111 protein-coding genes and 17 pseudogenes (2 of these 128 running past the window's edge) are annotated in these 109686 nt (G+C 68.4%); 59 read left to right on the top strand and 69 right to left on the bottom strand.

The features are described 5' to 3' along the window. The 9 genes and pseudogenes from OHA03_RS45585 to OHA03_RS45540 all read right to left on the bottom strand — a co-directional run. Positions 1-177, bottom strand: partial view of a topology modulation protein gene (locus tag OHA03_RS45585; protein WP_267009833.1) — the start only. The gene continues 336 nt to the left of window position 1, outside the view; 177 of the gene's 513 nt are visible here — the first part of the coding sequence; the start codon lies at positions 175-177; its stop codon lies beyond the left edge, outside the window. 96 nt (positions 178-273) lie between these two features. Then, positions 274-1326 (bottom strand): hypothetical protein, encoded by a 1053-nt coding sequence (locus tag OHA03_RS45580; RefSeq protein WP_267009832.1) that lies wholly within the window; start codon positions 1324-1326, stop codon positions 274-276. Further along, the gene (locus OHA03_RS45575) at positions 1323-2630 is read right to left on the bottom strand and encodes a carbamoyltransferase C-terminal domain-containing protein (protein WP_267009955.1); all 1308 of its coding nucleotides are present in this window, start codon (positions 2628-2630) and stop codon (positions 1323-1325) included. The genes OHA03_RS45580 and OHA03_RS45575 overlap by 4 nt, the downstream gene beginning before the upstream one ends. Further along, complete coding sequence (locus OHA03_RS45570) at positions 2546-3049, bottom strand: carbamoyltransferase N-terminal domain-containing protein (protein ID WP_267009831.1); 504 nt, start codon at positions 3047-3049, stop codon at positions 2546-2548. The genes OHA03_RS45575 and OHA03_RS45570 overlap by 85 nt, the downstream gene beginning before the upstream one ends. Then, positions 3049-4005 carry a thymidylate synthase gene (locus OHA03_RS45565; protein ID WP_267009830.1) on the bottom strand — a complete coding sequence of 319 codons (957 nt, stop codon included), beginning with the start codon at positions 4003-4005 and terminating at the stop codon, positions 3049-3051. The genes OHA03_RS45570 and OHA03_RS45565 overlap by 1 nt, the downstream gene beginning before the upstream one ends. Beyond that, positions 4002-5855: a hypothetical protein gene (locus OHA03_RS45560; RefSeq protein ID WP_267009829.1), complete on the bottom strand. Its 1854-nt coding sequence runs from the start codon at positions 5853-5855 to the stop codon at positions 4002-4004. The genes OHA03_RS45565 and OHA03_RS45560 overlap by 4 nt, the downstream gene beginning before the upstream one ends. After that, positions 5852-6559 (bottom strand): annotated as a pseudogene (locus OHA03_RS47945) (HAD family hydrolase). Before OHA03_RS47945 ends, OHA03_RS45560 begins: the two are co-directional and overlap by 4 nt. 23 nt (positions 6560-6582) lie before the next feature. Continuing rightward, a complete protein-coding gene (locus OHA03_RS45545) occupies positions 6583-7059 on the bottom strand; it encodes an ATP-binding protein (protein WP_267009827.1) in 477 nt (158 codons plus the stop codon). Between the two features lie 10 nt (positions 7060-7069). Further along, the gene (locus OHA03_RS45540) at positions 7070-7264 is read right to left on the bottom strand and encodes a hypothetical protein (protein ID WP_267009826.1); all 195 of its coding nucleotides are present in this window, start codon (positions 7262-7264) and stop codon (positions 7070-7072) included. A 138-nt stretch (positions 7265-7402) separates the two neighbouring features. Between OHA03_RS45540 and OHA03_RS45535 the strand changes: the two genes are divergently transcribed. Together OHA03_RS45535 and OHA03_RS45530 are read left to right on the top strand one after the other, a co-directional pair. After that, positions 7403-8791: a Tat pathway signal protein gene (locus OHA03_RS45535; RefSeq protein WP_267009825.1), complete on the top strand. Its 1389-nt coding sequence runs from the start codon at positions 7403-7405 to the stop codon at positions 8789-8791. 75 nt (positions 8792-8866) lie between these two features. After that, positions 8867-9352, top strand: a complete 486-nt coding sequence (locus OHA03_RS45530) for a TrmO family methyltransferase (protein ID WP_267009824.1) — start codon at positions 8867-8869, stop codon at positions 9350-9352. A gap of 104 nt (positions 9353-9456) precedes the next feature. Here the strand turns inward: OHA03_RS45530 and OHA03_RS45525 are convergent, their stop codons facing one another. Beyond that, positions 9457-9846: a hypothetical protein gene (locus OHA03_RS45525; protein WP_267009823.1), complete on the bottom strand. Its 390-nt coding sequence runs from the start codon at positions 9844-9846 to the stop codon at positions 9457-9459. A gap of 154 nt (positions 9847-10000) precedes the next feature. Here OHA03_RS45525 and OHA03_RS45520 point away from each other — a divergent pair. From OHA03_RS45520 to OHA03_RS45510, 3 genes and pseudogenes are all read left to right on the top strand, one after another. Then, positions 10001-11107: pseudogene (locus OHA03_RS45520) on the top strand (helix-turn-helix domain-containing protein). A gap of 15 nt (positions 11108-11122) precedes the next feature. Further along, a complete protein-coding gene (locus tag OHA03_RS45515; protein WP_267009822.1) occupies positions 11123-11791 on the top strand; it encodes a YdcF family protein in 669 nt (222 codons plus the stop codon). Continuing rightward, complete coding sequence (locus OHA03_RS45510; RefSeq protein WP_323181417.1) at positions 11715-12638, top strand: WbqC family protein; 924 nt, start codon at positions 11715-11717, stop codon at positions 12636-12638. The genes OHA03_RS45515 and OHA03_RS45510 overlap by 77 nt, the downstream gene beginning before the upstream one ends. 34 nt (positions 12639-12672) lie before the next feature. On the opposite strand, the pseudogene OHA03_RS45505 reads toward OHA03_RS45510, so the two are convergent. Further along, a pseudogene (locus OHA03_RS45505) lies at positions 12673-12954 on the bottom strand (transposase); the annotation flags it as partial. A 47-nt stretch (positions 12955-13001) separates the two neighbouring features. Here OHA03_RS45505 and OHA03_RS45500 point away from each other — a divergent pair. Continuing rightward, a protein-coding gene (locus OHA03_RS45500; RefSeq protein WP_267007523.1) for an IS3 family transposase occupies positions 13002-14254 on the top strand; the annotation gives its coding sequence in 2 pieces (ribosomal slippage) (positions 13002-13284 and positions 13284-14254; 1254 coding nt in all). A gap of 24 nt (positions 14255-14278) precedes the next feature. Here OHA03_RS45500 and OHA03_RS45495 read toward each other — a convergent pair. The 3 genes from OHA03_RS45495 to OHA03_RS45485 all read right to left on the bottom strand — a co-directional run bounded on the left by OHA03_RS45495 (position 14279) and on the right by OHA03_RS45485 (position 15704). Continuing rightward, the gene (locus OHA03_RS45495) at positions 14279-14626 is read right to left on the bottom strand and encodes a transposase (protein ID WP_267009820.1); all 348 of its coding nucleotides are present in this window, start codon (positions 14624-14626) and stop codon (positions 14279-14281) included. A gap of 50 nt (positions 14627-14676) precedes the next feature. After that, positions 14677-15084, bottom strand: a complete 408-nt coding sequence (locus tag OHA03_RS45490) for a helix-turn-helix domain-containing protein (RefSeq protein ID WP_267009819.1) — start codon at positions 15082-15084, stop codon at positions 14677-14679. 176 nt (positions 15085-15260) lie between these two features. Beyond that, the gene (locus OHA03_RS45485) at positions 15261-15704 is read right to left on the bottom strand and encodes an IS630 family transposase (protein ID WP_267009954.1); all 444 of its coding nucleotides are present in this window, start codon (positions 15702-15704) and stop codon (positions 15261-15263) included. Between the two features lie 814 nt (positions 15705-16518). Here OHA03_RS45485 and OHA03_RS45480 point away from each other — a divergent pair. After that, entirely contained in the window at positions 16519-16692 is a 174-nt protein-coding gene (locus OHA03_RS45480; protein ID WP_267009818.1) for a hypothetical protein, read from the top strand. Positions 16693-16779: 87 nt separating this feature from the next. On the opposite strand, the gene OHA03_RS45475 is transcribed toward OHA03_RS45480, so the two are convergent. Continuing rightward, a complete protein-coding gene (locus OHA03_RS45475; protein WP_267009817.1) occupies positions 16780-16908 on the bottom strand; it encodes a hypothetical protein in 129 nt (42 codons plus the stop codon). Between the two features lie 63 nt (positions 16909-16971). Then, a complete protein-coding gene (locus tag OHA03_RS45470) occupies positions 16972-17106 on the bottom strand; it encodes a hypothetical protein (RefSeq protein ID WP_267009816.1) in 135 nt (44 codons plus the stop codon). A 77-nt stretch (positions 17107-17183) separates the two neighbouring features. Here OHA03_RS45470 and OHA03_RS45465 point away from each other — a divergent pair, with 77 nt between their 5' ends. The 3 genes from OHA03_RS45465 to OHA03_RS45455 all read left to right on the top strand — a co-directional run bounded on the left by OHA03_RS45465 (position 17184) and on the right by OHA03_RS45455 (position 18525). After that, positions 17184-17516: a DUF6233 domain-containing protein gene (locus OHA03_RS45465; RefSeq protein WP_267009815.1), complete on the top strand. Its 333-nt coding sequence runs from the start codon at positions 17184-17186 to the stop codon at positions 17514-17516. A 190-nt stretch (positions 17517-17706) separates the two neighbouring features. Continuing rightward, complete coding sequence (locus tag OHA03_RS45460) at positions 17707-17943, top strand: DUF6093 family protein (protein WP_267009814.1); 237 nt, start codon at positions 17707-17709, stop codon at positions 17941-17943. A 222-nt stretch (positions 17944-18165) separates the two neighbouring features. Next, positions 18166-18525, top strand: coding sequence for a DUF6093 family protein (locus OHA03_RS45455; RefSeq protein WP_323181424.1), 360 nt, complete (start codon positions 18166-18168; stop codon positions 18523-18525). A gap of 229 nt (positions 18526-18754) precedes the next feature. On the opposite strand, the gene OHA03_RS45450 is transcribed toward OHA03_RS45455, so the two are convergent. After that, positions 18755-19663: an aminoglycoside phosphotransferase family protein gene (locus tag OHA03_RS45450; protein WP_267009813.1), complete on the bottom strand. Its 909-nt coding sequence runs from the start codon at positions 19661-19663 to the stop codon at positions 18755-18757. 230 nt (positions 19664-19893) lie between these two features. On the opposite strand from OHA03_RS45450, the pseudogene OHA03_RS45445 reads away from it, so the two are divergent. The 3 genes and pseudogenes from OHA03_RS45445 to OHA03_RS45435 all read left to right on the top strand — a co-directional run. Then, positions 19894-20097, top strand: a pseudogene (locus OHA03_RS45445) (IS701 family transposase); the annotation flags it as partial. A 301-nt stretch (positions 20098-20398) separates the two neighbouring features. Next, positions 20399-21346, top strand: coding sequence for a transposase (locus tag OHA03_RS45440; protein ID WP_267009812.1), 948 nt, complete (start codon positions 20399-20401; stop codon positions 21344-21346). Positions 21347-21436: 90 nt separating this feature from the next. After that, positions 21437-21766: a hypothetical protein gene (locus tag OHA03_RS45435; RefSeq protein WP_267009811.1), complete on the top strand. Its 330-nt coding sequence runs from the start codon at positions 21437-21439 to the stop codon at positions 21764-21766. Positions 21767-21835: 69 nt separating this feature from the next. On the opposite strand, the gene OHA03_RS45430 is transcribed toward OHA03_RS45435, so the two are convergent. Together OHA03_RS45430 and OHA03_RS45425 are read right to left on the bottom strand one after the other, a co-directional pair. Next, the gene (locus OHA03_RS45430; protein WP_267009810.1) at positions 21836-22486 is read right to left on the bottom strand and encodes a hypothetical protein; all 651 of its coding nucleotides are present in this window, start codon (positions 22484-22486) and stop codon (positions 21836-21838) included. 563 nt (positions 22487-23049) lie between these two features. After that, positions 23050-23313: pseudogene (locus OHA03_RS45425) on the bottom strand (transposase); the annotation flags it as partial. A 225-nt stretch (positions 23314-23538) separates the two neighbouring features. On the opposite strand from OHA03_RS45425, the pseudogene istA reads away from it, so the two are divergent. The 5 genes and pseudogenes from istA to OHA03_RS45400 all read left to right on the top strand — a co-directional run. Further along, a pseudogene (gene istA, locus OHA03_RS45420) lies at positions 23539-24588 on the top strand (IS21 family transposase); the annotation flags it as partial. Between the two features lie 302 nt (positions 24589-24890). After that, on the top strand, positions 24891-25733 hold the full coding sequence (locus OHA03_RS45415; protein WP_267009809.1) for a nitrilase-related carbon-nitrogen hydrolase: 843 nt from the start codon (positions 24891-24893) through the stop codon (positions 25731-25733). Positions 25734-25753: 20 nt separating this feature from the next. Next, positions 25754-27154 (top strand): dihydropyrimidinase, encoded by a 1401-nt coding sequence (hydA, locus tag OHA03_RS45410; RefSeq protein WP_267009808.1) that lies wholly within the window; start codon positions 25754-25756, stop codon positions 27152-27154. 11 nt (positions 27155-27165) lie between these two features. Further along, complete coding sequence (locus OHA03_RS45405) at positions 27166-28188, top strand: TIGR03842 family LLM class F420-dependent oxidoreductase (RefSeq protein WP_267009807.1); 1023 nt, start codon at positions 27166-27168, stop codon at positions 28186-28188. Between the two features lie 83 nt (positions 28189-28271). After that, on the top strand, positions 28272-29831 hold the full coding sequence (locus OHA03_RS45400; protein WP_267009806.1) for an NCS1 family nucleobase:cation symporter-1: 1560 nt from the start codon (positions 28272-28274) through the stop codon (positions 29829-29831). A gap of 26 nt (positions 29832-29857) precedes the next feature. Here the strand turns inward: OHA03_RS45400 and OHA03_RS45395 are convergent, their stop codons facing one another. Both OHA03_RS45395 and OHA03_RS45390 read right to left on the bottom strand, forming a co-directional pair. Further along, a complete protein-coding gene (locus OHA03_RS45395; protein WP_267009805.1) occupies positions 29858-31501 on the bottom strand; it encodes a PucR family transcriptional regulator ligand-binding domain-containing protein in 1644 nt (547 codons plus the stop codon). 135 nt (positions 31502-31636) lie between these two features. Then, a complete protein-coding gene (locus OHA03_RS45390) occupies positions 31637-31987 on the bottom strand; it encodes a hypothetical protein (protein ID WP_267009804.1) in 351 nt (116 codons plus the stop codon). A gap of 265 nt (positions 31988-32252) precedes the next feature. Here OHA03_RS45390 and OHA03_RS45385 point away from each other — a divergent pair, with 265 nt between their 5' ends. Beyond that, entirely contained in the window at positions 32253-32807 is a 555-nt protein-coding gene (locus OHA03_RS45385) for a hypothetical protein (protein WP_267009803.1), read from the top strand. Here OHA03_RS45385 and OHA03_RS45380 read toward each other — a convergent pair. After that, complete coding sequence (locus tag OHA03_RS45380) at positions 32773-33582, bottom strand: IS5 family transposase (RefSeq protein ID WP_267009802.1); 810 nt, start codon at positions 33580-33582, stop codon at positions 32773-32775. The genes OHA03_RS45385 and OHA03_RS45380 overlap by 35 nt on opposite strands. A 62-nt stretch (positions 33583-33644) precedes the next feature. On the opposite strand from OHA03_RS45380, the gene OHA03_RS45375 reads away from it, so the two are divergent. Both OHA03_RS45375 and OHA03_RS45370 read left to right on the top strand, forming a co-directional pair. Further along, positions 33645-34004, top strand: coding sequence for a hypothetical protein (locus tag OHA03_RS45375; RefSeq protein ID WP_267009801.1), 360 nt, complete (start codon positions 33645-33647; stop codon positions 34002-34004). Positions 34005-34096: 92 nt separating this feature from the next. Continuing rightward, complete coding sequence (locus OHA03_RS45370; RefSeq protein ID WP_267009800.1) at positions 34097-34363, top strand: hypothetical protein; 267 nt, start codon at positions 34097-34099, stop codon at positions 34361-34363. Here the strand turns inward: OHA03_RS45370 and OHA03_RS45365 are convergent. The 4 genes from OHA03_RS45365 to OHA03_RS45350 form a co-directional block, all read right to left on the bottom strand. Then, a complete protein-coding gene (locus tag OHA03_RS45365; RefSeq protein ID WP_267009799.1) occupies positions 34347-34679 on the bottom strand; it encodes an integrase core domain-containing protein in 333 nt (110 codons plus the stop codon). The two genes, OHA03_RS45370 and OHA03_RS45365, sit on opposite strands and share 17 nt — an antisense overlap. Next, complete coding sequence (locus OHA03_RS45360) at positions 34660-35859, bottom strand: IS30 family transposase (RefSeq protein ID WP_107055490.1); 1200 nt, start codon at positions 35857-35859, stop codon at positions 34660-34662. The genes OHA03_RS45365 and OHA03_RS45360 overlap by 20 nt, the downstream gene beginning before the upstream one ends. Positions 35860-35933: 74 nt before the next feature. Further along, a complete protein-coding gene (locus OHA03_RS45355; protein ID WP_267009952.1) occupies positions 35934-36758 on the bottom strand; it encodes an IS3 family transposase in 825 nt (274 codons plus the stop codon). Between the two features lie 5 nt (positions 36759-36763). Continuing rightward, positions 36764-37090 (bottom strand): transposase, encoded by a 327-nt coding sequence (locus tag OHA03_RS45350; RefSeq protein WP_267009798.1) that lies wholly within the window; start codon positions 37088-37090, stop codon positions 36764-36766. Positions 37091-37148: 58 nt separating this feature from the next. Here OHA03_RS45350 and OHA03_RS45345 point away from each other — a divergent pair, with 58 nt between their 5' ends. Continuing rightward, on the top strand, positions 37149-37775 hold the full coding sequence (locus OHA03_RS45345; RefSeq protein ID WP_267009797.1) for a hypothetical protein: 627 nt from the start codon (positions 37149-37151) through the stop codon (positions 37773-37775). Between the two features lie 56 nt (positions 37776-37831). On the opposite strand, the gene OHA03_RS45340 is transcribed toward OHA03_RS45345, so the two are convergent. Together OHA03_RS45340 and OHA03_RS45335 are read right to left on the bottom strand one after the other, a co-directional pair. Beyond that, positions 37832-38032, bottom strand: coding sequence for a hypothetical protein (locus OHA03_RS45340; RefSeq protein WP_267009796.1), 201 nt, complete (start codon positions 38030-38032; stop codon positions 37832-37834). 307 nt (positions 38033-38339) lie between these two features. Continuing rightward, entirely contained in the window at positions 38340-38672 is a 333-nt protein-coding gene (locus OHA03_RS45335) for a hypothetical protein (protein ID WP_267009795.1), read from the bottom strand. 798 nt (positions 38673-39470) lie between these two features. Between OHA03_RS45335 and OHA03_RS45330 the strand changes: the two are divergent. Beyond that, positions 39471-39777, top strand: a pseudogene (locus OHA03_RS45330) ((2Fe-2S) ferredoxin domain-containing protein); the annotation flags it as partial. Positions 39778-40092: 315 nt separating this feature from the next. On the opposite strand, the gene OHA03_RS45325 reads toward OHA03_RS45330, so the two are convergent. The 6 genes from OHA03_RS45325 to OHA03_RS45300 form a co-directional block, all read right to left on the bottom strand. After that, positions 40093-40380, bottom strand: coding sequence for a hypothetical protein (locus OHA03_RS45325; RefSeq protein WP_267009794.1), 288 nt, complete (start codon positions 40378-40380; stop codon positions 40093-40095). Positions 40381-40403: 23 nt separating this feature from the next. Beyond that, positions 40404-40721 carry a hypothetical protein gene (locus OHA03_RS45320; protein WP_267009793.1) on the bottom strand — a complete coding sequence of 106 codons (318 nt, stop codon included), beginning with the start codon at positions 40719-40721 and terminating at the stop codon, positions 40404-40406. A gap of 98 nt (positions 40722-40819) precedes the next feature. Further along, the gene (locus OHA03_RS45315) at positions 40820-41758 is read right to left on the bottom strand and encodes a penicillin-insensitive murein endopeptidase (protein WP_267009792.1); all 939 of its coding nucleotides are present in this window, start codon (positions 41756-41758) and stop codon (positions 40820-40822) included. 10 nt (positions 41759-41768) lie between these two features. Next, positions 41769-43520, bottom strand: coding sequence for a glycoside hydrolase domain-containing protein (locus tag OHA03_RS45310; protein ID WP_267009791.1), 1752 nt, complete (start codon positions 43518-43520; stop codon positions 41769-41771). A 194-nt stretch (positions 43521-43714) separates the two neighbouring features. Then, a complete protein-coding gene (locus OHA03_RS45305; protein WP_267009790.1) occupies positions 43715-44449 on the bottom strand; it encodes a D-Ala-D-Ala carboxypeptidase family metallohydrolase in 735 nt (244 codons plus the stop codon). Between the two features lie 273 nt (positions 44450-44722). After that, positions 44723-45235 (bottom strand): DUF2690 domain-containing protein, encoded by a 513-nt coding sequence (locus OHA03_RS45300; RefSeq protein WP_267009789.1) that lies wholly within the window; start codon positions 45233-45235, stop codon positions 44723-44725. A 122-nt stretch (positions 45236-45357) separates the two neighbouring features. Here OHA03_RS45300 and OHA03_RS45295 point away from each other — a divergent pair, with 122 nt between their 5' ends. Beyond that, on the top strand, positions 45358-46380 hold the full coding sequence (locus OHA03_RS45295; protein ID WP_267009788.1) for a helix-turn-helix transcriptional regulator: 1023 nt from the start codon (positions 45358-45360) through the stop codon (positions 46378-46380). On the opposite strand, the gene OHA03_RS45290 is transcribed toward OHA03_RS45295, so the two are convergent. After that, positions 46364-46711 (bottom strand): integrase core domain-containing protein, encoded by a 348-nt coding sequence (locus OHA03_RS45290; protein ID WP_267009787.1) that lies wholly within the window; start codon positions 46709-46711, stop codon positions 46364-46366. The genes OHA03_RS45295 and OHA03_RS45290 overlap by 17 nt on opposite strands. A 38-nt stretch (positions 46712-46749) precedes the next feature. Between OHA03_RS45290 and OHA03_RS45285 the strand changes: the two genes are divergently transcribed. From OHA03_RS45285 to OHA03_RS45270, 4 genes are all read left to right on the top strand, one after another. Continuing rightward, positions 46750-47028, top strand: coding sequence for a DUF5372 family protein (locus tag OHA03_RS45285; RefSeq protein WP_267009246.1), 279 nt, complete (start codon positions 46750-46752; stop codon positions 47026-47028). A gap of 174 nt (positions 47029-47202) precedes the next feature. Further along, a complete protein-coding gene (locus OHA03_RS45280; protein ID WP_267009247.1) occupies positions 47203-47679 on the top strand; it encodes a helix-turn-helix domain containing protein in 477 nt (158 codons plus the stop codon). A gap of 31 nt (positions 47680-47710) precedes the next feature. Then, the gene (locus OHA03_RS45275) at positions 47711-47968 is read left to right on the top strand and encodes a hypothetical protein (protein WP_267009248.1); all 258 of its coding nucleotides are present in this window, start codon (positions 47711-47713) and stop codon (positions 47966-47968) included. A 27-nt stretch (positions 47969-47995) separates the two neighbouring features. Next, entirely contained in the window at positions 47996-50056 is a 2061-nt protein-coding gene (locus tag OHA03_RS45270) for a recombinase family protein (RefSeq protein ID WP_267009249.1), read from the top strand. A gap of 52 nt (positions 50057-50108) precedes the next feature. On the opposite strand, the pseudogene OHA03_RS48210 reads toward OHA03_RS45270, so the two are convergent. Both OHA03_RS48210 and OHA03_RS45265 read right to left on the bottom strand, forming a co-directional pair. Next, positions 50109-50774 (bottom strand): annotated as a pseudogene (locus tag OHA03_RS48210) (IS3 family transposase); the annotation flags it as partial. A gap of 39 nt (positions 50775-50813) precedes the next feature. After that, positions 50814-51158 (bottom strand): annotated as a pseudogene (locus OHA03_RS45265) (IS30 family transposase); the annotation flags it as partial. Between the two features lie 394 nt (positions 51159-51552). Here OHA03_RS45265 and OHA03_RS45260 point away from each other — a divergent pair. Further along, on the top strand, positions 51553-52794 hold the full coding sequence (locus OHA03_RS45260) for an IS4 family transposase (protein ID WP_267003062.1): 1242 nt from the start codon (positions 51553-51555) through the stop codon (positions 52792-52794). Between the two features lie 471 nt (positions 52795-53265). On the opposite strand, the pseudogene OHA03_RS45255 reads toward OHA03_RS45260, so the two are convergent. The 3 genes and pseudogenes from OHA03_RS45255 to OHA03_RS45245 form a co-directional block, all read right to left on the bottom strand. Then, a pseudogene (locus OHA03_RS45255) lies at positions 53266-53492 on the bottom strand (hypothetical protein); the annotation flags it as partial. 121 nt (positions 53493-53613) lie between these two features. Beyond that, positions 53614-54084: a hypothetical protein gene (locus tag OHA03_RS45250; RefSeq protein ID WP_267009786.1), complete on the bottom strand. Its 471-nt coding sequence runs from the start codon at positions 54082-54084 to the stop codon at positions 53614-53616. Positions 54085-54111: 27 nt separating this feature from the next. Then, positions 54112-55317, bottom strand: a complete 1206-nt coding sequence (locus OHA03_RS45245) for an ISAs1 family transposase (RefSeq protein WP_267007269.1) — start codon at positions 55315-55317, stop codon at positions 54112-54114. Positions 55318-55997: 680 nt separating this feature from the next. On the opposite strand from OHA03_RS45245, the gene OHA03_RS45240 reads away from it, so the two are divergent. Beyond that, positions 55998-56255: a hypothetical protein gene (locus OHA03_RS45240; RefSeq protein WP_267009785.1), complete on the top strand. Its 258-nt coding sequence runs from the start codon at positions 55998-56000 to the stop codon at positions 56253-56255. Positions 56256-56269: 14 nt separating this feature from the next. On the opposite strand, the gene OHA03_RS45235 is transcribed toward OHA03_RS45240, so the two are convergent. The 3 genes from OHA03_RS45235 to OHA03_RS45225 all read right to left on the bottom strand — a co-directional run bounded on the left by OHA03_RS45235 (position 56270) and on the right by OHA03_RS45225 (position 59184). Then, positions 56270-57475, bottom strand: a complete 1206-nt coding sequence (locus OHA03_RS45235) for a hypothetical protein (RefSeq protein WP_267009784.1) — start codon at positions 57473-57475, stop codon at positions 56270-56272. A 264-nt stretch (positions 57476-57739) separates the two neighbouring features. Then, positions 57740-58066 carry a helix-turn-helix transcriptional regulator gene (locus OHA03_RS45230; protein ID WP_073743352.1) on the bottom strand — a complete coding sequence of 109 codons (327 nt, stop codon included), beginning with the start codon at positions 58064-58066 and terminating at the stop codon, positions 57740-57742. Beyond that, positions 58066-59184, bottom strand: a complete 1119-nt coding sequence (locus tag OHA03_RS45225; RefSeq protein ID WP_267009783.1) for a site-specific integrase — start codon at positions 59182-59184, stop codon at positions 58066-58068. Before OHA03_RS45225 ends, OHA03_RS45230 begins: the two co-directional genes overlap by 1 nt. A gap of 482 nt (positions 59185-59666) precedes the next feature. Here OHA03_RS45225 and OHA03_RS45220 point away from each other — a divergent pair, with 482 nt between their 5' ends. From OHA03_RS45220 to OHA03_RS45210, 3 genes and pseudogenes are all read left to right on the top strand, one after another. After that, positions 59667-60332 (top strand): hypothetical protein, encoded by a 666-nt coding sequence (locus tag OHA03_RS45220; RefSeq protein ID WP_267009782.1) that lies wholly within the window; start codon positions 59667-59669, stop codon positions 60330-60332. Positions 60333-60341: 9 nt separating this feature from the next. Next, on the top strand, positions 60342-60626 hold the full coding sequence (locus OHA03_RS45215; protein WP_267009781.1) for a hypothetical protein: 285 nt from the start codon (positions 60342-60344) through the stop codon (positions 60624-60626). A 74-nt stretch (positions 60627-60700) separates the two neighbouring features. Continuing rightward, positions 60701-61836: pseudogene (locus OHA03_RS45210) on the top strand (ISAs1 family transposase); the annotation flags it as partial. A 273-nt stretch (positions 61837-62109) separates the two neighbouring features. Here the strand turns inward: OHA03_RS45210 and OHA03_RS45205 are convergent. Continuing rightward, positions 62110-63285, bottom strand: a complete 1176-nt coding sequence (locus OHA03_RS45205; protein ID WP_267009951.1) for a glycosyltransferase — start codon at positions 63283-63285, stop codon at positions 62110-62112. A 482-nt stretch (positions 63286-63767) separates the two neighbouring features. On the opposite strand from OHA03_RS45205, the gene OHA03_RS45200 reads away from it, so the two are divergent. Then, positions 63768-64007 (top strand): hypothetical protein, encoded by a 240-nt coding sequence (locus OHA03_RS45200; RefSeq protein ID WP_267009967.1) that lies wholly within the window; start codon positions 63768-63770, stop codon positions 64005-64007. 65 nt (positions 64008-64072) lie between these two features. Here the strand turns inward: OHA03_RS45200 and OHA03_RS45195 are convergent, their stop codons facing one another. Beyond that, entirely contained in the window at positions 64073-64894 is an 822-nt protein-coding gene (locus tag OHA03_RS45195; protein ID WP_267009780.1) for a glutaminyl-peptide cyclotransferase, read from the bottom strand. 417 nt (positions 64895-65311) lie between these two features. Between OHA03_RS45195 and OHA03_RS45190 the strand changes: the two genes are divergently transcribed. After that, the gene (locus tag OHA03_RS45190; RefSeq protein ID WP_267009779.1) at positions 65312-65683 is read left to right on the top strand and encodes a hypothetical protein; all 372 of its coding nucleotides are present in this window, start codon (positions 65312-65314) and stop codon (positions 65681-65683) included. Positions 65684-65737: 54 nt separating this feature from the next. On the opposite strand, the pseudogene OHA03_RS45185 reads toward OHA03_RS45190, so the two are convergent. Then, positions 65738-66250 (bottom strand): annotated as a pseudogene (locus OHA03_RS45185) (hypothetical protein); the annotation flags it as partial. A 290-nt stretch (positions 66251-66540) separates the two neighbouring features. Here OHA03_RS45185 and OHA03_RS45180 point away from each other — a divergent pair. The 5 genes and pseudogenes from OHA03_RS45180 (at position 66541) to OHA03_RS45160 (ending at position 73189) form a co-directional block, all read left to right on the top strand. Beyond that, entirely contained in the window at positions 66541-67203 is a 663-nt protein-coding gene (locus OHA03_RS45180) for an SAVMC3_10250 family protein (protein WP_267009778.1), read from the top strand. A gap of 5 nt (positions 67204-67208) precedes the next feature. Then, a complete protein-coding gene (locus OHA03_RS45175; protein ID WP_267009777.1) occupies positions 67209-71558 on the top strand; it encodes a WD40 repeat domain-containing serine/threonine protein kinase in 4350 nt (1449 codons plus the stop codon). Beyond that, the gene (locus tag OHA03_RS45170; protein ID WP_267009776.1) at positions 71555-72274 is read left to right on the top strand and encodes a hypothetical protein; all 720 of its coding nucleotides are present in this window, start codon (positions 71555-71557) and stop codon (positions 72272-72274) included. The genes OHA03_RS45175 and OHA03_RS45170 overlap by 4 nt, the downstream gene beginning before the upstream one ends. A 37-nt stretch (positions 72275-72311) precedes the next feature. Next, positions 72312-72482: pseudogene (locus OHA03_RS45165) on the top strand (IS256 family transposase); the annotation flags it as partial. Beyond that, entirely contained in the window at positions 72479-73189 is a 711-nt protein-coding gene (locus OHA03_RS45160; protein WP_267009775.1) for a class I SAM-dependent methyltransferase, read from the top strand. The pseudogene OHA03_RS45165 and the gene OHA03_RS45160, both read left to right, overlap by 4 nt. 287 nt (positions 73190-73476) lie before the next feature. Here OHA03_RS45160 and OHA03_RS45155 read toward each other — a convergent pair whose 3' ends face one another. Then, a complete protein-coding gene (locus tag OHA03_RS45155) occupies positions 73477-74337 on the bottom strand; it encodes a MurR/RpiR family transcriptional regulator (protein WP_267009774.1) in 861 nt (286 codons plus the stop codon). Between the two features lie 95 nt (positions 74338-74432). Here OHA03_RS45155 and OHA03_RS45150 point away from each other — a divergent pair, with 95 nt between their 5' ends. From OHA03_RS45150 to OHA03_RS45135, 4 genes and pseudogenes are all read left to right on the top strand, one after another. Further along, positions 74433-75395, top strand: coding sequence for an N-acetylglucosamine kinase (locus tag OHA03_RS45150; RefSeq protein WP_267009773.1), 963 nt, complete (start codon positions 74433-74435; stop codon positions 75393-75395). 72 nt (positions 75396-75467) lie between these two features. Then, positions 75468-76232, top strand: coding sequence for an SIS domain-containing protein (locus tag OHA03_RS45145; protein ID WP_267009772.1), 765 nt, complete (start codon positions 75468-75470; stop codon positions 76230-76232). 57 nt (positions 76233-76289) lie between these two features. Next, positions 76290-76409: pseudogene (locus tag OHA03_RS45140) on the top strand (XRE family transcriptional regulator); the annotation flags it as partial. Positions 76410-76647: 238 nt separating this feature from the next. After that, positions 76648-77905, top strand: a pseudogene (locus OHA03_RS45135) (IS256 family transposase). Between the two features lie 7 nt (positions 77906-77912). Here OHA03_RS45135 and OHA03_RS45130 read toward each other — a convergent pair. Further along, positions 77913-78578 carry a PhzF family phenazine biosynthesis protein gene (locus OHA03_RS45130; RefSeq protein ID WP_267009771.1) on the bottom strand — a complete coding sequence of 222 codons (666 nt, stop codon included), beginning with the start codon at positions 78576-78578 and terminating at the stop codon, positions 77913-77915. Between the two features lie 97 nt (positions 78579-78675). On the opposite strand from OHA03_RS45130, the gene OHA03_RS45125 reads away from it, so the two are divergent. Further along, entirely contained in the window at positions 78676-79356 is a 681-nt protein-coding gene (locus OHA03_RS45125; RefSeq protein ID WP_267009770.1) for a maleylpyruvate isomerase N-terminal domain-containing protein, read from the top strand. Between the two features lie 115 nt (positions 79357-79471). On the opposite strand, the gene OHA03_RS45120 is transcribed toward OHA03_RS45125, so the two are convergent. The 3 genes from OHA03_RS45120 to OHA03_RS45110 all read right to left on the bottom strand — a co-directional run bounded on the left by OHA03_RS45120 (position 79472) and on the right by OHA03_RS45110 (position 81982). Next, positions 79472-79915, bottom strand: a complete 444-nt coding sequence (locus tag OHA03_RS45120) for a hypothetical protein (protein WP_267009769.1) — start codon at positions 79913-79915, stop codon at positions 79472-79474. A gap of 222 nt (positions 79916-80137) precedes the next feature. Beyond that, complete coding sequence (locus OHA03_RS45115; RefSeq protein WP_267009768.1) at positions 80138-81196, bottom strand: zinc-dependent alcohol dehydrogenase family protein; 1059 nt, start codon at positions 81194-81196, stop codon at positions 80138-80140. Positions 81197-81520: 324 nt separating this feature from the next. Beyond that, on the bottom strand, positions 81521-81982 hold the full coding sequence (locus tag OHA03_RS45110) for a hypothetical protein (RefSeq protein WP_267009767.1): 462 nt from the start codon (positions 81980-81982) through the stop codon (positions 81521-81523). A 131-nt stretch (positions 81983-82113) separates the two neighbouring features. Here OHA03_RS45110 and OHA03_RS45105 point away from each other — a divergent pair, with 131 nt between their 5' ends. After that, positions 82114-83004, top strand: coding sequence for a LysR family transcriptional regulator (locus tag OHA03_RS45105; protein WP_267009766.1), 891 nt, complete (start codon positions 82114-82116; stop codon positions 83002-83004). 197 nt (positions 83005-83201) lie between these two features. Here OHA03_RS45105 and OHA03_RS45100 read toward each other — a convergent pair whose 3' ends face one another. Together OHA03_RS45100 and OHA03_RS45095 are read right to left on the bottom strand one after the other, a co-directional pair. Continuing rightward, on the bottom strand, positions 83202-83675 hold the full coding sequence (locus tag OHA03_RS45100) for a MarR family winged helix-turn-helix transcriptional regulator (RefSeq protein WP_267009765.1): 474 nt from the start codon (positions 83673-83675) through the stop codon (positions 83202-83204). A 414-nt stretch (positions 83676-84089) separates the two neighbouring features. Further along, complete coding sequence (locus OHA03_RS45095; protein ID WP_267009950.1) at positions 84090-85343, bottom strand: PP2C family protein-serine/threonine phosphatase; 1254 nt, start codon at positions 85341-85343, stop codon at positions 84090-84092. A gap of 702 nt (positions 85344-86045) precedes the next feature. Between OHA03_RS45095 and OHA03_RS45090 the strand changes: the two genes are divergently transcribed. Then, on the top strand, positions 86046-87533 hold the full coding sequence (locus OHA03_RS45090; RefSeq protein WP_267000869.1) for an IS4 family transposase: 1488 nt from the start codon (positions 86046-86048) through the stop codon (positions 87531-87533). 145 nt (positions 87534-87678) lie between these two features. Here OHA03_RS45090 and OHA03_RS45085 read toward each other — a convergent pair whose 3' ends face one another. From OHA03_RS45085 to OHA03_RS45070, 4 genes are all read right to left on the bottom strand, one after another. Next, positions 87679-88371 (bottom strand): hypothetical protein, encoded by a 693-nt coding sequence (locus OHA03_RS45085; protein ID WP_267009764.1) that lies wholly within the window; start codon positions 88369-88371, stop codon positions 87679-87681. A gap of 334 nt (positions 88372-88705) precedes the next feature. Further along, positions 88706-90448 (bottom strand): complex I subunit 5 family protein, encoded by a 1743-nt coding sequence (locus OHA03_RS45080; RefSeq protein ID WP_267009763.1) that lies wholly within the window; start codon positions 90446-90448, stop codon positions 88706-88708. After that, positions 90445-90795 (bottom strand): sodium:proton antiporter, encoded by a 351-nt coding sequence (locus OHA03_RS45075; RefSeq protein WP_030932398.1) that lies wholly within the window; start codon positions 90793-90795, stop codon positions 90445-90447. Before OHA03_RS45075 ends, OHA03_RS45080 begins: the two co-directional genes overlap by 4 nt. 19 nt (positions 90796-90814) lie before the next feature. After that, the gene (locus OHA03_RS45070) at positions 90815-91537 is read right to left on the bottom strand and encodes an MnhB domain-containing protein (protein WP_267009762.1); all 723 of its coding nucleotides are present in this window, start codon (positions 91535-91537) and stop codon (positions 90815-90817) included. Positions 91538-91549: 12 nt separating this feature from the next. Here OHA03_RS45070 and OHA03_RS45065 point away from each other — a divergent pair. Next, positions 91550-91675: pseudogene (locus OHA03_RS45065) on the top strand (hydrogenase subunit MbhD domain-containing protein); the annotation flags it as partial. Positions 91676-91681: 6 nt separating this feature from the next. Here OHA03_RS45065 and OHA03_RS45060 read toward each other — a convergent pair. Further along, entirely contained in the window at positions 91682-92107 is a 426-nt protein-coding gene (locus tag OHA03_RS45060) for a helix-turn-helix domain-containing protein (protein ID WP_078853007.1), read from the bottom strand. Between the two features lie 387 nt (positions 92108-92494). Here OHA03_RS45060 and nadC point away from each other — a divergent pair, with 387 nt between their 5' ends. The 3 genes from nadC to OHA03_RS45045 all read left to right on the top strand — a co-directional run bounded on the left by nadC (position 92495) and on the right by OHA03_RS45045 (position 94912). Then, positions 92495-93388 (top strand): carboxylating nicotinate-nucleotide diphosphorylase, encoded by an 894-nt coding sequence (nadC, locus tag OHA03_RS45055; RefSeq protein ID WP_168499924.1) that lies wholly within the window; start codon positions 92495-92497, stop codon positions 93386-93388. Continuing rightward, positions 93376-94233 carry a PhzF family phenazine biosynthesis protein gene (locus OHA03_RS45050; protein WP_267009761.1) on the top strand — a complete coding sequence of 286 codons (858 nt, stop codon included), beginning with the start codon at positions 93376-93378 and terminating at the stop codon, positions 94231-94233. Before nadC ends, OHA03_RS45050 begins: the two co-directional genes overlap by 13 nt. 385 nt (positions 94234-94618) lie before the next feature. After that, the gene (locus OHA03_RS45045) at positions 94619-94912 is read left to right on the top strand and encodes a DUF1330 domain-containing protein (protein WP_030978521.1); all 294 of its coding nucleotides are present in this window, start codon (positions 94619-94621) and stop codon (positions 94910-94912) included. A 303-nt stretch (positions 94913-95215) separates the two neighbouring features. Here the strand turns inward: OHA03_RS45045 and OHA03_RS45040 are convergent, their stop codons facing one another. After that, a complete protein-coding gene (locus OHA03_RS45040; RefSeq protein ID WP_267009966.1) occupies positions 95216-95464 on the bottom strand; it encodes a hypothetical protein in 249 nt (82 codons plus the stop codon). Between OHA03_RS45040 and OHA03_RS45035 the strand changes: the two are divergent. After that, positions 95369-96730: pseudogene (locus OHA03_RS45035) on the top strand (OB-fold nucleic acid binding domain-containing protein); the annotation flags it as partial. The gene OHA03_RS45040 and the pseudogene OHA03_RS45035 overlap by 96 nt on opposite strands. Before the next feature lie 205 nt (positions 96731-96935). On the opposite strand, the gene OHA03_RS45030 reads toward OHA03_RS45035, so the two are convergent. Continuing rightward, positions 96936-97475: an SMI1/KNR4 family protein gene (locus tag OHA03_RS45030; protein WP_267009760.1), complete on the bottom strand. Its 540-nt coding sequence runs from the start codon at positions 97473-97475 to the stop codon at positions 96936-96938. Positions 97476-97766: 291 nt separating this feature from the next. On the opposite strand from OHA03_RS45030, the gene OHA03_RS45025 reads away from it, so the two are divergent. From OHA03_RS45025 to OHA03_RS45015, 3 genes are all read left to right on the top strand, one after another. Beyond that, the gene (locus tag OHA03_RS45025; protein ID WP_267009759.1) at positions 97767-98600 is read left to right on the top strand and encodes a beta-propeller fold lactonase family protein; all 834 of its coding nucleotides are present in this window, start codon (positions 97767-97769) and stop codon (positions 98598-98600) included. Between the two features lie 391 nt (positions 98601-98991). Then, positions 98992-99411: a hypothetical protein gene (locus OHA03_RS45020; protein ID WP_267009758.1), complete on the top strand. Its 420-nt coding sequence runs from the start codon at positions 98992-98994 to the stop codon at positions 99409-99411. Positions 99412-99612: 201 nt separating this feature from the next. Continuing rightward, positions 99613-100476 (top strand): NAD(P)-dependent oxidoreductase, encoded by an 864-nt coding sequence (locus OHA03_RS45015; RefSeq protein WP_267009757.1) that lies wholly within the window; start codon positions 99613-99615, stop codon positions 100474-100476. 425 nt (positions 100477-100901) lie between these two features. On the opposite strand, the gene OHA03_RS45010 is transcribed toward OHA03_RS45015, so the two are convergent. From OHA03_RS45010 to OHA03_RS44990, 5 genes are all read right to left on the bottom strand, one after another. Then, entirely contained in the window at positions 100902-101141 is a 240-nt protein-coding gene (locus OHA03_RS45010; RefSeq protein WP_267009756.1) for a hypothetical protein, read from the bottom strand. Beyond that, complete coding sequence (locus OHA03_RS45005; RefSeq protein WP_267009755.1) at positions 101138-101584, bottom strand: hypothetical protein; 447 nt, start codon at positions 101582-101584, stop codon at positions 101138-101140. The genes OHA03_RS45010 and OHA03_RS45005 overlap by 4 nt, the downstream gene beginning before the upstream one ends. A 57-nt stretch (positions 101585-101641) precedes the next feature. Beyond that, on the bottom strand, positions 101642-101818 hold the full coding sequence (locus tag OHA03_RS45000; RefSeq protein ID WP_267009754.1) for a hypothetical protein: 177 nt from the start codon (positions 101816-101818) through the stop codon (positions 101642-101644). A 50-nt stretch (positions 101819-101868) separates the two neighbouring features. Next, a complete protein-coding gene (locus OHA03_RS44995; RefSeq protein WP_267009753.1) occupies positions 101869-102096 on the bottom strand; it encodes a hypothetical protein in 228 nt (75 codons plus the stop codon). A gap of 192 nt (positions 102097-102288) precedes the next feature. Next, positions 102289-102417: a hypothetical protein gene (locus OHA03_RS44990; RefSeq protein WP_267009752.1), complete on the bottom strand. Its 129-nt coding sequence runs from the start codon at positions 102415-102417 to the stop codon at positions 102289-102291. Positions 102418-102458: 41 nt separating this feature from the next. On the opposite strand from OHA03_RS44990, the gene OHA03_RS44985 reads away from it, so the two are divergent. Beyond that, positions 102459-103613 carry a sulfite oxidase gene (locus OHA03_RS44985; protein ID WP_267009751.1) on the top strand — a complete coding sequence of 385 codons (1155 nt, stop codon included), beginning with the start codon at positions 102459-102461 and terminating at the stop codon, positions 103611-103613. A gap of 87 nt (positions 103614-103700) precedes the next feature. On the opposite strand, the gene OHA03_RS44980 is transcribed toward OHA03_RS44985, so the two are convergent. Next, the gene (locus OHA03_RS44980; protein ID WP_267009750.1) at positions 103701-103832 is read right to left on the bottom strand and encodes a hypothetical protein; all 132 of its coding nucleotides are present in this window, start codon (positions 103830-103832) and stop codon (positions 103701-103703) included. Positions 103833-104015: 183 nt separating this feature from the next. On the opposite strand from OHA03_RS44980, the gene OHA03_RS44975 reads away from it, so the two are divergent. Next, complete coding sequence (locus OHA03_RS44975) at positions 104016-104702, top strand: SDR family oxidoreductase (protein ID WP_267009749.1); 687 nt, start codon at positions 104016-104018, stop codon at positions 104700-104702. A 186-nt stretch (positions 104703-104888) separates the two neighbouring features. Here the strand turns inward: OHA03_RS44975 and OHA03_RS44970 are convergent, their stop codons facing one another. The 3 genes from OHA03_RS44970 to OHA03_RS44960 are packed head-to-tail and all read right to left on the bottom strand — an operon-like array spanning position 104889 to position 107441. Beyond that, a complete protein-coding gene (locus OHA03_RS44970) occupies positions 104889-105656 on the bottom strand; it encodes an FAD:protein FMN transferase (protein ID WP_267009748.1) in 768 nt (255 codons plus the stop codon). Beyond that, positions 105649-106068, bottom strand: coding sequence for an FMN-binding protein (locus OHA03_RS44965; protein WP_267009747.1), 420 nt, complete (start codon positions 106066-106068; stop codon positions 105649-105651). Before OHA03_RS44965 ends, OHA03_RS44970 begins: the two co-directional genes overlap by 8 nt. Positions 106069-106079: 11 nt before the next feature. Beyond that, positions 106080-107441 carry a ferredoxin reductase family protein gene (locus OHA03_RS44960; RefSeq protein ID WP_267009746.1) on the bottom strand — a complete coding sequence of 454 codons (1362 nt, stop codon included), beginning with the start codon at positions 107439-107441 and terminating at the stop codon, positions 106080-106082. 170 nt (positions 107442-107611) lie between these two features. Here OHA03_RS44960 and OHA03_RS44955 point away from each other — a divergent pair, with 170 nt between their 5' ends. Together OHA03_RS44955 and OHA03_RS44950 are read left to right on the top strand one after the other, a co-directional pair. Beyond that, a complete protein-coding gene (locus tag OHA03_RS44955; RefSeq protein WP_323181414.1) occupies positions 107612-108346 on the top strand; it encodes a response regulator transcription factor in 735 nt (244 codons plus the stop codon). After that, positions 108343-109686, top strand: the 5' portion of a protein-coding gene (locus OHA03_RS44950) for a cell wall metabolism sensor histidine kinase WalK (protein WP_267009745.1). 81 nt of this gene lie beyond the right edge of the window; the window shows 1344 of its 1425 coding nt (coding positions 1-1344); its start codon is at positions 108343-108345; the stop codon falls past the right edge of the window. The genes OHA03_RS44955 and OHA03_RS44950 overlap by 4 nt, the downstream gene beginning before the upstream one ends.

Below are 109686 nucleotides of genomic sequence, written 5' to 3'. Positions count from 1 at the left end.
CTGCGCGACCAGGTCCCGCTGCAGGGCAGCGAACTTCTCCATGGGCAGCGCGTTCCACTCGTCGTCGTAGAACGCGGCGTCCAGGTGCGTAACCGGGGCGTCGAGAATCCTGCCCAGCTCGCGTGCCAGGTACGACTTGCCGCTGCCTCCGCAGCCGACGATGGCGACCTTCTTCATGGTGCTCCAGCGTAGAGGTGCTGAGGTGCCCGGTCGGACCGGCCGTTCGGACACGTTCGGATGATCCAGACGCCATGGTCTGGGAGGTGAGCTGCATCACGCCGCCCCCCGTTCCACCGCGACGGGGCCGGTGGCCGTGCCCAGGACGGCTTCCAGCGCGTCGACCTGCCGACTCAGGCGGAACAGGTCCAGGTGGTTCATGCAGGCCGCGATCAGGTCCACGTGCTGCTCGGTGCCAGCGATCCGCTGGAAGCGCGTCAGCTGCTCGATCACCTCGCTGCCGGAGCTGACGATCAGCTCCTTGGGCACGAAGCGGTCAGCGTGCAGGATGTCTGCAGGGGCGAGCGGGAGGCAGCCGGCGAGCACAGCCTCGAAGATCCGCTGTGTCATCTGGCCGACGGCGGCGTACCGCTCCGGCAGCATCAGGACGGTCGCCAGGGACCTGCCGTACACGGCGTGGACGGCCTCGAAGGGGAGTCTGCCGAGGAAGCGGACGTGCGGCCAGCGGCTGGTCTTGGTCCACTTACCCCCGACCAGGTGATCGAAGCGGGCGGCGGCCGGCGCGAAGAAGTGGTCGAAGTGCTCGTCGCGGTCGTACTGGTTGCCGAGGTACCCGAGGACGAGGTCCCGGGGCTTCTTGGCGAGCGCGATCGGATCTGCCTCGGCGAGGAGACGGTCGTCGAGCGGGAAGAGCAGGCGGTGGGCGCCCGGCGTCGGTTCGAGAGCGGCCTCGCACACGGTGGTCTGCCGGACGCGCCGCCACACGCTGTCCGGCCGAAGCTGGCGGTCCTTGTCCCAGATCACGGTCGGCGTCTCCCTGCGCACGGTGTACCGGGTGACCAGTTCGGCCTGGCGGTGCAGGTCGCAGGTGTGCCCCTCGGTCCCGCACGGGGTGGTGTTGCGTCCCTCGATCGCCCAGCGCCACTCCAAGAACAGAGCGTCGATGTCCGGGCTGCCGCTGTGGAAGGAGTAAGCGTTGCCCAGATCGTCACCGGCCTCGATCAGGTCGCGGTTGGCCTGCAGAAAGACGATCTCGTGGCCGCGGCCGAGGAGGGCGTCGATCAGGGGGCGGCGGTGGCTGCGGCCCCCGTCCGGGGTGTCGGTGATTCCGTTGCCGAGGAAGCCCCAGAAGCTGTATCCGATCTTCACTTGGTGATCCACCGGCCTTCCAGCAGCAGGGCGTCCAGTCCGGAGTTGGCCAGGCAGTCCAGGGCCATCTCCGGTGTCCCGCAGATCGGCTTGCCCTTGACGTTGAGCGAGGTGTTGATCAGCACCGGCACTCCGGTGCGGCGGGCGAAGGCGCTCAGCACGTCGTGCATGAACGGGTTCTGCGACCGGGTGACGGTCTGCAGGCGGGAGGTGCCGTTGGCGTGCACGATGGCTGGCACGCGTTCGCGTGCCTTGTCGGTTACGCCGGACGCCATCGACATGTACGGCGCTTCCTGGCCGAGAGTGAAGAAGCCCGCGGCGCGTTCGGCCAGGACCATAGGGGCGAATGGGCGGAACGGCTCTCGGAACTTCACGGTGGCGTTCAGTCGCTCGACGACGCCGGGCTCCAGCGGGGAGGCGAGGATCGAGCGGTTCCCCAGGGCGCGGGGGCCGGCCTCGACCCGGCCCTGGAAGAGCCCGACGATCATGCCGTGGGCGAGCTGGTGGGCGAGGAACTCAGCCGTCTCGACGCCCAGCGTCTTCAGCTGGAGCTCGGGCCACGGCGTGAGGTCGAGGGCATGGTCCTGGTATGACGGGCCGAGGTAACAGGCCCGGGCGACGCCGGACATGGGCCGTCGGCTGCGGCTGCCGGTGTGCACGGCGATGGCGGCCCCGATCGCGGTGCCGGCGTCGCCCGGCGCGGGCGGGACGAAGACCTCGTCGAAGATTCCGTCCTCGATGATCCGGCCGATGCTCACGCAGTTCGTGGCGACTCCACCGCCGACACACAGACGGCGCGAACCGGTGATCATCCGCGCGCGGCGGGCCAGATGCAGCATCACCTGCTCGGTGCGCTCCTGGAGCGCCGCGGCCAGATCCCGGTGGACGTCTTGGAGCGGCTCGCTCGGGTGACGCTCGGGGCACGTCTCGGCGATGAAACGACGGGAGGTCCGTGGGTAGCCCGAGGTCAGCACGCGTGGTGGGAAGTACGCGGGATCGACCACGAATCCCTTGGGCGTGGTGCGCACAGCCCGGGCGAAGAGGGGCAGGAACCGCTGCGGGTCGCCGAGGGCGGCGAGCGCCATCACAGTGCCCTCCTCGTCACCTCGGCGCCACCCGAGGTGCTCGGTGACTGCGCCGTACACGTAGCCGAGCGAGGCTGGGTCGTTGATCGCCTCCAGGGTGCGGGTGGAGGGGTGGAGCGCGTCGTGCCCTCGGGCTATGGTCGTGGTCTGCCGCTCGCCGAGGCTGTCGACGACGAGCACGGCCGACTCGTTCCACCCAGAGGCGGCGAAGGCCGCCAGCTGGTGTGCGCGGTGGTGCAGGACGGGGGAGACGCGGGCGGAGGGAACTGCCGGCCGAGGGTGCGGGTCCGCAGTTGAGTGCGCAGTGCCACCTTGGCGAAGCCACGAGCCCTCGGCAGCGCCCGGTCGCGCGTCGTCGGCGACAGCGCCAAGCGCAGCGCCGCCGGCGACTCGGCAAGGTAGTGGGCGGGCTGGAAGTTGTAGGCGATGGCGTCGACATCGGCGGCGGTGAGCCCGGCCTGGCCCAGAAGCCACTCAACGGCGTGGCGGGGGTAGTCCTTGGTGTGCTTCTGCTGGGAGAGCCGCTCTTCCTCGACGAAGCCGATCAGCTCCCCGTCCACCAGCAGGGCAGCGGAGGAATCGTGCGTGTAGGAGCACAGCCCGAGGATGACCGAGGGCGCGCGGTCCATGGCGGCCATCACCGCGTCCCCACCGTCTCGGGCGCGGTGGAGGTGCGGGCATGGCGGTTCAGCTCGTTGTACCAGGCGGTCAGCGCCTCGCCCAGCGGCCCGTCGATCTTGTCGGCCAACCGCCCCGCATCGTCACGCCGGCCGTCCTTCCACAGGCCGTAGCTGCGCAGTGTCTCGGCCATCGTGTCCCAGCCCGGGTGGCCGGTGACGTCTCGGGCCTGGACCTGGTCGAGGAGGTCGTCGAAGCCCCGCCACGGTGTGGTGAGGTCCGGCATGACCGGGCTCGCGGTGACCGATGTCAGCTCTTCGGCCTGGTCGAGGTGGTCCTCGTAGATGTGCAGCGATCCGACGTGGTGGTGGAACTCGCCCAGCTCGGCGTCGAGCCAGCCGGCGACCAGCTCGTGCAGCACCGTGTAGAAGAACAGGTCGTACGGCATGCCGATCCACACGTCCTGACCACGCATAGTGGTCGACATGTGTAGGCGGCCGGCGCGGAGGTAGAAGCGGAAGCCCAGCGTGCAGGGCACGTCCTTGTGCCCGGCGGCGTCCTGGGCCGGATCGTAGAGCTGGAGCAGAGCCCGGCGAGAGTCGGGGTCCTCCTTGAGGATCTCGACGACGCGGCTCAGCTGATCCACGTTCCCGGCCCACTTCCGCATCCGCGGGCCGTACGCGCCCCGTAGGACACCGTCGTCGGCGTACCGCCGCAGGCGGGTGTTGTAGTCGAAGATCCACGGGGCGTCCGAGCCGGAGAGGTGCCACACAGTCTCCGCCACGGCGAACGCGGGGTTGATGACGCGGGCCGGCGGCGCGTACAGCAGGCGGGCCCGTGGCTGGGTCAGCCGCATGTGGACGTCGAGGACTTCACGGGTCGCCATGCCGCGAGGGCTGACCCTCTCGCCGTTCTTGGCCAGGGCGACGGCACCGACGAAGAGTTCGGCGACGCTGTCGGCGGTCAGGTGTGTCATCGGGCAGGTGCTCCTTCGCCCTGCGGCAGTCCGGAATCGGTGCCGCGGGCATCGTGGTGGACGTGGTGGGAGTGCGTGTCATGGCCGTCGGCCCGGCGGGTGATGAGGCGTGCGACCTGGGCGGCGCTATCGCCGCGCCACCGGCACACCGCGTCCGGCGCCGCCCGGCCGGCAGGAGGCCGCGGACCGCGAAGTGCGACGAGGGCGTCGGCGACGTCATCGGCGGTGCTGCACCGCCGTGCGAGGCCGTGGTCGGAGAGCCCGAGCGTGCGCTCGCCGGGCGAACCGAGTTCGAGCACCGGGACGCCCACCAGCGTGGCTTCGATGCCGCACGTCGAATAGGCGCTCGCCAGGGCGTCGGCACCGGCGAGGCAGCCGCGAGCGCCGACCCGGGGATCGGCCACGGCCACGAGCGGCCGACCGTCCCGTTCGATCAGAGGGGCGAAGACGTCGACGCTCTGCGCCGGGTGCGGCGCGATGACGAGGCCCCAGTTGCCGCCGGCCTTCCACAGACCGTCCAGGAGGAGGTCGGCTTGGGCCTTGAGCCGGTCAGGTCCGAAGGGCTGGCAGGCCCACACGGCGATACGGGCAGGGCCTTGCCCCGGGCCGGGCCCCAGCAGGTTCTCCAGGTAGCGTCGCTGGGCTTCGCGGTCGAGACCGGCGAGCGCGTCGAAGCGGGGCTGGCCCAGGACGTGGACTTCGGCGTCAGGGTGGCGCACCCACGCCTTCGCGAGAGGGAGATCCCGTTGGCCCATCACGACGATGTCGCGGCTGTGCAGCGCGGGCCGCGCGACCGACTCTGCCGTCCAAGCACCGTGCTGGACGTGCACCGTGTTCGCGCCATGGCGCTGTGCCACATGTACGGTCAGCGCACCCAGCGGGCTGGTGTCGTTGCTGACCAGAACGGTGTGCGGCCGGGCTGCGGCGAGGACGCCGTCCAGCCACGTCTCCGCCCGGACCACGGATTGCCACGAGGGCTGGGTGCAGCCGCCGCCCGTCTCCAGTAGTACGGACAAGAGGCGGACCAGCCTGGCCAGTTGAACCTCGTGCACGTCGACCCGCACGACGCGGCCGTCGTCCTGCAGCCTCAGAGCGTCCACGGCGCCGGAGAGGTTGAAGAGACCGGTCGGCGGCGGGCACAGGTTCACCCCCGCGACCCCCGAAGCCGGGCACCCCTCCGCCGGGTCGGTCGCCAAGTCCACCACGAGGCTGGGGCGTCCGTTCCGGGCCAGCTCCTCCAGCACCGGCAGCAGAGTGGCCGCGTGCCGGGAGGACCACGACAGCGCCACCACCTCGCTCAGTGGCAGTTCCGACGGCGTCGGGCTCGGCACCGCTGCGGCCACCGAGAGAGGAGGGAGGTTGCGTAACTGCGCGGGACGCAGGGGGTTGTGGGGAGCCGCCGCACCGAGCAGGTAGGCGATGCCCGACCAGGTGACGGTGTACGCCCGGTACTCGCGCGAGCTGCTGGGCCGTAACCCGACGAGTCCTTCGTGCGGCGCGAGCCTCAGGGGACCTGGGGCCTTCGCGAACGGCTCCCAGGCACTGAGCGCCGCCAGCTTGCGTACGACCTGCGCCACCAGGCGCCGCGCCGGCACGTGCTGGACGTACAACCACCCCGCACCACCCGGCGTCCTCGCGAGGTCAGCGCCGTACGTTTCGAGGGCCTCCATCACCTGGTCGACCTGTGCTTCCGCTTCCCGCGCGTCGAACGGCAGGGCCTCCAGCTCGGACGCGGTGATCCGGTCGGACTTCATGGTCGCGAGCGCGCCCTCGCCGATCAGCGTCCAGAGGGGTTTGCCATTGAACTTGTCCCAGGCGATGCCGAGGGCGTTGCCCTTGGGCGGCGTCACACCAGGCTCCCTTCGAGGAACGGCCCGGTGTCCAGGAGGCGCAGCAGGTCCTTCGGCGATTCGGCGACGACGGGGGTCGGAGGGCTCGGGGTGCCGTAGCCCCAGAACGCGTGCACGTACGAGACTCCGGCACGGCGGGCCGCCTCCTGGTCGACCGCCATGTCGCCGACGTACAGCGCGTCGGCCTGGTCGGCGCCGAGGTCGATCAGGGCGAGCAGGATCGGGTCCGGTGCGGGTTTGCCCCGGCCCACCCCGTTCGGGGTGCGCACCGTGGCGAACGGGACGCCGAGCTGGGCCAGGAGAGGAGTGGCTCGGTCCAACGGCTTGGACGTGACGATCCCCAGCCGCCAGTCGGCAGCGGCGAAAGCGTGCAGGACCTCTGCGACGCCGTCGAACTATCGGGCCAGGTGAGAGGCGGCCGTCGACGCCTTCGAGTAGGTCTGGTGGATGGGCTCGGCGTCAGCGAGCCCGAGCTGCTCCATGATGTCGGCGAAGGGTCGGCCCAGGTGGCGCTCGTACTCCTCGAACGGCACGTCGAGGCCGTGGTCCTCACGGACCTGGCGCCACGCGCTTTCCATGACCGGGCGGGTGTCGACGAGCACGCCGTCCAGGTCGAGCAGCAGCACACGTGCGGCTTCGGTGTTGAGGCCCAGCCTCTTTCCGCCGGAGGTCGGCGTGGGCGAGGGCGCAAGCCGGGATGGCATCAGGGGTCTCCAAGGGGAGGTGGTCAGGAGGTGATGGGCGACTCGGGGCGCCTCACGAGGGCGATCACCCTCTTGCCGCGACCGTCTTCCGTGGGACAGGCAGCCCAGGTGTCGGCAGCTGCCGACACGAGGTGCAGGCCCCGTCCGCTGCTGGCGTAGAGCGAGGCAGTCCGAGGCGCCGGGGGCTCCGGGGAGTTGTCCTCCACCTCGATCCCCACGACGTTGGCCTGCAGGGCGATCGTCAGCGTGATCTCGTCGACGTGTTCGTCCTCCCGGCTCCGACCATCAGCCGGAGTCCGTCCATGGCGCTCGGCGTTGGTGGTGAGCTCACTGACGATCAGCACGGCTTGGTCCATGAGGTCTTCCATCCCCCACGCCGTCAGCGCCTTGCGGGTGAAGGACCGAGCTATGCCCGGCGCCCTGTCGTTGGAGATGAGGGTCAGGCGCTTCTGGTGTTCCGGGGCGCTGATTACGCTGCTCAGGCTTTCGATTCGGTCCATGCTTGCCTTCTCACCACGTGTGCTTGAGCCCGCGGAGGACTCGATCGGCGGTCTTGTCGGAGCGGTCGAAGCGGCGGAGGTTCTCTGCGAGCACGGCCGCCGGCGGGGGGTGGTTGAAGTACCGCTCGTCGGACGTCGGGGCGGCAGCGCGGGGGTTGCCCGAAACGGTCCGGGCGTCGGCGCCAGTCGTGTGGCTGGTCTTCACCGGTTTCCTCCCGGACAAAGGCAGTTGGTGGTTTCGTTGACCACGAGCGAACCGTGGATCACATCGCGGCGGTATCTCCGGGCGGCTGCCGGGGCCGTCAAACCCGTCAAAGATCGTTTTGGTGAACCGAGGTAGACGATGGCGCGCGAGCGGAACGTGAAGCTGGCCGACGCGATCGCGGAAACCGGCTGGTCGCAGACGAAGGTGGCGGCTGCCTTCGTGAGGGTCGCGGCCGAGGTCGGAGCGCAAGAACTGCTGGGGACGAGCCGCTCGCACATCGCGATGTGGGTGGCGGGAACCCAGCCCTCGGGCAGAGCGCCCTCTATCTTGTGCGAGACGTTGTCGCGGCGGCTTCAACGCCCCATCACGCCAGCTGAGATCGGGCTCTCGGCACTTGACATGGGCGCGGTCGCGGCGTCGAAGTGGAACGTCGATACGCTGGATGCGCTGGTAGACCTTGGGAGAAGCGACGTGGACCTCGAACGCCGCCGACTGCTGGCCGGTGCTGCCTACTCGGTGGGCGGCCTGCTCCTGCCCGGACAGCAGTGGTGGGACGAGGCTCCCCAGCGGGCGAAGTCCCGCCCCGCCGCTACGAGTCGCAGGGTCGGGGCCGCCGAAGTCAGCGCTGTCCGTGAGATGACGGAGTTCTTCTCTCGGCGAGACCAGCGGCACGGCGGCATGGACGGCCGTACGGCCCTCTACCAGTACCTTGTCGACGACGTTGCCAGGTACATCGGAGGGGTGTTCACCAGCGACGACGCCCGTCGTGCCCTCCTCGCTGCTGCCTCCGAGGCCGTGTACGTCGCCGGCTGGATGAGCTTCGACGCCTCCCACCACGAGGCTGCGCGGCGCTACTTCACGCTGGCCCTGAAGCTCGCGGCGGAAGCGGACGACGCTCCGCTTGCCGGCCACATCCTGCGGGCGATGGCGCACCAGGCAACGGATCTCGGCCACCCACGAGTTGCCGTCGACCTCGCCACGGCGTCCGTGGAACGCAAGCGGTACACCCTGGCGAGCCCCCGCGAGCGGGCACTGCTCGGCGTGGTGCAGGCACGCAGCCTCGCCGCCGACGGGCAGAAGCGGTGCGCGATCGCAGCGCTTCTCCGGGCCGAGGACGACCTTGCTGCGGCGGACGCCGGCGACGAAGATCCGAGTCGGGTGTGGTTCTTCCAGCGAGCTTCCCTGGCCCACGAGACCGCCCGCACCCTGTGGGCGCTCGGCGACCTTGACGGAGCGCTCCGAGAATTCAACAACAGCGTGCTGACCAGGAAAGCTGACACATTCAGCCGGACCCACGCGGTGACCTTGGGCTACATGGGCACGGTGCAGGCCCGCAAGGGGAACGTGGAGGCCGCGTGCCACACGTGGGCACAGGCGCTGGATGCGATGGAAGGTGTGCAGTCGGGGAGAGCGCGCGAGGCTGCCGTGAACATGCGCCGGGTGCTGTCCCCCTTCCGGAATCGGGGAATCAGCGTGGCGGCGGAGATCGACGAGCAGGCGAAGACCGCACTCGAACGAGTAGCCTGACGGCGCCATGGTGGTGAAGGCGGGCATGCTGTGGTCGACCGCCTTGCCGTGCCGCGAGCGCAGAAGGGGGAACCCGTGTCCGCAAAGTCCATCGAGGTGCCGGTGATCGCCGACGTGGTCGGAGGCCACAAGGGGCGGCTCGACGACTTCAAGGGCGGTGTGGAGTCGATCATCCGACTGCGACCGGAGTACCCGGAGGAGACGCTGCAGGGGATCGAGGAGTTCTCCCACCTCCAGGTCACCTGGTTCTTCAACTTCGGCTCTCCAGAAGACGTCGCCCTCCACGCCCGCAGCCCGCGAAACAACCCTGCGTGGCCAGCGACGGGCACCTTCGTGCACCACAACCACCGGCGCCCTGCCCGGCTCGCGACCTCGTTCCCACGGCTGCTCCGCGTTGACGGTCGGGACCTGCACGTCACCGACCTGGACGCCGACGACGGCACCCTGGTGGTGGACCTTGTGGCGGTCTTCGAGGAGTTCCTGCCGCGCGGCACCATCAGCCAGCCCGCGTGGCCCAGCGAGATGCTGAAGGACTACTGGAGGGACGCCGCCGAACGCTGACTCGGGGCATCGTCCGGAACCGAGACTGGCGACACGATGGGACGTAGCCGCCCGAGCTGGTGCCAACGACAGCTGTCGCGCAGGGCCGTACTGGCAGGCATCCATCACTCGGTGCCTCCGGCGGCGAGGGTTGGCGAGGCTCCACCTGGTGGAGCCGTCTGCGCACCGCGAATCAGCAGCAGATGGGCGCCGGCTTCGGTCAGCTGACTGCGCCGTTCAGCCGCTATGGCCTTGGGCCCGAGGTGCGACGGGGTGGGAAGTACGACCCCATAGGACCGAGTGGCAGTGAGGGCATCGAGCATGCCCATGAACGCGGACGGCGTGGACGAACAACGCTCCATGTAGACGCCGGCCAGCGTCAGCTCGTGACGACGGCAGTACTCGGTGATCGCTGTCGTCAGGGCCAGCTGCCGAGCGCGCGACACAGGCACCAGACGCAGGAACCCGAACACGAGCGGACCGGTGACGTTCCGCTGTTCCGTGAGGGGTTCCATGATCATGACCGTCCATCGGGCCGTCGTCGGAGGGGCACTTCGAGCCTGATGGCGGCCGGGCCGACGGGGAATCCACGGCCGTCCCACTTCTGTCCCACTTCCGTCCACCTGGCGCGACACAGCGTGCTTCGATGGCGACGGAAAGGAGTGGCACGTGGCAACCGTTCATGAATGGACCGGCCTGGAGGCGCTTGCGCTTCGGAAGGCTCTCCGCCTGAGCGTGCGCGCCTTCGCCGAAAAACTGGGCGTCTCGGTCAACACCGTCAGCAACTGGGAGAAGTTCCTGGCCAAGAGGCGGCCCAACACGGAGAGCCAGGCCATCCTGGACACAGCGCTCGCCCAGGCCAACGCGGCGACTCACGTGCGTTTCGAGACAGAGCTCGTCAAACCCGCCGAGGGTGGCAACTCCTTGGAAGCGGCCGGGCGCGTCACCATTCCCCGCCCGCGAGCCTGGGACTACGAGACCTGGGCCGACGACATCGAACGCGCAGTCGTGGCCGTCTCTCGTCAGAACTTCCCCTTCGCAGAGTCTCTGCTGCACCGTTGGACTTCTCGCTACCAAGCCTCGGAACTGGATGAACGGGGCTTGTCCCTGCTGGCGAGATCCACCGCGTTACAGGGAGATTTGATGCGAGACCAAGGGGCCGTCATCGGCCCTCCCTCGGCACAGCGCTCCTATGTCAACGCTCGCTCGCTCTATACGCAGTTGGAAGTTCCGCGGCGCGTAGCTCAGCTCGATCTCTCCCTCGCCGTCGTCACGGAGATGGTCGGCGAACTTGAGACAGCGGCGCGTCAGTACGAAGATCTGGCTGCCGACGACCGACTGTCCCCTCGTGACCGGGCCCGTGCCCGTCTATGGGTGGGCACCGCCCTGAGCAAGGATGGCAATCACGACTATGCGGTCAGCGTGATGGAAACAGCGGTCCGTGCCTTCGAGGACCTCTCCGAGCAGGAGGACTAGTCGGTCGCGCAACAGAAGCTGGGCCTCGCTCACCGCGGTTCCGGGAACCTTGATGCCGCCCTTCGCCTCATCGACCTTTCCCGCAGTACGGGGGTCACGGAATCGCCCATGCAGCGGGTACGCCTGGACACCGCGTATGGCCACATCCTGCTCTCCGATTCCGCCACCCTGGATGATGGGCTACATGTCCTCGACGATGCTGCCAGGGAGGCGGCCCAGTACGGGCTGAGCCACCAGCTCCGCAGCATCACAGACATCCGGAGGACGGCCCATGGGGCAGCCCGCCCCACACGACGGTGACCAGGGAGATAGCGAGTGACCGACAACCAGCCGGCGATCACCGAGGAGCAGATCAGCAACGCCAAGCTGGTCTGGGACTTCCACCAAATGCATCACGACGTGCGCCCCGTCGACGCCGCGATCGGACTCGGCAGCCACGACCTCGGCGTGGCCGCCTTCAGTGCCGAGTTGTACCGCGCCGGCCTGTTCCCCACGCTCGTGTTCACCGGCGGCAACAGCCCCACCACCGCCAAGGTGTTCCCCCGCGGGGAAGCCGTGCACTTCCGCGAGCACGCCCTCGCCCTCGGAGTGCCGGACAGCGCGATCCTCGTGGAGCCGAACGCTGGCAACACAGGCCAGAACATCACCCTGTCCCGCGAGGCTCTCGCATCTGCTGGCATCACGCCGAAGACGGTGCTCCTCGTCGCCAAGCCGTACATGGAGCGCCGCTCCTTCGCCACCGCCCGCAAGCTCTGGCCCGAGGTCGAGGTGACCTGCGCCTCGGAGCCTATGGAGTTCGACGACTATCTCAAGAGCATCGGCGACGAGAAGCTCGTCATTGACATGCTCGTCGGCGACCTCCAGCGCGTCATCGAGTACCCGAAGCTCGGGTTCGCCATCGAGCAGCATGTCCCGGAGGACGTACATGCCGCGTACGAGTCTCTCATCCGCGCCGGATTCACCAGCCGGCTCATTGCCTCATGACGTTCCCCCGCCAAGGGGGCTGTGCGCGGTACACCAGCCCAACTTCCTGCCTCGGCTGAGCACCCTGGCCAAGCTGTTCGCGGCGGACTGCTGGATCGTGCTCGACGACGTCCAGTTCACCCGCCGCGACTACCAGCACCGTGCCCGGCTGGCCAGCACGTCCCACCCAGACCGGCACCAATGGCTCTCGATCCCTACTCACCTCCCTCATGGCCGGTCGACCGTCATCCGGGACGCCGTGCTGGTTGACCCGGAACGGTCACGTCGACGAGTGATGCACATGCTCGCGCAGCAATACGGCAGCTGCCCTGAATGGCCGGTTCTCAGGCATGAGCCGGACTCCGCGCTGGTCCAGTTCCGGCAGTCGGACAAGACCGCCGATGTGGCCGAGGCGTCCACGCGAATGCTCCTCAACCTGGTGGGGTGGGAAGGCCGGATCCTGTACAGCAGCCAGCAGCCAGCAGCCAGCAGCCAGCAGCCAGCAGCCAGCAGCCGGCAGCCGGCAGCCGGCCCGTTTGGAGCGGTCACAGCGACTCGCCGACCTCGCGGCGGCCGCCGGGGCACGTGGATACCTCTGCGGCACCGGCGGCACGCGCTACCTCGAGGTAGCCCCGTTCGCGGCCCGAGGGATATCCGTGGTTCCCTTCCGTACGCCAGCGCTAGGTATGTGGGATGGCGGGCGCGAGGTAAGCGCCGTGCACCCTCTCATGACCTTGGGCATCCGGGCCGTAACAGAGGAACTGCGTGTCGTCGCCTCCCGACACCACGTTCGCCGATTGGAAAGCTGGCCCGTTGGATGAGGTCGGTGTCAAGGCGGCCTGGGTTCGCGAATTTGACGACGCCCTAATCCAAGGCCGTTTCGACCTAGTAGACCGTCGCGGCTAATTTTTGGGATAGAGGTGGCGCAGTTTGATGCGTGCGTCGTGGGTGGTGAACTGCCAGTCGACCTGACGTTGGTCGGTGTTGGTGGCGTTCTGCCAGGCCGAGAGTTCGGTGTTGAGGTTGTCGAGGTCACCGATCCGGCGGTCGAGGCATTGCCGGGTCAGCGCGGAGAGTTCGATCTCGGCGATGTTGAGCCATGACCCGTGTTTGGGCGTGTGATGGATCTCGAGGCGCTGGGCCAGGGCGAATGCTTCTTCTGGTTCGAATGCCTCGTACAGTGAACCGCCCCGGGTTCGATGGAGACTCGATTTCGTGAAAGGATCGAGTCATGGCACGACCTTCCCGTTACCCGCTTGAGCTCCGCCGTCGTGCGGTGCGCATGGTCGCCGAGGTGCGCGACGGCTATCCGACCGAGACGGCTGCTCTCCAGGCGGTTGCCGAGAGGCTCGGCATCGGTTCCCGTGAGACGCTGCGGAACTGGCTGAAGCAGCACGAGATCGACGCGGGCCAGCGCCCGGGGACGACTTCGGAGGAGTCCGCCCAGCTCAAGGCGTTGAAGAAGGAGAACGCCGAACTCAAGCGGGCGAACGAGATCCTGAAGGCCGCGGCGAGTTTCTTCGCGGCCGAGCTCGACCGGCCACTCACACGCTCGTAGCGTTCATCGACGAGCACCGGGCCCGCTTCGGCGGCGTCGAGCCGATCTGCAGGACGCTCACCGAGCACGACTGCAAGATCGCCCCCTCCACCTATTACGCCCATAACAAACGCCTGGCCGAGCCCTCGGCCCGCAGTCTGCGCGACGAGGAACTCAAGCCGGTCATCCGCGAGGTGTTCGCCACCAACTACCGCGTCTACGGGGCCAGAAAGATCTGGCGCGAGCTGAACCGGCAAGGCCACGAGGTGGCCCGCTGCACCGTCGAACGCCTCATGCGCGAACTCGGCATCACCGGCGTGGTCCGCGGCAAGCGGGTGATCACCACGGTCCCCGGCGGGCAAGTCGAGCGGGCCCCGGACCTGGTGGACCGGAACTTCGTCGCCGCCGCACCGAACCGCTGCTGGGTCGCCGACTTCACGCACGTCAAGACCTGGTCCGGCGTCGTCTACATCGCGTTCGTCGTCGACACCTTCTCCCGCCGCATCGTCGGCTGGTCGGTCGCCACCACCAAGGAGACCCAGCTCGTCCTGGACGCCCTGGAGATGGCCCTTTGGCAACGCGACCGCGACCAAATCCCCTACACAAAAGGCGAGTTGATACATCACTCGGATGCCGGCTCGCAATACACGAGCTTCAAGCTTGCCGAGCACCTTCACGCCGCCGGCCTCGCGGCGAGCATCGGATCGGTCGGAGATGCGTACGACAACGCCCTGATGGAGTCCGCGATCGGGCTCTACAAAACCGAGCTGATCAGGCCCGGTCGTCCATGGAAGACGCTCTCCCAGGTCGAACTCGCCACCGCCGAGTGGATCGACTGGTACTGCCACCGCCGGCTCCACGGTGAAATAGGGCACATCCCGCCCGTCGAGTACGAGACCAACTACTACCTGACCGCCACGAAACCCCAGGTCACAACCACAATCTGAGCTCTCTACCGAACCCGGGGCGGTTCACAGTGAGGCGATGCCGTGGGTGTTGAGGTTGTCCATCACCAGCACCACGGATTCGACGTCGGGGTAATGCACGCTCAGCAGCTGCTTGACCTGGCCGGCCCAGTCGATCCGGGTCCGCTGGGACAGCGCCTGGACTCGACGCCACCCGCGCAGGGGTTCGACCCACACGAAGATCGAGCATGTGCCGCAGCGGATGTACTCGCTGTCCTGGCAGGCATCGCGACCAGGGCGGGCCGGGAGCGGGTCGCGGGCATGGTCGAGGAGCTGGTAGGGCTTCTCGTCCATGCACACCACGGGACGTGCCGGATCGTAGGGCCGGGCATAGATGGCCAGCACGTCTTCCATCCGGGCCGCGAACTCCGCGTTCGCTCGCGGTGGGATGGTCCAGCACTTTCTCAGATGAGGACGCAGTTGCGTTTTTTTAGGACCCGCCCGATGGTGGAGTGGTCCAGATCGGGGATGTCCTCGACCAGCGCGACGTGCTTCTCCAGCAGCCGCAGCGACCACCGGGTATAGCCCTGGGGTGGCTGTGAGCACGCCATCGCGATCAGCCGGGCTTCGACCTCGCCGGTCACCGGCGAGGGCACCGGTGGGAGGTCGCGCTTCTTCCGCGCGATCGTGGCGTGAACATCGCCACCGGTCTCGGCGAAACGCTTGGCGACCAGCCGCAACGTCTCACCGGAGACGCCGAGTCGGACCGCGATCGCCTCCTTGGTGTCCACCTCACCCACCGAGCTGTCCAGCGCAAGCAGCACCCGCGCACGCATGATCATCGAGGCCCCACGAACACCCGTCGTGGTCACTCGGACCAGCTCCTCACGATCCTGCGCGGTCAACCTGACCGGCCGCTTCTTCTGCGAACCCACAACAACAGTCCTATCTGGCAAAGGGGAAGGAATCTGCCAGACACCAACCTCCCAGTCAGGTGCACCATAACTAAGCGGCGACACGCTACTAGTGTTTCGTGATCCTGTTCATGTCAGTTCGAGTTGTTATTAACGAGTTTCTTCACGTTGGTCGCGACGAGTCGGACCTTCGCGAGGACCTCGCCGGCGGTCGCGGTCCAAGTGAACGGTTTCGCTGTCGTGTTCCAGGAGTTGATGTAGTCGCGGATCTGTTTGATCAGGACGTTGACGCTGGAGAACGTGCCGCGGCGGATGGACTGCCGGGTCAGGATTCCGAACCAGATCTCGATCTGGTTCAGCCACGAGGAGCCGACGGGAGTGAAATGGAAGTGGACGTGCGGGTTCTTGACCAGCCACTCCTTGACCTCCGGGGTGGTGTGCGTCGAGAGGTTGTCCAGGACGACATGGATGTCCTTCCCGGCGTGCGGTTTCACCGCCTTCTTCAAGAAGGCCAGGAAATCCTTGCCGTTCCGGGTCGGCCTGCACTCGCCGAGCACTTCACCAGTAGTGACGTTCAGGGCGCTTCGTTTGGATCACCGTTCCGCTGCGCCCGGTATTGGTCGGCAGGATGACTGGCGGCGGAACATGTATCTGGCGTCGCCCGTGTATCCGACGCGCGCATCCGGAACTGATCGCTGCCCGTTGGCGTCGTGGCGTTTTTGGCACAGGGTGGGAGCACGATGGGCGAGGAGCCGACGTGGGTAGAGCTGCTGCTTACCCATTTCCTCATGGCGGCCGTCCCTACCATCATCGTAGGGGCGGTGCTCTGCTCCCTTGTCGGACTGACGATGTGGGTGACAGCACCGCTGCGGCGGCGCAGGCGTGTCCAGTCCGAGAACGACTAGCGCGGCCAGTGCGAAGCCCCGCCGGCGCTGAACGGGCGGGGCAGGTCCGAGTCGCAGCAAGCAGCCAGCAAGCGGGATAAGGACGGTTCAACGGTAGCGGGCCGGTCGGACGACCGGCCGGAAGTATCAGCCGTTCTCGGGTGGCCAGGACTGCAGCACGCGCCCGCCGTTCTGCTCGCTCAGTGAGCGTGATCCGGGCGTCGGCGCCGGCGCCGCGCTCGCCTATCCAGCGCGTGTATTTCCGCTCGGCCGTCGCCTCGTCGGACCACCAGCCGCGCATGATGGTGCGGGCTCCGATCGTCAGGGTCAGGTGATAGCGGTCCACGGCGGCGGACTACGACGTCCTCCATTCGGCCCATAGGGGTTGCTGTGGTGTGGAGGTGGGGGTGAGCTGTCAGTGCGCCCGGCGATGGTCACGGGCGCAAGGAGGGGCGTCCCCCGCCGAATGAGCGGGACCAGCCTCCCACCGACGAGACTTGGAGAGTTCATGCCGTACAAGCAGGGACAGCGCGTGGAGTACCGGAACCAGCAAGGCCAGCAGGCGCAGGGTCTGATCGAGCGTGCCGAGGGCAGCGGGCAACAGACTAAGTACACCGTCAAGAACGAGAAGAACATGCAAGAAGAGCTGGTCCCGGAATCCAAGATCGAGCGGCAGCTGTAGTAACGGCCCTGCCGACGCGGCCGCCGTTGCACCGACCGAAGGTGCAACGGCGGCTGCTCGTGTTTCACCGCAGCTGGATCAGGGCCGCTACGACTCGTCGGCCACAATGGTCAGGTCGACGCCCGCTTCGTGGGCTGCCTGCCGCAGAACGGCCAGTGTGTCCGCGAGCGGTGCACGAGGGCCGCCGCGCGGGGTGGTGGCGATGAGGCAGGGCATGCAGCGGTCCAGCCAGCGGCGGCCGCACCCGGGCGCGGTGACGACCCCGGTTGCTCTCGCGGGCTAGCCGCAGCGCACGCACGGATGGCTGCCGTCGAGCCGCTCGGCTCCGGCGCTCTGGCGCGGTGACCATGGTGGGGCGGGGTCAAGCTGTGACGGGGCGACGCCGAGGGATCGCAGCAGGTCAGCGTCGGACATGCGGCTCTCCCTTCTGTCGGTTTCTGTGACGATACGCCGCCCGATGCTACTCAAGCGCCCGGCGTAGACTCGAACGCATGTGCGATCTTCCGCCTGATCTGCCTCGGCTTCTTACCCTGCGGACCTGGTATGCGATGTGGGTGGACCGCATCGACGAGGCGATCGCGGCGGCCGAGCAGCGGGAGAGAGAGCGGCAGCAGGGCGAGGTGCGACGGCCGCCGACGCCGGACTGGGTCGAGCTCAGCATCGGTGTAGGCACGCGGCCGATCGAAGTCCACGTGGGCGGGTGCTACTTGGCGGGGAAACGCCAGCGGGTCATCACCCGGGAGCAAGCCCTCGTCGCCCTCGCCGACGGGATGCGGGCCTGCATCCACTGCCGACCCGACACTGAGCTTGGGGTGCTCGGGTAGGTGGTCCGGCGGCGGTCCAGTCGAAGGGACATCTGAGCCACCACCGGTAACCCGATCGTCACGCCGGGCCGAGACACGTGCACCTGGGCGAGTCGGATGCGTCCGCGGTTACCTCGGGCCGGGGAGCTGTCCGCGCACAGCCCTACGCTCGAACATATGAGCACTCCTCCGCCCTCTGAGGGGCTTTCGCTTGCCGCCGTCGCCCCCCATCGTCGAGACGCGGATCCTCGCGGACACTGTCGAGATCTTCCGCCCCTGGGAGCCGGTTCTTGACCCGGACTCCGGCGAGTACCACCCCGGCCCGGACACGATCGTCTACACGGGGGCCGGTGCGATCTTCGCGTCCGGCGGTCCCGGCCTGGTCCTTTCTCTGGAAGGACAGGCGTACGCCGACGACGCCGCTGGACGTACCGCTCGCGTCGCGTGAGGACCACGTGCGCGTCACCGTTGCCACGCAGGACCCGGGCCTGATGAACCGCGTGTAGCGGGTCCTGGACATCTCCGACGCCAACAGCCTTGCCGTCGTCCGCACCACGTGGCTGGACGAGTCCACCCAGACCACCGGGGCCTGAGCCGGTGCCACTGGATCTTTCGCAGGCCAGGGCTGACCTGGAGGCGCAGCTGACCGACACGGTGCGGATCTCCCGCACTGCTGGGCAGCCCGTCCTGGACCCACCCGGTGACCGGGGAGCCCCGGGAGCCCGGCCAGACCCTGACCACCGTGGTGTACCAGGGTCCGGGTGCGGTGCTGTCCACGCACGGGCAGATCGTCCTGGGCCAGGTCCTCGGCCAGGACTGGCTGTCCGAGGGCTCCGCCTGGTACCGGCTCGTGACGCCCGTGTCGGCGCCGGTCGCGCTGATCGGCGACCTGGTGGAGGTCGTCTCCGAGACGGGCGGCCTGGCCGGCCGCATCTGGCTCGCCGACGACGTCACCGAGGCGTCCACGGTGGAGATCTGCCGCTCCACCAGGCTGATGGAACGCATCACCACCGCGTCCAGCGCCATCTGACCCCATGGCCTCTTGGCGGCCTCGCGCAACCCTGCGCGGGGCCGCAGCGCTGTTGTCCTGTGCCATCGGAAGTGAGCTGTCGATGAAGCTGTGACCTGGGTGGTGCGGCTTCGGTGAGACGAGCTGAGTGGAGAGCGTGTCGGCGCAGATGCTCCATTCCGCGCGGCGTTTTGCCGCGTGTCATTGAACCTGCGCCGTATTGCCCTTCCTCCTGGGCCGGGGAGGCCACTCAACGCGTAGCGGCGTCGGCGAGGATTGCCTGAAGACGTGCTCGGCATTCGGCGACGAAGGCGGGGAAGGTGTCCCAGTAGTAGGAGATCCCACTGACGCCCACTGCGACCGCCCAGGCGCGGGCGCGGGTCCAGGTCAGATCATCGAGGTTCAAGGTGTCCCAATAGGCCTGTCGGGCTTGTGGTGGCAAGTCCCAGACTGTGGAGTGCTCGGCGTCGGGAAAGCCGACCGAGAGTCCTCCGAAGTCGATAACTGCGTGGAGCTTGCCTTCCCGGACCAAGAGGTTGGTCGGCTTGAGGTCGCCGTGGAGCCACACATGAGGCCCGGAGAGCTCGGGCAGTGCGAGCGCGGCTCGCCACAACTGTTCCAGAGTGTCAACGTCGAGCTCAGAACCCACCGTGGTGCGGCAGTCGTTGAGACACCTAGTGATCCATTGGTCGCACGGCTCCAGGCTGCCTCCGCGGTACCAGCTGAGGCCGTCCGTGCGGGTCGCTCCCATGAGGTCGATGCGGTGGAGTTCCCTCACGATCGCCGCCAGGTCCGCTCCGAAGGCGGCCCAGTCCCGGACGGTGTCCGGGCTGGCTTCGTCACCGTCAATCCAGCGGTAGACCGACCAGACCATTGGGAAGGCATCGGTGGGCGTCCCGGCATGGACGGGCTCGGGAATCGGGCAGGCAAGGTGGCGGGCCAGGCGAGGAAGCCATTCCTGTTCCTTCCGCACGGACTGCCCGTTGTCGGCGGTTCGTGGAAGTCGCACGAGCAGGTCATGGCCCAGCCGATACATGGTGTTGTCGGTGCCCGCGCCTGCGGGCGACAACGGTAGGCCAGCCCACTCTGGGCGCTGTGCCTTCAGTAGTGCTCGGACTAGCGTCTCGTCGACTGGGATCTCATTCTCGTGAAGCGTCACGTCGGAAGTCTCGTCGCCAGATGGAACGGGAAGCCAATGACTTTTCGTCCCGAACGAGGCAGGTTCACTGAGACGTAGGCGCGCCCGACCGGGAGGCGAAGCAGGCCACAGAGCGGATTCAGTGAAATTGCGGCTCAAGGTCGTCCAGCCTCGCCGGCATCGGAACAGCTGGCGTGAGACGGGACAGCTGTCCGCGCCCCTTCGTAGGCTGAAGCCCGCCGGCGGCGAAGTACCCGGACAAGCCGCAATTGGTCAAGCAGCTGGTCACCACGGCCGGCCGGAAGGCAGCAAAGCCGGTGCAATGGCGTGAGGGCTCCCGGCCCGGCACCGGCCGCAGTGGCTTCAAGCGGATGTATTCGCGGTTTGTGGTCTCGCGGATTCGGCCTGCCGGACGCGAGACCCGGCAGGCGGCCGAGGGGCCGCAGCTACCGGAGTGCTGGCCGCGTGGCTGCGCGGGTGCGGGGAACGCCTCGGCCAGCAGTCTTGGTACTCCGTGCAGCAGCATGGCGGAAGTGGGCTGAGCGGGAGCGTTCATGGCGCCATCTTGAACGTCCCGATGCAAGCAGTGTTGCTGTCCACTACGTGGTGGCTCTGAACGTACAGTCGATGGGTTCCGGTGGGTGATCAAAGTGAAGGAATGGACAAAGGGAGTTCCATTGTTGGGGAACTCCGGGAAGCCGGAACGCACAAGTGCACAAACCCGGCTGACGGGCTGACAGGGAATGGGGGCGGCCGGTGGCGTGGCTGACGAGGATCACGGCGGACGAGCAAGTCGAGTACCGGCTGCGGGAGCAGGCCGGGTGCTCGGTGGTGGAGGCGCCAGCCGCTGAGACCGTCGTGCTGGAGGGGGCCGGGGGCGAGGCGGTCGACCACCGGCTGCGGACCGAGGGCGACGCCGCGCTCGTGTGGATTGGCACGGGCCTGTCGACGGTCGGTCTGGTCGATGGGGCGGTGCTGGACGAGGAGGGCAAGAACGCCGCCCGCCGGTTAATGAACGGGTGCCACCCGGCGACTGGGGCCCGGCTGATCCGCTCGCGCACGTCGGCCCGCGCGCACGAGAAAGCGAAGCTGACCACCGCCCGGTTGACCGAGGCGATCGAGGCAGCGGCCGCGAAGCGGGATGTGGAGCGCTGGCAGGTCCGGAAGAAGGCCGGACGGTCGGAGGACCCGAGCCTGGTCGTGATCGACACGCAGAGCGTCCACGCGGCGGTGAACGTGCCCGCGACCACGACCGGGAAGGACGCGGCCAAGAAGGTTCCGGGCCGCAAGCGCGGCTTGGCGGTCGACGTCCTCGGCCTGGTCATCGCCGTCACCGTGCTGGCCGCCAGCGCCCACGACAACGCGTTCGGCATCGCCCTGCTCGGCCAGGTCGCCCCCATCGGCACCATCAAGAAGGCCCTGGTGGACCAGGGCTTCAAGAAGGCCGTCGTCGAGCACGGCACCACGGTCGGCATCGACGTCGAGATCGTCGAACGCAACCCCACGGACAAGGGCACCGGCTTCGTCCCGCAGGCCAAGCGGTGGACCGTGGAGCAGACGCTCGGCATCCTCATGCTGTTCCGGCGGCTCGTGCGGGACTACGAGAGCAGGTCGGCATCCTCCGAGTCCCGGGTGCGCTGGGCCATGATCGACGTAATAGCGCGCCGGCTCACCGGCCAGACGACACCCACCTGGCGCGGGTGACCCCGTGGACGCTCAGGTCACGCCGCTCTTGGAGCGGATGACGCACGCGAACGCGAACTCGTCGGCGATGCGGGGCAGATCCGCGCGCAGATGGACGAGCTCACCGCGCGTCTGCGTGAACTCGACGAGGAAATCGGGAACCTGGCGGTGACCCGTAAGACCCTCCTCGCCCTCCCGCCGGCGGCCCCGGAGCCGACCGAGGAGCCGCCCGTCCTGCCGAACCACCCGGCCTACCAGCAGATCCTCAACGCCTTCGCCGAGACTCCTGGGCCGAAGCGCGCCCGCGACCTGTGCCAGGTCCTGGACCTCCCGCTCACGCCGAAGACCATCGAGAGCGCCCGGCACAAGCTCAAGCGTCTGGTCAGCCTGGGCGTCCTTACGGAGACCGAACCGGGCCTGTTCGCCCAGCGCCGCCCGTAGCTGCCCTCCGCTCCGAACCACCCGTCCATCACGGCCGCCGCATTCGTCATCCGGCTCACGACGCGATCGCTAGTGACCCGTCGTGCGGAGCCACCGCATCGTTGTGACGAGCTCTTCGCCGAAGTCCTCGCAATGCGCGAGCAACTCGCGACCGGTGGACGAGTCCAGCAGCCCTGCGGACTCGGGGAGAGCCCGGAGAACACCGTGGCAGGCGGACTCGACAGCGAAATTTCGTGACCCGAAATAGCCCTCGCTCGCCCGGTCCGCCAGGTCGGCGAGGTACTGGCGGTGGGCTTCCTCCGAGGGGTGGGAGTAGAACGAGCCCTCGACGAGGTCGTCGAGGTAGTTCGCCAGGCCGGCCGAGGATTCGACCACTCGCTCTGCTTCGTCCACGCCAGGCTTGTCCAGCAACTCTCCGAAAGCCAGCAGGCTGCTGATGGTCTCCAGTTGGAAGAGCTGGACCGTGTCCGGGTCCACTTCAGACGTGAAGAGCGGGGCGGTGCACAGCTCGGCGATTGCTCGCCGGTATGCGCGATCCGACTGTTCACCAGCAGGTGATGCTGCCAGTCGGAACAGCGACTCCAGCACAGTCTGATCGACGCCCCACTCTGCATCGAGCTCGAACGCGAGTACTGGCGCACGCCACCGCCACAGGGCCAGGACGGCAGCCTGACGCTGGTAGGCGGGCTTCAGGTCCACCAACCGCTCGATCTGCACCACGTCCTTGAGCCGACCCTTCTGATCTACCGATCCTCACCTGACCCCTTCACCACGGGACACTGTAGAAGCCGCCGAAGGACCAAGCGATCGCCTGGACAGCGCCTCTCCGAGTCAACGCCAGAATCGGGCATACCGGTTCAGAATGTCCTCTCAGTGGGCGTTTAGTGATCGCATGTGGTGTTATGCCGCTCCTGCGGTCCATGGCCTTTGATGAGATTTGCGCTCGATGTGGAGCTTCAAGACCTCCCAGGCTCCAGCCTCGGCGCCCAATCACTCCGTGTCTCGGACCCAGATTCCGTCTGGTCTATGAACGTCATAGAAACGCCCTACTCGTCAATTGGACCGGCGGGCCGCGCCGCGTCGGCCGGCGTCAGCCCGCGTTCGTCAACTCCCAGACGGACACGGTCGTCCGGTCCTCGGACACCGTGTACCAGGTGCCGTTCCCCGCCACTCGGGCCGGTCCTGTGGCCAGGTGAGGGTAGGTGATCCCGCCGCGCAGGGTCATGTCGCCCGTGGACACCAGCCAGTGCCGGGCCGGGCCGTGTCCCGCGTCGCTCCCCGCCGTGCACGCTCCGGCCAGGGATGTAGAGCAGTTTCTGCCCGTGGTTGACCAGCAGGGCGATCCAGAGGGCGGCGCCGCCGGCGTTCAGGTCCACCGCCCAGGTCACCGGGCTTCCGTCGGCGAAGTCCAGGACATCGCCCAGGAGTTGGAGGAGCTCGGTCTCGTCGTTCGCCACCCGGCGCGAGATCACCTTGGTGCCGTCTTCGTCGATCACGGTGCAGTGGTGTTCCTTGCCCGCGTCTGTCCCTGCCCACAGTTCGGGCACCGAACCTCCTTCGTCGTGTCCTTGTGCTGTCCCAGCAGACGACCTCGCTGTCACGTCCATACGAGCGATTCGGTTCGCGCATCCCAATCAGCAGTCGAGTCGTCGCGGGGTGCCGGGCGGCCAATCCCTGCAAGCCACACCAGCGGCAAAATCATGGCAGCCATACCTGGCACCCCCTGGGTGTCCCGATCTTACGAATGAGCAGGATCAGCCCAGAACCAAGGTATGGAGATCATGGAAATCTTCGAGGCTCTCGATGCCGCCGGATGCGCGCATTCGGCGGCTGCGCTGGCGGGGGTTGATCCGAAGACCGTGCGTCGGTACGCCCAAATGAGGGGCGCGGGCCGGCCGGTCGGCGGCCCCGTCGCGCGACCGAAGCTGATCGACCCGTTCATCCCGAAGATCGAGGAGTGGGTCGACCGCTCGCAGGGCACGGTGCGGGCCGACAAGCTCCACGAACGCCTGGAACTGCTGGGATTCACCGGCGACGAGCGCACGACCCGGCGAGCGGTGGCCAAGGCCAAGGAACGCTGGCGGGCCGGACACCGCCGTACCTATCGGCCATGGATCACCGAGCCCGGTCTCTGGGTGCAGTTCGACTGGGGCTGGGGCCCGAAAGTTCCTGGTCCGGGCGGTGGAAGCGAGCGCGAGACGTTGCTGTTCTGCGCGTGGCTGGCCTGGTCGCGATTCCGGGTGGTCATCCCGGTCTGGGACCGGACCCTGCCCACGGTGATCTCGTGCATCGACTCTACTTTGCGGGCGATCGGCGGGGCACCGACGTATGTGCTGACCGACAACGAGAAGACGATGACCATCGACCGGGTCGCCGGAATCGCGGTCCGCCATCCTCAAGTCGTCTCCGCAGGGCGGCATTACGGCCTGCAAGTACATACGTGTGTGCCCTTCGACCTCGAGTCCAAGGGCGGCTCGGAGGCCACCGTCCGCATCGCGAAGGCGGACCTGATCCCCACATCCGCGAACCTGCGGGAGAAGTACGGCAGCTTCGCCGAGCTCCGCGGGGCGTGCGCGGTCTTCTGCCAGCAGGTCAACACTCGCGTCCACCGCGAGACCGGCAAGACCCCGGCCTCCATGCTGGACGTCGAGCGGACCCGGCTGCATCAGCTGCCCGAGGCCCCGCACACCCTCGCGCTCGGCGAGTCCCGCCAGGTGCTGCGGGACCAGACCATCCGCTTCGATTCCGTGCGCTATTCGACCCCGCCGGGCCTGGTCGGCCAGGAGGCTTGGGTCCGCGCGGACGGCGAGGAACTCGTCGTTGTGGTGGACCTGTCCCTGGCCGGATCCGCCGCCTACACCAGCCAAGGCACCTCATAAACAGCAGACGAAACGCAGACGTAACCGAACGAGCCCAGAAGCAACGGCGAATTCACGCACCCGGCAACCCCTCATGACAATCACCGGAACCGCATCGTCGCAGGTGACGCGGCGGAACGCGGGGGGCCCATCGCGTTACAGCGTGGTACTGCACCCCGCGTCGGGTAACTCCTAGTGTCAGCCGTCAAGTGGCCGAGAGTTCATCTTCGGGCCTCTCCGTTCACCGCGATTCCGGAGGGAAACCAATGAGTCGAGTAGTGCGCGCCGCGCTGGTGCAGACGAAGTGGACCGGCGACATGGAGTCGATGATCGACCTGCATGAGCAGTACGCCCGGGAGGCGGCCGCCCAGGGTGCGCAGATCATCGGTTTCCAGGAGGTCTTCAACGCCCCGTACTTCTGCCAGGTGCAGGAAGCCGAGCACTACAAGTGGGCCGAGCCGGTGCCGGACGGCCCGACGATCGTACGGATGCAGGCGCTGGCCAAGGAACTCAACATGGTCATCGTGGTGCCGGTGTACGAGGTGGAGCAGGCGGGCTTCTACTACAACACCGCCGCCGTGATCGACGCGGACGGCAGCTACCTCGGCAAGTACCGCAAGCACCACATCCCGCAGGTGAAGGGCTTTTGGGAGAAGTACTACTTCAAGCCGGGCAATCTGGGCTGGCCGGTGTTCGACACCGCCGTGGGCAAGGTCGGCGTGTACATCTGCTACGACCGGCACTTCCCGGAGGGCTGGCGGGCGCTTGGCCTGGCGGGCGCGGAGATCGTGTACAACCCGTCGGCGACGAGCCGCGGCCTGTCGGCGTACCTGTGGCAGCTGGAGCAGCCGGCGGCCGCCGTGGCGAACGAGTACTTCGTGGCGGCCATCAACCGGGTGGGCGTGGAGGAGTACGGGGACAACGACTTCTACGGCACGTCGTACTTCGTGGACCCGCGCGGGCAGTTCGTCGGCGATGTGGCCTCGGACAAGGAAGAGGAACTGGTCGTCCGCGACCTGGACTTCGGGAAGATCGAAGAGGTTCGGCAGCAGTGGGCCTTCTACCGTGACCGTCGTCCGGACGCCTACGGACCGCTGACCGAGGCCTGAGGGAAGGACGGGGTCTCCCAGTGAGCCGAACCCTGATCCGCGGCGGGCTTGTGATCACCGCCGCCGAGGAAATCCACGCCGACGTCCTTGTCGAGGGTGAGAAGGTCGTCGCTCTGGCTGCCACGGGCAGCACCGTCGCCGAGGGCTGGACGGCCGAGACCGTGATCGACGCGACGGGCAAGTACGTCATCCCGGGCGGCATCGACGCGCACACCCACATGGAGCTGCCGTTCGGCGGCACCGCCGCCTCGGACACCTTCGAGACCGGCAGCCGGGCCGCCGCGTGGGGCGGTACGACGACGATCGTGGACTTCGCGGTGCAGGCGGTCGGCGAGAGCCTGCGCAGCGGCCTCGACACCTGGCACGCCAAGGCGGAGGGCAACTGCGCGATCGACTACGCCTTCCACATGATCATGTCGGACGTCACCGAGAACAGCCTCAAGGAGATGGATCTCCTCGTCGACGAGGGCGTGACCTCCTTCAAGCTGTTCATGGCCTACCCGGGCGTCTTCTACAGCGACGACGGCAAGATCCTGCGGGCGATGCAGCGCGGCGCCGACAACGGCGGGCTCGTCATGATGCACGCCGAGAACGGCATCGCCATCGACGTCCTGGTCGAACAGGCCCTGGCAGCCGGCAAGACCGACCCCCGCTACCACGGCGAGGTCCGCAAGGAGCTGCTGGAGGCCGAGGCCACGCACCGGGCCATCAAGCTGGCCGAGGTGGCCGGTTCGCCGCTGTACGTCGTACACGTGTCGGCCGCGTCGGCCGTCGCCGAGCTGGCGCAGGCCCGCGACCGGGGGCTGAACGTCTTCGGCGAGACCTGCCCGCAGTACCTGTTCCTGTCCACGGACAACCTGGCTGAGCCGGACTTCGAGGGCTCCAAGTACGTCTGCTCCACCCCGCTCCGCCCCAAGGAGCACCAGGCCGAGCTGTGGAAGGGCCTGCGGACCAACGACCTCCAGGTCGTCTCGACCGACCACTGCCCCTTCTGCTTCAGTGGCCAGAAGGAGCTGGGGCGGGGCGACTTCTCCAAGATCCCCAACGGCCTCCCCGGCGTCGAGAACCGGATGGACCTGCTCCACCAGGCGGTCATCGACGGCCACATCTCCCGCCGCCGCTGGATCGATATCGCCTGCGCGAGCCCGGCCCGGATGTTCGGGCTCTATCCCCGCAAGGGGACGATCGCGCCGGGCGCGGATGCCGACATCGTCATCTACGACCCGAATGCCGAGCAGGTGATCTCGGCCGAGACGCACCACATGAACGTCGACTACTCGGCGTACGAGGGCAAGCAGGTGCGCGGCAAGTCCGAGACGGTGCTGTCACGCGGCACCGTGATCATCGACCAGGACCGTTATCTCGGGCGGGCCGGACACGGCCAGTACCAGACCCGCGAGACCTGTCAGTACCTCATCTAGGGAGCAGAGCAATGGATTTCGGTCTCGTACTCCAGACGGACCCACCGGCCTCGGGTGTCGTCGAGCTGATGAAGCGCGCGGAAGGCCAGGGGTTCACCTATGGCTGGACCTTCGACTCGGCCGTGCTGTGGCAGGAGCCGTTCGTCATCTACAGCCAGATCCTGGCCCAGACGGAACGCATGATTATCGGCCCGATGGTCACCAACCCCGGCACGCGCACGTGGGAGGTCACCGCCTCCACCTTCGCGACGCTGAACGACATGTTCGGCAACCGGACGGTCTGCGGCATCGGCCGCGGCGACTCGGCGATGCGGGTGGCCGGGCGCAAGCCCAACACGCTGGCCCGGATCGAGGAGGCCATGCACGTCATCCGCGAGCTCGGGGAGGGCCGCGAGGCCGACCTCGGCAGCGGCACGGCGATCAAGTTCCCGTGGATCAGGGAGGGCGCGCAGCTGCCGGTGTGGATGGCCGCGTACGGGCCCAAGGCCCTTGCCATGACCGGCGAGAAGGCCGACGGCTTCATCCTGCAGCTGGCCGACCTCTACCTCACCGAGTGGATGGTCAAGACGGTCAAGGACGCGGCGGTGGCGGCCGGGCGCAATCAGGAGGACGTCAAGATCTGCGTCGCCGCGCCCGCGTATGTCACCGAGGACGACTCCCCCGAGGCGCTCGCCCACGCCCGTGACCAGTGCCGCTGGTTCGGCGGGATGGTCGGCAACCATGTGGCCGACCTGGTGAGCAAGTACGGCCAGTCCTCCTCGATGGTTCCGGAGGAGCTGACGGATTACATCAAGGCCCGTCAGGGGTACGACTACTCGCACCACGGCCGCACAGGGAACCCGGACACCGCGTTCGTCCCGGACGAGATCGTGGACCGCTTCTGCCTGATCGGCACCGCCGAGCAGCACATCGAGAAGCTCAACGCGCTCAAGGCCCTGGGCGTGGACCAGTTCGCGCTCTACAACATGCAGGACGCCAAGGAGTCGACCATCGACGTCTACGGCACGACGGTCATCCCGGCCGTCAACGGCTGACCCCAGCCCCTCTCACCCGCCACCCGCACGGCAAACGTTCGACCCAGCCACGTCCCCCGCCTCGAACGAAGGGGCTGTCGCCCATGACTGCCACCGCTCCATCCGCCGCTGAGAGAACCCAGGCCGACGGCCGCGTCGAGCTCCCCGCCGACGCGGTCCCGTCCGGCCCCTACGCGAACGAGGACCTGCTCCCCGTCCCGCTCGCCCAACGCAAGTGGACCACCTACAACTTCGCCGCCCTCTGGGTCGGCATGGCCCACAACATCGCCTCCTGGACCCTGGCCTCCGGTCTTGTCGCACTCGGCATGGACTGGAAGCAGGCGGTCCTGACGATCGCCCTGGCGAACGTCATCGTGCTGGTGCCGATGCTGCTGACCGGCCACGCCGGTCCGAAGTACGGCATCCCGTTCCCCGTCTTCGCCCGCGCGGCCTTCGGCATCCGCGGCGCCAACCTCCCCGCTCTGGTCCGCGCCGCTGTCGCCTGCGCCTGGTTCGGCATCCAGACGTGGATCGGCGGCTCCGGCATCTTCCTGCTGGCCGGCAAGCTGTTCGGTGACTGGTGGTCCGGTGCCGGGCTGGTCGGCGGTTATCCGTGGACCCAGTGGCTGTCGTTCGTCATCTTCTGGGCGATACAGATCGCGATCATCGTGCGCGGTATGGAGACGGTCCGCCGTTTCGAGAACTGGGCGGCGCCCTTCGTCATCGTCGGCGCCATCGCCCTGCTGGTGTGGATCAGCGTCAAGGCGGGCGGCTTCGGCACCCTGCTGGACCAGCCGTCCGCGCTGGGTTGGGGCAGCGGCTTCTGGAAGGTCTTCTTCCCGTCCCTGATGGGCATGATCGGCTTCTGGTCGACCCTGTCGCTGAACATCCCCGACTTCACCCGCTACGCTTCCACTCAGAAGGCGCAGCTGTGGGGTCAGTCGCTGGGCCTGCCGACCACCATGACCGCCTTCGCCCTGCTGTCGGTCCTGGTCACCTCCGGCTCCCAGGCCGTCTACCACACCGCTATCTGGGACCCGGTCGCGCTGGCCGCCAAGCTCGACAACTGGGCCGGAATCCTCTTCGCCCTGGTCACCGTGCTGGTCGCCACCCTGTCGGTGAACATCGCGGCGAACACCGTCTCGCCGGCCTTCGACCTGTCGAACATCGCGCCGCGGCTGATCAGCTTCCGTACCGGTGCGCTGATCACGGCCTTCGCCGGTGTGATCATCTTCCCCTGGAAGCTGATCTCCAGCCCCGAGGCATACATCTTCACCTGGCTCGGCACGGTCGGCGGCATGCTCGGCACCGTGGCCGGCATCCTGATCGCCGATTACTGGATCATCCGGCGCACCAAGCTCGATCTGGAGGACCTGTACAAGGCCGGAGGCCGCTACTGGTACGACGGCGGCTGGAACTGGCGGGCGCTGGTCGCCTTCGTCGTCGGCGGTGTGCTGGCCATCGGCGGCTCGTACTCCAACGTCGTCAAGGGTGTGAAGCAGGGGCCCTTCCCGGCCGACGGGCTGATCCCCTTCCTCAAGCCGCTCGCGGACTACGGCTGGGCGGTGGGCCTGGCCGCGTCGCTCATCGTGTTCTACCTGCTGACCCTGCTCGCCCCGGACAGCAAGAGCGCCGAGGACGTCACCGAGAGCATCAAGGCCTGAGCAAAGCGGGTGCGGCGGGGCGCGGGTCAGCGGTAGGACCCGGGCCCCGCCGCACGCTGTGCCTCGTGGGCGAGCAGGGCGACGTAGAGCGAGGTGAGCTGCTCCCAGTCGTCCAGTTCGATACCGAGGAGCGATTCGATGCTTTGCAGCCTCCGGTAGAGGGCCGGGCGGCTGACGTGGTGCATCTGCGCGGCAAGCGATTTGTTGCGGCCGGTGTCGAGGTAGGTGCGCAGGACGTCGAGCAGGTCGGGGTTCTGCAGCAGCGGGCCAAGTTCGCGCTCGATGAAGGCCTGGAGTTCCGGCTCTTCGCGCAGCAGCCGTACGAGGCCGCGCAGCCTCACGTCGCGCAGCCGCGCCACCGGGGCCGCCGGGGGCCCGGCTACCGCCGCGTCGGCGACATGCACGGCCTCGACGAAGGACCGGCGTACCTCGTCCAGCTCCGAGCAGCCGAACCCCGCCCCCGCGACCCCCGCCCGGTCGCTCGCCTTCAGCCCCTCGTGCACCTGCACCGCGAACCGGTGCACGGCGGCGTCGGCGTCCTGGTCGCACGGGATGCTCAGCAGCACGGCCGTGCCCGCCGCGCCGATCCGCGCCACCAGCCCGGAGACGCCGGGCTGCTCGGCCAGTACACGGTCGACAAGCTCGGGCATATCGTCCCGTGCGTCGGGGCCGTGGCCGAGGAGCCGTACGACGACGGGCACGAAGGTGCGCCGGTTGACCGGCAGCCCGGCAGCCCTGACCCGGGTGAGCAGCTGCTCGGGGCGGGCTGCTCCGGAGGCGAGGTCGAGGAGGAGCGACTCGGCGGCCTGGTCCTCCCAGCCCCGGTCGAGGTCGCCGAGCAGGCGGTGCATGACCAGGGCCTCGGCGGCGCGGGCTGCCAGCACCTGGCCGAACTCCTCGGAGCCCTGGTAGCCGAAGAGCACCAGGCGGCCCCACTGCCTTCCGCGCGCCTCCAGCGAAGCCACGATCCAGCCGTCGGGACCGACCGTGACCGGCCCGCTGCCGGACAGTCCCGCCACCTGCCTGGAGACCCGGTCCCAGTCACGGAGGAGTTCGCTCAGCGAGCCCTTGTCGCCGGCCGAGGCGAGCACCCGCTGCGCCAGGTTGACCAGGACGGCCGGGCAGCCGCTGTAGGAGGCGATCTCGTCGAGCACCTGTTGCAGTTTCGCCCCCGATACGTTGAGGGTGGTCAGCGAGGACCTGACGCGGTCGGAGAGGTCGAGGGCGGCGAACCTGCCGTGCGCCAGCCGTGAGTGCACCTCCTCGGTCAGCCGCGCGAAGGGCGCGGGCCGGTGCAGCACGATCAGCGGCACGCCGCAGCGCTCGGCGGCCCGGCGCATGGGCTCCGGCGTGGTCCGGAAGGCCCTGCCGAGGCCCAGGACGACCGCCGACACGTCGGCCCGCTGCATCGACTCGACGTATTCCCGCTGGGCCCGCTCGTCCCCCGCCAGCAGCAGGCCGGTGGTGAGCACCATCTCCCCGCCGTTCAGCATCACGCCGACGTCCAGCGCTTCGGCCACATGCAACCACCGCACCGTCCGGTGCAGATGGGCCGCGCCCGCCACGACCTCCGCGCCCCAGGGCGCCACGAGATCCAGGTCGAGTACGTCACGCACGGTGAGCCGCCCCACCGCGGACTGCGGCGGGATGGCCGGTATCTGGTCGCTCAAAGCGGTATGCCTGTCGCTCGTGCTGCCCCCGGGTGGAGTGTATGCCGTCGGCGAGTGAACCGAAGTGGCTGAGCGGACTATCGCTGACCAGACCTGAAGTGCTGGGCAGGCGCCTTCTACGCAGCCGTGCAGGTGTCAGATCCAGGTGCCTTTCAGTGCGCGGCGGTCGCCGGTGAGGGCGTAGCGGTGTGTGGCGAGGATGGTTTCCAGATCGCAGCCGATGTCGTCCGCGTATGGGGCGAGGACCGTGTCGGCGGCTTCCTGATCGGACAGGTAGGCCGGGGCGAGCTTGAGAGGGGTCTGGCCCAGCTTTCCGCCGGCCGCGACCATCTCGTCGACCAGGCGCTGTACCGCTGTCGTGTCAGTGGGGTGCCGCTCTGTGTCAGTGAGCGCCCGTTCCAGAGCATCGTCGCTGTCCTCGGCAGGGGTGTTGTCGGCTGCGGGAAAGAGTGGGCCTTGGCGGAGCTCGTCGACGGCCTGGGCCACGATGGCGCGGACCGCCGGCGCCTCAAGTTGCCCCGCCCTACGGGCGGCTGTGCGTATCCCGCCTGCCAGCCACTCCGACTTCCCAGCCCAACGGACGAGGAACGAAGAGCCTGCCAAGGCCACGCACGAGGGGTGCTCTTCAAACCCAGCTCTCAGTCCTGGCCAAGTCCCGGGCCGAACTGGCGGCACGTTCAGGATCGGACCCCACTATGCACATTGGCTATTTCACCTCCCGAGCCGGTACCCGCCGCCTAGCCTTTTCGGCATGCCAGACAAAGCACGACAGCGACCCACACGCGACTACGACACCCCCCGTTGGGAGGACGAAGGCCCTCTCCTCCCCGGCAACCGCTCAAAGGACTTTCTGCGCAACGGGATAGAGAAGGGCACCGGCCGCCGGGGCGTGGTCAAGCACATTCAGGAGCGCATCAGCAATCAGCGCAGACAGCGCTTCTACAACGAAGCACTGTTCATGCAGAAGGCGAGTGGCACGCCGGGCATCCTGCCCGTGTGGGACGTCGACGACGTCAACAGCAGCCAGCCCCGGTGGTACGTCATGCCCCCCGCCAGACTCCTGGATGACGCTCTGGGAGACGACGCGACGCTGCTGGACGTGGTCACGCACATTACGACCCTTGCCGGGACGCTGGCCGCCCTGGCGGACCGAGACACCTTCCACCGTGACATCAAGCCTGCCAACCTCTTCTGGTACGACGACGCACCCGCACTCGGTGACTTCGGAATCGCGGCCATTGCAGGCATGCCGGCCGGACTTACTGATCATTTCAGAATGAGATTCGGAGTCGTCTCAAGCAGATGATGCTGCAGGCGAGTTCGAGTAGGCCCTGATGTAGGTCGGCGCGTATCTCGTAGCGAGTACGAAGGCGCTTGAACTGATGAAGCCAGGCGAAGGTGCGCTCTACGACCCACCGGGTCTTGCCCAAGCCGGAGCCATGCGGGGCACCACGGCGGGCGATCTTCGGAGTTATCCCTCGGTGCCGGAGGAGTCGCCGGTACTTGTCGAAGTCGTAGCCGCGGTCGGCGAACAGGCGCCGGGGGCGGTGGCGCGGCCGTCCGCGCAGGCCACGAATGCGGGGGATGGCATCGACGAGCGGCATCAGCTGGGTGACATCGTGCCGGTTGCCGCCGGTCAGTGACACCGCGAGCGGTGTGCCGTGCTGGTCGACGATGACGTGGTGCTTGCTGCCGGGGCGGCCCCGGTCGACGGGAGATGGTCCGGTGTGAGTTCCTCCTTTGAGGGCGCGGACGTGCGAGCCGTCGATGGCACAGTCGTCCATCTCCAGCAGCCCGGCCGCCCGCAGCTCGGCAAGGATCTCAGCGTGCAGTCGGGGCCAGACGCCGGCTTCGGTCCAGTCCCGTAGGCGGCGCCAGGCCGTGACCCCGGAGCAACCCACCTCCTGACGTGGCACGTCGCGCCAGGTCACACCTGTGCGCAGGACGAAGATGATGCCTGCCAACGCGATGCGGTCGCATGTCCGGTGTCGTCCTGCATACCGATGCCGCCGCTGTGGACGGGGCGGCAGCATCGGAGCGATGCGCGTCCACAGGTCATCGGGCACAAGATCGCTGTTCACGCCCGAAAGCGTGGCGGAAGATCCCGGTTGAGGTGGACCGATTGGCCCGGCAAACTCGCCTGATGAGTCAGAGCAGACAGCCGGGAGCCTGGGACGGCCCCTTCTATCGAGTCCATACAGAGCATTTCGAGGCCGCGTTCGTACCGAATGCCGGTGAGGATCTGGAGTCCGTGGACAACGTCGACGTCTTCGTCGACCTCCCGGACGGCTCTCGATGGAGCGCGACCATCATCACTCTCGCCCAGGTCGAGCTTGTGATGAAGAAGTGGGCGGCAAGCGGGGAAGCCCTGGGAGGTCGCTACTTCTGGGTCTCGGACGGTCTCATCGTCCGCGATGCCGGTATCAGCAACATGACCCAAGTACTCGTCGGCCTGGTTGAGAACGATGAGTTCGCGCAGGTCCTTCAGCGACTCAACGGCTGACAGGCTCCGGCGGTCACGAGAACCTGATTCTGAAACGATCAGTTACCCGGACCGGCGAGAAACTGGGACCGGCGAACTTCATCGCACCCGAAATGCTCGCCTCGATCAGCGGCGAACACGAGCGCGCCGACGTCTACTCGCTGGCCAAGACTCTCTTCGTCCTCGCACTGCCCAAGGCCGGCCCCTACCCGCCCAACGGCACGCACCGCGCCGACCACGAAGAATTCTCCCTGTGGCAGCACAGCGGCAGCCCTGGACTGGCCCGGCTGCTTCACGTACTGGAGGCCGCGACCCAGCACAGCATCACGGAGCGTTTGAACCGCCCCGGGTTCGGTAGAGAGCTCAGATTGTGGTTGTGACCTGGGGTTTCGTGGCGGTCAGGTAGTAGTTGGTCTCGTACTCGACGGGCGGGATGTGCCCTATTTCACCGTGGAGCCGGCGGTGGCAGTACCAGTCGATCCACTCGGCGGTGGCGAGTTCGACCTGGGAGAGCGTCTTCCATGGACGACCGGGCCTGATCAGCTCGGTTTTGTAGAGCCCGATCGCGGACTCCATCAGGGCGTTGTCGTACGCATCTCCGACCGATCCGATGCTCGCCGCGAGGCCGGCGGCGTGAAGGTGCTCGGCAAGCTTGAAGCTCGTGTATTGGGCGAGTTCAACCGGTCGTTGCAACACCGGGCTGTTGTAGTGAGCGTAGTTGCTCCTCGAAGACCTCGGCTGGTGTCCGCCAACCGAGGGTCTTGCGGGGCCGGTTGTTGATCGCCAGGGCGACGGCTTCGAGGTCTGCGGACGACCACCGGGACAGATCGGTGCCCTTCGGGAAGTACTGACGCAGCAGCCCGTTCGTGTTCTCGTTCGTCGGTCGTTGCCAGGGCGAGTGCGGATCGGCGAAGAACACCTTCGTCCCGGTTTCGACGGCGAACTGGGCGTGGCCAGAGAGTTCCTTTCCGCGGTCCCAGGTGAGGGTTTTGCGCAGCTGCTCGGGCAACTGCGCCATCGATGCCGTAAGCGCCGTGTTCATCGCGATGGCGCCATAGCCCCCGAGCGAGGGACCGTTCTTCACGGGCGGATTCTCGCCCCAGCCCTCGAGCCGAGGCAGGTGCACGAGGAGCGTGGAGCGGCTGCTGCGCTCGACAAGCGTGCCGATCGCGGATCGTCCCGTCCCGATGATCAAATCTCCTTCCCAGTGTCCGGGGACCGCACGGTCCGCAGCCTCGGCGGGGCGTTCACTGAGGACGACCTCCGCGGTGACATGCCCCTGCGGCTTGTTCTGCGACCGGGAACGGGGAGTCCGCAGCGCCCGGCCAGTGCGCAGACATGCGACCAGTTCCCGCTTGAGCGCGCCACGGCCCTCAATGAACAGCGACTGATAGATCGCTTCGTGGCTGATGCGCATGGACTCATCATCGGGGAAGTCGGCACCAAGTCGGTGCGAGATCTGTTCCGGGCTCCACGCCATCGCCCATCGCCTGTCCTGCCGATGCGGCTTGTTCAAGCCCTTCCAGGCGCGGGTCTCAGGCCCGGTGACGATCGTGCCGTCGGGTCGACGGACACTGCCGGCGAGCCGATCCTGCACGTACTCACGCAACCTGTCGTTGCCTACGAGTTTCGCGGTCTTCGGACGCTTCGCGGCCTGCTGCGCCTTCCACTGCGCCACCAGAGCCCGGTAAACCGACTTGCCACTCCGGGTCGCCGCGTTGCGGCGCAGCTCGCGTGAGATCGTGCCCGGGTCGCGTCCGATCCTGCGGGCGATCTCGCGCACGCCGATCTCCTGGGCGCGCAGCAGCGCGATCTCCTCACGCTCGGCGAACGACAGGTAGCGGCCCGTGGGCTCATCCAGGCTGATCGGCGGCATGCCGCCAGCGTGACGGAACCACCGGGATCCGACCGGCCATGAAACGCCAACAGCCACCGCGGCCTCTGCCGTCGTCACTCCCGACGCGATCCGCCGCCAGAAGTCCCGCTGCACCGCACGAGACGGCTCCGGTCGGCCTGGCGAACGCATCGACGGTCGCAACGCCCGATCCGCCGCCCACTGCCGTCGCGCACCCGCAGGCAACTTCGGCACCTTCTTCTCGTCTCGCCCCATCGCGCACCTCCGTGATCAAGGTGTTGCGACGACCAGTTGAATCCGCCTTGCGAGCCGGCATCCGAGTGATGTATCAACTCGCCTTTTGTGTAGGGGATTTGGTCGCGGTCGCGTTGCCAAAGGGCCATCTCCAGGGCGTCCAGGACGAGCTGGGTCTCCTTGGTGGTGGCGACCGACCAGCCGACGATGCGGCGGGAGAAGGTGTCGACGACGAACGCGATGTAGACGACGCCGGACCAGGTCTTGACGTGCGTGAAGTCGGCGACCCAGCAGCGGTTCGGTGCGGCGGCGACGAAGTTCCGGTCCACCAGGTCCGGGGCCCGCTCGACTTGCCCGCCGGGGACCGTGGTGATCACCCGCTTGCCGCGGACCACGCCGGTGATGCCGAGTTCGCGCATGAGGCGTTCGACGGTGCAGCGGGCCACCTCGTGGCCTTGCCGGTTCAGCTCGCGCCAGATCTTTCTGGCCCCGTAGACGCGGTAGTTGGTGGCGAACACCTCGCGGATGACCGGCTTGAGTTCCTCGTCGCGCAGACTGCGGGCCGAGGGCTCGGCCAGGCGTTTGTTATGGGCGTAATAGGTGGAGGGGGCGATCTTGCAGTCGTGCTCGGTGAGCGTCCTGCAGATCGGCTCGACGCCGCCGAAGCGGGCCCGGTGCTCGTCGATGAACGCTACGAGCGTGTGAGTGGCCGGTCGAGCTCGGCCGCGAAGAAACTCGCCGCGGCCTTCAGGATCTCGTTCGCCCGCTTGAGTTCGGCGTTCTCCTTCTTCAACGCCTTGAGCTGGGCGGACTCCTCCGAAGTCGTCCCCGGGCGCTGGCCCGCGTCGATCTCGTGCTGCTTCAGCCAGTTCCGCAGCGTCTCACGGGAACCGATGCCGAGCCTCTCGGCAACCGCCTGGAGAGCAGCCGTCTCGGTCGGATAGCCGTCGCGCACCTCGGCGACCATGCGCACCGCACGACGGCGGAGCTCAAGCGGGTAACGGGAAGGTCGTGCCATGACTCGATCCTTTCACGAAATCGAGTCTCCATCGAACCCGGGGCGGTTCAGTTTGACGATGGCGGAGTTCCACGGCGAGCTGCGTGCCTGGCTTGACCGGTACTCTGCCGACCCCAGCCGCTTTCCCGCACGTGCCTTCCGCCAAGGGGCGTACCGGATGGGTTTCGACGTGATGACCCCAGGCCTCGAGAAACTGCGGCGGGATACCGAACAGACCCGGCACATGATGCTGCCCTGCATCAGGCGGATCGCCGAGGCACTGACCGGCGACACCAGCGCCTGGAGCGAGGAAAGAGACCACACAGGCGACTACGAAGACCGCCCTCAGGAGCTCGGCGACTACGGCTGGGAACCCAACGGCGAGGACGGATTCGTCCCCGACGGCGGAAGTCTCTGGATGGCCACCCACACCCACGACGGCCGCCGCATCGTCCTGCAAGCCGTCCTGGACTACAACGTGTGCTTCACCGCCGAATCCCACCAAGGCGGCGGGCCCTGGACCCTGGAACACCAGTGGGGGCACACCCCCTGGCAACGCCCCCGCATGCCTCAGACCGAAGAACAGGTCAACAAGCTGGCGGACGACGTCGCGCAATGGCTCCTCAAACAGCGCGGCAGCCACGTACCGGAACAGAACCCGCAGCGAAACCAGACGCCCCAGGGCAGTCGGCTGTCATCGCCCTGACCTGGCAGCCCGGCAGTGGGCCCGACCGAAACCGGGCCCGTCGCTCCCGGCCGGCTCTACGACAGGCCCGCCGCACCATGTACGTGGCCGTACGCCTGGGCCATGTGGTCGAGCGCCCGACGTGTGAGGTCCTGGCGCCTCTTGCGCTCCATGGCAGGCGCGGCTGTGATCGTGACCGCCATCTCGGCGCGGTTGCCACGGTCGGTGGGGCCGAGCGGCTGCAGGTCGATGAATGACGCCAGGGCGGGCAGGGGCATGGAGATAGTCGGAGCGGACGCGGAGACAGTCGAGCGGGTTCTCCGGGCCTTGCGGCAGGGCGAACGGTAGCTCGGGGTGTCCCTAGGCGCTCTGATCGACGCGATGTGGGGCCGCGACGCGTCCACCGGTGTCACGTCGGCGAGTCGGCGGACTCTCGTCCGAGACGTCCGGTTGCTGTGGCGGTCGGTGCAGGCGCTCTCGGGGACCAGTGCGCGGGAGCCGACCAGCAGCGTGGTGCACACTGCCCGCGCCCTGCCCGCTCTCTTGAGGCACCAGGGTGCCGTTCGACTAGTTTACGACGCTGGCCTAGGAACCTTGTTCTCCCAAACCTTTCGGGTTCTCCGCGAGCCTCAACACGACCGGGTTGTCGATGCCCTGCTGCTGCGTATCGCGGCCGTTCGCTGCGCCTGCGCTGGCGATATGGGCGCAGCCGCCGCGCTGGCGACCCAAGCCGAGCAGTTCCTGCGAGCGCATCCGGTGCGCGACTACCTTGAGGACGCAGAGAGCGCCTTCGAGACCTGGGTGGGTGTCGCGATGCAAGAACAGTTCGCGGTCGCCCACGAGTTGCTGCACTACCTCGAGGTCGCTGATCCAGCGGCGTTCGCTCGTCTGCGCGCGCAGGTGAGAGAGCGCCTGCACGCGGCGAGCGAGACTCTGGCGGAGAGCTCGGCGCTAGCTACGGCGCACAATGTCGGCGTAGATCGCCCCACCGACTACGCTCGTCACTGCGCTGGGGTCGAGCCCTACAATTGGTGGTACGCCTCGCGCTTCAGTAACCCTCCGCCGCTAAACTCCCAGCCACTACACGAAGTCCTATCCACCCTGGATGAGCAGGTCGAGCACGATCGGGGCCTCTTGACCGAACTCACTTGCGACGTGGTGGCTGCGACCGCCTGCGCGATGTTCGCGCAACGAGGGAATGGCTGGACACCCCTGCTCAGCGCGGCGTCCTCTGCGCTCGCGCTTGCCACGCTTGGGCTCGTGGTCGACATGGACCGCCGATCACCGCTGACCCCGCCACACCCAGGTAACAGGCAGTTCGGGGAGTGGGAGCTCCGGCTCGGCGGTCTACGTGTCCTGCTGCCCGACGCGGTGAGCACCGGTATACCGGAGTCGGCCGCGGCACCCACTACGGCCGAGGTAGCTGACGCCATGCGGCGTGCGACTGGTTTGTACAACGCCGTGCTCCGCACGCGGTACGCATGCCTCGACACTTGGCCCACGAACGCAGCCTTGCCCTCTGGGGCCGGTCGCAGCGAGTTGCTTGTCGCCGCTGGCTTCCTCAACTTGTGCGCCGATCCACGCGGGACCTACCAGCGCGAACAAGAGCGGTGGACGCGCCCATAGAGAGTAGATCGGATGTAGTTCGAGGCTTCGGTCACCTTGGGCCTGGAGGAAAAGTTGCAGTAAGCCACCCCTTCGGCCCATAGGTGAAGCCTCGATCACGCCGCCCAACTCCGCGACTTGCGTGGAGCCTTGGACGGGACGGCGACCGTGCGGGTCACCGACTGCCTCGACGCCTGCGAGCGCGCCAACGTCATCGTCGTCCAGCCCTCCGCCGCAGGGCGCCAGGCCGGCGGGCGACCCGTCTGGCTCGGCCTGGCCAACGACCGCGACGCCACCGCCGACATCGCCGCCTGGATCGAGAACGGCGGCCCCGGCGTCGCCGAGCCGCCCGGCATCCTCGACCTCTACTCACTCCTTCAGCCCCTCGCGCCGAGTACGCGCCGAACTCGACGAGTAGAGCGCCCTCCGGACCTGGAACCGGCCTTGGGTATCGCCGCATCTCCTTCGTGGGGGACGGGGTGTCTGTGAGGGGGCCGGTCGGCAGGGCCGGCCGGCGGCAACGCAGGGGGAGTCATCAGGCGTGAAGCCGCCTGTGCGGCGGCCCGGACTTGTCAGCGCCGGGCCGCCGCGAGCGGGGTGATCCGGTGTGAGGCGGATCACTTCAGGCAACGGCAGGAGCGTCAGCTCCCGCGCGCGAGTGCGGCGGCCGCGCGCGATCGGCGGTGGGCGAGCCGTGTACGGTCGCCATGGGCGCCGGCCGTCTGTGTGGGGGTCAGCAGAACCAGCCGTCCTGGACCCAGCCGTGCCGGTTGATGTAGCCGTAGGCGAAGCCGTACACCCAGCCGCTCTGCTTGCTCTCGACCTGGAAGGTCTGGCCCTGGTAGAGGGTGCCCATCCAGGCACCTCCCGGGGCCGTGCGCACGAAGAGGTCCTGGGCGCAGACGGTCTCGCGTTCGCCGATGGTGCCGTTGGCGGCCTGGGCGGGGCCGGAGCCGAGCAGCAGGGCCGCGCCGACGGCGGCTGCCACCGCCGCGGTGCGGACGGTACGTGATACGGACATGAGGAACTCTCCTTTGCGGGCTCTCACCAGGAGCCGTAGCCGCCGATGCACTCGTAGCGCACATAGCCCCAGTCGTTGGGGCCGTAGTCGAAGGTCGCCGCCCAGCCGTTGTAGACCGGGTGGGCCCCGCGTGTGTGGCCTACCTTGTCGCCGTAGGAGAGCGTTCGGATGAAGCCGGTGGGGCCGGAGGCGCTGTTGTAGTTGGCGTAGAAGCTCGCGGACTGGCACACGATGATCGCGTGCTCCGGGGGGACCATGTCGGCTCGCGCCGAGGACTGCTGCAGCGCCACCGTCGCCACTGCCGCAGTGGCCACCGTGAGGGCTCTTCTCAGGGTTGGCATCGCTCATCAACTCCTAGAGGGGGTGGACGTCGGTGATGTGCTGAGTGGTGCGGTTGGCCGCGGGGCCGTGGGAAAGTCCCGGGCCCGCGGCCGGCCCGCTACCGGTAGCGGATGTGCAGGTGGTTGTCGTGGTTCGGGTAGCTCGTGGTCAGCCCTTCCGAGATCAGCTGCGGATCGTTGAAGAAGATCAGCTGGACGTGGTCGGGGGCTTTCGCCCGGATCTCCTGCACGAGCCTGCGGGTGGCCGCGCGGTCGTAGGTGCTCGACTGCCAGGTGATGCGCCCCGCGGTGCACTGCGCCGAGTCGGTGCGGGCCGGCCACACGTCGATGTCCATCCCGACATCGTGGCTGGCGTGGCCGGGTATGTCCCCGCCGTGCTCGAAGCCCGCGTCGCCGACCGGCAGTCTGCCGTTCCCGGCGGTGGCGAACGTGGTGGCGGTGGCCTCCAGTTGACCGACGGCGCCCGCTGTCGCCCAGTGGGCGTCGGCGTTGCCGTCGGGGCTCTGTGCGCACATCGTGCCGGTGCCGAAATCGATGCTCTCGTAGTGCCAGAGCAGGTTCTTCCATGTGGTCGGCCCGACGACGCCGTCCGCGCCGACGCCGGCGTGGGACTGGAAGGCGCGGACGGCGGAGTCGGTGCCGGGTCCGAAGGCGCCGTCGACCCCGAGGCCGGACCTCCGCTTGGCATTGAGCAGCGACTGGACGGCTTTCACCGCCGGCCCGTTGTCGCCCTGGCGTACGGTGACGGCGAGCGCGCTCCAGGTGGCGGACCCGACGACGCCGTCCGTGGTCAGGCCCTTGGACTGCTGGAAGCCGACCACCGCGGTGTGCGTGCCCGAGCCGAAGACGCCGTCGACCGTCACGGAGCGACCGTGCGCGGCGAGCAGATGCTGCAGCGTGACGACGTCGGAGCCCCGGTTCCCGCTGCTCACCAGCGGGAAAGCGGCCTGAGAGAAAGCCTGTGCGGGGACGCCCAGCCCGACCAGCAGTCCCGCCACCGCGGTGAACAGCGTGATAATCCGCGCGAGTTGTCTCATGGATTCTTCCTCACTTTCCCGACTGGAGGGCGCCCCAGGTGCCGGAGCCGACGATGCCGTCGACGGTCAGAGCGCGCGAGGACTGGTAGTCGCGCACGGCCTGATCGGTGCCCGAGCCGAAGTCGCCGTCGATGGCCACCGTCCGGCCGAGCGCGGCGGTCAGGGCACGCTGCAGTCGCGTGACGGCATCCCCCGTCGAGCCGTTCTGGATGGTGGGCGTGGAGCCGCGGGACAGCAGGGCTGTCCAGGTCTTCGCGCCGACCGCACCGTCCGCCGTGAGCCCCTTGCTGGTCTGGAAGTTCCGGGCGGCGGTGGTCGTGTCGGGCCCGAAGGCCCCGTCCGGGGCGCCTGGGTCGAAGCCGGCGGCCTTGAGCAGGCACTGGGCCGCCTTGACCAGGTTCCCCGTCGAGCCGCTCTGGACGGTGGTGTACGCGGTGAAGTCGAGGTTCGCCCCGGTGCACGTGGGCGTGGGCGGGGTGCCGTTGCCCACGTCCAGGTAGTCGCGGTCGATGTTGATCGAGTAGCCGCCGTAAGACTCGGTGACCTCGCCCGCGTACTGGTGGATCCGCTGATGGCTGGACCAGTAGGTGGAGGGCACATAGGAACCGGTGTTGGTGTCGGCGGCGCCGTTCCACCACGCGTAGAAGAGGTGGTCGACCCGCGTGTAGGCGCTGTTGTTGTACTCGCTGGCGGCATCCTTGGTGCCGGAGGCGGCGCTGGAGTAGAAGCCCGACAGATAGCCGCTGCTGTGCAGCCGCTCGGTCCAGCCGGACAGGTACGACAGCACGGCCGCCTTGCAGGAGGCCGTGGAGGTGTACGCCTCGATGTCGCTGTAGATGGCGCTGCCCGCCGGGATACCGAGGTTCGACGCGGCGGTGATGGCTCCGGCCGCCGCGGTGACACCCTGGGACTTGGCCGTGGCCGGATCGGTGGACATCTTCAGCGAATAGCTGGTGCACGGTGCCTGACGGCCGACGTCGATGGGGAACAGGCGCCATCCGTTGTTGGTCTGGCTGGTCACCCAGCTCGCCGTCAGATTCGGCTGGGCGCAGCCGCGGAAGGAGCCGCTGATGTAGACACCGACCGAGCTGTACGGCGAGCTCGCCTGCCAGGCGTTCATGGCGGCTTGCGAGGGCGCGGTGCAGGCGTCGAAGCCCTTACCCAGGTAGCTGCCCGGTTGCGGCCCGGCCGCGGCCAGGGGGGTGGCGTCGGACCGCTGAGCCGCGCGGGGCAGATCGATGCGCTCGGCGCCCTTGGTGAGTTCGGCCGAGGCGAGAACTCCGCGCACCAGGCTCTCGGTTTCCGGGGTGTGGGCGGCGGTCACGAGGACGCCGGCGTCCTCGACCGCGATCTGGATGGTGTCGTTGCTGGACGCGGCGGACGGCGCGGTGGCCTCGCCGTGCTGGGGCCTCGCGGTCGCCGCCGTCGCCCGGTCGGCGGAGCGAGCGGTGAGGGGCTCCACGACGATGCCCGCCGTACGGCCCACGACATGTGCGGGGCAGTCGTTCTGCTCGGCGGGCTCGCCTATGTAGACGGCGGGTCTGTCGAACCGGAGACAGATGCGTGGGTTCTCCGTCAGATCGACGACCTGCCAGTCGGCGGGCACTTCGATGCGGTAGCCGTGGTAGCTGACGGCCTGTCGGACGGTCTCGGGTGGGGAGGCCGCCGCGGCGGAGTTGGGCACGGCGAACGCGCCGATACCGGCGAGCACCGCCAGCAGGGCCGTTCCGGCGCGGGCGCGCCAGGGGGTGCGGGACGACATCAGTGCACTCCTACTCGAATGTAGGGGAGAGTGGGGAAGCGGCGCGGCAGGTCTGCTCCGTGCCTGGGTGAGCGGTGGCCGCCCTGTGGCCGGAGCCTTGCCGGCCGCGCGCCTTGCGGACAGTGCAGGCCCTCCCCCCCGGGCCGGGCCGGCCTGGGGGGAGGCGGACTGTTGTGCGCGTGGGGACTCGCCGGTCAGACGCCGCAGTTGGGCGCGGACCAGGAGCGGCTGGTGCGTCCGTCCACGTGGGTGTGGTCGTTGTGGTCGGGGTAGCCGGGGCCGAAGATTCCGCCGAAGCCGTGATAGCGGGCCCGCTGCGCCAGCGTGCACAGCGACGGGCTGCCGGTCAGATCGGCGGCGTCACCGTACAGGTGCCGGCTGTTGGAGGCGCCGCCCACCGCGCTGTTGCAGGAGTACGAGCGGAATCCGCTGGTCACGGTGATCGGCACGTCGCCCAGGGCGTGCCGCATGGCCTCCAGCTTCCACATCGTGCGCAGGCCGTTGGACTTGGCCGTCGCGGCACTGACCGCACCACCGGACCAGTCCGAGTTGCACTTGTTCAGCTCGGCGTAGGTGAAGTGGACGGGGGTGCAGTCCGGGTCCTGCAGGGCGTAGATCTTGCTGAACGTCTGGGAACCCGCGACGCCGTCCGCTGGCAGCCCGTACGCCTGCTGGAAACGGGTCACCGCGGCCTTCGTGGCCGGGCCGAAGTCACCGTCGACGGCCATGACCTCGCCGTACGCCGCATGCCCGGCCACCCGGATCTGCAGCTGCGTCACGTCGGAGCCCGACATGCCCTGGGACAGGATGCGGCCCCAGGTGTAGCACTCGTCGGCCTGGGCCGGTCCGGCCGTGGCCAGCAGGCCGCCCACCGTGGAGGCCATGACCATGACAATCGAAAGGATGAGTTGGATCGCACGCCGTGGCATTACGTCTCCGTCCAGATTCCTGATTCCCCGCCAGGGGGCTGAGCTGAGTGTGACGTCCGATAGCGGGGTGCGTCCACGCCATCACCATCTGCCACAGGACGAGACCTTCGGCACAACCGGCCTGCAGGCAACGGTCGTTGTGGCAGCTGGTGTGACGCAGTGTCGGACCCCGATGAGGGGTGCCTGCTCATGGAAGCTCCCCGACCGGTTCGGGGCTGGGTGCGGGCGGCGCTTCGGCTGGCGGGGCACCGGTCCAGACGTCGTAGCCGTCGCTCAGTAGCTGGCGGTCTGCCCGTTGTACTGGTAGCCAGGGCCCGTGTCGCAGTTCGCCTTGACATACGCGGCCACGCCCGCGTCGTAGACGGTGTTCGACCACACCGTGGCGTTCGTGGCCCCGAACGCGGGCTTGCGCGAGTACTCCTGACCGTCGGAGTTGCGGTGGACGGTGACGGTACAGCCGCTCTGGTCATAGTCGGTGCCCCAGGCGCCGGTCAGGCGCCCCCAGACGGTGCGGCAGCTCGGGCTGTATCGGAGTTCGAGCAACGGACCGTCGGCGACGCCGTCGTAACTGCGCTTCAGGCGCGTGGAGTAGATCGTCTGCCCGCCGCACGAAGCGGCGAGGACGTCGGGGTCCTGGTTGTCACAGTTGGACGAGGTCCCGGTCTGCCCGGAGTACCAGTAGCAGGTGGCTGCCTGGGCGGGTGTCGCCAGACCGAGCCACGCGGCGCCTGTCGCCGCCGTCAGGGTCAGCGCGCTCATCAGCGCCTTGACACGTACTCTCTGCACGGAATTGCCCCCCTTCTGTCATCGTCCGCAGATGCGGAACGCGGCCATCTTGCCAGCGGGTCCCGGCGGGCCCCAGACTCTGCGAACAGGCTCGAAGTGCGCAGGCTGCGAGGGGGAATTCATTGCTCCGGATCCACTTCACCGAGGTCGACCTGGCCCGGACGCGCTTGGCGTCCCGCCCCGACCCGCTGTGGGAGATCGCATCGAGCCTGCACCGCTTCCAGACCCGCCGCGGCAGGTGGGCGTACTCCGGCTGGTACCGGTCGGCGGCGCACCGGCTGACCGAGTCCGGTCTCGCGCCAACGGTGAGGTCCCTGCTGCTCCCCGCCTTCCCGCGCGCGGCGTACTACCCCGACTTCCTGACACCCCCGGAGTCTCAGGAGGGACTGGCGGCTGGCCTCGAGGCGATCCTGGCGACGCCCCGGGATCGGGTGCTCCGCGAGGTGGCGCTGGTCGCCGACGGCGCCCGCCACCACCCCTGGCTGCCGCGCCTCGCCGAGCCGGAGCAGCGCAGGACGCTGGCCGACGCCCTGCGGGCGTACCACGAGACGGCCATAAGGCCGTACGAGGAGCAGATGCAGGCCCGCATCGACGCCGACCGGGCCGTACGGGCCCGCGCCTTCCTCGACGGCGGCGCCGAGGGCCTGCTGTCCAGCCTCGCGCCGCGCATGAACTGGCGGCCCCCAGTGCTGGAGGTGGAGCACTACATGGTGGGCGGTGACCTGCATCTGAACGGCCGTGGCCTTGTCCTCCTACCGTCCTACTTCATCTGGCACAGCCCGGTGACCCTGGCGGACCCGGGCCTTCCCCCCGTCCTGGTTTACCCCCTGCTCCACAAAGCCCCGCCTGACCCGGCGCACGGCGGCGGGCAACCTGCGCTCGACGCGCTGCTGGGGCGCACACGGACGGCGGTCCTGCTCGCGTCCGCGCACGGCGTGACCTCGACCGAGGCCGCCAGGGCGGCCGGGGTGTCGCCGACCACCGTCAGCTTCCACACCCGCGCCCTGCGCGACGCGGGGCTCATCGCGAGCGAGCGCGTGGCCGCCCACGTGCTGCACACGCTCACCCCCCTGGGGGCGGCGCTGCTGCGTGAGGTGGGACGTGGCCCCCGGCCTGCTCCGGGCCCACCTACGCTTGCCCCATGACCGAGCGCAGCCTCCCAGACGCCGGCGGCGACACTCGCCGGCACCGTCGCGGCGGCCCGCACCGACTGCGCGTCGATGACTGCAGGTGCGTGGATGTCGGCGTGTGAGCTTGTTCCGCTTTGACGGACACGCTTGCTGCTGCGAGTGCGGTCTCGTAGTCGGCAGGGCTGCGGTAGCCGAGGCTGCTGTGTAGTCGGTGCAAGTTGTACCAGCCCTCGATGAAATCGAAGATTGCAGTGCGGGCGGCTGCCCGGCTGGGCCGGGCGGCGGTGCTGAGCAATTCGCGCTTGATGGTCGCGAAGAACGATTCGGCGAGGGCGTTGGCATTCACCGTCGAATGCGTTCGTTCCCCGCGTTGGCGATGGATGCGTGCGGTTGATCCATCCGTTTCATCCTCGGTGCGGTGAGGCTTTCGAGTTCCTCGAGCGGCTCAACTCGTGGCGCGGAGATGTGGTGTTGGTCCTCGATGGTCAGGGCCGCAGGTGCTCGTTCCCGCTGGAGTGGACCGATATGGCGCTGGTGGATGCGTTCCTCGCGGCGGCCCGCGGTGGTTGTCCGTATCGGACCGGGGATCTGGTCGAGTTGGCGGATCTGGTGGCCGGGCTGCTGTCTGACGGCCGGAACGGTGTCGGGGAGATGACGCCGTGATCGTCGTGGGATTGAGGCCGCTGTTGGGGGCGCTCGCGGGTGCCGCTGGGGGCGTGCGGAGGCTCGGGATGGTCCGTGACCTGCTTCTTCCGCTTCTCTGCTCGGCCTTCGCGCTCTTGGCCCCGGTGGTGGGCGGTCTGATTCTGGGGACATCGGGATCGACTGGGAGGCGCGATGAGCCAGCCGGCAGGCAAGAAGGCTGCACTGAAGGAGTTCCGGGCGCTCAATCCGCGGCCCGAAGCCGTGACCGACGAGGACTTCGCCGCTTGTCCGTTCCTGGACCCGGACGATGTGGTGCAGGTCAAGTACGAGATGGTGCGCCGGGTGAGGGTGGACAGGATCCCCGTGGCCCAAGCCGCTGCGGCCTTCGGGTTCTGCCGGCAGACCTTCTATGTGATCGCCGCCGCGCTGGACGCAGGCGGGCCGGCCGCGCTGGTGCCGGGCAAACCCGGCCCGAAGGGACCGCGCAAGCTCACCGAGGAGGTCATGGAGTTCATCGGACAACTCCGGGCGGGCGATGCCTCGGTGCGGTCGGCCCAACTGGCGGAAGCGGTCTTGGAACGGTTCGGGATCACCGTTCATCCGCGGTCGGTGGAGAAAGCCTTGGCCAGGCGGCGCGAGCCACGCACTGCGGAGGAAGCCCATTGCTGACGAGGCGGCAGTCGAGGTGGGTGGGGCCGAGGTGGCTGGAAGGTATGAGGACCTGCGGGCCGCGGTCCTCGGCGGTGTCGACCGGGGATCCCGGCACGGCTGGGCGGTGCTGGCCCGTTCCGGCATGGCCGCCTGGATCAAGGCAGTCGTTCGAATTCCCGTTGCATCACGGGTCGTTCAGCACGAGCCGTCGGCGCCGGTCGCGGCGCCGGTCGCGGTGGCGGGCGAGTTGGTGGAGGTGCTGGCGCGCATGGCATGGACGGCGGCCGGGGGCTGCCGCAGCGGATAACCAGAGCGACGCGGCGAGGAGGGTGTGGTGAGTATCGAGCAGAGTGGGAAAGTCACGGCGGAGCATCTGCGGCGGGACGCGTATCTGTATGTGCGCCAGTCCTCGCTCAAGCAGGTCGTCAACAACAGCGAGTCCACCCAGCGGCAGTACGCTCTTCGCGGCCGGGCCGTCGCGCTGGGCTGGGAGGACTCCCAGGTCATCGTGATCGACTCCGATCAGGGCCGCTCCGGGGCCTCGACGGCGGGCCGCGACGGCTTCCAGCACCTGGTCGCCGAGGTCTCCATGGGACATGCCGGGATCGTCCTGGGACTCGAGGTGTCCCGCCTGGCCAGGAACAACACCGACTGGCACCGGCTTTTGGAGATCTGTGCGCTGTCCGGGACGCTGATCCTGGACGAGGACGGACTATACGATCCGCGCACTTTCAACGACCGGCTCGTGCTGGGCATGAAAGGCACCATGTCGGAGGCCGAACTCCACCTGTTGGCAGCCCGGTTGCGGGGCGGGCAGCTGGCCAAGGCCCGCCGCGGCGAGCTCAAGCAGGGCCTGCCGGTCGGCTATGTCCACGACTATGCCGACCGGATCGTCAAGGACCCAGACGCCTCGGTGCGGGCCGTCGTCGAGCACGTTGTGGACCTCTTCGCGGCCACCGGCTCGGCCCGCCAGGTCGTCAAGGCCTTCGCCGCCGGCCGTCTCACTTTCCCCTCCCGTATCCGCACCGGCCCGCGCAAGGGCGAGCTGGTCTGGGGCCCGCTCAAGCACTGGCAGGTCCTCAACGTCCTGCACAACCCGCTCTATGCAGGGGCGTTCTGTTACGGACGACGCAAAGTCGAGCGCAGTCCGGACGGCAGGACCCACATCCGGCTGCTGCCGCGCGAGCAGTGGGACACCCTCATCCAAGATCACCACGAGGGCTATATGGCCTTCGCCCGGTGGGAGTCGAACCAGACCGCACTCGCCGCGCAGGCCGCCTCCCGCGGCTTGGAGCGGACCGCGACCGCACCGCGTGAGGGTCCCGCGCTGCTGCAGGGCCTGGTGATCTGCGGCCGCTGCGGCCGGCGCATGACCATCGCCTATCACCTGCGGCAAGGCCGCGAAGTCTCCGACTACCGGTGCATGACCCACGCCATCCAAAACGGAGGCAAGGTCTGCCAGCGCATCCCCGGCCCCGGCATCGAACAGGCCGTCGCCACCCTGCTGTTGGACGAGCTGACCCCGTTCGCGGTCGAAGCCGCCCTGAAGGTCACCGACCGCCTCGCCGCCCAGGCAGCCGAGGCCGACCGGCTCCGATCCGCCCATCTCCAACGCGCCCAGCACCGCGCCGACCTGGCCAAACGCCGCTATCTTGCGGTCGACCCGGACAACCGTCTCGTCGCCGACAGTCTGGAAGCGGACTGGAACGCGGCCCTGCGCGAGGTCGCCGCCGCCCGCAAGGACATCGAACGCGCCCGCATCGAAGCCGAACCCGTCAACGAGGCGCTGCGGGAGAAACTGGCCCACCTCGCCGGCGACGTGCACCGACTCTGGCACGATCAGGGCACTCCGATGCGGGAACGCAAACGCATCGCCCGCCTGCTGATCACGGACGTCACCCTCACCAAGGCCGAACAGATCACCGCCCAGGTCCGGCTGTCCGGCGGCCGCCACCACACCCTGGACCTGCCCCTCCCCCTCGGCGGCGGGAAACTGTGGCAGACCCCGACACCCGTCGTCGCAGCCATCGACACCCTCCTCGAGGACCACACCGACGCGGAGATCGCCGACATCCTCAACCAGCGCGGCCTGACCAGCGGCAAGGGCCTGCCCTTCCACCGCCTCCTGGTCCGGGACATCCGCGAGGACTACCAGCTCACCAGCCGCTTCGACCGGCTGCGGGACCGCGGTCTGCTGACCGCCTACGAACTCGCCGACCTCCTCGGCGTCAGCGTTCCGACCGTCTGGAAGTGGCACCGGGCCGGACTGCTCGAGGGCGAGAAGTACAACGACAAGAACGCCCGCCTCTACCCCCACCCGGGGCCCAACTCGCCCCGCGTCCAGCAAGGCGTACGCCTCGACCACCGCCGACCAGCAACAACGACCTCAAAGTAAACCCGATAGGAGAAGAGGAGCAGTGTGATGACAAGTGCTTGTCCCAGCACTGGCTGGTGCGGCCGACCGAGAGAAGAATGCCGGACTCGGCCGCCAAGACGGCGAATTGCTGGCTGGTGTACTGGGCGGATTCAACCGGTCGTCGCAACACCGGGTGGGTGGGGCGGCGCTGGCGGCAGGCGGCTTTGAGGGCGTCGGCGACCAGGTCGGTCCGCAGGTGGTCGGCGGTCGCCCAGCCGACCACGCGGCGGGAGGCGATGTCGATGACGGTGGCCAGGTAGAGCCACCCCTCCTCGGTCGGAATGTATGTGATGTCGCCGCACCAGCGGGTGTCGATCGCCGTGGGATCGGGGGTGAAGTCCCGAAGGACAAGGTCGGGCCGAAAGGCGGCTCGCGGATCAGGGATCGTGGTCAGGTGCCGCCGTCTGCGATGGCGGCCCTGCAGGCCGGCCGCCCGCATCAGCCTGGCGACCCGGCGGCGGCCGCAGCCGGCACCTTTGCGTTGCAGGGCTGCGTGGATGCGCGGGGCTCCGTACGTGCCGCGCGAGTGGTGGTGGACCGCGGCGATCTGACCGGTCAGTTCGGCATCACGGACCGCCCGTGGACCGGGTTTTCCGGTTCGACGGGCGTAGAAGGCGGTTCGGGAGACCTTCAGCAGTTCACACGCGCGCTTGACGTTGTGGCCGCTCTGCTTCTCCGCCTCGATGAACGGGTCCACCGTCACCGGGTCTCCTTTGCGAAGAAGGCCGTGGTGGGTTCAACCCGTCAGCGCAACGGTCATCGGGAGCCTATCTGCGGGGGTCGCGTATCCGAGAACCTTTCGCGGCCGGTGGTTCAGTCTGGCGGCGATGTCGTCGAGGCTGCTTTGGCTGTGTTCTGACAGGTCCGTCTTCTTTGGCAGGTACTGGCGGAGAAGCCTGTTGGTGTTCTCGTTGGTGCCTCGCTGCCAGGGGCTGCGAGGGTCGCAGAAGTAGACTGCGAACCAGGTCGCGGCTGCGAGCCGCTTGTGGTCGGCCAGTTCCATTCCGCGATCCCAGGTGAGCGTGCTCCGCAAGGCTGACGGAAGCTTGCCGAGCTGTTCGACGAGGGCCGACACGACGCTGTCGGTGCATGGGTTCGCTGGGGGCCTACGGCGGGGCATGCGGATAGGCCGGGAGCCGTTCGGCGTGAGTGCCTCAGGATGTGGCGGCCCGGTGGCGTCGTTGATCTCTTGGGCGATGGCGCAGGCGATCGCCGTGTCGGTGATCAGCGAGAGGTACTTGCGGTGTTACTCAAAGCCGACTGGGAAACAGCGACCCTCATCGAGAACGTGCAGCGCGACATTCGCCAGCAACGGGGAAATCGGTGATCCCTGCGGGGCAATGCCACTTAGATAAGCGGTCTGGTAATCGGTCGTCCACATATGCACAGGGACACGCCCGGGGTGTTTGTGGATGGTCAACTGATCCGGTTGCCGCACTTCCTTCCTGCCGGTGAACCGGTTATGTTCCTCGCTCATGGGCGGGGTGCGGGATAACGTGGTGCCGGTTTCTGGTGTGCGCTTGACCGACCGGGTGGGTGTCGGGGTTCTGACACGTTTGGTTCATCGGGACCTGGTCGATGAGGTACTCGCGGAGACGGGCCGTACAGAGAAACGGTCACGTTTGCTGCCGGCGCGTGTCGTCGTCTATTACGTGATGGCTCTGTGTCTGTTCTTCGGCGAGTCGTACGAGGAAGTGATGCGTCTTCTCGTCAACGGCCTACGTTTTCTGGGGACATGGCGGAAGGACTGGACGATTCCCACGACGGGTGCGATTTCCCAGGCGCGCCGGCGTCTGGGTTCGGAGCCGCTGCGGGTGCTGTTCGAGCGGGTGGCATTGCCCTGCGCGCAGCGGGGCACGCAGGGAGCGTGGATGGGTCGGTGGCGTCTGATGGCCATTGACGGGTTCGTCCTGGATATTCCTGACACCCCAGCAAATGATGGGGAGTTCGGCCGGTCCGGGGGCACACGAAGTCCCGCACCTTTCCCCCAGGTGAAGATCGTGGGGCTGGGTGAATGCGGGACTCATGCTGTGGTGGCGGCCCGGCTGGGTCCCTGGCGCGTGGACGAAGGCGTTCTCGCCGGGGAACTCGTCGCCGATTTCGAACCAGGCATGCTGGTTACCGCCGACCGGGGATTTTACGCATATCGTCTGTGGGAAGCGGCCGCGGCAACCGGTGCTGATTTGCTGTGGCGCATGCCCGACGGCCCTCATCTGCCGGTAGTCCGGCCGCTGAAGGACGGATCCTATGAGTCGTTCCTGCTTGACCCGAAGGTCCGTCGGCGGCGTGCAGTCCAGCGTCACCGCGGGTCGGACAACATAGAGGAGCCGTCCGGGATTCCGGTCCGTGTCGTCGAATACGAAGTGACGAACCGCGAAGGTAGAGGAGAGATCTTCTGCCTGATCACCACCGTTATGGACCCGGACGAGGCTGGTGCCGCTGAACTCGCCGCTGCCTATGCCGAACGGTGGGAGTTCGAGTCCAGCCTTGACGAGATCAAGACCCACCAACGCGGCCGCGGCGGTGTATTGCGCTCGAAAACACCGGACATGGTCGAGCAGGAGATCTGGGCACTGCTCCTGACCCACTACGCGGTCCGGCACCTGATGTGTGAGGCAGCCGAACAGGCCGACATCGACCCGGACCGCCTATCGTTCATGCGGTCACTTCGTATCATCCGCCGCCAGATCACAGGCCAGGCGGGTTTTTCCCCCTGACCGCCTCGCGAAGGCCCTTGAAGTCGCCCGCACGGAAATAATAGAAAGGCCCAACCCCCGTCGGAGACACCGCACCAGCCCACGAGCCGTAAAGCGTGTCCACGTCCACGCCTACAGAAAGAAGCAGCCCACCGAAACCATCATCCACCACCCCGACCCACCCCACATCAAAATCCTCGCCGTTTCCTAACTAAGTGGCATTGCCCTGCGGGGTTCCCGCCCCGGTCGGGGACGTCTGTCGACCGGTGCCTGCAAGCTGTGGCATTGGGACGCTGTGAGGAGTGACCTCCCGGCGGGGTCACGGCGCCTATCCTCCGAGGGGGAGGTACGCGGGCCTTCATAAGGTGTCGGTCTCGCGACCATCTCCACGCGGGCTGCCGCTGTTTCCCACTGCCTTTGGGCCGCACGGCGTTCCCGGACTGACCGGACCTGGACCGCCCGGGCGCTGCCCGTGCCGGCGCGTCCGGCGACATCGGCCGCCGTCTCGGCGAGCAGGCGACGGCAGGTCGCGGCGAGCACGCCTGTACCGGCGGAGAGGGGCACTTCGGCCTCCGAACGCCCGGAGCGGTGGTGCCGCCGTCCAGGATGCGCCCCGCGCGTACGAGGACCTCGTCCCGGCCGCCCGCCGGAGCGAGGCTGATCCACCGCCGTACATGCTCACCCCGGATGGCCACGCCGCCGGACCGATCCCGGTACACGGTGTGTTACCGCCACAATATCTCCGCCAATTTCCCGGCGGTGGCCCTCAGTTGTGTGCTCACGGCGCATCCCCCTCCGCCCCACAGCGAATCGAACAAGCATCGCGCTTTAGCGGCAGACTCAGAGCCGGGGTCGGGCGTCTTCGAGCCAGATCCGCCAGACGTGCCTCGTGTTGGGGAGCTCCGGATGGTCCAGGAGCCAAAGCACGTAGCCTGCATGGAGTTGGGCCCATGGGCTGTGCGAATGGCGTGCGCGGTTGAGCCTGGTGCGCAACTCATCGCCGTCAACGGCTCGGGCCACCCGCACGTACTCGCGGTCCTTACAGCGGTAGGCCCGCTGCACGACGAGTTCGACGAGGTCGATCAACTTCTCTGTGATGATCTCGCTGCGGCCGCCCACCGCCAGCCTGCGAATGAGTGCTTGCTTCGTGCCCCATGCCTTGGCGTGCTCTTGCCACTCCTGTGGATATCGCGCCTCCCATTCCAGAAAGAGCAGTGCAAAAGGCAGCTGTGGGGACATCCTGATGTCATCGGCATACGGCGCGAACCACAATGCCTCCGGCAGACAACGGCTCCCAGCATCCAGGGTCATTGCATGATCGAGATCTGTCTGGGTTCGTCACGTGAGACCGAGGGTTCGTAGGGGCCGGTGGTAGTCGCGGCCGGTGTGGCGGAGGGCGGCGGCGATGTTGGTCTGGCCGTCCTGGCGGAAGACGCTGATGGCGAGGTTGCGCAGGGAGGCCATGGCGCGAGGCAGGGTGCCGGTGCGGACCTTGGAGTCGTCCTCGCGGAACGTGCGGTCCCGCACGTGGTGCAGGAGGTTCTCGATTCCCCAGTGGCCTCTGATCCAGGTGGCGAGCTCGGTGCAGGTGGCGTCGAAGGCGCTCAGGCTGGTGATCAGGTAGACGCGCTCGATGGTCAGCTTCCCGGTGCTCAAGTCGCGTCGCCACCGTACGACTTGGATCGCCTGGCGGGCGCCGGGGTAGTCGAGGTGGCTGAACGCGGCGACCTTGAGCCGGCGGATCTCGTCGCGGTGGTGGGCGTGGTCGCGAGTGCGGTGCCCGAGCGGGATGTCTCGCCAGGGCAGCTTCCTGACCTGGGCGTACAGGCCCGGATGGTTCTTCTTCACGACGGCCACGTAGTGCGCGCCGCGACTGGTCAGATAGGCCCCGTGGTCGTGCTGGGTGTGCAGTGCGTCGGCGGTCACCACCGTGTTCTCCAGCTCGAGACCGTCCAGCAACGGCGCGAAGGAGGGGATCTCGTTGCTCTTGGAAGCGACCTGCCGCTGGGCCAGGACCACGCCGTGGTGGTCCATCGCCGCCAGCAGCTGGATCGCCGCGGCCGTTGCGGTTCGCGATCCGCGGACCACCTTGCCGTCGACCGCGATCACCCGTCGCACCGGCCCTTTCTCCGCCTCCGGCTCGACCGGGGGCGGCGTTCTGGCCTGCAGATACGCGCTGATCGCCGCGTCCAGCGCGTCACCGTCCACACGCTGCAGCAGGCGGCGCACGGTTGCGGCGTGCGGCACCGGCCGCAGACCGGTAAGTGGATCGGCAGCGAAGCCGAGGACGCCCAGCACATGCTGCGGGGCATCCGTGATCCACTCGCTGATCGCGATGAGCGAGCGAGCCCCGGTCAGCACCGCCGAGACGGCTGCGCACAGCAACGCGAGGGCCGGATACCGCAGTCCTCGCGCATCGCGGGGATCGGCGACCAGGATCAGGAAACGCCGCAGGTCAGCGACATCGCTTGAGGTGAGGGGATCAGTCGGGGAACCCAGTTTCTCCAGTGCGGAAGGGATGGGCGATGATGTTCGGGCAGGCACGGTCTCGCTCGGTTCTCATGGGTCTCGACAACCACATGATCACCAGCACCGTGCCTGCTCTGCTCTCCCGGGCCCCTTGCCCCACAACGGACATGACGCCACGTCACTCACGAGACCGGCGAACCGGACCAATCCCAATCACGCAATGCCCCTGTCCCAGCATCGTCATAGAGTTCGCGCGCCGCCACGACCTCTGGCTCGCAGAACAAAGGCTCCGTACCCGTCCTGGATGCTTGCACCCAGGCTTGGTTGTACCGAGCGAGTGCCTCCTGGGCTTCTGCTCGGGCCGCATCCAGCCGGGCGAGTGCCGCACCCCGCACGACGTCGTCGGGCGCTATCAAGTCGTACGTCCAGCCCAGACGCCCAGCCCACTCTCGGGGGCTATCCGTGTTCGGGCCTGCTGCCTCCGTCATGGCGCACATCTTTCCTTGACCTAGGCGATCCCCAGGGCCCCGGCGTTTGCCTGACTCGTCCGATGTTGGGTCGGTTGATGTCGGCGGCGAGCCCCGGAAGCAGGCGAACACCGGCCTTGGGACTGGTAGGCCCACATGTTGAGGTGTCGCGTATTCCTCGGTGAAGCCAGTCGTGGTGTCACCGTGTGTGGTCGCCGAAGGTGCCATCATCTGCTGGCCAAGACCCCGGTCGTCCGTTGCCTGTGCGCCGTTCCGTACCATCCGCTGGTGATATCCCGTCCTTTCTCCACGCCGCGTCGCCGAGTCACAGCCGTGCTCACAGTGATGGCCGCCGCCGTCGTGTTCGGGTCGTGGGCGCTGTGGCCGGTCTACGACTCGTCGTGCGTCGTCTACTCCGGGGCTTACGTCCCCATGAATGCGCCGAAGGCCGAAACCGACGCCGCCGTGCAGCGGCGCTACGACAAGGCCCTCGCCGACGGCGCGTGCGGTCCCAAGCGGGCGCGCTTCCATAACTGGACTCGGTGAGGTCGGTCCTGGCGTCACCGTGAGTGGTCGCCAGGGGCGTATCGGGCCCAGGTTCCTCCGGCTTCGGTGACCAGTCGGGTGGCGGTCTTGTCGTGGTAACCGAATGCCTTCGCGATGACGGGGGCCGGGGCCTGGAGGACGAGTTGTCGGATCGCGGAGGCCCTGCCGCGCCGCGGCGGGACGCCGATCTCCCGCAGGTGGACTTGGAGGCTGACCGGGTTCATCGGCTGTCCGGGCTGGCGGCCGGGGAAGAGCCACTGTGAGCTTCTGCTGCTGGCGTAGGGCAGGTGCTGGCGGGACTGGATGTAGGCCCGCATGAGGCCAGCGACGGGCTCCGGCAGCGGGGACGGCGGATCTCCCAGCCGGACGGCGACGGTGGCGCCGTCGTCGAGGACGTCGTCGACCGTGAGGCGGACGATGCAGGTGACGGGTTGCGCGTAGAGGAGAACGAGCGCGGATGCGACCCGGGCCCGCAGGGGCAGAGAGTCGTCGTTGAGGGCCCGCCGGAGAATAGCGAGTCGGCGATGCTGGTGCAGCGGCGCCTGGTCTTGGTTGATGACCTGGGGTGACAGGGTGAGGCGGGGCATCCGGCTCGTCTTCATGAACCAGCGCAGGAACGTCTGGGCCGGGCGCCGGGTGGCCAGCTTCTCCGTGTGCCAGGCGTCGAGGTCGGCCTGCTGGCAGTGTTCGATGGTGTGACCTCGGTCGGCAAGCCAGGTGAGGAAAGCGCCGGCCTGGGTGATCTCCTGTTTCGTCTGGTTGGTCTGGGAGCGTCCCAGCGGTCCCTTCTCCGCCTTGCTCCGCAGCCGCCGCATCTGGTGCCAGGTGGCGAAGTGCTGAAGATGACGAAGGTGTTCGGGGTCCTCGATGGTGGCAAGCCGTTCAGTCAGCCAACGCTCATAGAGCATGAGCTGCCGGTCGACGCGTGGCAGGACGCCGCTGTCCATCAGCAGATCACGCAGGTGGACGACAGTTCGCCAGGGTGTTTCCTGGTGCAGCCCGTCGTGGGTGAGCGGGACGGTGCCGGTGGCCAGGTCCCGCAGGAGGCGGACGACGTTGGGGTTGCGGAGCCAGATCAGGCGGCTCTTGGGCCGGTCCATCTCCAGCAGGGCAGTGACCAGCGGTTGCAGTGAAGGAGCGACACGGCCGGTGCCGTCGTCGAGGACGCGGCCGAGGGTGTCAGCGAGGGTGCAGCGTTCGCATAGGCGCCTGCCGAGCAAGAGCCCTTCGAAGCCGCAGCGATCGCAGAAGAAGTCGCGGACGATGCCCGCGCAGTCGCGGCAGACCGGTGCACCAGCATCGTTTCTTCCCGGCAGCAGTCGGTCAGTTCGGCAGCCGGGACAGCAACCGCGGACGCGCATCGCGCGTTCGTAGCAGGTCCGGCAGATCGGACCGTCTGACCACTCGGCGGATTTTGCCGCCCGCCGGCCGCAGCGTGCGCAGGTCCGGACGTGCCACCGCTCGTATTCCTCCGGCGTCACTGCTCATCCCTCGGGTGTCAGGCGGACCCGTGTGGGCCGCCGGGCGGCCAGATTGATCGGCGCCTCCTCGCCGGCGGCGCGTCGGGCTGGGAGGTTCTGGGCTGAGGTGGCGATCAGGTCGGCGGGCGTGCAGTCGAGGATGTCGCAGAGGGTGGCCAGCACCGGCAGGGAGAGCCGTTCCGGGGTGCCGGAGACCAGGCGGTGGACCTGGGAGGAGGACAGTGTGATGCCGCGTTCGGTCAGGTGTGGCATCAGTTCGGCGACAGTGAACATGCTGCGGGCGGCCATCAGCTCGCGCAGGCGCCACCGGTAGCTGATCTGGCGTGGCATCAGGAGGTCCTTCCCGGCCGCAGAGCGGCCTCGATGGTGGCGTCCAGGACGCGACGCAGAGAGCGTGTGCGGAAGTCGGAGGAGACGCAGGTATAGATCGCGGTGGTGGAGGCGTGGTCATGGCCGACCTGCTGCTGGACGAACAGCGGGTCGTGGCCGTCCTCGATCAGGTGGGTGATGTACGACCTGCGCAGCGAGTGGAACTCCAGCGCGGGATCCAGGCCGGCGGCGTCCCGGTAGGCGGCGAATCGGGAGTCCAGCCGCTGGACCCCGACCCGCATGCCACGCTCGGACGGCCACAGGGCCCGGCTGGTCGAATGCCGCATCCCGGGCCGGACCTCACTGATCCATTCCTCGACCGTGCGGGGTGTCCAGTGCCAGACGGTCAGAACGCTGCGGCGTTTGGGCGGTGAGCCCTTCTTGGCCTTGCCGTAGCGGACCAGCAGGGTGCCGTACTCGCCGAACTCCCGGCCCTCCGGATTTCGGCCGAAGTCCGTGAGATCCAGCATCCGGGTCTCATTGCGGCGCAGCCCGTAGGCGTACGCGACCTTGAACAAGGCGGCGTCCCGGAATGCCGGCAGCCAGCCCTTGCGGCCCTTGCCGCGAACGCGCAGCACCGCCTCATCGGCGTGATCGAAGAACTGCTCCAGCTCGGGCTTGGTAAACGCCCGTCGTTCCGGCTCGCCCTCGGCTTCGTCAGCGTGCGTTGCAGCATTCCAGTCGTAGACCACCTGGACTGGGTGAGTACCAAAATACCGCAGGCACTCGTCGCTCCAGCCGTAGGCCGGGTTGGTCAGGAAGTCGCAGAACTGGCGCACGGAGCCCTGGTAGTTACGCAGGGTGGAGCGGACGCAGCCGTGCACGGCCCGCAGATCGGCCGACCATTCGTCGACGTGCTGCGGCGTCCAGTGCCACGGCATCACATCGGCGTGCCGGGTGAAGGCCCGGACCGTACGTTCTTGGTCATTGACGTACCCCAGCGAGAGATTCCGGGCGAGCTGCTGGTTGCGCCAGCCCTTGATCATCGCCTCGAAGACTTGCTCGTCCGGCCGCAGCAACGACAGGCCGTCCACCAAGTGCAGCCGAGCAGAACCTGGAACGAGACCGTCCCCACCCATCCGTCATCACTCTCCGTCCATCGCATCTGACGCGAGAATTTCGCATCAGATGCGAGCCGGGGGCGTCTTCGCAGTTCAATCGCTCGATGGAGTGAGAGCTCCGACTGTCCGCCGAGGAGACCGCTACCCTCGTTCCGAGGTCAACGCCCCTGGTGAGACCAGGTCCATGCGCTCCATGGCCAATCTCCAGGACGGATGTCACCTATTCGCATCCGATGCAATTGGCGTCGGTAGGCACAGCGGTACAGCGGTTAACGCTAAGCCGATGATCATGGACTCGGGGCAGGTCGCGGGTAGTCCTACCGCTGCTCGGTGTTCGGGCGGGGCTGGACCGGAGCCGTTCGCGCAGGTCGATCTCCTCGGGTGCGAGCGGGTCTTCGCGTCAGCGGGCAGGTGGCGATGAGCCTCGCCGGCGTAATATCCACGTGGGGTGAGTACGCGTACTCAAGCGGGTCGCGCGGTGCCGGCCGGAGACTTGGCGCATGACGCACATCCACGCCTCCATCAGCGCATTCGCCCGTCACCGGCGCGGTCTCGCGACCGCCGCCCTCGCCGCTCTGGCTCTGGCCCTCACCAGCTGCGGGAGTGAGCCGAGTGGCGGTGGTCCACGGAGCGACCCGGCCCGAAACATCGCCTCCAAGGAGAGACCCGCGCAGCCGTCCCCCGAGCAGGCGTTCGCGGCGATGCTGGACATGTACGCGAAGGAGTGCCCTGCGGCCAATGGGGTCCCGCCGACACCGCCCGGCAAGCCGAGCAGCCCGGAACCGGCGCGGAGTCTCGCCCCTGGGGAAACGCCCCCGGACGAGCCGATCGAGCCCGGCCCCCTCACAGGACCTGCGGCGGAGTTGGACCGCCACGAGTGGTGCACGAGCGTCCACCACGAACAGCGCATCATCGAGGCGCTGCAGAAGGTCGCGGACCCCACCCCCGCCACGGTCCGGAAGACCCTGAACCGCCTCGGCTACATCGACGAACACATCCACGGCCTCAAGCAGGACGGCAAGACCACGCGCTTCCACCTCGACCTGCGCGAGAACGGCAGCCGACTGTGCGAGACGGGTGTGGCGGCGGGGGAGACCACGGACGTCAACCCGTGCGTGGCCCGCGCCACCGGAGCGTTCACCATCACGACAGAGGCGCAACCGTAAAGGCGCGCCATGTTCTTCGCCGTGCTCGCCGTCGCCGGACAGATCGAGCGCAACTACATCCGGGAGAAGACCCTCGAAGGCCAGGTCATCGCCGCGTCCAAGGGCAACCACGGCGGACGCCCGAAGGTCATCGACGACGACATGCTCACCTTCGCCGTTGCGCTGAAGGACAAGGCGTCCCCGTCCCCGACATCGCGAAGAAGCTCACCATCTGGGTCGGCAAGAACGCGGGCAAGCACCCCTAGCGTTAACCGGGTCTTCGAATTTAGTGGGGGTACGGCGGTGACGATCTGACGGTCGGTCGCTGACCGTGACGGGTCCGGGGTGTGGGTGGCCTGGACGTACGCTTCAAGATCCACGAAGGTGCCGTGTTCGTCCCGCCATCATCCCCCATCGCTGCTCCCGTTTGCCCCGCACCCCGTCTGCAAGCCCTGCGTGAGGGTGCCGCGCGGGATCAAGTCCGCAGCCTGGTCGCCGGGTTCGAGTCGCTCAGCGATCCGCGCGGAGCCAGCGGGGTGCGCTACCGGCTCTCCTCCCTGCTGGCCTTGGTGGTCTGCGCGATGACTCCAGCGGGCCACGACTCGATCACCGCGGCAGCGGAGTGGTGCCGGCGTGCAACCCCCGAGGAACTGGCCGCCTTCGGCCTGCCCTACCACCCGCTCCTGGGCCGCTGCCGGGTGCCGAGCGAGAAGACCCTGCGCAGCGTGCTGGGCCGCCTCGATCCGGCCGAGCTCACCTCGGCCGGGTTCGCCTACCTGACGTCCCTGATCCCCGACAAGCCCGCACCTCCCGCGCCGCTGATGCCGGACGGCGGCCCAGAGCGCGAACAGCGCCGGGCCCACCGGGCTGCCGCCCAGGCAGATCCGGTGCGCCCAAGGCGCCGGGCGATCGCGGTGGACGGAAAGTGCCTGCGCGGGGCACGGCGCTCTGACGGCAGTCGGGTTTTCGTGCTCTCCGCGGTCCGCCACGGCGACGGCATCACCCTCGCCTCGCGTGAGATCGGCGCGAAGACGAACGAAATCCCCGAGTTCCAGCCCCTGCTCGACCAGATTGACGACGCCGACCTCGCCGGGGCGGTCATCACCGCCGATGCCCTCCACGCCCAGCACGCCCACGCCGCCTACCTGCGCGAACGCGGCGCCCACTACCTCCTCACGATCAAGAACAACCAGCGCGGTCAGGCCCGCCAGCTCCACCGGCTGCCCTGGAAAGAGATCCCCGTGACGACACCCGCGGCCACGGCCGCCACGAGCAGCGTCACGTGCAGGTCGTCACCGTCGACGGCCTGCTCTTCCCACACGCCCGCCAGGTCCTGCGCATCCAGCGCAGACGCCGCCTGTACGGGGCGAAGAAGTGGTCCAGCGAGACCGTCTACGCCATCACCGACCTGCCCGCCGAACAGGCCGACGCCGCCGAGATCGCCGCCTGGGCTCGCGGGCACTGGACCGTGGAAAACACCGTCCACTGGGTGCGTGATGTCCTCTTCCGCGAGGACAAGTCCCAGCCCGGCCCGCACACGGAACTCGTCCTCGCCGAGGCGCAGGCGGTCCTCTTCGAGGCGATGGCCCCGATGTGCTCCCTGATGGAGGCGTTCCAGCCGCTGGCCGAGGCCGCCGCCGCTGCGATGGCCGAGCTCGGCCGCGCGCTTCAGCCCGTCGCCCAGCAGGCCACCGGATCCCGCCGCGACCGGCCGCCGTGGGCCACCCCGTACGGGTCCCCGCCACGCCGCCGATATCGGACAACGCCCGTGACCAGCCCGGACACCGTCCGGACATGGTCAGCCGGACGCGGCGGACAGGATCACGTCCACAAGCCTGTCCGCCGCGTCCGGCCGCCCGTGCGCCCGGGCCCTCTCCGCCATCGCAACCCGCCGATGGGGGTCCGTGAGGAGCGGGCCCAACGCGTCACGCAGACTCGCCCCGGTGACCTCGCCGAACAGAGCCACAGCAGCACCGGCTTCCTCCAAGTGACGGGCGTTGTGGGCCTGCTCGCCCCCGGCCGAGGAGGCGAGCGGAATGAACACCGCCGGTTTACCAAGGGCGGTGAGCTCGGCGAGCGTGCCCGCGCCGCTCCGGGAGACCACGACATCGGCCAGAGCCAGCACGTCGGGGAGTTCCGGGCCAACGAACCCAGTGAGGTAGTACCGTCCGGCCAACTCCGAAGGCATGACCGTTGCGAGCTGCTGAAGGGCTCCGACGTTCGTCGGCCCGCACTGGTGGATCACGTTCGCGTTGCTCAGCAGCCACGGCAGCGAGTCACGAACGACGTCGTTGATCTGCTGGGAGCCCTGGGCGCCGCCGGTGACGTACACGGTCGGGAGGCGCCGGTCGAAGCCGTGCAACCCCAGCACCTCGACAGCCTTGTCCGCGTGCCCCGCCAGCACCTCAGGGCGGATCGGATTTCCAGTGACGACGGCGGCACCCCGAACCGACTCCGGCAGGAGCGGCAGCGACGACTCCGACGACACCGCCATCCACGTCGCCGAGCCTGCCAACTTCCGGTTGGCCAGGCCCAGGCGCACAGTCTGCTCGTGGAGAACCAGCGGGCGCCGGCACATACGCGCGGCCAGCCCCGCAGGGACAGCGACGTACCCGCCAGTGGCGAGAACGACGTCCGGCCGGAAATCGGCGATGATCTTCCGAGCCTGCGCCACACCGAGCGGCACCCGGGCCATGTCCCGCACGTTGGCCGGACTCACCATCTTCAGCGGGTTGCTGGAACGGCGGATCTTGCCCGTAGCGACCGTGGTGAACGCGATGCCCTCAGCTGGGGCGACCCGCGCCTCCAGGCCATCCGCCGTGCCGATCCACAGCACATCGAGCGTTCTACCCTCAGCTGCCAACCTGCCCCGCAACGTCCGGATCGCAGTCAGGGCGGGGTACGTGTGACCGCCGGTCCCACCCCCCGTGACGATCAAGCGGAAGGCGCGCGAGAGAGGGGAAGCACTATTCATCCGGCTCACGCTACTAGCTGCCAAGAGCCCAGACGCGCACATCCGGACGCTCATCGGCGTGACGTCACAGAGATACGCTGACCCACAGAAGGCCGCGAGGCCCTTCCCGTAGTTCGAGCACGGGAAGGGCCTCGCTGCGTCCGGTGGACTGGCGGGTGACTGAGTCACGGACGACAGCGTGCGCCGGGTTCGCCTACAAGACATGTAAATTCTGGAGAGCAGAACCACGGGCGAACGCCGGAGTACCGGACTGGGACGCCGTACTCGCCTCCTACGAGGCGGTCCGCGTCGAGCACTGCCGCCGGGTGCAGTCCACCGCCCGCGCGTGGGGCGACCTGGAAGGCGCACCCGGGCGCCGAACCGGAAGGCCGCACCAGGAGTCTCAATGGCCGGGACGCCGGAGGCGATCACGGCGTGGCTTCGGCGAACCGCCGACAGGTGGCCGGCCATCCGACCCATCATCCGGGCCGGCCGCGGCCGCGGTGGTCGATCCAGAACTCACCGACCTGGTCGAGCGATGGATGGGGGAGGCCATCAGCGACATCGAGGACGGACTGACGACGGCTGGGCGCCTCGAGCCCCATCAACGCCACTTTCGGGGCGTTCTTGCGATGGCCCAGCTCGACTTCGTCGCCCAGAACTGGGATCGTGCCGACTGGAAGCTGACGCGTGATCAGATGCTCGATGAACTCAGCGCCAGCTGGGTACAGCGACTGACCTGACCACGCCCGCGGGGGACCGCTTGAACAGCGCGGCCCTGCCCTGCGTCGCATGCCGACGAGGGCGGTCACTTTGCTACGAAGCTGACCTTGAACATGCGGGGCCAGAGCTTGCCGGTGATCAAAAACAGGTTGGTTCCTGGCACGGCGGCGATGCCGTTGAGTGCTTGGGCTCCGCTGCGTTCGGATGGGGTCAGGAGTCCGGTGGCGTCGATGTGTGCGGTGACGGTGCCGGTGCTGGGGTCGATGCGCACGATCGTGTCCGTCGGGTACACGTTCGAGTAGATGAAGCCGTCGGGCGCGCATTCCAGTTCGTTGAGCCCTGTCACGGGTTGGCCGTCCTGGCGCACGTCGATGCTGCCTGTTGCCTTGAAGGTGTTGGGGTCGCGGAACGTGAGCCGGTCGGTGCCATTGCTCATCACGAGCTGTTGCCGCCCGGAGAAGCGTTGGTGGCACAGGCCCCAGCCTTCGCCCTGGTAGGTGACACGGCGACGTTCTGCGAGTGTGGTGGGGTCGCGCTCGATGGCGGTGCCGTTGCGCCAGGTGAGTTGCCAGAGTTTGTCGCCGGACAGGGTGATGCCCTCGCCGAACAAGGGCGCCTGCAGCTCGGCGTACACGGTGGGCGGCTTGCCCGGCCGTCCGGCGCGGAGCGAGGACCGGCCGACCAGGCCCGTGCTTTCGTAGAGGCTGCCGCCGCGGAACTCCAGGCCCTGGGTGAAGGCTTGCGGGTCGTGGGGGAGGGTGTCTCGCACTTCTGCTCGCAGCAACGGCACGCCGTGCGAATCAGCCCCGAGGTGCACTTGGCGGCTGGTCGCGGTCACGTCCTTGCCGCCGGCGCTGCACGCTGCGACAGTGCCGGGGAGCAGCGCCCCGACCAGCACCGCCAACACGACCGCCCGTGGGAGGTTGCCCGATCCGGTCCGCGGCCGGAGTGCGTCGCCGTCGGTATTCGTTTCACAGCTTCTGGGGCCCGCTGACAGTACCGACGGCCTCCCATCCGACATCCGGAACGCTGCGCGGCCTGCGGCTGGTGTTCCCTGACACACAGAGTCCTCCCCTGCTGGTTCGCCATACGAGGGCGCCGGGTTGAGCCGGACCACTGACGTCTCGGGACCTCGGCACGAGACGTGCGATGTGCGCGGCTGCTCGGCCTCGAAGGTGTGATCTGCCCGCCGATCCGGATCGTTGGTGTGCGCAGCGTGGCGGGCGGGAGTGGTCGGCGGTGGAAGATCTGCACACGGCGCCGTTACGCAACCGGGCCACCGCCATGGGATGGGGTGGCTCGCTCGGAAGGTCGTTGTCATTCGGTGGTCTTCGTGAAGGTCTGGTTGGTGTTGCTGCCGCCGGAGCTGTTGATGTTGTTGCTGGTGCTGACGTTGCTGAACATCGTGAGGATGCCGTTGGGGTTGGTCGGCAGGATCGATCTCCCACCGCCGTTCCCGCCGTTGCAGGTGCCGGTTACCGTCGTCGGATTGCTCGCGGTGGCCGACTCGCTGCCGCCGCCGCAGACGGTGGCCGTGTTGATGAACGTGCAGGGCAATGCCCGCAAGCACGCACAGCGTCCAGCGCGCCGTCCACTGGGCCAACCGGTGAATATTCATGAGGACTCTTTCTTGTTCTCCAGAGTGCCCAGGGGTTCGGATACCGCACCCATCAGGAGCGGGCGGGATCAGGCATGATGCCTGGACAGGCAACGGGACTCGGCTACATCGATGAGGGGGCGGAGACCGGTTTCACCCAATCGCCCAGGCGAGCACCGGCTGAATGGGCGCATCGGATGCCACAGGGTGCCTGGTGGCCACCGTCAGCTCGCCACGGGGGAGATCGAGGAGCCGGTCAGAAGTGAGGATCGCCTGGTGCATTCGGCGCAGCGACCGGCAGGGCTCCAGGCCCAGTTCGGATCTGAGGACGGGCCTCCAGGCCCAGTTCGGATCTGAGGACGGGCTGTGCGGAGCGGTACACCGGGAGCACCCTCCGCCTGTCGCTCCGAGCGGTACAGCACCAGGATCAGCCGGCGGTAGAAGGACTTCCGCAACGGGTACTCGGCGGTGAGGGTGTTCAGCACTTGATGACCTCGCGGTGCCGGCCGAGCGCCGCACCGGTACAACGGACAGCTCCAGGAAGGCGAGCCGCTCCTCCTCCACCCAGGTGGAGAAGCGGGTCAGCACCGGGCCCTCGGGAGTGCCGTCGAGCACCGGGCCGCGTACGAGCGACAGCGCCCGGCCGAAGCCGTCGAGGGCGGCCTCGAACCGGCCGGCCGTTCACTGATGTCCGGCCCCACCTACACCAAAGCCGTACATGACTATTCAACCTGGATCATCCTTGACGACGGTCCCCTCGAACTCGGTGGCCCGCGCCGAACACAGCCAGTTCCCCAGGGCCTTTGCATGATCGCGACTTGGTTTCCTGAATGTGCGTCATCCCGATCGGAGCGCGGGCACCGCAACCTCACGGTGCCCGATCCACGCATCTGATGGCTCGCATTGGGCCGTGATCGCTACGCTGGGGCAGGTCAATGCCTGGGAGGGAGCTGGCAATGTCGTTCAGCTACTACGTTTACGTCAGCGACAGCAAGATCGACATGCTGTTGCCGCAGATCGATCCCAGGTTCGGGGCGAAGCGCCAGACGGAGCTGGGCGTGAATCTCACGGTGCTGTCGGCGAAGCGAACGACCGAGGGCCCGTCCGACGACCGGATCCGCCGGCTGGAGACCGTCGTCGGGTATCTGCGCGATCACGGTGATCTCGGCTCGGTGGACGAGCCGGGTCAGTTCTTCTGGGGGCTGCTGCCGATGCGCTGGGGGGCGTTCCCCGGCGATCCCACGTCCTCGCTGGTGTTCTTCGGCGGGCGGAGCGAGAACACCGTCGTCGGGCTGGGCGGCTCGTACAAGCACGTGTGGGACTCCGTGCCGGACGCCGAGGCGCGCGGGGTGGGGCGCTCGATGATGTCGTCGATGCTCGACGGGCTGGGAGTCACTTCGGACCTCGAGGACGAGTACGTCGCCGACGCGGTGGACGGCGACCTCGACCGGGCCGATCGCGCCGCGCTCGCCCGGGTGCAGGGAGCCGTGGCGAGCCTGCGGTGGCCGGCGCAGAACGTCGAGTTCGTGGCCAAGCGCCTGCTGCACGGCGACAGCCCGGACGGCACGGCCAGGTCGGTACTGCTCGGGACACCGGTGTACGTCGCCACCGTCGACTGACGACGATGGCGACGTGGCGCCGCGGGGACCTGATCCTCGACCTCTACGAGGTCCTGGACGTGGTGCGCACAGGCGGCATGGGACTGGTGCACCGGGTCCGGCACCACGGCTGGGACATCGACCTGGCGGTGAAGACCCCGCGCCGGGCACTGGTCCGCTCGCCGGACGCGATCCGGGACTTCGAACGGGAAGCCGAGGTGTGGGTCGGGCTGGGCCTGCACCCGCACATCGCGAACTGCGTCTACGTCCGCACCCTCGACGGCGTGCCCCGGGTCTTCGCGGAGTGGGTGGACGGCGGCAGCCTGGCCGAAGCCGTCCGGAGCCGGAGCCTCTACGGGACCGACTCCCTGGGATCGGTGCTGGACGTCGCCATCCAGTCCGCGTGGGGGCTCGACCACGCGCACGAGAACGGGGTCGTGCACCAGGACGTCAAGCCCGCCAACGTGATGCTCACCCGGGACGGCACGGTCAAGGTCACCGACTTCGGCATGGCCCGGGTCCGCATGGCCACCGGGCAGGACGCCGGGGACGCGGATCCGTTCGTCAGCCGCGGCGGCCTGACTCCCGCGTACTGCTCGCCCGAACAGGCGCGGTCGCCGGGCGGGCTCACGACGGCCACGGACACCTGGTCCTGGGCGGTCACCGTCCTCGAAATGTTCCTCGGCCGGCCACCGGACCCGGACGGGACCGCGGCGGGCGGCGTCTTCGACGGCTTCGCCCGCTCCGGGGCCCCGGACGCGGTCCTGCCGGTGCCGGCCGAGGTGGCGGACGTGCTGCGCGAGTGCTTCACCGAGGACCCGGCCGCGCGTCCCGCCCGGCTCGGGCCGCTCGCGGAGCGCCTGATCCGGGTGCACGAGCGGGAAGTCGGCCCGTATCTCCGGCGCGCTCCGGCGGCGGCCACTCTGCTCGCCGACGGCTTGTCCAACCACGCGCTGTCCATGCTGGACCTCGGCCGCCGCGACAGCGCCGAGGAGCTGTGGACCCGGGCTCTGCGGGCGGATCCGCACCACCCGCACGCCCGCTACAACCGCGGGCTGCATCGATGGCGGACCGGGGTGATCACCGATGCCGAACTGGTCGACGAACTGGAGTCCGTGCGGTTCGGGGATCCGGGTGACGGTGTCGGGGAGTACCTGCTCGCGCTCGTGCACCGAGAACGTGGCGATCCGGTCGCGGCGGCCGCGCTGCTGCGGGACGCGGACGCGCGGACGCCCGGCGATCCGCAGATCGCCGACGCGCTCGCGTCGGTCGAGCACGCGCCCGCCCCCGCGCAGTCGGTCCTGCCGGGGGAGCACGAAGACTGGATCGCCGCCCTCGCGTTGACCCCGGACGGCCAGGTCGTGGTCTCGGCCGACGGCTCCGGCGGGCTGCGGATCTGGGACGTCCCCACGAAGGAGTGCCGGCAACAGTTCCAGCTCGAGAAGTATCGTGCCTCGGCCGTGGCGGTGCGCGACGACGGACAGCTCGTGGTCGTCGGCGGGGGTGTCGGGCGGGCGCTCGTGCTCGACCTCGAAGCCGCGACCGGGTTCGAACTGCCCGGCCACCCCAGCTGGGTGGGCCTGGTCGCGCTGACGGCGGACCAGCGGCACGCGGTCACCAGCGGCTTCGAAGGGGAAACCGTCACCTGGGACCTCGAGACGCGCGAACCCCTGGACGTCCGGCAGTTCGAGAGCAAGGCGGACGTCCTCGGGGCCCAGGGCACCCTGTGCTCCGTCATCGACTACCAGCGCCACACGAACTCCGTGTACGACGTCCGCACGGGCGAGCTGGTGCACCGGTTCGACCGCACCCTGATGTCGGCGCGGTTCAGCGGCGACGGCCGCCTCGCCGTGGTCGACCTCGGCAGCACGGACGTCCGCCTGGTCGATCTAGAGTCTGGCGAATCCCGGCGGGAGCTGAAGACCGGCTTCGGCCGGGTCGCCGTCAACCTGGACGGGACGGTCGGCTTCTCCAGCGGTGGCCGGGACGAGCCGTCGAGAGTGTGGGACCTGGGCAGTGGCCGGTGCCGCCTGTCCCTGGACCCGACGCCCGACACCAAGAAGGTCGTGCTCAGCGCGGCCGGGCGGGTCGCGGTCACCGCCGAGGGGAAGTCCGTGCGGGTGTGGCATCTGCCGCCCGCGGGACCGCCGGCCCCGTGGAGCTACGTCCGCCCGCACGCAGCCCCGGACGTCGCCGCCACCGCCGCCCGGGCGGCCGCGCTGCTGGCGGAGGCGGCCACGCTGGCCGGAACCGGACGGCTCGACGACGCGGCAGGTCTGATCCGCGCCGCCCGCGCGCTGCCCGGGCACCGGCGCCACACCGAGCCGGTGCGTCTCTGGCGCCGCCTCGGCGCCCTCGGCCGCCGTACCGAGCTCGCCGACGCCTGGTCCGCGGGCCGGATCGTCCCGGAGGACGGCCGGTCGTGGGCCCTGGAGTTCAGCGGCCGCAGCCCCACCGCGCTCGCCCGCGCCGGGAACGGCGCCGAAGCGTGGGTCTTCGACGTCGAGACCGGGCAGCTGCTGCACACGCTCAGCCTGCACACCGGCCACATCAGCGCCGTGGCGATGACCGCCGACGGCCGGCTCGCGGTGTCCGGGGGCGAGGACGGCCGGGTCGTCGCCTGGCACCCGCGCGACAGGCGGATCGTCCAGCTGTTCACCAGCCCCCGCGACCACGTGTACTACGTCGCGGTCAGCGCGGACGGCCAAGTGGCTCTCTCGGGAACCGCCGACGGCCTGGTCGCGGCCTGGGACATCGGCAGCGGCCGGACCATCGGGCGCTGGGAGGCGCACCCGGGGGCGGTGCTGGGCGTGGCCGTCAGCGCTGATCACCGCTACGGGCTCTCGCGCGGCCAGGACGTCAGCGTGAAGATCTGGGATCTGCGCGAAGGCGAGCTCCGGTGGGTGCTGCGCGGGCACCACGAGTGGATCGGCGCCGCGCGGCTGAGCGACGACAGCCGGTTCGTGGTCACCGGTGGCGCCGACGCAGCGGTGCGGGTCTGGCGGACCGCCGACGGACAGTGCGAGGTGGTACTCACCGGGCACACGGACGCCGTGGTCGACGTCCTGCCGAGCCCGGACGCCCGGCGGCTGCTGTCCTGCTCGGTGGACGGCACCGTCCGGCTGTGGGACGTCGTGGGTGCGCGCTGCGTCCACGTCCTGGCCGGGCACGTAGGCATCGTGCGGAGTCTGGCTGTCACACCGGACTTCCGGCTCGCGGCGTCGGGCGGGGAGGACCGGAAGGCCCGGTTGTGGGACCTCACGACCGGCCGGCAACTGCGCGCCTTCACCGGCTTTTCGGACGCGGTCACACACGTCGCGCTGGCCCCCGACGCCACCCTGCTCCTGGCCGGCGACGAGCACGGGCGCCTGCTGACCTGGGCCCTGGACTGGGAATACGACTTCGGCTCGGCGACCGGCTCCCTGCGGCCGGAGGCCGAGCCCACGCTCGACGAGCTGCGGGCCGAGGTCGCCGTTCCGCTGCCTTCCCGCGACGACAGCCGCCCGGCGCTCGTCGAGGCGTTCGCCCGCCTCGGCGACCGGCAGCGGCACGCCGTCACCCGCACCCTGGAGCTCGCCGGCGAACTGGACAAGATCGCTTCGCGCACCGATACCGGCTATCGGCTGTACGTGCGCTTCGTGGCCGAGGACGCGGCGACCCGGGAGCCCACACAGATACCGAGCACGGCCGAAGGACTCGCGCTGCTGCTGCGACCGGAGGCAGAGCTGAACCGGTCGGAGGAGTTCTGGGCCGGATACTTCGCCGGGCAGCTCCAGGACGACCTCGTCACGCTCGCCGAGGCCGCCCCGGTCCTGCACCGCGAGGGCGACCTGGCCGCGGCCGAACACGCATGGCAACTCGTCGTCGACGTCCGCTCCCACCTCTGGGACGCCGGGCACGTCGAAACCCAGGGCGCGATGCTCGGCTGGGCCGCGGTCCTCACCGACCTGCACCGGGAGCCGGAGGCCCTGGCGCTGGTCCGGGCGGTGACCGGAGAGCGCGCACAGGACCTGGGGCCGGACCACCCGGCCACCCTGGAGGCGACCGCGGCGCTCGCGTCCCTGCTCTCGGCGAGCGGCGAACAGGCGGAAGCGGAACGGATGTACGCCGACCTGCTGCCCCGGCTCGTGAAGCGCTTCGGCCGCGACGACGGCCGGACGCTCGACGCCCGGGTGGGGCTGGCGCGGGTGCACCACAGGCTCGGGCGACCGGGCGACGCCGAGCCGGTCCTGCGCGAGGTGCTGGCGAAACGGCGGCTGCGGCTGGGCGACGACCACCCGGACACGCTCGCCGTCCAGACCGAGCTGGACAGCGTGCGGGGGCAGGCACCGACGCCGGAGAAGCCGGCGCGGCGGCGATGGAGGAGGCGGCGATGATCCCGGGTCGGTCCAGTATCGAAGCCCTGATCACCGGCAAGGTATTCATGGGCGAGATCGGGGCGTTCTTCCCCGTGAGCATGACGTTGCGAGGCGACGAGTTCGCGGCCGTGTTCATGATGCGCGCCAGTCAGCTCGGGCACCGGACCACCGGGCCGTACACGCCCGACCGGCCACCGGCCGACGCGATGAACTGGGCTCAGCTGCGGACGGGGATCGGCCTGGCGGGGCGCTTTCCCTCTTTCCGGATCGACGCGAGCGGCCTGTGGCCGCGCATCCACGTCGAGCTGCTCGGCACCGCCGTCCGCGGGCTGATCGTGATGCCGGAGGAAGTGACCGCGGAGTCGGTGAACGCGCCTTACCTCGGCGAGTGGCAGGAGCAGATCTCTTCCACGGTGCGGATCGCGCTCGACTGGATCGCCGGCTGGCTCACGGCCTGTCACCACCAGGCCGGCGGCACCGAGCCGTCGGTCGACCTCGATCTGGTCTATCGGCCGGACGACGATTACGAGACCCGCCTCGCCCAGGTCGACGAGCGGCTGAGAGAGCTCATCCCGCCGGTACGCCCGGTCCTCGAGCTGCGCTGGCGCTCTGTCAGCCCGGTCCAGCGCAAGGCCTTTGCGAAGTACCTGAAAGGCGCCCGAAGGATCGGGACCCGGTCCGACCGGCGACTGAGCTGCCGAGTCGGCGGTATCGAGCTGGAAGTGCCGGGCTGAGGACGGCCACCCGGCCGGGCCGGGTCGGCGCGAGCCGAAAGGCGCCGGCAGCGCGGCCGCCGCGCTTGCCATGCTCTTCAGGCTCGTCGAGTCCGCCCAGGCACGCTGGAGGGCGGTCAACGCACCTCACCTCGCCGCCCTCGTCCACGCCGGAGCCGGCTTCGAACGCGGCCACCTCGTCGAACGCCCCGAGACCGTGGCAGCGTGACCACCTTTCCCGAAACGCCGATGGAGGCATCCGCCGTGTCCGACCTCGACAGCCAGACCGCTTACTGGGACGCCGCCGCGATGACGAAGCGATTCACGCATCCGCTGCACACACCGTGGCTGGACAACGTCGAACGAAGCGCTGCGATCCTCGACTACGGCTGCGGCTACGGCCGAACCCTGGACGCGCTGGAACAGCAGGGCTTTGACAACCTCTCCGGCTTCGACACATCGCCGGGGATGATCGCCCGGGCCCGCAGCCTGCACCCCGCGATGCGCTTCGCGGTGCTGGACACGCCGCCGGCACTCGCCTGCCCGGACGCGAGCATCGACGTGGTCGTGCTCTTCGCGGTGCTGACCTGTATCCCAAGTGACGACGCACAGCGGCTGCTGATCGGCGAGCTGCACCGTGTGCTCAAGCCCGGCGCACTGCTCTACCTCAGCGATCTGCTGCTACAGGACGACCAGCGCAACCGCGACCGCTACGCGAGGTTCGCCGAGCCCTACGGCACCTACGGGGTGTTCGAGACCGGCGACGGCGCAGTGTGCCGCCACCACCCGAGCGACTGGTTCACCTCCCTGCTCGCCGGATTCGAGACCATCGACACCCGACGAACCACCGTGACCACCATGAACGGCAACACATCGGCGGGCCTTCAAATCCTGGCCCGCAAGCCGGCCCCATGTCACCAGACTCCTACCCGCTGACGCTGCCGTCCGGACAACGCACCCACAGGTATTGACAATTACTCCCTCGACTTCGCCTACGACTGTGGCGGGCTCAACAAGCGCGCCGCCGGCATCCTTTCCGTCAACGGGGCCAAGGTGGGGGAAGGCTGCATCGACAGGACGATGGGCGCGACTCGCTCGCCGGCGAGATGGCGGACGTGGCATGGGCGCGTGGTCACCGGTCACCGACGATTATGGCCCGTGGCACAACGACTTCACCGGGAAGCACTACGGAGCGTTCGACGTAACCCGCACGGGGCCGTGCCTTACGTCCGGCGGCGCGGCCTCGCCGCATGTTCCTCGGAGATGTGCGCCGTAAGGGCGATCGACGCGGTGGCCCGGTCGTAGGAGAGCTGGGCCACCCGCGCGTAGAGGCAGTCGATGATCAGCAGTACGGAGTGGCGCGAACCGAAGCCTCCGTGCCGGAAGCTCGTTTCCGCCGAGGTCGACGCGAGGTGGATTCCCGCGGCCTGGGCGGCCGGTGAGCGCGGGTCCGAGGTGATGGCGATGGTCGTGGCCCCACGCTCGGCAGCCAGCTGAAGAGGGCTCAGCACCTCACGGGTACTGCCGGAGTGCGAGAGCGCGACGGCGACGTCGGCGGGCGTCAGCAGGGACGCCGAGGTTTCCGCGGCGTGCACCTCGGTCCAGCCCCTGGTCTGGCAGCCGATACCGAACAGACGGGCTTCTGCCTCACGTGCCAGGACGCCGGACGTACCCACTCCGTAGACGTCGATGCGGCGGGCCCTGGTCAGGGCCCGAGCCGCACTCTCGAGTGCGTTGCGGTCCAGCCGTTCCACGGTGCCGCGCAAGGCTTGGAGATCGGCGTGTGCGATGACGTCGATGACCTGGTCCAGGCTGTCGTCGGGACCGATGTCCGGCCCCAGCGGGCGTTCCTGCGGGAGCTGCCCCTGCTCCTTGGCGAGTTCGAGCAGCAGCGCCTGGTACGAGTCGAGTCCGAGGGCCTGGCAGAAGCGGGTGACGGTCGCCTGCGAGGTCCCGGTGCGCCGGCCGAGGTCGGCCGCCGACGTGTGGGCCAGGGCCGCCGGATCGGCCAGGACCTGCTCGCCGACCTTGCGCAGCGAGACGGTCAGCCTGGGCAGTTCGGAGTGGATCAGGTCTGTGATCACGGTGGACTCGGCTCGATTCGATGCGGTGGCGCCCAAGTGAATTCGGGTTCGGAAGATCTCTTGTCTGGATGTGACTCTACCAACCACTATGCAGCGTGATTTCTGAATCCTTCGAACAACCTCTGGTGATCGGAATCGACGCGGGCGGCACCCGGGTACGGGCGTACTGCGCCGATGCGAGGGGCCGCGTGGTCGGTATGGGCGACAGCGGCCCCGGCAATGCACTCAGCGTGCCGCCTGCCGATCTCGTACGGCACTTGGCCCAGGCTATGGGCACTGCCGCACCGGAGGGTGTGCGCAGCCGGGTGACGGCGGTGGCGGGCGGGTTCGCGGGCGCAGGGCCTGGGCGCGGACGGGACACCGCGGCCTCCTGTCTGGCCGAGGCTCTTGAAGCACTGGACATCAGCGCTGTGGCGGCCGAGGTGTACGGGGACGCGGATGTCGCCTTTGCGTCGGGGCCGGGGGCCCCCGCCGACGGACTCGTCCTCATCGCCGGGACCGGCGCGATCGCCGGCCGGGTGGTGGGGCGGCGCTGCGCGCAGACCGTGGACGGACACGGCTGGCTGCTCGGCGACAAGGGCAGCGGGTTCTGGCTCGGCCGGGAGGCGGCGCGGGCCGCCGTGCTTGCGCTGGACGGGCGGGGGCCGTGGGGACCACTGGTCGGATCGGTGCTGGAACAGGTCACTCCCGAGAGTCCGGATGCCGGCCTGCCGCTGGCGGAGCGCACTCGCCTGAGAGACGCCATCGCGGACTGGGCCTACTCCCGGCCTCCGGTGGCGCTGGCGCGGCTGAGTCCCCTGGTGGTCGCGGCCGGGGCTGATGGCGATCCGACGGCGCGGTCGCTGCTCGACCGGGCCGCCGATGAACTGGCCGACAAGGTCGGCGCGCTGGCCCCGCGCAGCGGCGAACTCCTCGTGACCACCGGAGGACTGATAGGACCCGAGGGGCCGCTGGCGGAGCGCCTGGCGGAACGCGTGAGGCCGATGGGGCTACGTGTCGCCGCTGTGCGCGACGGCGCCGCAGGGGCCGTGGCGCTGGCCCGGCTCTTGACGCGATGAGGTGGCTGGTTCATTGTTTCATTCGAATCGATATCTATTGAATCAATCAATCGCACGAGAGTGGTGATCCTCATGGCCGAACCGCAGATCAGCGCGAAGCTTTTCGCCGACCGGGCACGCGCGTCGCTGGACGGAGCGATCGACACCAACGCGGCCGCGGTTGCCGCCGCCGCCCGGCTGTTCGCGGACTGTGTCGCCGCGGACGGAGTGATCCACGCGTTCGGCACGGGGCACTCGCAGGCGACCGCACTGGAGATCGCCGGGCGTGCGGGCGGTCTCATCCCCACCAACCGGATGAGCCTCGCCGACCTCGTGCTGCGGGGCGGCGAGGACCGTGCGGTGCTCGAAGATCCCTTGCTCGAACGCCGACCAGGACTCGCCGCCCGGCTCTACGAACTGAGTACCCCGCGCCCGCAGGACCTCTTTGTGATCATCTCGAATTCGGGGGTCAACAACTCGATCGTCGATCTCGCCCAGTTGGTGACGGGCAAGGGGCATCTGCTGGTGGCGCTCACTTCGCTGGAGCACACCCGTTCGGTCCCCGCCCTGCATCCCAGCGGGCAGCGGCTCGCCGACCTCGCCGACGTGGTGCTCGACAACTGCGCGCCCGCCGGTGACGCGCTGCTGCCGCTGCCCGGCGGCGGCAGTTTGTGCGGGGTGTCCACCATCGTCTCGGCCACGCTGGTGCAGATGGTGTTGGCCGAGAGTGTCGCCCTGCTGATGGCCGGGGGCCACGAGGTGCCCGTCTACATCTCCGCCAATCTGCCGGGCGGCTTCGAGCGCAACGCGAAGCTGGAAGCCCACTACGAGGGGCGGCTGCACCGCAACGGTCACTGACCACCCGCCACCCATAGCGGTCTCCCGTCCTGATCGGACGGGAGACCGCTATGGGTGCTGCAGAACATCGCCGCAGAAGGCCTCCAGGAGCAGCACTTCAAGGACCATGGCCGCCGGGCCGATGGGCTCGTGGTGGAGTTCACCGATATCGACTACGTGGAGCTCGACTACTCGTGACCAACGGTGTCCCGGAGGACGTCACCGGTTCCGGTGACCATGAGGCCCGTCATGTCGTGGGCATGAAAGCTCCTCTTCAGCCGCGGTCTGCATCGACCGACGGCGCAGCGAAGTAGAGCAATGCTCAGGACTTGTGGATCGGCGTCGGGTTGGACGCGGAAGGCGTACCTTCCCGAATGATCCTGTGATGGTCACCGAGTAGGCCCGCGTTCGCAGCGCGGGTCGGGAAGGCACGCCCGTGCTCAGCGCAGTGAACGCCGACGGTTCCACCGAGTCCGGCTCCCTGATCGACGAGATCGTGCGCGACGGCGCCCGGCGGATGCTCGCCGCCGCGCTGGAGGCTGAAGTCAACCAGTGCATAGCCGAGTTGGCGGCTACGGCCGACGAGCGGGGGCGTCGCCTGGTGGTCCGCAACGGCTACCACCGGCCCCGCACCGTGGTCACCGCGGCCGGTCCGGTCGAGGTGAAGGCCACCGCGGGTGAACGACCGGCGGGTCGACGAGGCCACCGGCGAGCGCAAGCGGTTCTCCTCGAAGATCCTGCCGCCGTGGTGCCGCAAGTCGCCGAAGATCTCCGAGGTACTGCCCTTGCTCTACCTACACGGCCTGTCGTCCGGGGACTTCGTGCCCGCCCTGGAGCAGTTCCTCGGCTCGGCGGCCGGGCTGTCGCCGGCGACAGTGACCCGGCTGACGAAGCAGTGGCACGACGACCACGCCGCCTTCTGCGAGCGGGACCTGTCCGACCGCGACTTCGTCTACGTGTGGGCCGACGGCGTGCACCCCAAGGTCCGGCTCGGCCAGGCGCACTCGTGCGTGTTGGTCCTGCTCGGCGTCCGCCTGGACGGCACCAAGGAGCTGATCGCGCTGGACGAGGGGCTGCGCGAGTCCACCGAATCGTGGGCCGACCTGCTGCGCGACTGCCGCCGCCGGGGCATGCGCGACCCGGAGCTGGTGGTCGGTGACGGTGGGATGGGCCTGTGGAAGGCGCTGGCCGAGGTGTTCCCCGCCACCCGGCATCAGAGGTGCTGGGTCCACAAGGCCCGAAACGTCTCGAACGCCCTACCGAAGTCCGCGCAGCCAGGCGCGACGAAGGCGATGCAGGAGATCTACAACGCCGAGGACCGCGCCCACGCCGAGAAGGCCATCGAGGCGTTCGCGAAGACCTACGGCGCGAAGTTCCCCAAGGCCGTCGCGAAGATCACCGACGACGCCATGGAACTACTGGCGTTCTACGACTTTCCGGCCGAACACTGGATCCACCTGCGGACCACCAACCCCGTCGAGTCCATATTCTCCACCGTCAGGCTCCGGACTAAGGTCACCCGCGGTGCGGGAAGCCCGGCCGCGGCCCTGGCGATGGTGTTCAAGCTCGTCGAGTCCGCCCAGGCTCGCTGGCGGGCGATCACCGGAGCTCGCCTGGTGCCCCTCGTCCGCGCCGGAGCCCGCTTCGAGAACGGCCTCCTGGTCGAACGCCCAGAAGCCGTGTCGGCAGCCTGACCATAGGCTACCGATTCGACGGCGAAGGAGGGTTGAGACGTACGCGGCCGCCGATGTCGATCAAGCCGTCCGTTCGCGGCGTCGTGAAGATCTGGGAACCACGCCCCTGGGTGATCACCAAAGGGCGCTGAAGCGTATTGGTAAGCAGCAGTGCGGCGGCGCCGGTGGCTTCGTCCTCGTCGATCCCGTCGCCGCGCCCGGGGAATCCGCGGGCCCGGATGTGTCCGAGCTCTTCGTTCTCCCAGGCCCAGGCGTAGATCCACTCCCCGGGTGCCGGTACGGTCAGGGCGTCGACTTCAGTTGGCGTGGCGTGCTGGCGCAGTGTCCTCGGTGGCACCCATTCGGGTCGGGCGGTGATCCACGTGCGGTCGTGCTCGTTGCGGGCGCTCACGGTTCCGATCGCGAGGTTCAGGGCGGGGAGTCGGAGCAGCCAGGCTGCGCCGACGAGGGGATAGCCTGCGAACGGGAGCCGGGAGCCCGGGGTGTAAATCTCCAGGGTTCCGCGTTGCGGATCGTCGATGAAGATGGTTTCGCTGAACCCGGCTTGTTTGGCCAGTGCTTGGCGTGATGCTTGGTCGGCCATTGCGGAGCCGTCGCGGACGACTCCAAGAACGTTGCCATGGCGTCCATCCGGATCGGTGAACACACGCAACTGTTCGACTGTGGGTTTCATCCCGGGATTCAAGCATCTCCTTGCTGCCCGGGTGGTTCCCCCTTGGGGCGGGCCGGAAGGGCCGGAACGGTGTGGGTCGGCTGATAGCGTGATGATCATGGATCTCACCCAGGTGTTGGATGCGTTCGAGACAGAGGCCGAGGCCCTCGGCCGGGGTCTTGCCCGGCTGCCCGAAACTGCGTGGGATCGCCCGACACGGTGTGCACCGTGGTCTGCTCGTGAACTGTTGGGGCATGTCTGCATCGTCCTGGGCTGGGTGCCCGACATGATCGAAGGTCAGGCGCCCGGGGCCCCAGAGGTCTCCGCGACCGAGTACTACCGGCCAGACCACCGCTTCAGTTCCGCTACCAACGCGGCCCGCATCGAGTTGGGACAAGATCGCGCCGCTCGTCATGGATCAGGGGCCGAGCTCGTCGCCGACTTCACCCACACCTGGCAGGAGGTGGAGGAGCTGTGCCGGAAGGAGTCGGAGCGCCGGGTGGTGCGGACGCGGCACGGCGACGCGATGCTGCTCGCCGACTTTATGCTGACGCGCGTCGTCGAAGTCGCAGTGCACGGGATCGACTTGGCCGACGCACTCGGGAGTGAGCCATGGCTGACGCTGTCGGCCGCAGATCTGGTGCTGGAGCTTCTCGTCGGACCCGATGCGAGCGTGGTGACCCAGCTGGGCTGGAGTCGTGCTCGTTTTCTTCGCAAGGTCACCGGCCGTGAGCCGTTGGGGGCGGAGGAGTCCTTGCAGATTGCTCGGCTGGGTGTCACATGGCTCGCGTTGGGATGAGAGCGGTCTCATGGCTTTGAGACGGTCGAGCCCTCGACATAGCTCGCAGATTAGCCAGCCAAACCAGCGGCCCTCTGGCCTCCGCAACCGCAGCCCGCCAGCGTCCGACCTCCCCTCATCCACAGGTTTTGACAATTCCTCCAGCGAAGTACTGGGCGTACCGCGTCCCAGCAAAGTGCTCGCCCAACAGCCGAGAGAAGAGCAGGACCGACGATAGCGGACGGTGGTTCACCACGAGATGTTGCGTCTGTCCCTCTGCGTTCCTGTAGACGACAGCGATGTTTGCGATCGGCTCACCGCCCACCGTCGACGTGTAGTCCTCGACGAAGTCGTTCTCTCCGTACCCGCCGATGTAGATGAAGTCCTGGTACTCGTACAGAGTGCGCGCATAGGACAGCACCGTGCGAACGTCCTCCGCCCCCCGCACGACCCCGTTCAGTACCGAGCCCTCCATTGTCACATCGTCGGCAAGGTTGTCCAGCCAAGGGGGGTAATAGTCCGTGCGCTGCCGCGCCGGGTCGCCGCTGCCCAGATACATCAGTTTCGTCTTGTCAGCCATCTTCCAGCCTTCCTAGCAAGGGGCCGGCTCCTGCTGGGAGCGGCCCTGACGAGTCGAACGAAATAACGCGTTCGACGAGCCGAACCTGATCGGGGACGCTGGCTTGGTGCCCCTGTCCGGCTGACCGGGCGGTGCGGTCTGCCCGAGCTGGGCGGAACCGCGGGCGTCGGCGGCCTTGCCTCGCTGCAGCCGCACCGCCGCCAGCACCGGCCGGGCCGCGTCCTACCGGTCGTCTTCGTCCCGGTCATCCTCGAAGACGAAGAGCGGTTTGGCGCCATGTGCGGGTGCTTCGGCGAACGAGATGGCTTCAGTGAAGTGTTCGAGCGGGAACGGCTGGCCCTGGGGGATGCTCAGCACTTCATCAGTGACGAGACTGCGAACCTCGGACAGCGCGAGCTGCGCATCCGCAGGTGAGGCAGTGCCGAACCAGCGGTTCAGCCAGAAGCCACGGACTGCTTTGGTCTCGTAGATAACCGAACGTGCCTGCAGTGGGATCGTCAGCGCTGCCGGGTCAGTCTGCCGATGGGTAGAGAGCGCGCCGTAGACCACGACCTCTCCTCCCGGAGCCAATGCCTGGGATACCTGGGCACCCACGTGGCCCGCGACACAGTCGATGGCCTTGCGCACGCCAGTCGATCCTGCAATCTCGGCCACGCGCTGCAACAGGTCCTCGTCCTCAGTGCAAATGACCTCGTCACCACCAAGTGCCTTGATCTCCTCGACGGCATCGCGCCGCCGCACGACATTGATCGTGCGAATACCCAGATGCCTGGCCAGCTGAATGACGAGCCGGCCGACGGTGGAGCCCGCGGCCGTCTGCAACAACCATTCACCCGGCTGTACGTCGAGTTCGCGAGTCACCAGTAGCAGCGCGGTCAACGGGTTGACGGCGAGTTGACAGGCGCTGGAGTCGCTCAGGCGATCGGGGACCGGCAGGAGCCTTCGTGTATCGGCAACAAGGTATTCCTGCCAAGTGCCGGCCACATGCGGCCCGGGTACCGCCGGGACAGCAACGGCTACCACGCGCTCGCCGATCTTCAGTCCCTCGGTATCCGGACCCAGGGCTTCAATACGACCCACGCATTCCATGTGACCCCCGACAGTGGGAAACTCGGGGGAGAAACCGTAGCGGCCACGCAGCACGTGCAGATCGCTGGCGTGAATCGGAGTCGCCTTCACACGGATCAACGCCTGACCGGCTTCTGGCGTGGGAATAGGCCGGGATTCCAGCCGCAGGACGTCGGCCGGCTCGCCAACCTTTCCGGCTACGAGCGCGCGCATGGATTGTGGCATGAGTGACCTTTCGTCTCTCAGCGCCCGACGAACTCGGCGGGCGTTCTTGACAGGAACGATGCTGGTGCCGGCATCCTCGTCGGCGACCAGGCTCCGAACCTTTCTTTCTCGATGGAGCAGGCCCGTGCGCAGAGTGTCGTCGGCGTCGGGTCCCCTCTGGGATGTTGCAAATCACCTCGGGCGACATTAGGGCCACAGGTCCGAGGAACCGTTCTCCTCGAATCAGGAATATGCTCGCCAGTAAGCGTCCACGCTTACCTGATTGCGCGACCCGTTTCCTTTAGATCGCAGCAGAAATGAGTTGGACTCCGTTCAGTCGCGGTCGGCATCCGACGGGTCGGTACCCGCCGACGGGTCGGCACAGTATTTCGCGTACTCTGTCCCAGCGAAGTGCTCGCCCAGCTTCCGGGAGAAGTACTGGAGCATCGGCAGCGGACGGTGGTTCATCACAAGATGTTGTGTCTTCCCCTCTTCGTTCTTATAGACGACAGCGATGTTGGCGATCGGCCTACCGTCCACCGTCGCTGCGTAGTCCTCGACGAAGCCATTCTCTCCGTACTTACCGATGTAGACGAAGTCCTGGAATTCGTACAGAGTGCGTGCGTAGGACAGTATCGCGAAAACGTCCTTGGCTCCGTGGATGGTCCCGTTGAAGACCCCGGCCTCCAGCGTCACATCGTCGGCAAGGTTGTCCAGCCAAGGGGGGTAGTAGTCCTTGCGCTGCCGCGCCGGGTCGCCGCTGCCCAGATATGTCGGTGGCGTCTTGTAGGTCATCTTTCAGCCTCCTGTATCGGTTGAACTTCTAACAGAATCGCTGACGCAACAGGCGCGGTCCAACGAAATTCAGAGACTGCCGCCATCTCGCTGAGAGATGCCTTGAGGGCTCGCTGAGGGATACTCGGAGGGTGGAACTGCGCCAGCTCGAGTACTTCGTCGCCGTCGCCGAGGAAGCGAACTTCACCCGTGCTGCCGCACGGCTGCACGTCGTCCAGTCCGCGGTCTCCACCACAATCAAGAACCTCGAGCGAGAACTCCGCACGCCGCTGCTGGAACGCACCCCCAAACGCGTGCTGCTTACCGATGCCGGTGCTGCCCTGCTACCGCGCGCCCATGCCGCTCTCGATGCCGCCCGGGAGGCCGCAGACGCGGTGGGCGAGGTCCGCGGCGGACTGCGCGGCACACTGCGGCTGGGCGCGATAACCACGGTTGGGCTCATCGACCTTCCCGTGTTCCTCGGTGAATTCCACCGGCGTCATCCCGGCGTGTTCCTGCAGACCAGCGCCGCCCCCTCCGGCTCCCAGGGCCTGATCGAAGCCCTCCTCGAACGGCGGCTCGACCTCGCCTTCGTTTCGGGGCCCGGACAGCGCCCGACAGGCATCACGCTGACCGCCCTCGCCACCTCGGTGCTCGACCTCGTCGTGCCGGACGCCCATCCGCTCGCGAAACGCCGCACCGTGTCGATCACCGAACTGGCCGGTCTGGACTTCGTCGACTTCCCTGCGGGCTACAGCAACCGGACCGTTGCCGACCGGGCCTTCGCCGCTGCCTCCGTCCCCCATCGCGTCGCCATCGAGATCACCGACCTCACCACCGGCGTGGCCTACGTCCGAAACGGCCTGGGCGTGGCGCTGCTGCCACGGGTCGCCCTCGGCAAGGAACAGGACGACGTCGCCACGCTGACCGTCGACGACGCCGACCTGGAATGGCAGTTTTCCCTGGCCGCTCCGTCCGAGCGCACGCCCGGTGCCGCGGCCCGTGCCATGATCGCGATGGCGCACGAGTTCTGGCATGGGTGAGCATCGCCTCGGAGGGCGTTGTCACGTTGTCGGTTGGGTGGACGTCTGACGGTGTGTCGAGGCACGGTGTGGCCGGATGGCAGGTCACGAGGCAGCGAAGGCACCCGACGTCTGTCTCCGCGATAAGGAATCCCACCTGCACGGAGAGCAGCCGTGCACGCGGTCCGGTCGCGTCCTCCGAAAGAGGAACCGGGGAATTAGAGGGCTGCGGAGTGGAGGTGGCGCGTCAAAGACGTCAGCGCACCCGTGACCGAGCCAAGGGCGCCGATCTCTCCGTCGGTGAGGGAGTGCAGCGCGCGGGCGACATGCGCTTCCTCGATCCGCCGCACCTCGGCGAGTTCGCGCTGAGCCATCGCCGTGAGGTAGAGATGCGCGATCCGCTTGTCGGCGGCATCCTGCTTGCGCTCGATCAGTCCCCGCTTGGTCAGCTGGGAGACCATGGCGCTCACATTGTTGGGTTTCATCATGAGAGCCTCGGCGGCCTCGCGCACCGTCGCGCCCTCCTGCTGGGCGACGAACCGAAGAAGCGCGACCTGTCCCTCAGGCGGCTTGGGGGAGGGGAAATCCCGCACGACCCGCCGCTCCAGAGCCCGGTGCAGCGCAGGCAGGCACGCCGCGAGCACGGAGGCCACACGGTCGATGTCCTGGACAGATGCGCTGGGAGCAGACATGCAGCGAAAATACGTATGACGTCATAGGTATGTCAAATGCCCAGGGCTGAACCTGCCTGCATCGGAACTCCCCTGCGCTCGGGTGCGAGCGTTGCCATCAGGCGTCGGTCACCGGTCGCTACCGATGTGAATGTCAGGTCCGCTCCCGGCATGCGCCGTGCCCCCGAAGTGTCGTGGCAACGGCTTGCCGAGTGGATGCCCAAGGAGGCCATCGCCTACCGGTGGGGGAGCAGCGCCTGGACGGATTCCGTGGCTCTCAGCGGCTTCCACGGCCGTCGCGGGGACGGTGGAGCCAACAGTGGGCCGTCTCCCGACCTTCGGCTCCGGCACTGACTTGTAGATCGTGATCCGTCATACGCCAAGGAGCTTGGCGGCCGGCGACGCGGCGGTGAGCGATGTCTTCCTCCGCCTCTGTCACAGGCGGAGGACGACCAGGGCGGTGTCGTCGGTGGCACCGGCCGGTGGGGTCAGGTCGGCCAGGAGGGCGTCGGCGAGGGTTTCGGGGTCGGCGCTCCGGTGGCGTGTGAGCGTGTCGGCAAGCCGGGTCAGGCCGACATCGATGTCCTCGCTGCGGCGTTCGACCAGCCCGTCGGTGTACAGCACAAGGGTGGCGCCCTCGGTGAACGGGGTCTCGGCCTGGGGGCGGGGGATGTGTTCGGGGCGGGCGCCGAGTGGGGGGTCGGTGGCCTGGTCGAGGAAGTCCACGGTGCCGTCGGGGTGCAGCAGGGCTGGCGGAGGGTGGCCGGCACTGCTGTAGGCGATGGTGCGGTTGGTGCCGTCGATGACGGACAAGACGGCCGTTGTCGATTCCGCGCCGTCGACCGAGCGGGCGTACAGGCCGAGGGCTTCCAGGGCCTGGGCGGGGCCGTCGGCGACGCGGGAAGCGGCGCTGAGGGCGCTGCGCAGCTGGCCCATGACGCAGGCAGCGGCCAGGCCGCAGCCGACGACGTCGCCGACTGCCACCGCGATGCGGTCGCCAGGCAGCTCGACGAGGTCGTACCAGTCCCCGCACACGCTCAGCCCACCGACCGCTGGGCGGTAGCGCACTGCTGCGCGGTGATGCCTCACAGGCCCGGGGGCGGGCAGCATCGCCTCTTGCAGCCTCAGAGCGATTTCGTGTTCGCAGGCGTGAGCCTCGCGCAGCCGTTCGTTGACCCCCTGCAGCTCCCCGGCCCGGGTGTACAGCTCGGCTTCCAGTACCGTCGGCCGGTCACCGGTGCCTCGGCCAGTGAGGGTCCGGATCAGCTCGGTGATGTCCTCCTCCCGGTGCAGCAGCAGCGCCACCCGCCCGTCCGGGCCGAAGACGGGGACGTTGACCGGACTCCAGTACCGCTCCTCCCACACCCCGGGCCGGTCCGGGTACTCCACGTCGTAGCGGTGCAGCGTCATGGCGTCGCGCTCCCCGGTGGCAGCCACCCACCGCAGCGATGCCTGCAGCTTGCGCATGCCGGTCACGGCGGGATCCTTGGGGTCGTCGGGGAAGGCATCAAACAGGTGGCGGCCTACCACCTGGTCACGGGTACGCCCCATGCTGCTCAGGAACGCCTCATTGACGTCGACGTACACCAGGTCCGTGGTGAACAGGGCCACCGCGCCCGGCAGCGCCCGGAATACCGCCTCGTAGTCGATCCCCGATGCGTTCACGATGCCCCCTGCCCGCGACGCCATGTCGATCAGGTGCTCTTTCACGATAAGCACCAGCGGCGCTCCGGGCAGGTCAGCACTCCAGGGCACCGCAGCCGCTGGGCGTGGGCGCGGACGAAGACAACCCGTCGGCGGTGAAGTCCCGTGTTCGCATAACCTCGATTCTTCAGCGGTCGTGAGCGCGTGACTGGGTTGGCGGTTCGCCCGGACGAAACCCGAACGTCTTCTTGAAGGTGACCGCTGCCCGCGGAAGCGGTCCTGTTGCGCCGGTGCGCGGATCTCACAGGTCTGACCGGGGCGCTGGGCAACGTACTGCCGTCCAGCACGGCGGCCGGCCGGCGGGAACGCGCGGGGGTGCTGGTCCAACTGACAGTCGCGATCGTGCTTCTTGCCCAATCAGCCATCACCGACAGCCGACGGTCCCACCCCGTACGCTCAATCACCGGAAAGGTGCCTTGCTCTCTGCTACGGATACGATCTAGACACTCGCATCCTTTCAGGTCAACGCAATGCCGGTGAGTTAGCGCGTCGGTGCAGGTCAGGCACTTGATAGTGCGGGGTTTGGTTGGGAATATCCCCTGGTGACGTTGCGTGATCCGTCACTTCTGGTGACGTGTCGGCGGAGGCCGGGACACGGCAACGGAGTTCCCGGTAGGACAGAAGATCGACCAAGATCCGACTGTCCGCGAGGGAACTCCGTTGGGTACTCAGTGTGCCATCGTCCGCATGTCGTCTGCCATCACCGAGGGCAGCCAGGCCCCGTTGAACAGGCTGGTGACCCCCACGGACCGGCGCTTTGGCGAGCACGTCCGTCTCGGCGTGTTGACCGAGGAGATCAGCCCTGAACTGGTTGACGAGGTCGTGGAGTTGACCGGCTGCGGCGAGCGTCGCCGCCGGCTGTTGCCCGCCCGGGCGGTGGTCTACTTCATCCTGGCGTTGTGCCTGTTCAGCAGCTCCGACAGTGCCGGGCCGCCGGGATACCGGTCGGTCCTGCGCACGTTGACGGAGAAGCTGCGGCATCTGCCAGGCCTGTGTGTGCAGCGCTTGCCCACCAGCTCGGCCCTGACACGGGCCCGGCAGCGGCTGGGCGACAAGCCGCTGCAGGCGCTGTTCGAGCGGCGGTGCGGCACGCTGGCCACGACCGTCACTCCGGGCGCGTTCGCCTTCGGGCTGCGGCTGGTCGCCTGGGACGGCACCGCGCTGGATGTCCCCGACACCCCGGCAAACGCTGCTGAGTTCGGTTTCACCGGCAAGGGTGGTGTCAACCAGAGCGGACACCCACAGGTCCGCCTGATGGCCCTGACCGAATGCGGCACCCACGCCCTGGTCGACGCGGCCTTCGACGCCGTGGCCAGGTTCAGCGAGCACAAGCTCGCCCGCCGGCTGCTGGCCTCCCTGCGAGGGGACATGCTGCTGCTGGCCGACCGCAACTTCGCCGGATACCAGCTGTGGGGCCTGGCCCGCGCCACCGGCGCCCACCTGGCCTGGCGGATCAAGAAGAACCTGGTCTTCGTGCCGCTGCGGGTGCTGTCCGACGGGTCCTACCTGTCCATCATGCGCACGCCCGCGGAGAACATCCGCCACGGTCAGGCCCGCGCGGCCGGACGCACCCTGACCGAGCCGCCCCGGGGACACCTGGTACGGATCATCGAGTACACCGTGACCATCCACCCACAGGCCGGCCCACCCCGCACCGAGACGTTCCGGCTGGTCACCAGCCTGCTGGACCACCGCCTCGCCCCGGCCCACCAGCTGGCGAGGGCATATCACCAGCGGTGGGAGATCGAAAACGGATTCGCGGAACTGAAGAACCGCCTGCGCGGCGCCGGATTCATCCTGCGCTCCAAGGCGCCCGAGCTGATCTACCAGGAGATCTACGCCCTTCTCACCGTCTACCAGGCACTATGCGCACTGCAGACGCGCGCGGCAGAACACGGCGGGACCGATCCTGACCGGATCTCCTTCACCGTCACGGTGCAGCTCGCCCGGCTGGCCGTCGCCGCCCAGGCCGCAGCCGACGTCACCACACTGGCCGCCGCCCGCCGCGAAGCCACCACAGAGCTCTTGGCCGCCCTCCTGCCGCCCCGGCGCAACCGGCAGTGCCAGCGCATCAAGAAGCCGTCCAAGAACACCTTCGAGGTCAGAAAACGGGACCAGACCCGCACTCCCAGTAACGTCCGCTACACACTCAAAGTCACCAAGCACCCCACCTGACCTGCACCGACGCGCTAACTCACCGGCATTGCAGGTCAACGGCACCTTTCTGTTATTGGAGCGTCAGGTCACCCAATTCCGCTGAATACCCAGGGTTGATCTTGTCTGACTCACATGCCCCTCACACCGGCATTCACCAGGGCCGTCACACTCCGCCTGCGGCTCGGGGCCGTAGGCGGCGATGCATCAGCCCCGCCGCGCACACCACCACGGGTACGGCGACGGCGGGCACGGTCCACCACGGGATGCCGATCCACGTCGCCGGCAGGCCCACCCCGAAACAGACTGCGGTGATGGTGATGAGCAGCCGCTTGCCGTACGGATTCCAGGTGAAGGGCTCGTAGTCACGGGGCCGGGCAAGACGCACCGCACCGAACACGAGGGTCTGAGCCGCGACGAGCGCGGCGAGCACGCCGATGGCAGCGTTCATCTGGAGCTCGTCACGGGGCGCCTCCGAGGTGTTCTGGCGTACGCCGCTCTTGCTGAGCACCACGATGTCGCGCCGCCAGGCGGTGGCCGTGACCTGGTCGCCGGGCGCGAGCCGCTCCAGGAGCGGCCCCGGGTCGCCGAAGGACACGGTTCCCCGCCAGGAGTGCCGATCCTTCAGGGTTGCCTTGTAGGAGGAGCTCTTGCCCGAGGTCTTGTTCACCGTCATCACCACGGTGAGGTGCCAGGTACTCATGCAGTCCGTCTGCCCCTGTTCCATCGCGCGGGAGGAGCACGCCTCGGCCGCGCGGTAGTCCTGGTAGCGCTCGCTGTCGGAGGGCAACCACCAGGAGAACACCAAGTAGCAGGCTGCCGCCGATATCAGGGACAGCAGGATCAGCAGCACGCCCATGAACCTCGCCCGACCCGGCGACCGCCGGTCGGCACCGTCCTTGCTCGGCCCTATGCCCGTGCTGTGAGCCCTCGCCCGCGCTGTTGTCATCGCCTACCCCCTCCGCCCCTAGCCTCCATCAGCCGGAGACAGGAATACACCCAGATCGCACGGCAGTCTGTGAGAGGGGCCGGCTTCCGGATCCCGGCAAACCAGCACGATGGGGGGCGCACGATGAGGTCTGTCCCTGGTTGCCGGCGGCCGCGACGAACAGCCCGCGACCCCCGCGAAGCTCGGACCCCCACTCCGCCCGCTCAGCGAGCGTGCTCGTGCTTGCAGGGCCGGAAAAGTCGGGTCACCCCGCAACGATGCCGGGCAGCGAGAGCGCGCCGATGAGGGTTGTGCCGGCGAGGAGCCAGACCACATAGTCGCCGATGTGCCCCGAGTGCATGCGCCGAAGCGGCGTCGTCCAGCGGTGAGCTTCCTGACGGGCGGGGCCATGTACGGCCGCTGCGGCCAAGCCCACGGCGAGTGCAGCAGAGACGAACCCGAGGAACGTCCCGGCCGGAGTCCAGTGAGGTACGTGATGGGCTCCGAATGGGACACCCACTGACGTGGCAAGCCATGGAGCCAGACCGGCCGCGACAGCTCCGATGAGCAGCGCGGTGGGGACCGCGGTCATCGTCGTGGGCACCCGGCCGATACGGCCCCTGGTTTCCGGCTCCTCGTCCTCACCCTTCGTCTCGTGTGGCGCTTCGGCCTCGGGTCGCTTCCCGGCGCCGAGGAACACCCGTGCGGATACCCGGAGCCCCGCTCCCGCGGTGACCGCGGATACGACCACGAACACCACGGCGAGGAGTCCGCCCGCAGCTTCTTCCGTCACCGCTTTGCCGAGGCCCGTGGCAAAAGGGGGCAGCCCGGACAGAGCCAGCGCACCGGTCGCGAACAGGACGCCGACCCATCGCAACTCTTTTGCGCGACCGTACAGTTCGTGTTCGTCGACACTCCCGTACCGGTCGAGGAGGATGCCCACGCAAGCGAACAGGGCGGCCTTCGCCCCCGCGTGGCCCACGATGTAGACCGCGAGCCCAGCAGTTGCCTCGGGGCGCAGGAGGCCGATTCCGATGAGGAAGAGCCCGGTGTGGGCGACCGTCGAATAGGCGAGGAGCCGCTTCACGTGCCGTTGCTGCCAGCACATCACCGCGCCGATCAGCGCGGTCAGCACGCCGAGCGTCACGAGGGCGCGTTCAGCGTCCGGTGCGGGGATGCCGCCGGACCCGGCGAAGATCGTGTAGTACACCCGCCACACGCCGTACACGCCGAGTTCGACCATGACTCCGGACAGCAGCATGCAGACCGGAGTCGGCGCGACGGCGTGTGCGTCGGGCAGCCAGAAGTGAAACGGGACGGCAGCCGCCTTGGTCAGGAGCCCCGTCAGCACCAGGACGAAGGCGCACAGGGTCAGTGCGTCGGGCCCACCCTGTGCGTCGAGCCGCTGTCCGATCTGCCGCATTCCGAGCTCACCGGTGCGGGCGTACAGCAGGATGATGCCGGTCAACGTGGTGTACGCACCGAGGGAGTTGATCACCCCGAACGTGAGCGCGCCCTGCACGGCCTTCGCTTCTTCCACGCGGTATCCGGTCAGGGCGTACGCCACGACGCTCATGAGCTCGAAGAAGACGAAGGCGTTGAAGAGGTCACCCGTGAGCGCGAAGCCGCACATGCCCGCCTGGAAGAGCAGCACGAGAGCCGGAAAGGAGCCCGCGTGCCGGTGCGGTGGCTCGTCGAAGTAGTGCCAGGAGTAGATGAGTACCGCGACGACCAGGACAGAGACCAGTGCCGCCAGGCCCACCCCGGGCACGTCGCCGACCAGGACGATGCCCACACCTTCGCCGCCGCTCGGTCGCCAGCCGCCGACCCATTCGACAGCATTCGGCGAGGCGTTGACGAGGAGCGTCATGGCCAGGCCGGCGGTGGCCATGGCCACGGTGCAACCGATCGAGTCGGCGGCGATGCGTGGCAGACGCCGTCCGGCGGCCACCAGCACGGCGGCTCCCATCAGCGGCAGCGCGACAACCAGGGGCAGCAGATGGCTCATCCGCGCAGCTCGGTCAATTCGTCGGGGTTCACCGTGCCGTGTCGTTTGGCGACCTGTATCACCAGGGCCAGCAGCAGAGCGGTCACGGTGGCGCCGACCACCACGTCGGTCAGGGCCAGTGCCTGCACGACGGGGTCGACGAGCGGTCTCGATCCAGGCTTCAGGTCGGAGAAGACGGGCGCGGTACCGCCGTCGCGATAGCCCACGGCGAGCAGCAGCACGTAGGTGGAGGACTGGCAGACCGCCAGGCAGCCCACCGCATGAACGAGGTGGCGGCTGGTGGCGAGGCCGTAACACCCGGCCAGGAAGATCCAGCCGGCGACCAGATAAGGCAATACGGACATCATGGCCTGCTCGTCCCCCAACTCATTTCTCGTCTTCCTCCTCGATCTCCACGGCCTGGTCGAGGAAGCGGGCGAGCAGCACCACCACGGCGCACGCCACTTCCATGCCGACGGCCATGTTCAACAAGGGCACGGATCCGCCCGAGGCGAGCGTGTTGAACGTTCCGTACGGCATCAGAGTGTTGGCCAGAAACGAGGAACCCGCGATGAGACCCGCCAGGCCCAGCACGAGATATGTCGCTTCGCCCACCGCGTCGCCGACCTCGTACACGCTGACCGGGCGGATCCACTCCAGCGCGCGGTAGTCGGCCCCGACGTAGAGCAGATGGAGAGCGGTCGCCACGACGACCCCACCTTGGAACCCGCCGCCCGGACTGAGCTGGCCATGTGCGACGACATAGAAGGCGACGACAAGGGCGACGGGCAACAGGATCAGCGCGTACCGTCTCACGGGGAGCGCAACATTGACCGGCGCGGGAGGCACCTGACGCTCCTCGCGGGTCTGTCGCAGCAGCACAACGGTTCCGAGCACGGCTGCGAAGAGGATGGTCTCCTCGCCGAGGGTGTCGAAAGCCCGCTGGTCGAAGTTGACGGCCGAGATCACATTGGCGGTGTGGTGCGCAAGCGCCGCCCGGACGGCACGGTCGCCATAGGGGTGGCTGTCACCGCCGAAGCCCGGCAATTGCAGGCAGGCAGCCCCGAACATGGCGGCGAAGCCCAGGCAGCCCACGGCCAGGATCCACATCCGTAGTCTGCGGCGGTCCGTGACCCGGCCCGTCAGGCCCTGGTTCTCTCGGTGCTCGGCCTGGCGCTCGCGGTGCTGTTCACCGTCCTCCAGGCGCCGGACGTCGCCTTGTCACAGCTGGCGGTGGGCTCGGCGCTCGGGGCGTCAGTCCGCGGAGTCCCTCTCCGGCGTCCCGTCGTCCACGGTGTCCGGATGTGAGACGCGGCTGGCGGACTGGTCGTCGGTGTGGTCCGCCCCTTGCGGGTCGATAGTGGCCGCCCAGCGTCCCGCCCAGCGGGCGAGGGGGTTCAGGGCGTGGCGCGCCTCCTGTCCCAGCGGGGTGAGCTCGTAGCGGCTGTCCGGTAGTTGGTGAATCACCTGGGCATCCAGCAGTTCGGTCAGGCGCTGCCGCATCACGCTGGAGGACATGTCGTCGCACCGCTTCTGCAAGGGGCGGAATCCAAGCGGGCCCGCGCGAAGCTCCCACAGGATGCGTAGACTCCACCGCCGCCCGAACAGATCGAGTGCGGCCATGAGGGGGCGGCCGGTGGTCGAGCCGCGAACAGGATTGCCAGGCCTGGGTGTTGCCATGTCGGGATGTCCAGCTCTCCAGGGTTGATGCTTCGAATACCGACACGCTAGCATCAGTGACCGCTTCGGAAATCGAAACGGAGGAGGCTGTTGTGGCACCTGCCCCGACGACCTGGGTGAGAGGCGTTCCTGAAAGCCCGTGTCGACGGAGGCGAGACCGGCCGGGAGGACCGGTACATGCGCATGGTGCCCCGAGTTCGACGTCGGCGCCGAGTCGCACGGACGGCTCACTCGGAACTTGTTCGTGGCGGGGGGACGGGTGACCGGCACGCGGGAGATCGAGTACAGGATCCACCAGGTCCTGTGAACCGGCCCAGCGGAACTTCAGTGCTGCCTCGTCGGCGGTTGCCGCCACCAAGCCAACATCCACTCAGAGCTGGAGACCAGATGACCACGACCGAGTTTCCCTCGGCGGCAGCACGGGCCGCCGCCGCTGCCGCCCTGGCCGAGGACGCGTCGGGGAAGGACATCACCACCGTGTGGAGCGTTCCCGAGGAACTGGTGGCCACGGCCGAGATCCGCACCCGGCAAAGCGGCATCGCCGCCGGCCTCCCCGTGGTCGCCGAGGTCTTCGCGCAGGTCGACCCCGAGGTCAAGGTCGAGCCGGCCGTCGCCGACGGCGCCCGACTGGCCGACGGCCAGGTCCTGGTGCACCTATCCGGTTCGGCGCGCAGCCTGATCACCGGGGAGCGTACGGCGCTGAACTTCCTGCAGCGCATGTGCGGCATCGCGACGCTGACCGACCGCTACGTCCAAGCTGTGGCAGGGACCAGGGCGCGCATCCTGGACACGCGCAAGACGGCGCCGGGCCTGCGCGCCCTGGACAAGTACGCGGTCACCGCCGGCGGCGGCCACAACCACCGCCTCGATCTCGCGGCGATGGTCCTGCTCAAGGAGAACCACATCGCCGCGGCGGGCGGGGTGACCGCCGCGATCGAGGCGGTCAGGCGCGGGATGGCGCGCACCGGGCAGACCGTGGAAAGCGATGTCGAGGTGCAGACCGTCACACAGGCCGCCGAGGCCCTCGACGCCGGAGCCCGCTGGATCATGCTCGACAACATGCCGGTGGCCGACATCGAGCAGGTCGTGAAGTTCCGGGCCGGGCGGGCCGACGCTTCCCGGATCCTGCTGGAGGCCTCGGGCACCATCCGCCTGGACACAGTTCTCGCCATCGCCGGGACGGGCGTCGACCTCATCTCGGTCGGGGCGTTGACGCACAGCGCGCCCGCACTGGACCTGACCATGCTGCTGACCACCGGCCCGGTGCCATGTCCGAGGTAGCGGTCGTCGTCGCGTGTCAGCGAGACGGCGCGGGTGGCAGCCCGACCGCCGTTCTGGATGATGCGCCGTTCACCGACGAGGAGCGATGCCGCATTCCCACGGCGTTGGGAACATCGCACGCCGTCTTCCTCCGCGCGACCGGAATCGAGCGTCGTCAGCCCGCGTACACACTGCGGTTCTTCACCGCCCAGGGCGAACTGCCCGCCTGCGGACACGGCACCGTCGCCGCCCTCGCCGTGCTCGCCGAACGGGACGGCGGCGACCACGACTACCGCGCCGCCCTGCGTACGGCCCACCGCAGCTTCGACGGTCGGGCAAGCCGAAACGGTGACGGCCTGACGGCGTCGTTCGACCCGGGCCCGGTCAGCCTGCGTAGCACCGGTGGACCCGAACTGAGGGCAGTCGTAGGCGGCCTCGGACTGACAGAGGACGCGGTAGCCGGCGACGCCTGCGTGGCGTCGAACGGGCGGCCGAGGCTTCTGCTGCCCATCCGATCCCGCGCCGCACTGGCCGAACTCACGCCGGACTTAACCCTGTTGCGCGCAGCCTGTGACCGCTACGGTCTGCTGGGCTGCTACGCCTACTCGCCCCCGGACCGACACGGCCGAGCAGCAGCCCGGATGTTCGCCCCGTCGATCGGCGTCCCCGAGGACATCGCCAACGCCAACAGCACGGCCTGCCTGGCAGCGCATGCTGCCGGGTTCGGCACACACCGCCTCGCTGTCGACATGGGTGATCACCTCGGCAGCCCGTCCACCATCACAGCGACCGCCCACCGCGACCGCACGGGACACCGGATCCGAGTCGGCGGCCAGGCAGCGATCGTGCGCACGGTCATGCGATGAGGCCTGCGCGCTCAAGGCGAGGGTGCCGGTCCGCAGCAGGTCCAACTGCTCCTGTGAGAGCCCGGCCAGTTCTGGCGGCATCTGTGGCAGGGGCTCAGGGTTGATGGCCGATCACGTCGTACTGGTGCGACTCGTACCTACTTGTCGGCTCCTCTTCGTTCTAGTCCGGGCCGCGGCCCTTCCGGCGAGGCCAGTCATCGACTCGACCGGCTCTGGCTCGTCCTCGCCCGCCGACGCTCACCCGAGACCAATCCGATCGCAGCCCCGGCCGGTTGATCGAAGCCGTCCGACTTCGACGCCGTCTCCGTCGGCTCGCTGACCCACAGCGCGCCGGCCATGGATCTGAGCATGCTTCTGATCATCAATTCCGAACACAGGAGGTACCGTGGCCAAGGGCTACTGGGTCAGCGTCTACCGCACCATCGCAGACCCTGAGAGGCTTGCTGCCTACGACAAGCTGGCCGGTCCAGCCGTCAAGGCCGCGGGCGGGCGGCTGCTCTCCCGCGGCAGCCGGGTCGTCGCACACGACGCCGGAATCGCCGAGCGCACCGTCCTGATCGAGTTCGACAGCTTCGAACAGGCGGTCGCCGCACGCGCGAGTGCGGCCTACCAGGAGGCACTGGCCGTACTTGCTGACGGCGTCGAGCGCGACTTCCGCATCATCGAAGGCCTCGACTGACGACCGATGCCGCGTCAGGGAGGAACACGATGCCGGCTGCGGGGATCACCCCGGCTCGTCAGCGCGCCGCACCGTCGCGAAAAGCGTCAGGCCGGTGGCATCGGCGGTGATGTCCAGTCCGGCGACGGTTCCTTCCCGGCGGCGCGGCGGCTCGGACGTCGGCCTCGATGTCGGCGGGGGTGCGTTCGACGAGGTTCCAGCGGCCGATGTGGGTCATCAGGGCGGCGTACGGGTTCGGGGTCGCGATGTTGGAGAAGTAGAACGTGTCTCCGGGGCGGCACAGGCGGGACAGGGTGGTGCGGATCAGGCTCGGGTGAAGCGTTCTTCGAGGTAGTCGAAGAGGCCTCCGGCCAGGACCAGATCGAAGGGGCCGTGGTCGGAGGCCAGATGGGCGGCGGTGCGCAGGACGAGTCGACCAGTCCACGAACGGCATTCCCGTGGACTGCAGCCCCACCACGCTACATCGCCGCCCGGCATGGCGACGCGCCGTCCCACGCCCACCCGGACCTCGAGCCGGTGCTCGCCGACACCTACGGCGTGACCATCTGGCACGAGCAGATCATCGAGACGCTGTCGGTGATGACCGGGTGCGACCGGGCCCTCGCGGAGATCGCCCGGCGGGCACTCGGCGACAAGAGCCGGCTGCCGAAGATCAAAGATTGGTTCCACCGTCAGGCGCATGCCCGCGGCTACAGCGCGGTCGTCCGAGACGAGGTCTGGAAGACCGTCGAGGCCTTCGGCGCCTACGGCTTCTGCCGGGCCCACGCGGTCGCCTTCGCCGTACCGGCCCTGCAGAGCGCCTGGCTCAAGGCGCACTATCCCGCGTTCCTGCTGGCGGGCCTTCTCGAACACGACCCCGGTATGTGGCCCAAGCGGGTCCTCGTCTCCGATGCCCGCCGGCGTGGCGTGCCGGTTCTGCCCGTCGACATCAACCGCTCCAAGGTGAAGCACACCGTGGAACAGACCGACGGACAATAGTGGGCCGTACGTCTCGCCCTCTCCGCGGTCCACGGCATCAGCGAGGACGAGTGTGCGCGGATCGAAGAAGCCCAGCCGTACGGATCGCTGTCGGACTTCTGGCAGCGGGCCCGTCCCAGCAAGCCCATCGCCGAACGCCTCGCGGAGATCGGCGCCTTGAACTCTCTCCACGACGGACGTCTCACGCGCCGCGACCTGCTGCTGCAGATCGCCGAACTCCACCGAGCCTCTCGGACCCGGTCCGCGGGCAAGGGACAGCTGCCCATCGACGCGGGTGCCGTCGGCGGGGCGGAGCCGAGCGGTCTGCCGGAGATGACCGGTCGCGAAGCCCTGAGCGCCGAACTGAGCACCCTCGGCATCGACGTCTCCAAGCACCTGATGGAGCACCACCACCGGCTGCTGCGGGAGATCGGCGCGACCGACGCGGCCCATCTGGCCGGAATGCGCGCCGGTCAGCAGGTCCTCGTCGCCGGTGTGCGGGCCTCGACCCAGACCCCGCCGATCGCCAGCGGTAAGCGCATCATCTTCGTCACCCTGGAAGACGGCTCCGGCCTGGTCGACCTGGCCTTCTTCGAGGACTCCCACCCGGCCTGCGCGCAAACCGTCTTCCACAGCGGGCTGCTGCTGGTGCGCGGCACGGTCCAGGTGCGCGGCACCCGTCGTACCGTCGTCGGCACGATGGCCTGGGACCTGGACGAGATCGCCGCGGCCCGTCGTGACAGCGGTCCCGAGGCCGCGCTCGCCCTCCTTGGCGAGAGCCGTCCGCATCCGACTCCCGCGCAGCCGCAGCGCACCCTGGTCAACGGCACCACCGGTGCCCGGCTTCATCCGTACGCCGACCGAAGCCGACAGGTTCCCGAATTCCTGGAGGGGATCGAGCGTGAACCTGCTGGTCCTCTCGGGGCATAGGCGGGTGTGTGCGATGGGTTCAGTGACTTCGCGGGGCATCCTCGAGCATCTGGTGTCGGCGTACGCCCTTGCGTGCACCGCAGGGCACGGACGTGCGTGCATACCTTTGGCTTTTACTGTGCTGCGGAGCAGTTGCTCAGCGACACAGCTGGTCAATCGTGTTCTCGAAGTCAGGGAACTCTTGGGCGGCCAGTTTGATCACGTCGGCAGGTGGGCGTCGGCCTTGGGGGGCGAAGCGTTCGGCGATGGCGGCACGCTCCGGGCTGGGGCGCGGACGCCAGTCAGGCTCGTATGTGTCTGTGAAATCGGGGATCGCTTCGAAGGGGCCGTAGCCGCCGGCAAGCAGCCACAGGAAGTCGGCCAAGTCTCGTGCGACGACGGCGGTCTCGCCCTCGGAGCCGAGGAAGACGATGGGCTGATCAGCAAGACCCTCATCATGACGGACAAGCCAGAACGCTGCGTAACCTCCGGCGCCGTTCTGCCCGAACACCCGGAAGTCGTCACCGGTCAGTTCCGTGTTTCCGGTCCATGCGTGAATCCAGTCCGCGGTCTCGTCAACAGACAGGAAGCGGGGGAAGGGCTCGAAATCAACCCCGTCACCGGCGTCGTAGCTGAAGGGGACAGCGAGCGCGGCAGCGAGCGCATCTGGAAAGTCGCGGTCATCGGCGGTCATCACTGGCGCAGGGTATCGGCCGGTCAGACTGTGACGTCACTCGGATCGGCACGTTCGCCTGTACCAACTGGGGACGCACATTTCTCAGGGTTGAATCGGATCGGCCTGTTTGTCGGGGTGCGCCGCCATGACGTACTTCGTGGCCGTCGACGTCGCCAGCCCGAACATGCGTATCAGATGGACAGGGTCGGCAGTGTGTCGGGCTTCGTCGTAGATGCGGTCCTGACGCCCCGTTGTACGTGGTCGCGTACAACTGATGGTCGCCGACCTGGACCTTGCGTCGTTACGCTCTCGGTGATCGACGCCGGTACCTACAAGGTCGTCGCAACCGTGCCGGCCGGCGTATCGCCCGAAGGCCTCGCCGTCGCCAAGGACGGCACACACGTATACATCGCCAACAGCGGCTCGGCCCGGGTCTCGGTCCTCGACACCAAGAACAACAAGATCGTCAAAACCGTGAAGGTCGGGAAGAGCCCCACCGGTGTCGGGCTAAGCCCCGATGGCAGGTCCCTCTATGTCACCAACGGCAGTTCGAACAACGTCTCGGTGATCGACACCCGAACCAACCGGGTAACCGCGACCATCCCGGTCGGCAAGTCTCCGGTGAACGTGGCGTTCAGTCCTGACGGCGGTACGGCCTACGTGGCGAATTCCGGTTCCGGCAACCTGTCGGTCATCAACACCAGCACGCGCCGCGTCACCAGGAACCTTTCCGCAGGGCACTCCCCGGTGGGCGTCGCCATCACCCCGGACGGCAAGTCGGCCTACGTCGCCGACGAAGTGGGAAAGCAGGTCCTTGCCGTCGCAACCCGTACCGGCAAGGCGACGGCCGTACAGGTCGGCGAGGGCCCCTTTGACGTGGCCATCGGGCCCGACGGCCACGTCGTCTACTCCGCCGATCTCGGCCCGGGCAACGTATCCGTGATCGACATCGGCAACCACCGCGTCTCGGCAACCATTTCCCTGGGCCCTCCCGGCACCGACCCGTTCAACCTGGAGGTCACCAACGACGCGATCTACGTCACGAACCAGGGAGCAGGCACCCTCAAAGTCATCGACCCGACATCCCACAAGGTCGTCGCGACTGTCACCCTCGGCGACAGCCCCTACGGCGTGGCGGTGAGCTGAGCCCGCGACGCACCACCGGACCGGGCCGCACAGAACAAACCCGCCCCCGGACGATGTCCGTGCGGACACCGTCCGGGGGCGGGACGTTTCTGCTGTCCGAGTGCGTCAACTACTGATCAGCAGCAGTAGCGGTCTGCTGCGGGTCGGCCGCCTCGACTCCCTCAAGTTCGGTCACCGCTGGTCATCTCGCATCCTCCTTGATCAGGAGTTGAGCCGTTCGCATTACGGCCCCGAGCGCGCCGCACAGCGAGCAGCCGCTTGGATCATCTGCGGGACAGCCCTTGGTCAACGGGGTGAACGCCGGTTGTAGCTGCTAGTCCAATGCCGATTCGGGGAACGTCGATCGAAAGGTCATTCTCGCTTGCTCGGCATGCCGAAGGAGTCAGGCCGCATGGCAGAACGAGGCGTGATCGCTTCGGGCTGGACCGCCCGGTTGGCGGGAGCTCTGTTGTGCCTGGGCGTGGCTGTTGTGCATGTCGTCGACCAAGGGGGTGTTCCAGGATCGAAAACGCCTCGGTACATCGCTGTCCTCTACTACGCCCTGGAGATCGTGGCTGTGGTGACGGCCGTACTGCTCGTGGTGGGCATTGTCCGGCTGGGCTGGTTCTTGGCTCTGGGAGTGGGCGCCGGGCCTATCGTCGGCTACGTCCTCTCGCGCGGGCCGGGGTTGCCCGACTACAGAAGCGACATCGGTTATTGGGCAGAACTCCTGGGGCTGTTCAGCTTGGTCATCGAAGGTCTCCTGGTTGTCCTGTCCGCGACATGCTTCCTGCGTCGGCCTCGAACCGATGCTCTGCATCCCGGGCCGTGAGGAACCGCGAGGTCAAGGTGGCGGGCGACGGCTGGAAGTTGCCCGCGTTCGGGAGCCGGTCGGCCAGGTCCGGATGCCATCGGCCCGAATCGCCGATGTTCGACTTGCTGCTCGTGAAGGGCGCTGCGTTCCTCTGCCAGGAAGGACGCGGGTTGCCGGCGGAACATGGGCATGGGGGAAACCAGACAAGGGGTGTCTTTCATGTCTCACGCTTCCACCGTCGCTGTTCTTGGAGCGGGCGCACTCGGCGCCGCGATGGCGATGCGGCTCGGAGATACTGGCCACGAGGTACGGCTGTGGAACCGGACGGAGGACAGGGCCCGTGCGGTGGCGGAGCACGCTGCCGGGGTCACGGCAGTGAGGGCGGTGGGAGATGCGGTCTCCGGCGCGTCCGTCGTCGTCACTGTGCTCCGTGACGGCGATGCGGTCACACAGGTCATGTCGGATGCCATCGGTCGGCTCGACGAGGATGCCGTCTGGGTGCAGGCGAGCACGGTCGGGCCACGGTACGCCGGCATGTTGGCCGGTCTGGCTCGTGATCACGGGGTTGCGTACCTCGACGCCCCGGTCTCGGGAAGCACCGCTCCCGCTCGTCAGGGCAAGCTTGTCTGGCTGGTTGCCGGTGCCGAGGACGTGCTTACGCGGGCGCGTCCTCTGCTCGACGATCTCGGCTCGTCCGTGCTCCATGTAGGGACGGGGGTCGAGGGCAGCGCCGTCAAGCTCGTGGTCAACGCCTGGATGGCTGCCTCGACAGTCGCCATGAGCGACGTCCTTGCGCTCTGCGACGCTCTCGGCGTCGACCATGCGACGTTCGTCCGGGTGCTTGAGGCGGGCCCGCTCGCCATGCCGTACGAGTTGCAGAAAGTAGGCGTCATGGACGACGCCTCATATGCGCCGGGATTTGCGGTGCAACTCGCCCTGAAGGACATCGAACTGGCCGCGGCAGCCGCCACCCCCAGCCCTCTGCTCCAAGCCGTCCGAGACCGCCTGGAAGCGAACGTCGCGGCCGGCCATGACAACGACGACCTTGCCGCCGTCGACTACCTGAGGAGGCCGCCGTCGTAGCCCGTATCCGGGGCGTCGGTCCGGTCCCGGCCCGCCTAGGGTCACCAGAGCAGTAGCAAGGCGGCAGTTAGTGCGACGGTCAGTACGACGCCTGCAGCCAGTGGTCCTCCGGGTCCGGCCCGCGGCGCGCAGCCGTTCCTGTCGGATGTCGGCTGCGGCGTTCCGGTAGCGCACTGCGGCGTAGGCCAACCCGGCCGCTCCGACAGCCATCAACAGAGCTCCTGCGGCCAGTGACCGGGGATGGCCGTATTCAATGAGCATCGTCCAACCTGAATTGGCAGGTGACGGGGCTGGCGTGGGTCGCGGCTGGGGTGCTCGTGCCGGTCGGGGGCGTGATCGGTAGCAGGTGATCGTCCGTCAGCGCTGGACCTCGGCGTTCGTCAGCACGAGGAGGGCCCGCAGAAGCATGGTCGCGTGTCGGGCGTTCATTCGGCTCCTTCTGGGGCTGGGTTAGCGGATAACCCCGGGTCGCTTTGCGGCCGGTGACGATCGCCGGGTCGTCGGGGGGCGTCGTCCAGGCCGACAAAGCCGAGGTCCGCGAGCGCCCCAAGGCCGGCGTCCCGCAGCCTGGCGGAGATCTTGTTTTGCCGAGCAGTGGTGACCTCGCTGGAGCGCCCCGGCCTTGCCGCCGAGATCCACACCAGGTTGCCACGCTCGTCGGTCAAGGCCAGGAACAGCAGGCCATGGGCCGTGTGCTTGCCAGAGTAGTTCGGCCGGTTCTCCTCCCGGTGCGTCTGCGGGTGCGGACCAGGGTGCCGTCGAGCAACACAACGACGCCATCCTTTCGGGCGATTTTCCTCAGGGCGCGCTCCAGGCGCGGGGCGCGCGCGGCGAGCAGGCCGATAACCGCCAGCAGCCAGCAGCGCACGGTGGAGGCGGAGACGTCATGGCCGCCCGCCATGTCGGAAACCCGCTGGTCGTGGCGGAGGACCGCCAGGACGATCAGGGCGATCCGGCCGGGCGGGAGCTTGCGCCAGCGCGAGCCGATCTTCTTCAGATGACCGCGGACCAGACCCGAGACCAGCTCCAGGGTGGCGATCGACAGCGGCACGTGGCACTGGTAGACAAGGCCGTCAGCGCCCTCGGCGGGGCTGGTGTTCTTTCGCATGGAATCCCCAACTCCCGTCGGGGCGTGTGCGTTACGCCCGAATCCGGCCGGGGCCGGTCAGGCGGGCGGCTGCGGCAGGGCGGTGAAGCGGCCGGCGGGGGTGCGGTGCAGCCAGCCCCGGTCCGCCAGGCGCCTGAGCTTGTCGCGTACCGGTTCGACCTGCCCGGGCTGGGTTCCTTTGCCGAGCTTGACGCTGACGCCCTTGGCCGGAACCGGCTCCGAAGCCGCGGTCACGATCTTCAGAATCGCCTGGTAGTCCGCGGGCAGCGCGCTGTGGTCCAGACCTACTCACGGTGCGGGACCAGCAGCATGTCGCCCGACCCCGGAGTGGTCGTGACCCGCTCCAACTCCTCGGCCACGGCCCGGTCGTCGGCCTGTCTGCTCCGCTCGGCCTCGATGAACGGCCAGATCACCACTTCTGCGGCCTCTAGCCGGGCCACCTCCGCGTCCATCTCGGCGAGCTCCTTGCGTAGCCGCTCGGCACGGTCGGCCAGCACCACCCGCCGCTGCATCACCCCAGCACATCCGCCACCGGCACTCCCTCCCCGGACCCGCACTCCCTCCGCAGAGTACGAGGGCCCCTGGCCCGGCCCCATGATTCCGACGAATCTGCAACGTGCCGGACGATCACCTGCTACCGATCACGCCCCCGACCGGCACGAGCACCCCAGCCGCGACCCACGCCAGCCCCGTGACCTGCCAATTCAGGTTGGACGATGCTCAATGAACTTGGCCACGGCCAGCCCGAGCGCCATCACGTTCGTGCGCTCGTTTGCCAGGTGGTCCCGGGCATAGGTCGGGTCTGTGTCGTCCCCGCCTCGCTCCTTGCCCATGGCCTCGCTCTCCCTCGCGGGACGCTGCAGGAATGCGCTCCGTGTGGCTGCCGCCGAAATCCGAGCGGGAACGAAAGTGCTGCTTGAGGAGATTCGAGCATAATATCCATATGGGAATATGGGGCAAACGCGACAATATGATCGTGCACGAGAGCGAGCCGTACAACGCTGAACCACCGCCCGGCGCCCTCGTAGACCAGGTCACCCCCCTGGACACCTTCTACGGTCGCAACCATGGACCATTCCCTCTCATGGATACAGCCAGCTGGCGACTTCGGGTGGACGGCCTGGTCGACCGCACGCTGGTGCTGTCGATCGACGAACTGCAACGCCGCTTCCCCGAGCGGGAGCTGGTGGCGACGCTGCAGTGCGCAGGCAACCGCCGCGCCGACCTCATGGAGTTCCGCGACATATCGGGCCAGGTCCCCTGGGGTCCAGGAGCCACCTCCACCGCATCCTGGGGCGGGGTGCGTCTGGCAGATGTGCTGGCCGAGGCCGGACTGCAGGCGGAAGCAGCCCACATCGCCTTTACCGGCTCCGACATGTCACAGGACGCCGACCCACCACAGCCCTTCGGAGCCTCCATCCCGGCGGCGAAAGCCACCTCCGGCGAGGTGCTCCTGGCCTGGGCAATGAACGGTCGGACCCTGCCCCCCGCGCACGGCGCCCCGCTGCGCGTAGTCGTCCCGGGATGGATCGGCGCCCGCAGCGTCAAATGGCTCCGGCGCATCACCGCACAGGCCGAACCGACCGACAACTACTTCCAAACCGAATACAGCGTCCTGCCTCCCGAAGCCGACCCTCACAAGGCCGAACCGCGCGACGGCATCACCCTTGGCCCGATTGCCATCCACTGCGCCATCCTGCAGCCCGACAAAGGCGCCCACCTACCGTCGGGGCCGACCGAGGTCACCGGCTTCGCCTTCGCTGGGGATGACCGAACCGTGGCACGCGTGGACGTATCCCACGATTGCGGCAGCACCTGGATCCATGCCGATCTGGACGAACCGGAAAATCCATGGACGTGGCAGCACTGGCACGCCACGCTCACCCTGCCGGCAGGCGCGACGGAGCTCATCGCCCGCGCCTGGGACGACACCGCGGCCGTACAGCCTGAATCGCCGGCAACTGTCTGGAACCCCAAGGGATACGCCAACAACTCCTGGGCCCGACTGCACGTCACATGTCACCCCTGACTGGACGCTCCAGTGTTCGAGAAGCGGAAGCCCGTCCAGCAGCACAAGGCCACATCCGGAAAGTCGATGCCAGTGACCTGAGTTCTGTCAGCTGTCGTGCGCGGGAAGGCGGGCCAAGCCCGTTTCGAGCATGATTCGGTCGACGGTCTCCGTCAGGGTGCTGTCTGCGCTGTTGGCAGCCTCCGGCTGCAGCCATTTGCCGACGTCTACGGCGAGCATGATCCGCCCGTCCGCGGCAACGCGGCAGAATGGATCCACCGGCTACGAATCGGTGGGCGACGCGGCCGGGGGTTCTGAGTCTGTGTGCTACCGGAGCGGACCTGTCCCGCTGCGCCACCGCTGAATCTTGCTTCTACGGAATTCCTTGTCAGCTGCCCGTAGACCTGAACGGACCACTGGATCGTGACCACTTCGATCATCGTCGGAGGAAGCAGCGGACTGGGTCGCGCCATGGCCCAGCGATTCGCCGACCGTGGCGACACTGTCCTCATCACCAGCCGCACCACGGCTCACGCTGACACGGTGGCCGGCGAAATCGGCGGCCTGACCAGAGGCCTGGCCGTCGACCTGTCGCAGCCGGAGTCGATTGCCGCCGCGCTCGGCGATGTGCGCGCGGTCGACAACCTGGTGATCACCGCGGCCAAACAGGGCGTCAACTCTCTCGCGGACTTCGATATCGCCGCAGCCATCGAGTCCGTGACCACCAAGCTGGTGGGCTACACCGAGACCGTGCGAGCCCTGCGTGACCGGTTCAACCCCGGCGCGTCGGTCGTGCTCTTCGGTGGCCTGGCCAGGGAACGCCCCTACCCCGGTTCCACCATGGTGACCGCCTTCAACAGCGGCATCACCGGTCTGGTGAAAACACTGGCCGTGGAAATCGCACCCCACCGCATCAATGCGATCCATCCGGGCGTCGTGGGAGACAGCCCCAAGTGGCGCGACGCGCCCGAGCACCCCCACCTGGCGCGGACGCCTATCGGACGCCTCGTGACCACGGCGGAGGTCGTCGATGCCACCGACTTCGTCCTCCGCAACACCGGCGTCAACGCCGTGGACCTGTTCGTCGACGGCGGACTGCGCGTGACCTGACTCATCGGGAATCGGGCAGCCACACAGACCAACGGCCGATCGAGTCCCGCAGGGGCTCCTTCGGAGTTGGTGTTCAATGCTGGGCAAGGGACGAGTTCGGCTCGTGCGGTGCCTTCGGTGGGTAACCCGCGGCCGTGATGGGGAGGCGCCCGTTCCTTGCGGGCGGGATTGAGGCCGTGTCCCGTCTCATGATCCATATCGACGGAATCCTGGTGTGCACCATTCCTGGCCGTCGGGCAGGACCGCGTGGGCTTCGTAGCCGTCCAGTGTTTCTACCCAGTCCTGTGCGCCGTCGCCTCTGGCGAACGCGGCGGTGGCGTAGGTGTCGGTCAGCGTCAGGCGGGGCCCGATGAGGGTGAGGGAGGCGAACGTGGTGGCGGGTGTGCCGTGGTGTGGGTTGAGGATGTGGGCGCCGCGTTCGGCGGTGCCCGAGGTGGCGACGGCCAGGTCGCCGTGGGCGGTGATGACGGTGGCCAGTTTGCCGGGGTGTAGCGGGTGGGCGATGCCGATGCGCCACGGGGTGCCGCGGGTTGGCTGGCCGTGGAGTTGGAGGTCGCCGCCGCCGTTGACGCAGGTGTGGTGCGCGCTTGCTTCGTAGAGGAGTTGGGATGCGGCTTCGGTGGCCCAGCCCTTGACGAGCTCTGAGGGGTCGAGAGTTCCGGAGGGGACGACGCTGAACCAGCCGTGGGTGTCGTGGGTGGCCTGTGCGCAGAGGGACAGGACTTCGTGGACTTCGGGCGGGCAGTCCTCAAGGCGGATCTCGCCGCGGTCGAGGCGGCTGATGTGGCTGTCGGGCCGGTAGGTGGAGAACACAGCGTCGACCCGGTGGAGTTGCCGCACGGCTTCGGCGAGGGCGCTGTGGATGGCGGTGGTGGGCTTGTCGCGGATGTCGAAGGAGAAGACGGTGCCCATGACGTGCTCGACGTGGCGCAGTCCGGGTGTGGCGTCAGGCATGGGCCTGGTCCAGGGCGCTCTGCAGGGACTGAATGTAGCCCTGGCTGGTGTAGCTGGCGCCGGAGACGGCGTCGATGTGCGCGCTCTGGGCGCCGATCGCTTCCTGGGTGAGACGGGGCAGGGAGTAGGAGGCGATCTCCTGGTCGCGGCCGTTCTGGTCCGGGGCCTGGAGGACCTTGACGGCAGTGATCTTTCCCTTGGAGAGGATGGCGGCGACCTGCACGGTCCCGTACCGGGTGTCGATGGGGTCTCCGGTGAACGTGCCCGTCCCCGTGGACGTGTGCGAAGACGCGGAAGCTGTGGGGGACCGGGGGGACACTCCGGCGAGGGCGGGGAGCTGGTGGGGTTTGAGGGCGAGCAGCGTGACGACGAGGGAGCTGATCCCGGTGGTGGCGAGGACGGCTCGGCGCATGGTGGTTCTCCTCAGAACGCGAACGACTCGTGGTGGATGCGTCGTGCCGGGACGCCGGCATCGCGCAGGGCCTGGATCGCGGCGTGTGTCATGCCCAGAGGGCCGCAGAGGTAGACATCGTGTGCGGCGAGATCCGGCACCAGCGCGGTCAGGCCCCGGGCGGTGAGGGGTGAGGAGTAGGTGGCCGGTTCGTCGACGACGTAGTGCACGCAGGCCCATCGGCGGGCGGCGATCGCATCGAGTTCAGCGCGCAGGACGAGGTCGGCCGGGCGGCGGGCCCGGTAGACGAGGGTGACCTGGCCCGGCAGTGTCTCGAAGAGCGTGCGCAGGGGGGTGATGCCGACACCGCCGGCCAGAAGGAGGACCTTGGGGGCGGTGCGGCGGCTCGCGGTGAAGGCGCCGTAGGGTCCCTCGGCCCAGACCCGGGTGCCGGGTGCCAGGCGGGCCAGCGCGGCGCTGTGCCCGCCTGCGGTCTTCACGGTGATGCGCAGGTGACCGGGTTGCGCGGGGGCGGAGAGGGAGTAGGGGTTGGCGGTCCACCACAGCCCGCGGGCCAGGAAGCGCCAGCGCAGGAACTGTCCCGGCTGGCCGCCCAGCTCGTCCAGGTGCTCGCCGGTGAGGTGGACGGAGACCACACCGGGTGCCTCGGGGTGGACCGCCGTAACACGCAGGCGGTGGCGCAGTCCGCGCCGCAGTGGGACGGTGAACCGGTACCAGGCGACCAGCGCGGCGACGCCGAGGAAAAGTGTGTACCAGGCCGCCTGCGCGGAGCGGTTGCCGACGAAGTCGGCTCCGTTGGAGAGCTGGTGGCCGAAGGTGAGGAAGACCGCCAGGTAGGTGGCGAAGTGCAGGTAGTGCCAGGTCTCGTAACTCATCCTGCGGCGGGCCGCGCGGGCCGAGAGGACTCCGGTGGCCAGGAACAGCAGGAACCCGGCCGTGCCCTTGAGGAGGTCGGGGTAGTGCAGCACGAGCGTGGAGGTCTGACTCACCACGTTCGTGTGGGAGGTCAGCGAGTATCCCCAGATGATCAGCAGGGTGTGGGCGAGGGCCAGGGACACGGTGCAGCGGCCGCCCCAGGCATGCCAGCGCGCGAGACGGTCGGTGCCGATGGTGTGGTCCAGGAGCGGCACGCGGGCCATGAGCGCCAGCAGGACCGCACAGGCGTAGCCGGCCAGGAGCCCGGTGATGCGCCCCGCGCCGGTGAGCCAGCCCGCCGGGCCGACGACCGAGGTCGTGTCGCTCCACCACAGTGCAAGCACACCAGCGGCGCCGGCCCAGATCACCAGCGGACCCAGGAAGGGCACGGCGCTGTGACGCGGACGCCGGTGGCGCATCCCACGGCTCGCACAGGTGTCGGTGAACGTGGTGGTCATGGGGCTCCTCCGAATGGGACTCGCTCCGGCGATGGGCGGCCAGCGTCACAGCCCAACCTTTGAGTACCTTCTGAAACCGCCCCGTCGGCCACCCTCAGCGCAGATTCAGAGGAAATTCAAAGACACGGCTCGCCCCGCCCCGGCCAGGGCCGGGGGATGCTGAAGGAACCATGAACGAGCCGCGTACCACCTCGCTTCTGCACCGCCCCGACGGAGAACCTGTGCGGATCCTCGTCGTCGACGACGAACCCGACGTCACCGACGTCCTGGCCGGAGTCATGACTGGCGAGGGCTGGCAGGTCCGTACCGCCGCCGACGGCGCGACCGCGCTCGCGACCGCCCGCGCCTTCCGGCCCGACGCGGTGGTCCTGGACTGGATGCTGCCCGACCTCGACGGCCTGCAGATCCTCCGCACCCTGCGGCGTGAGGCACCCCGCGTATGCGTGCTGTTCCTGACGGCCCGCGACGCCGTCGAGGACCGCATCGCCGGCATCACCGCGGGCGGCGACGACTACGTCACCAAGCCCTACAGCCTGGAAGAAGTCCTGGCGCGGCTGCGCGGGCTGCTCCGGCGGGCCGGCATGACCGCCGAGCCGGGCACGAACCGGCTCACGGTCGGGGACCTCACCATGGACGAGGAAGCCAGGGAGGTCAGCCGCGGCGGGGCCACCGTCGATCTGTCCCGCACCGAGTTCGAACTCCTGCGCTTCCTCATGCGCAACCCGCGCCGCGTCCTGTCCAAGGATCAGATCCTCGACCGCGTCTGGGCCTACGACTTCGGCGGACGCGCCCACGTCGTCGAGCTCTACATCAGCTACCTGCGCAAGAAGATCGACGCCGGACGCACCCCGATGATCCACACCGTGCGCGGCGTCGGCTACGTCCTCAAGCCGGAAGCCCCATGAGGCCCACGCCGCCGCGCACCCTGCGAGGCCAGCTCACCGCCGGGCTCGTCATCCTGCTCGCCCTCGCCTGCCGCGCCGTCGGCATCACCACCGCCCTCGCCCTGCGCGGCTTCCTGATGGGGCGTCTCGACGAACAGCTCACCGCGTCCGGCGGCCGGTTCGCCGCCAGCCTGGAACACGAAGCCGAGCCCGACGCCGACAACCACCCCGATACCCGCGGGCAGGCCGAATCGACCTTCGGCGCCCGCCTCCTGAACAACACCGTCACCCAGGCCGCCGTCGTCGACGACGCCACCGACCGTCCTCTCCAGCTCACCCACGAAGATCGCCGCGCCCTGGCGGGAATCCCCGTGGATGGAAACGGGCACAGCATCCGCCTGTCCACTCTGGGGGTCTACCGCGTCATGGCCGTCCAGGGCGACGACCAGGACACCCTGATCACCGGCCTGCCACTGCACCCGGTGGAAGAGACCGTGCACCGCCTCGAAGCGGTCGAAGCCGTGTTGTTCGGTGCCGCCCTCGTGGTCACCGGCACCGCCGCGGCCCTATGGGTGCGGATCTCCCTGCGCCCCCTTCAGAAGGTCACCGCCCGGGCGGCGGAGGTCGCCGGGCTGCCGCTCGCCAGCGGCGAGGTCGCCATGCCCGGGCCCCTTCCCGACACCGACCCGCGCACCGAGGTCGGCCAGGTCGGCACCGCCCTCAACCACATGCTCGGCCACGTCGAGGACGCTCTCACCCGCCGGCAAGCCAGCGAGGAACGCCTGCGGCACTTCGCCGCCGACGCCAGCCACGAACTGCGCACCCCCGTCGCCAACATCCGAGGCCACGCCGAACTCGCCCTGCGCCACCACGGCCCCGTCCCCGCCGAAGTACGCCACGCCCTGGAACGGATCAACGGCGAGTCACAGCGCATGACCCGTCTCGTCGACGACCTGCTCCTCCTCGCCCGCCTCGATGCCGGACGCCCCCTCGCACACGAACCGGTCGACCTGACCCTGATGATCCTGAACGCGACGGACGACGCACGGGCCGCAGGTCCCGCCCACCACTGGCTCCTGGACCTCCCCGAAGAACCCGTCACCGTTACCGGCGACGCCCACCGCCTCCAACAGGCCATCGGCAACCTCCTCGCCAACGCCCGAACCCACACCCCGCCCGGCACCGAAGTGACGATCGCCCTCACCACCGAACCGACCGGCGTCTGTGTGGACGTGAGCGACAACGGTCCAGGCATCCCCGAAGAGCTCCAGCCCGAAGTCTTCGGCCGCTTCGTCCGCGCCGACCACGCCCGCTCCCGAACCACCGGAAGCACGGGTCTGGGCCTAGCCATCGTCCACGCC

Origin of the sequence: Streptomyces sp. NBC_00154, assembly GCF_026342835.1 — a bacterium.
Classification (GTDB): domain Bacteria; phylum Actinomycetota; class Actinomycetes; order Streptomycetales; family Streptomycetaceae; genus Streptomyces.
The sequence above is the reverse complement of the archived record's forward strand: the minus strand, read 5'-3'. Positions and strand labels throughout refer to the sequence as shown.

Excerpts from the sequence above, each read along its gene's own strand:
- OHA03_RS45570 (WP_267009831.1), bottom strand. The coding sequence starts at position 3,049 with ATGGCCGCCATGGACCGCGCGCCCTCGGTCATCCTCGGGCTGTGCTCC.
- OHA03_RS45565 (WP_267009830.1), bottom strand. The coding sequence starts at position 4,005 with ATGACACACCTGACCGCCGACAGCGTCGCCGAACTCTTCGTCGGTGCC.
- OHA03_RS45545 (WP_267009827.1), bottom strand. The coding sequence starts at position 7,059 with ATGGACCGAATCGAAAGCCTGAGCAGCGTAATCAGCGCCCCGGAACAC.
- OHA03_RS45535 (WP_267009825.1), top strand. The coding sequence starts at position 7,403 with ATGGCGCGCGAGCGGAACGTGAAGCTGGCCGACGCGATCGCGGAAACC.
- OHA03_RS45525 (WP_267009823.1), bottom strand. The coding sequence starts at position 9,846 with ATGGAACCCCTCACGGAACAGCGGAACGTCACCGGTCCGCTCGTGTTC.
- OHA03_RS45510 (WP_323181417.1), top strand. The coding sequence starts at position 11,715 with ATGTCCCGGAGGACGTACATGCCGCGTACGAGTCTCTCATCCGCGCCG.
- OHA03_RS45495 (WP_267009820.1), bottom strand. The coding sequence starts at position 14,626 with ATGGAAGACGTGCTGGCCATCTATGCCCGGCCCTACGATCCGGCACGT.
- OHA03_RS45480 (WP_267009818.1), top strand. The coding sequence starts at position 16,519 with ATGCCGTACAAGCAGGGACAGCGCGTGGAGTACCGGAACCAGCAAGGC.
- OHA03_RS45475 (WP_267009817.1), bottom strand. The coding sequence starts at position 16,908 with ATGCCCTGCCTCATCGCCACCACCCCGCGCGGCGGCCCTCGTGCACCG.
- OHA03_RS45470 (WP_267009816.1), bottom strand. The coding sequence starts at position 17,106 with ATGTCCGACGCTGACCTGCTGCGATCCCTCGGCGTCGCCCCGTCACAG.
- OHA03_RS45465 (WP_267009815.1), top strand. The coding sequence starts at position 17,184 with ATGTGCGATCTTCCGCCTGATCTGCCTCGGCTTCTTACCCTGCGGACC.
- OHA03_RS45435 (WP_267009811.1), top strand. The coding sequence starts at position 21,437 with ATGGACGAGCTCACCGCGCGTCTGCGTGAACTCGACGAGGAAATCGGG.
- OHA03_RS45415 (WP_267009809.1), top strand. The coding sequence starts at position 24,891 with ATGAGTCGAGTAGTGCGCGCCGCGCTGGTGCAGACGAAGTGGACCGGC.
- OHA03_RS45405 (WP_267009807.1), top strand. The coding sequence starts at position 27,166 with ATGGATTTCGGTCTCGTACTCCAGACGGACCCACCGGCCTCGGGTGTC.
- OHA03_RS45400 (WP_267009806.1), top strand. The coding sequence starts at position 28,272 with ATGACTGCCACCGCTCCATCCGCCGCTGAGAGAACCCAGGCCGACGGC.
- OHA03_RS45385 (WP_267009803.1), top strand. The coding sequence starts at position 32,253 with ATGCCAGACAAAGCACGACAGCGACCCACACGCGACTACGACACCCCC.
- OHA03_RS45375 (WP_267009801.1), top strand. The coding sequence starts at position 33,645 with ATGAGTCAGAGCAGACAGCCGGGAGCCTGGGACGGCCCCTTCTATCGA.
- OHA03_RS45370 (WP_267009800.1), top strand. The coding sequence starts at position 34,097 with ATGCTCGCCTCGATCAGCGGCGAACACGAGCGCGCCGACGTCTACTCG.
- OHA03_RS45360 (WP_107055490.1), bottom strand. The coding sequence starts at position 35,859 with ATGCCGCCGATCAGCCTGGATGAGCCCACGGGCCGCTACCTGTCGTTC.
- OHA03_RS45350 (WP_267009798.1), bottom strand. The coding sequence starts at position 37,090 with ATGGCACGACCTTCCCGTTACCCGCTTGAGCTCCGCCGTCGTGCGGTG.
- OHA03_RS45345 (WP_267009797.1), top strand. The coding sequence starts at position 37,149 with ATGGCGGAGTTCCACGGCGAGCTGCGTGCCTGGCTTGACCGGTACTCT.
- OHA03_RS45340 (WP_267009796.1), bottom strand. The coding sequence starts at position 38,032 with ATGCCCCTGCCCGCCCTGGCGTCATTCATCGACCTGCAGCCGCTCGGC.
- OHA03_RS45325 (WP_267009794.1), bottom strand. The coding sequence starts at position 40,380 with ATGTCCGTATCACGTACCGTCCGCACCGCGGCGGTGGCAGCCGCCGTC.
- OHA03_RS45320 (WP_267009793.1), bottom strand. The coding sequence starts at position 40,721 with ATGCCAACCCTGAGAAGAGCCCTCACGGTGGCCACTGCGGCAGTGGCG.
- OHA03_RS45315 (WP_267009792.1), bottom strand. The coding sequence starts at position 41,758 with ATGAGACAACTCGCGCGGATTATCACGCTGTTCACCGCGGTGGCGGGA.
- OHA03_RS45310 (WP_267009791.1), bottom strand. The coding sequence starts at position 43,520 with ATGTCGTCCCGCACCCCCTGGCGCGCCCGCGCCGGAACGGCCCTGCTG.
- OHA03_RS45305 (WP_267009790.1), bottom strand. The coding sequence starts at position 44,449 with ATGCCACGGCGTGCGATCCAACTCATCCTTTCGATTGTCATGGTCATG.
- OHA03_RS45280 (WP_267009247.1), top strand. The coding sequence starts at position 47,203 with ATGAGCCAGCCGGCAGGCAAGAAGGCTGCACTGAAGGAGTTCCGGGCG.
- OHA03_RS45260 (WP_267003062.1), top strand. The coding sequence starts at position 51,553 with ATGGGCGGGGTGCGGGATAACGTGGTGCCGGTTTCTGGTGTGCGCTTG.
- OHA03_RS45250 (WP_267009786.1), bottom strand. The coding sequence starts at position 54,084 with ATGACCCTGGATGCTGGGAGCCGTTGTCTGCCGGAGGCATTGTGGTTC.
- OHA03_RS45230 (WP_073743352.1), bottom strand. The coding sequence starts at position 58,066 with ATGCCACGCCAGATCAGCTACCGGTGGCGCCTGCGCGAGCTGATGGCC.
- OHA03_RS45225 (WP_267009783.1), bottom strand. The coding sequence starts at position 59,184 with ATGGGTGGGGACGGTCTCGTTCCAGGTTCTGCTCGGCTGCACTTGGTG.
- OHA03_RS45220 (WP_267009782.1), top strand. The coding sequence starts at position 59,667 with ATGACGCACATCCACGCCTCCATCAGCGCATTCGCCCGTCACCGGCGC.
- OHA03_RS45215 (WP_267009781.1), top strand. The coding sequence starts at position 60,342 with ATGTTCTTCGCCGTGCTCGCCGTCGCCGGACAGATCGAGCGCAACTAC.
- OHA03_RS45205 (WP_267009951.1), bottom strand. The coding sequence starts at position 63,285 with ATGAATAGTGCTTCCCCTCTCTCGCGCGCCTTCCGCTTGATCGTCACG.
- OHA03_RS45180 (WP_267009778.1), top strand. The coding sequence starts at position 66,541 with ATGTCGTTCAGCTACTACGTTTACGTCAGCGACAGCAAGATCGACATG.
- OHA03_RS45175 (WP_267009777.1), top strand. The coding sequence starts at position 67,209 with ATGGCGACGTGGCGCCGCGGGGACCTGATCCTCGACCTCTACGAGGTC.
- OHA03_RS45170 (WP_267009776.1), top strand. The coding sequence starts at position 71,555 with ATGATCCCGGGTCGGTCCAGTATCGAAGCCCTGATCACCGGCAAGGTA.
- OHA03_RS45145 (WP_267009772.1), top strand. The coding sequence starts at position 75,468 with ATGGCCGAACCGCAGATCAGCGCGAAGCTTTTCGCCGACCGGGCACGC.
- OHA03_RS45130 (WP_267009771.1), bottom strand. The coding sequence starts at position 78,578 with ATGAAACCCACAGTCGAACAGTTGCGTGTGTTCACCGATCCGGATGGA.
- OHA03_RS45125 (WP_267009770.1), top strand. The coding sequence starts at position 78,676 with ATGGATCTCACCCAGGTGTTGGATGCGTTCGAGACAGAGGCCGAGGCC.
- OHA03_RS45120 (WP_267009769.1), bottom strand. The coding sequence starts at position 79,915 with ATGGCTGACAAGACGAAACTGATGTATCTGGGCAGCGGCGACCCGGCG.
- OHA03_RS45115 (WP_267009768.1), bottom strand. The coding sequence starts at position 81,196 with ATGCGCGCGCTCGTAGCCGGAAAGGTTGGCGAGCCGGCCGACGTCCTG.
- OHA03_RS45110 (WP_267009767.1), bottom strand. The coding sequence starts at position 81,982 with ATGACCTACAAGACGCCACCGACATATCTGGGCAGCGGCGACCCGGCG.
- OHA03_RS45100 (WP_267009765.1), bottom strand. The coding sequence starts at position 83,675 with ATGTCTGCTCCCAGCGCATCTGTCCAGGACATCGACCGTGTGGCCTCC.
- OHA03_RS45095 (WP_267009950.1), bottom strand. The coding sequence starts at position 85,343 with ATGGCGTCGCGGGCAGGGGGCATCGTGAACGCATCGGGGATCGACTAC.
- OHA03_RS45090 (WP_267000869.1), top strand. The coding sequence starts at position 86,046 with ATGTCGTCTGCCATCACCGAGGGCAGCCAGGCCCCGTTGAACAGGCTG.
- OHA03_RS45085 (WP_267009764.1), bottom strand. The coding sequence starts at position 88,371 with ATGGGCGTGCTGCTGATCCTGCTGTCCCTGATATCGGCGGCAGCCTGC.
- OHA03_RS45080 (WP_267009763.1), bottom strand. The coding sequence starts at position 90,448 with ATGAGCCATCTGCTGCCCCTGGTTGTCGCGCTGCCGCTGATGGGAGCC.
- OHA03_RS45075 (WP_030932398.1), bottom strand. The coding sequence starts at position 90,795 with ATGATGTCCGTATTGCCTTATCTGGTCGCCGGCTGGATCTTCCTGGCC.
- OHA03_RS45070 (WP_267009762.1), bottom strand. The coding sequence starts at position 91,537 with ATGTGGATCCTGGCCGTGGGCTGCCTGGGCTTCGCCGCCATGTTCGGG.
- OHA03_RS45060 (WP_078853007.1), bottom strand. The coding sequence starts at position 92,107 with ATGGCAACACCCAGGCCTGGCAATCCTGTTCGCGGCTCGACCACCGGC.
- nadC (WP_168499924.1), top strand. The coding sequence starts at position 92,495 with ATGACCACGACCGAGTTTCCCTCGGCGGCAGCACGGGCCGCCGCCGCT.
- OHA03_RS45050 (WP_267009761.1), top strand. The coding sequence starts at position 93,376 with ATGTCCGAGGTAGCGGTCGTCGTCGCGTGTCAGCGAGACGGCGCGGGT.
- OHA03_RS45020 (WP_267009758.1), top strand. The coding sequence starts at position 98,992 with ATGGCAGAACGAGGCGTGATCGCTTCGGGCTGGACCGCCCGGTTGGCG.
- OHA03_RS45015 (WP_267009757.1), top strand. The coding sequence starts at position 99,613 with ATGTCTCACGCTTCCACCGTCGCTGTTCTTGGAGCGGGCGCACTCGGC.
- OHA03_RS45005 (WP_267009755.1), bottom strand. The coding sequence starts at position 101,584 with ATGCGAAAGAACACCAGCCCCGCCGAGGGCGCTGACGGCCTTGTCTAC.
- OHA03_RS44995 (WP_267009753.1), bottom strand. The coding sequence starts at position 102,096 with ATGCAGCGGCGGGTGGTGCTGGCCGACCGTGCCGAGCGGCTACGCAAG.
- OHA03_RS44990 (WP_267009752.1), bottom strand. The coding sequence starts at position 102,417 with ATGGGCAAGGAGCGAGGCGGGGACGACACAGACCCGACCTATGCCCGG.
- OHA03_RS44980 (WP_267009750.1), bottom strand. The coding sequence starts at position 103,832 with ATGCTCGCCGTAGACGTCGGCAAATGGCTGCAGCCGGAGGCTGCCAAC.
- OHA03_RS44970 (WP_267009748.1), bottom strand. The coding sequence starts at position 105,656 with ATGCCTGACGCCACACCCGGACTGCGCCACGTCGAGCACGTCATGGGC.
- OHA03_RS44965 (WP_267009747.1), bottom strand. The coding sequence starts at position 106,068 with ATGCGCCGAGCCGTCCTCGCCACCACCGGGATCAGCTCCCTCGTCGTC.
- OHA03_RS44960 (WP_267009746.1), bottom strand. The coding sequence starts at position 107,441 with ATGACCACCACGTTCACCGACACCTGTGCGAGCCGTGGGATGCGCCAC.
- OHA03_RS44955 (WP_323181414.1), top strand. The coding sequence starts at position 107,612 with ATGAACGAGCCGCGTACCACCTCGCTTCTGCACCGCCCCGACGGAGAA.